At 67.6% G+C, this 113,058-nt stretch carries 108 protein-coding genes, 2 tRNA genes and 3 pseudogenes (1 of these 113 only partly in view); 75 read left to right on the plus strand and 38 right to left on the minus strand.

Translation table 11 applies throughout. From position 1 onward, the window contains the following. Window positions 1–316: pseudogene (locus tag ACFXIV_RS34445) on the plus strand (Fe-S oxidoreductase); the annotation flags it as partial. An 84-nt stretch (window positions 317–400) separates the two neighbouring features. On the opposite strand, the gene ACFXIV_RS34450 reads toward ACFXIV_RS34445, so the two are convergent. Next, the gene (locus ACFXIV_RS34450) at window positions 401–1,261 is read right to left on the minus strand and encodes a haloalkane dehalogenase (protein ID WP_379402101.1); all 861 of its coding nucleotides are present in this window, start codon (window positions 1,259–1,261) and stop codon (window positions 401–403) included. Between the two features lie 292 nt (window positions 1,262–1,553). Between ACFXIV_RS34450 and ACFXIV_RS34455 the strand changes: the two genes are divergently transcribed. The 10 genes from ACFXIV_RS34455 (at window position 1,554) to ACFXIV_RS34500 (ending at window position 14,074) form a co-directional block, all read left to right on the plus strand. Continuing rightward, window positions 1,554–2,621, plus strand: a complete 1,068-nt coding sequence (locus tag ACFXIV_RS34455; RefSeq protein WP_379402102.1) for a UbiA family prenyltransferase — start codon at window positions 1,554–1,556, stop codon at window positions 2,619–2,621. After that, window positions 2,621–3,718 carry a pyridoxal phosphate-dependent aminotransferase gene (locus ACFXIV_RS34460; RefSeq protein ID WP_379402103.1) on the plus strand — a complete coding sequence of 366 codons (1,098 nt, stop codon included), beginning with the start codon at window positions 2,621–2,623 and terminating at the stop codon, window positions 3,716–3,718. The genes ACFXIV_RS34455 and ACFXIV_RS34460 overlap by 1 nt, the downstream gene beginning before the upstream one ends. Next, entirely contained in the window at window positions 3,706–6,957 is a 3,252-nt protein-coding gene (locus ACFXIV_RS34465) for a thiamine pyrophosphate-binding protein (protein WP_379402104.1), read from the plus strand. Before ACFXIV_RS34460 ends, ACFXIV_RS34465 begins: the two co-directional genes overlap by 13 nt. A 31-nt stretch (window positions 6,958–6,988) precedes the next feature. Further along, window positions 6,989–7,693, plus strand: a complete 705-nt coding sequence (locus ACFXIV_RS34470; protein WP_379402105.1) for a class I SAM-dependent methyltransferase — start codon at window positions 6,989–6,991, stop codon at window positions 7,691–7,693. A gap of 18 nt (window positions 7,694–7,711) precedes the next feature. Continuing rightward, the gene (locus ACFXIV_RS34475) at window positions 7,712–9,136 is read left to right on the plus strand and encodes a cytochrome P450 (RefSeq protein ID WP_379402106.1); all 1,425 of its coding nucleotides are present in this window, start codon (window positions 7,712–7,714) and stop codon (window positions 9,134–9,136) included. 34 nt (window positions 9,137–9,170) lie between these two features. Next, window positions 9,171–9,800, plus strand: coding sequence for a methyltransferase domain-containing protein (locus ACFXIV_RS34480; protein ID WP_379402107.1), 630 nt, complete (start codon window positions 9,171–9,173; stop codon window positions 9,798–9,800). Between the two features lie 134 nt (window positions 9,801–9,934). Beyond that, window positions 9,935–10,597, plus strand: coding sequence for an ABC transporter ATP-binding protein (locus ACFXIV_RS34485; protein ID WP_379402195.1), 663 nt, complete (start codon window positions 9,935–9,937; stop codon window positions 10,595–10,597). After that, window positions 10,594–11,757, plus strand: a complete 1,164-nt coding sequence (locus ACFXIV_RS34490; protein ID WP_379402108.1) for an ABC transporter substrate-binding protein — start codon at window positions 10,594–10,596, stop codon at window positions 11,755–11,757. The genes ACFXIV_RS34485 and ACFXIV_RS34490 overlap by 4 nt, the downstream gene beginning before the upstream one ends. After that, window positions 11,754–12,566: an ABC transporter permease gene (locus tag ACFXIV_RS34495; RefSeq protein WP_379402109.1), complete on the plus strand. Its 813-nt coding sequence runs from the start codon at window positions 11,754–11,756 to the stop codon at window positions 12,564–12,566. Before ACFXIV_RS34490 ends, ACFXIV_RS34495 begins: the two co-directional genes overlap by 4 nt. A gap of 44 nt (window positions 12,567–12,610) precedes the next feature. Continuing rightward, on the plus strand, window positions 12,611–14,074 hold the full coding sequence (locus ACFXIV_RS34500; RefSeq protein WP_379402110.1) for an MFS transporter: 1,464 nt from the start codon (window positions 12,611–12,613) through the stop codon (window positions 14,072–14,074). A 19-nt stretch (window positions 14,075–14,093) separates the two neighbouring features. On the opposite strand, the gene ACFXIV_RS34505 is transcribed toward ACFXIV_RS34500, so the two are convergent. Continuing rightward, entirely contained in the window at window positions 14,094–14,852 is a 759-nt protein-coding gene (locus ACFXIV_RS34505) for an NUDIX domain-containing protein (RefSeq protein ID WP_379402111.1), read from the minus strand. Window positions 14,853–14,929: 77 nt separating this feature from the next. Between ACFXIV_RS34505 and nadA the strand changes: the two genes are divergently transcribed. The 3 genes from nadA to nadC all read left to right on the plus strand — a co-directional run bounded on the left by nadA (window position 14,930) and on the right by nadC (window position 18,650). Next, window positions 14,930–15,970, plus strand: coding sequence for a quinolinate synthase NadA (gene nadA, locus ACFXIV_RS34510; protein WP_379402112.1), 1,041 nt, complete (start codon window positions 14,930–14,932; stop codon window positions 15,968–15,970). A 33-nt stretch (window positions 15,971–16,003) separates the two neighbouring features. After that, a complete protein-coding gene (locus ACFXIV_RS34515; RefSeq protein ID WP_379402113.1) occupies window positions 16,004–17,722 on the plus strand; it encodes an L-aspartate oxidase in 1,719 nt (572 codons plus the stop codon). 67 nt (window positions 17,723–17,789) lie between these two features. Continuing rightward, the gene (gene nadC / locus ACFXIV_RS34520) at window positions 17,790–18,650 is read left to right on the plus strand and encodes a carboxylating nicotinate-nucleotide diphosphorylase (RefSeq protein WP_379402114.1); all 861 of its coding nucleotides are present in this window, start codon (window positions 17,790–17,792) and stop codon (window positions 18,648–18,650) included. A 60-nt stretch (window positions 18,651–18,710) separates the two neighbouring features. Here nadC and ACFXIV_RS34525 read toward each other — a convergent pair whose 3' ends face one another. The 3 genes from ACFXIV_RS34525 to ACFXIV_RS34535 form a co-directional block, all read right to left on the minus strand. Continuing rightward, window positions 18,711–18,893, minus strand: coding sequence for a hypothetical protein (locus ACFXIV_RS34525; RefSeq protein ID WP_379402115.1), 183 nt, complete (start codon window positions 18,891–18,893; stop codon window positions 18,711–18,713). Window positions 18,894–18,977: 84 nt separating this feature from the next. Beyond that, window positions 18,978–19,475: a tellurite resistance TerB family protein gene (locus ACFXIV_RS34530; protein WP_379402116.1), complete on the minus strand. Its 498-nt coding sequence runs from the start codon at window positions 19,473–19,475 to the stop codon at window positions 18,978–18,980. A 280-nt stretch (window positions 19,476–19,755) separates the two neighbouring features. Then, window positions 19,756–20,934, minus strand: coding sequence for a winged helix DNA-binding domain-containing protein (locus ACFXIV_RS34535; RefSeq protein WP_379402117.1), 1,179 nt, complete (start codon window positions 20,932–20,934; stop codon window positions 19,756–19,758). 135 nt (window positions 20,935–21,069) lie between these two features. Between ACFXIV_RS34535 and ACFXIV_RS34540 the strand changes: the two genes are divergently transcribed. The 4 genes from ACFXIV_RS34540 to ACFXIV_RS34555 all read left to right on the plus strand — a co-directional run bounded on the left by ACFXIV_RS34540 (window position 21,070) and on the right by ACFXIV_RS34555 (window position 25,886). Continuing rightward, window positions 21,070–22,017, plus strand: coding sequence for an alpha/beta hydrolase family protein (locus ACFXIV_RS34540; RefSeq protein WP_379421382.1), 948 nt, complete (start codon window positions 21,070–21,072; stop codon window positions 22,015–22,017). Between the two features lie 96 nt (window positions 22,018–22,113). Then, window positions 22,114–23,058, plus strand: coding sequence for an NAD-dependent epimerase/dehydratase family protein (locus ACFXIV_RS34545; protein WP_379402120.1), 945 nt, complete (start codon window positions 22,114–22,116; stop codon window positions 23,056–23,058). 80 nt (window positions 23,059–23,138) lie between these two features. Continuing rightward, window positions 23,139–24,035: an arylamine N-acetyltransferase gene (locus ACFXIV_RS34550; protein WP_379402121.1), complete on the plus strand. Its 897-nt coding sequence runs from the start codon at window positions 23,139–23,141 to the stop codon at window positions 24,033–24,035. 267 nt (window positions 24,036–24,302) lie between these two features. Continuing rightward, on the plus strand, window positions 24,303–25,886 hold the full coding sequence (locus tag ACFXIV_RS34555) for a protein kinase (protein WP_379402122.1): 1,584 nt from the start codon (window positions 24,303–24,305) through the stop codon (window positions 25,884–25,886). Window positions 25,887–25,953: 67 nt separating this feature from the next. On the opposite strand, the gene ACFXIV_RS34560 is transcribed toward ACFXIV_RS34555, so the two are convergent. Further along, a complete protein-coding gene (locus ACFXIV_RS34560) occupies window positions 25,954–26,838 on the minus strand; it encodes a helix-turn-helix transcriptional regulator (protein WP_379402123.1) in 885 nt (294 codons plus the stop codon). Window positions 26,839–26,962: 124 nt separating this feature from the next. On the opposite strand from ACFXIV_RS34560, the gene ACFXIV_RS34565 reads away from it, so the two are divergent. The 8 genes from ACFXIV_RS34565 to hisH all read left to right on the plus strand — a co-directional run bounded on the left by ACFXIV_RS34565 (window position 26,963) and on the right by hisH (window position 33,646). Beyond that, window positions 26,963–28,009, plus strand: coding sequence for an aldo/keto reductase (locus ACFXIV_RS34565; protein WP_379402124.1), 1,047 nt, complete (start codon window positions 26,963–26,965; stop codon window positions 28,007–28,009). 52 nt (window positions 28,010–28,061) lie between these two features. After that, window positions 28,062–28,349: a putative quinol monooxygenase gene (locus ACFXIV_RS34570; RefSeq protein WP_379402125.1), complete on the plus strand. Its 288-nt coding sequence runs from the start codon at window positions 28,062–28,064 to the stop codon at window positions 28,347–28,349. 173 nt (window positions 28,350–28,522) lie between these two features. Further along, window positions 28,523–28,819: a DUF6412 domain-containing protein gene (locus ACFXIV_RS34575; RefSeq protein WP_379389838.1), complete on the plus strand. Its 297-nt coding sequence runs from the start codon at window positions 28,523–28,525 to the stop codon at window positions 28,817–28,819. Window positions 28,820–28,925: 106 nt separating this feature from the next. Further along, window positions 28,926–29,702 (plus strand): membrane protein insertase YidC, encoded by a 777-nt coding sequence (yidC, locus tag ACFXIV_RS34580; RefSeq protein WP_379402126.1) that lies wholly within the window; start codon window positions 28,926–28,928, stop codon window positions 29,700–29,702. A 194-nt stretch (window positions 29,703–29,896) separates the two neighbouring features. Continuing rightward, the gene (hisD, locus tag ACFXIV_RS34585; protein ID WP_379402127.1) at window positions 29,897–31,234 is read left to right on the plus strand and encodes a histidinol dehydrogenase; all 1,338 of its coding nucleotides are present in this window, start codon (window positions 29,897–29,899) and stop codon (window positions 31,232–31,234) included. 29 nt (window positions 31,235–31,263) lie between these two features. Beyond that, window positions 31,264–32,385 (plus strand): histidinol-phosphate transaminase, encoded by a 1,122-nt coding sequence (locus ACFXIV_RS34590; RefSeq protein ID WP_379402196.1) that lies wholly within the window; start codon window positions 31,264–31,266, stop codon window positions 32,383–32,385. Continuing rightward, a complete protein-coding gene (gene hisB / locus ACFXIV_RS34595; protein WP_379402129.1) occupies window positions 32,382–33,011 on the plus strand; it encodes an imidazoleglycerol-phosphate dehydratase HisB in 630 nt (209 codons plus the stop codon). Before ACFXIV_RS34590 ends, hisB begins: the two co-directional genes overlap by 4 nt. After that, entirely contained in the window at window positions 33,008–33,646 is a 639-nt protein-coding gene (gene hisH / locus ACFXIV_RS34600) for an imidazole glycerol phosphate synthase subunit HisH (protein WP_379402130.1), read from the plus strand. The genes hisB and hisH overlap by 4 nt, the downstream gene beginning before the upstream one ends. 52 nt (window positions 33,647–33,698) lie before the next feature. Here the strand turns inward: hisH and ACFXIV_RS34605 are convergent, their stop codons facing one another. Then, window positions 33,699–34,172 (minus strand): nuclear transport factor 2 family protein, encoded by a 474-nt coding sequence (locus ACFXIV_RS34605; RefSeq protein WP_379402132.1) that lies wholly within the window; start codon window positions 34,170–34,172, stop codon window positions 33,699–33,701. Between the two features lie 99 nt (window positions 34,173–34,271). Here ACFXIV_RS34605 and ACFXIV_RS34610 point away from each other — a divergent pair, with 99 nt between their 5' ends. After that, on the plus strand, window positions 34,272–34,727 hold the full coding sequence (locus ACFXIV_RS34610; protein WP_379402133.1) for a MarR family winged helix-turn-helix transcriptional regulator: 456 nt from the start codon (window positions 34,272–34,274) through the stop codon (window positions 34,725–34,727). Window positions 34,728–34,735: 8 nt separating this feature from the next. On the opposite strand, the gene ACFXIV_RS34615 is transcribed toward ACFXIV_RS34610, so the two are convergent. Beyond that, window positions 34,736–35,092, minus strand: a complete 357-nt coding sequence (locus ACFXIV_RS34615; RefSeq protein ID WP_379402197.1) for an LppP/LprE family lipoprotein — start codon at window positions 35,090–35,092, stop codon at window positions 34,736–34,738. Between ACFXIV_RS34615 and ACFXIV_RS34620 the strand changes: the two genes are divergently transcribed. The 5 genes from ACFXIV_RS34620 to hisI are packed head-to-tail and all read left to right on the plus strand — an operon-like array spanning window position 34,995 to window position 38,258. Next, window positions 34,995–35,516: a hypothetical protein gene (locus ACFXIV_RS34620; protein ID WP_379402206.1), complete on the plus strand. Its 522-nt coding sequence runs from the start codon at window positions 34,995–34,997 to the stop codon at window positions 35,514–35,516. The two genes, ACFXIV_RS34615 and ACFXIV_RS34620, sit on opposite strands and share 98 nt — an antisense overlap. Before the next feature lie 26 nt (window positions 35,517–35,542). Then, window positions 35,543–36,274: a bifunctional 1-(5-phosphoribosyl)-5-((5-phosphoribosylamino)methylideneamino)imidazole-4-carboxamide isomerase/phosphoribosylanthranilate isomerase PriA gene (priA, locus tag ACFXIV_RS34625; RefSeq protein WP_354846023.1), complete on the plus strand. Its 732-nt coding sequence runs from the start codon at window positions 35,543–35,545 to the stop codon at window positions 36,272–36,274. A gap of 4 nt (window positions 36,275–36,278) precedes the next feature. Beyond that, entirely contained in the window at window positions 36,279–37,100 is an 822-nt protein-coding gene (locus ACFXIV_RS34630) for an inositol monophosphatase family protein (RefSeq protein ID WP_379402134.1), read from the plus strand. Window positions 37,101–37,116: 16 nt separating this feature from the next. After that, on the plus strand, window positions 37,117–37,890 hold the full coding sequence (gene hisF, locus ACFXIV_RS34635; RefSeq protein WP_379402136.1) for an imidazole glycerol phosphate synthase subunit HisF: 774 nt from the start codon (window positions 37,117–37,119) through the stop codon (window positions 37,888–37,890). Then, window positions 37,887–38,258: a phosphoribosyl-AMP cyclohydrolase gene (gene hisI, locus ACFXIV_RS34640; RefSeq protein ID WP_379389818.1), complete on the plus strand. Its 372-nt coding sequence runs from the start codon at window positions 37,887–37,889 to the stop codon at window positions 38,256–38,258. The genes hisF and hisI overlap by 4 nt, the downstream gene beginning before the upstream one ends. Window positions 38,259–38,318: 60 nt before the next feature. On the opposite strand, the gene ACFXIV_RS34645 is transcribed toward hisI, so the two are convergent. The 4 genes from ACFXIV_RS34645 to ACFXIV_RS34660 form a co-directional block, all read right to left on the minus strand. Beyond that, window positions 38,319–38,816 carry a MarR family winged helix-turn-helix transcriptional regulator gene (locus ACFXIV_RS34645; RefSeq protein WP_379402198.1) on the minus strand — a complete coding sequence of 166 codons (498 nt, stop codon included), beginning with the start codon at window positions 38,814–38,816 and terminating at the stop codon, window positions 38,319–38,321. A gap of 190 nt (window positions 38,817–39,006) precedes the next feature. Then, entirely contained in the window at window positions 39,007–39,600 is a 594-nt protein-coding gene (locus tag ACFXIV_RS34650) for a permease (protein WP_379402137.1), read from the minus strand. Window positions 39,601–39,677: 77 nt separating this feature from the next. Continuing rightward, a complete protein-coding gene (locus ACFXIV_RS34655; protein WP_379402138.1) occupies window positions 39,678–40,133 on the minus strand; it encodes a peroxiredoxin in 456 nt (151 codons plus the stop codon). Between the two features lie 177 nt (window positions 40,134–40,310). Beyond that, window positions 40,311–40,616: a hypothetical protein gene (locus ACFXIV_RS34660; protein WP_379402139.1), complete on the minus strand. Its 306-nt coding sequence runs from the start codon at window positions 40,614–40,616 to the stop codon at window positions 40,311–40,313. Window positions 40,617–40,826: 210 nt separating this feature from the next. On the opposite strand from ACFXIV_RS34660, the gene ACFXIV_RS34665 reads away from it, so the two are divergent. From ACFXIV_RS34665 to ACFXIV_RS34715, 11 genes are all read left to right on the plus strand, one after another. Next, window positions 40,827–42,392 carry an anthranilate synthase component I gene (locus tag ACFXIV_RS34665; RefSeq protein WP_379402140.1) on the plus strand — a complete coding sequence of 522 codons (1,566 nt, stop codon included), beginning with the start codon at window positions 40,827–40,829 and terminating at the stop codon, window positions 42,390–42,392. Then, window positions 42,389–43,363 carry a TIGR02234 family membrane protein gene (locus ACFXIV_RS34670; RefSeq protein ID WP_379402141.1) on the plus strand — a complete coding sequence of 325 codons (975 nt, stop codon included), beginning with the start codon at window positions 42,389–42,391 and terminating at the stop codon, window positions 43,361–43,363. The genes ACFXIV_RS34665 and ACFXIV_RS34670 overlap by 4 nt, the downstream gene beginning before the upstream one ends. Before the next feature lie 150 nt (window positions 43,364–43,513). Continuing rightward, complete coding sequence (gene trpC, locus ACFXIV_RS34675) at window positions 43,514–44,332, plus strand: indole-3-glycerol phosphate synthase TrpC (protein WP_379389806.1); 819 nt, start codon at window positions 43,514–43,516, stop codon at window positions 44,330–44,332. Window positions 44,333–44,340: 8 nt separating this feature from the next. Beyond that, window positions 44,341–45,651 (plus strand): tryptophan synthase subunit beta, encoded by a 1,311-nt coding sequence (trpB, locus tag ACFXIV_RS34680; protein ID WP_379402142.1) that lies wholly within the window; start codon window positions 44,341–44,343, stop codon window positions 45,649–45,651. Then, window positions 45,648–46,448, plus strand: a complete 801-nt coding sequence (gene trpA / locus ACFXIV_RS34685) for a tryptophan synthase subunit alpha (protein WP_379402144.1) — start codon at window positions 45,648–45,650, stop codon at window positions 46,446–46,448. The genes trpB and trpA overlap by 4 nt, the downstream gene beginning before the upstream one ends. 193 nt (window positions 46,449–46,641) lie before the next feature. Next, window positions 46,642–47,820, plus strand: coding sequence for a prolipoprotein diacylglyceryl transferase (gene lgt, locus ACFXIV_RS34690; protein WP_379402145.1), 1,179 nt, complete (start codon window positions 46,642–46,644; stop codon window positions 47,818–47,820). A 20-nt stretch (window positions 47,821–47,840) separates the two neighbouring features. After that, window positions 47,841–48,302, plus strand: coding sequence for an NINE protein (locus ACFXIV_RS34695; RefSeq protein WP_379402146.1), 462 nt, complete (start codon window positions 47,841–47,843; stop codon window positions 48,300–48,302). Window positions 48,303–48,492: 190 nt separating this feature from the next. Next, on the plus strand, window positions 48,493–49,248 hold the full coding sequence (locus tag ACFXIV_RS34700; protein ID WP_379402147.1) for a transporter substrate-binding domain-containing protein: 756 nt from the start codon (window positions 48,493–48,495) through the stop codon (window positions 49,246–49,248). 21 nt (window positions 49,249–49,269) lie between these two features. After that, window positions 49,270–49,938 (plus strand): amino acid ABC transporter permease, encoded by a 669-nt coding sequence (locus tag ACFXIV_RS34705; protein ID WP_379402148.1) that lies wholly within the window; start codon window positions 49,270–49,272, stop codon window positions 49,936–49,938. A 90-nt stretch (window positions 49,939–50,028) separates the two neighbouring features. Next, a complete protein-coding gene (pyk, locus tag ACFXIV_RS34710; protein WP_364619557.1) occupies window positions 50,029–51,453 on the plus strand; it encodes a pyruvate kinase in 1,425 nt (474 codons plus the stop codon). Between the two features lie 61 nt (window positions 51,454–51,514). Beyond that, window positions 51,515–52,378 carry an acyl-CoA thioesterase gene (locus tag ACFXIV_RS34715; protein ID WP_379402199.1) on the plus strand — a complete coding sequence of 288 codons (864 nt, stop codon included), beginning with the start codon at window positions 51,515–51,517 and terminating at the stop codon, window positions 52,376–52,378. Window positions 52,379–52,612: 234 nt separating this feature from the next. On the opposite strand, the gene ACFXIV_RS34720 is transcribed toward ACFXIV_RS34715, so the two are convergent. From ACFXIV_RS34720 to ACFXIV_RS34745, 6 genes are all read right to left on the minus strand, one after another. Next, window positions 52,613–52,975: a hypothetical protein gene (locus ACFXIV_RS34720; RefSeq protein ID WP_379402149.1), complete on the minus strand. Its 363-nt coding sequence runs from the start codon at window positions 52,973–52,975 to the stop codon at window positions 52,613–52,615. A 193-nt stretch (window positions 52,976–53,168) separates the two neighbouring features. Continuing rightward, window positions 53,169–53,858 (minus strand): low molecular weight phosphatase family protein, encoded by a 690-nt coding sequence (locus ACFXIV_RS34725; RefSeq protein WP_354846072.1) that lies wholly within the window; start codon window positions 53,856–53,858, stop codon window positions 53,169–53,171. A 60-nt stretch (window positions 53,859–53,918) separates the two neighbouring features. Continuing rightward, window positions 53,919–54,596, minus strand: coding sequence for a phenylacetaldoxime dehydratase family protein (locus ACFXIV_RS34730; protein ID WP_379402150.1), 678 nt, complete (start codon window positions 54,594–54,596; stop codon window positions 53,919–53,921). Between the two features lie 147 nt (window positions 54,597–54,743). Further along, window positions 54,744–55,073 carry a hypothetical protein gene (locus tag ACFXIV_RS34735; RefSeq protein ID WP_379402151.1) on the minus strand — a complete coding sequence of 110 codons (330 nt, stop codon included), beginning with the start codon at window positions 55,071–55,073 and terminating at the stop codon, window positions 54,744–54,746. Window positions 55,074–55,352: 279 nt separating this feature from the next. Then, on the minus strand, window positions 55,353–56,363 hold the full coding sequence (locus ACFXIV_RS34740; protein ID WP_379402152.1) for a glycosyltransferase: 1,011 nt from the start codon (window positions 56,361–56,363) through the stop codon (window positions 55,353–55,355). Between the two features lie 416 nt (window positions 56,364–56,779). Further along, window positions 56,780–57,268: an SRPBCC family protein gene (locus ACFXIV_RS34745; RefSeq protein WP_379402153.1), complete on the minus strand. Its 489-nt coding sequence runs from the start codon at window positions 57,266–57,268 to the stop codon at window positions 56,780–56,782. Window positions 57,269–57,374: 106 nt separating this feature from the next. Between ACFXIV_RS34745 and ACFXIV_RS34750 the strand changes: the two genes are divergently transcribed. From ACFXIV_RS34750 to ACFXIV_RS34760, 3 genes are all read left to right on the plus strand, one after another. After that, window positions 57,375–57,785 (plus strand): winged helix-turn-helix transcriptional regulator, encoded by a 411-nt coding sequence (locus ACFXIV_RS34750; RefSeq protein ID WP_379402154.1) that lies wholly within the window; start codon window positions 57,375–57,377, stop codon window positions 57,783–57,785. A gap of 451 nt (window positions 57,786–58,236) precedes the next feature. Then, complete coding sequence (locus ACFXIV_RS34755) at window positions 58,237–58,722, plus strand: hypothetical protein (protein ID WP_379402155.1); 486 nt, start codon at window positions 58,237–58,239, stop codon at window positions 58,720–58,722. Window positions 58,723–59,290: 568 nt separating this feature from the next. Next, window positions 59,291–59,716 carry a VOC family protein gene (locus ACFXIV_RS34760; protein ID WP_379402156.1) on the plus strand — a complete coding sequence of 142 codons (426 nt, stop codon included), beginning with the start codon at window positions 59,291–59,293 and terminating at the stop codon, window positions 59,714–59,716. A 125-nt stretch (window positions 59,717–59,841) separates the two neighbouring features. Here ACFXIV_RS34760 and ACFXIV_RS34765 read toward each other — a convergent pair whose 3' ends face one another. Further along, window positions 59,842–60,303: a hypothetical protein gene (locus ACFXIV_RS34765; RefSeq protein WP_379402207.1), complete on the minus strand. Its 462-nt coding sequence runs from the start codon at window positions 60,301–60,303 to the stop codon at window positions 59,842–59,844. Between ACFXIV_RS34765 and ACFXIV_RS34770 the strand changes: the two genes are divergently transcribed. Continuing rightward, entirely contained in the window at window positions 60,265–60,489 is a 225-nt protein-coding gene (locus ACFXIV_RS34770) for a tyrosine-type recombinase/integrase (RefSeq protein ID WP_379402200.1), read from the plus strand. The genes ACFXIV_RS34765 and ACFXIV_RS34770 overlap by 39 nt on opposite strands. Window positions 60,490–60,531: 42 nt before the next feature. Here the strand turns inward: ACFXIV_RS34770 and ACFXIV_RS34775 are convergent. Further along, a tRNA-Leu gene (locus tag ACFXIV_RS34775) sits at window positions 60,532–60,618 on the minus strand. Between the two features lie 223 nt (window positions 60,619–60,841). Between ACFXIV_RS34775 and ACFXIV_RS34780 the strand changes: the two genes are divergently transcribed. From ACFXIV_RS34780 to ACFXIV_RS34805, 6 genes and pseudogenes are all read left to right on the plus strand, one after another. Then, entirely contained in the window at window positions 60,842–61,465 is a 624-nt protein-coding gene (locus tag ACFXIV_RS34780) for an ANTAR domain-containing response regulator (RefSeq protein WP_213560578.1), read from the plus strand. Window positions 61,466–61,711: 246 nt separating this feature from the next. Continuing rightward, entirely contained in the window at window positions 61,712–62,923 is a 1,212-nt protein-coding gene (locus ACFXIV_RS34785) for a branched-chain amino acid ABC transporter substrate-binding protein (protein ID WP_379402201.1), read from the plus strand. 74 nt (window positions 62,924–62,997) lie between these two features. Continuing rightward, complete coding sequence (locus ACFXIV_RS34790; RefSeq protein WP_354846087.1) at window positions 62,998–64,038, plus strand: branched-chain amino acid ABC transporter permease; 1,041 nt, start codon at window positions 62,998–63,000, stop codon at window positions 64,036–64,038. Further along, window positions 64,035–65,264 (plus strand): branched-chain amino acid ABC transporter permease, encoded by a 1,230-nt coding sequence (locus tag ACFXIV_RS34795; RefSeq protein WP_379402157.1) that lies wholly within the window; start codon window positions 64,035–64,037, stop codon window positions 65,262–65,264. Before ACFXIV_RS34790 ends, ACFXIV_RS34795 begins: the two co-directional genes overlap by 4 nt. Further along, window positions 65,261–66,202, plus strand: a pseudogene (locus ACFXIV_RS34800) (ABC transporter ATP-binding protein); the annotation flags it as partial. The gene ACFXIV_RS34795 and the pseudogene ACFXIV_RS34800, both read left to right, overlap by 4 nt. Window positions 66,203–66,340: 138 nt before the next feature. After that, entirely contained in the window at window positions 66,341–67,036 is a 696-nt protein-coding gene (locus tag ACFXIV_RS34805) for an ABC transporter ATP-binding protein (protein ID WP_364619648.1), read from the plus strand. A gap of 62 nt (window positions 67,037–67,098) precedes the next feature. Here the strand turns inward: ACFXIV_RS34805 and ACFXIV_RS34810 are convergent. Further along, window positions 67,099–67,171, minus strand: a tRNA-Trp gene (locus ACFXIV_RS34810). Between the two features lie 122 nt (window positions 67,172–67,293). Here ACFXIV_RS34810 and polA point away from each other — a divergent pair. The 3 genes from polA (at window position 67,294) to ACFXIV_RS34825 (ending at window position 70,999) form a co-directional block, all read left to right on the plus strand. Beyond that, entirely contained in the window at window positions 67,294–70,029 is a 2,736-nt protein-coding gene (polA, locus tag ACFXIV_RS34815) for a DNA polymerase I (protein WP_379402158.1), read from the plus strand. 303 nt (window positions 70,030–70,332) lie between these two features. Continuing rightward, window positions 70,333–70,476, plus strand: a complete 144-nt coding sequence (locus tag ACFXIV_RS34820) for a hypothetical protein (protein WP_379402159.1) — start codon at window positions 70,333–70,335, stop codon at window positions 70,474–70,476. Between the two features lie 91 nt (window positions 70,477–70,567). After that, window positions 70,568–70,999 carry a 2-keto-3-deoxygluconate kinase gene (locus tag ACFXIV_RS34825; RefSeq protein ID WP_379402160.1) on the plus strand — a complete coding sequence of 144 codons (432 nt, stop codon included), beginning with the start codon at window positions 70,568–70,570 and terminating at the stop codon, window positions 70,997–70,999. Between the two features lie 167 nt (window positions 71,000–71,166). Here ACFXIV_RS34825 and trxA read toward each other — a convergent pair whose 3' ends face one another. Beyond that, window positions 71,167–71,532: a thioredoxin gene (gene trxA, locus ACFXIV_RS34830; protein ID WP_120739276.1), complete on the minus strand. Its 366-nt coding sequence runs from the start codon at window positions 71,530–71,532 to the stop codon at window positions 71,167–71,169. A gap of 81 nt (window positions 71,533–71,613) precedes the next feature. Beyond that, a complete protein-coding gene (locus tag ACFXIV_RS34835; protein ID WP_379402161.1) occupies window positions 71,614–72,129 on the minus strand; it encodes a 2'-5' RNA ligase family protein in 516 nt (171 codons plus the stop codon). 89 nt (window positions 72,130–72,218) lie between these two features. Here ACFXIV_RS34835 and ACFXIV_RS34840 point away from each other — a divergent pair, with 89 nt between their 5' ends. From ACFXIV_RS34840 to ACFXIV_RS34855, 4 genes are all read left to right on the plus strand, one after another. Further along, on the plus strand, window positions 72,219–73,304 hold the full coding sequence (locus ACFXIV_RS34840; RefSeq protein ID WP_379402162.1) for an isocitrate/isopropylmalate dehydrogenase family protein: 1,086 nt from the start codon (window positions 72,219–72,221) through the stop codon (window positions 73,302–73,304). A 153-nt stretch (window positions 73,305–73,457) separates the two neighbouring features. Then, window positions 73,458–74,366 (plus strand): ABC transporter substrate-binding protein, encoded by a 909-nt coding sequence (locus ACFXIV_RS34845; protein WP_379402163.1) that lies wholly within the window; start codon window positions 73,458–73,460, stop codon window positions 74,364–74,366. A gap of 6 nt (window positions 74,367–74,372) precedes the next feature. Next, window positions 74,373–75,323 (plus strand): amino acid ABC transporter permease, encoded by a 951-nt coding sequence (locus ACFXIV_RS34850; RefSeq protein WP_354846108.1) that lies wholly within the window; start codon window positions 74,373–74,375, stop codon window positions 75,321–75,323. 90 nt (window positions 75,324–75,413) lie between these two features. Further along, a complete protein-coding gene (locus ACFXIV_RS34855) occupies window positions 75,414–76,166 on the plus strand; it encodes an amino acid ABC transporter ATP-binding protein (protein WP_379402202.1) in 753 nt (250 codons plus the stop codon). A 74-nt stretch (window positions 76,167–76,240) separates the two neighbouring features. Here ACFXIV_RS34855 and ACFXIV_RS34860 read toward each other — a convergent pair whose 3' ends face one another. The 3 genes from ACFXIV_RS34860 to ACFXIV_RS34870 all read right to left on the minus strand — a co-directional run bounded on the left by ACFXIV_RS34860 (window position 76,241) and on the right by ACFXIV_RS34870 (window position 78,610). After that, window positions 76,241–77,080 carry an alpha/beta fold hydrolase gene (locus tag ACFXIV_RS34860; RefSeq protein ID WP_379402164.1) on the minus strand — a complete coding sequence of 280 codons (840 nt, stop codon included), beginning with the start codon at window positions 77,078–77,080 and terminating at the stop codon, window positions 76,241–76,243. Further along, complete coding sequence (locus ACFXIV_RS34865) at window positions 77,077–77,508, minus strand: helix-turn-helix domain-containing protein (protein ID WP_379402166.1); 432 nt, start codon at window positions 77,506–77,508, stop codon at window positions 77,077–77,079. Before ACFXIV_RS34865 ends, ACFXIV_RS34860 begins: the two co-directional genes overlap by 4 nt. 181 nt (window positions 77,509–77,689) lie before the next feature. After that, the gene (locus tag ACFXIV_RS34870) at window positions 77,690–78,610 is read right to left on the minus strand and encodes a LysR family transcriptional regulator (RefSeq protein WP_379402167.1); all 921 of its coding nucleotides are present in this window, start codon (window positions 78,608–78,610) and stop codon (window positions 77,690–77,692) included. Window positions 78,611–78,681: 71 nt separating this feature from the next. Between ACFXIV_RS34870 and ACFXIV_RS34875 the strand changes: the two genes are divergently transcribed. The 3 genes from ACFXIV_RS34875 (at window position 78,682) to ACFXIV_RS34885 (ending at window position 81,211) form a co-directional block, all read left to right on the plus strand. Next, complete coding sequence (locus ACFXIV_RS34875) at window positions 78,682–80,046, plus strand: FAD-binding oxidoreductase (RefSeq protein WP_379402168.1); 1,365 nt, start codon at window positions 78,682–78,684, stop codon at window positions 80,044–80,046. A gap of 128 nt (window positions 80,047–80,174) precedes the next feature. Continuing rightward, window positions 80,175–81,053 (plus strand): SPFH domain-containing protein, encoded by an 879-nt coding sequence (locus ACFXIV_RS34880; protein ID WP_379402169.1) that lies wholly within the window; start codon window positions 80,175–80,177, stop codon window positions 81,051–81,053. Continuing rightward, a complete protein-coding gene (locus ACFXIV_RS34885) occupies window positions 81,053–81,211 on the plus strand; it encodes a hypothetical protein (protein ID WP_196054659.1) in 159 nt (52 codons plus the stop codon). The genes ACFXIV_RS34880 and ACFXIV_RS34885 overlap by 1 nt, the downstream gene beginning before the upstream one ends. On the opposite strand, the gene ACFXIV_RS34890 is transcribed toward ACFXIV_RS34885, so the two are convergent. Further along, window positions 81,212–82,714: a protein kinase gene (locus tag ACFXIV_RS34890; RefSeq protein ID WP_379402170.1), complete on the minus strand. Its 1,503-nt coding sequence runs from the start codon at window positions 82,712–82,714 to the stop codon at window positions 81,212–81,214. Between the two features lie 83 nt (window positions 82,715–82,797). Beyond that, a complete protein-coding gene (locus ACFXIV_RS34895; RefSeq protein WP_379402171.1) occupies window positions 82,798–83,670 on the minus strand; it encodes a class I SAM-dependent methyltransferase in 873 nt (290 codons plus the stop codon). Window positions 83,671–83,951: 281 nt separating this feature from the next. On the opposite strand from ACFXIV_RS34895, the gene rpsA reads away from it, so the two are divergent. Further along, a complete protein-coding gene (gene rpsA / locus ACFXIV_RS34900; RefSeq protein ID WP_040856871.1) occupies window positions 83,952–85,415 on the plus strand; it encodes a 30S ribosomal protein S1 in 1,464 nt (487 codons plus the stop codon). A gap of 78 nt (window positions 85,416–85,493) precedes the next feature. Then, window positions 85,494–86,126 carry a TetR/AcrR family transcriptional regulator gene (locus tag ACFXIV_RS34905; RefSeq protein WP_379402172.1) on the plus strand — a complete coding sequence of 211 codons (633 nt, stop codon included), beginning with the start codon at window positions 85,494–85,496 and terminating at the stop codon, window positions 86,124–86,126. On the opposite strand, the gene ACFXIV_RS34910 is transcribed toward ACFXIV_RS34905, so the two are convergent. Continuing rightward, on the minus strand, window positions 86,072–88,327 hold the full coding sequence (locus ACFXIV_RS34910; RefSeq protein WP_379402173.1) for an MMPL family transporter: 2,256 nt from the start codon (window positions 88,325–88,327) through the stop codon (window positions 86,072–86,074). The genes ACFXIV_RS34905 and ACFXIV_RS34910 overlap by 55 nt on opposite strands. 233 nt (window positions 88,328–88,560) lie before the next feature. On the opposite strand from ACFXIV_RS34910, the gene ACFXIV_RS34915 reads away from it, so the two are divergent. After that, window positions 88,561–90,084, plus strand: coding sequence for a phospholipase C (locus ACFXIV_RS34915; RefSeq protein ID WP_379402174.1), 1,524 nt, complete (start codon window positions 88,561–88,563; stop codon window positions 90,082–90,084). A 168-nt stretch (window positions 90,085–90,252) separates the two neighbouring features. On the opposite strand, the gene ACFXIV_RS34920 is transcribed toward ACFXIV_RS34915, so the two are convergent. After that, window positions 90,253–90,471, minus strand: coding sequence for a hypothetical protein (locus ACFXIV_RS34920; protein WP_364619486.1), 219 nt, complete (start codon window positions 90,469–90,471; stop codon window positions 90,253–90,255). A 268-nt stretch (window positions 90,472–90,739) separates the two neighbouring features. Here ACFXIV_RS34920 and coaE point away from each other — a divergent pair. Beyond that, window positions 90,740–91,690 (plus strand): annotated as a pseudogene (coaE, locus tag ACFXIV_RS34925) (dephospho-CoA kinase); the annotation flags it as partial. Between the two features lie 97 nt (window positions 91,691–91,787). Here coaE and ACFXIV_RS34930 read toward each other — a convergent pair. Beyond that, a complete protein-coding gene (locus tag ACFXIV_RS34930) occupies window positions 91,788–92,312 on the minus strand; it encodes a DUF402 domain-containing protein (protein WP_379402175.1) in 525 nt (174 codons plus the stop codon). Window positions 92,313–92,522: 210 nt separating this feature from the next. On the opposite strand from ACFXIV_RS34930, the gene ACFXIV_RS34935 reads away from it, so the two are divergent. After that, window positions 92,523–92,945, plus strand: a complete 423-nt coding sequence (locus ACFXIV_RS34935) for a hypothetical protein (protein ID WP_354846146.1) — start codon at window positions 92,523–92,525, stop codon at window positions 92,943–92,945. 63 nt (window positions 92,946–93,008) lie between these two features. Here the strand turns inward: ACFXIV_RS34935 and ACFXIV_RS34940 are convergent, their stop codons facing one another. Further along, a complete protein-coding gene (locus tag ACFXIV_RS34940) occupies window positions 93,009–93,593 on the minus strand; it encodes a DUF402 domain-containing protein (RefSeq protein ID WP_379402176.1) in 585 nt (194 codons plus the stop codon). Between the two features lie 395 nt (window positions 93,594–93,988). Here ACFXIV_RS34940 and uvrB point away from each other — a divergent pair, with 395 nt between their 5' ends. Then, the gene (uvrB, locus tag ACFXIV_RS34945; protein ID WP_379402177.1) at window positions 93,989–96,154 is read left to right on the plus strand and encodes an excinuclease ABC subunit UvrB; all 2,166 of its coding nucleotides are present in this window, start codon (window positions 93,989–93,991) and stop codon (window positions 96,152–96,154) included. A 92-nt stretch (window positions 96,155–96,246) separates the two neighbouring features. Here the strand turns inward: uvrB and ACFXIV_RS34950 are convergent, their stop codons facing one another. Continuing rightward, a complete protein-coding gene (locus ACFXIV_RS34950; RefSeq protein WP_364619470.1) occupies window positions 96,247–96,717 on the minus strand; it encodes a VOC family protein in 471 nt (156 codons plus the stop codon). Between the two features lie 56 nt (window positions 96,718–96,773). On the opposite strand from ACFXIV_RS34950, the gene ACFXIV_RS34955 reads away from it, so the two are divergent. From ACFXIV_RS34955 to ACFXIV_RS34965, 3 genes are all read left to right on the plus strand, one after another. After that, a complete protein-coding gene (locus ACFXIV_RS34955) occupies window positions 96,774–97,670 on the plus strand; it encodes a DUF6597 domain-containing transcriptional factor (RefSeq protein WP_379402178.1) in 897 nt (298 codons plus the stop codon). Between the two features lie 87 nt (window positions 97,671–97,757). Next, complete coding sequence (locus tag ACFXIV_RS34960) at window positions 97,758–98,174, plus strand: DoxX family protein (protein ID WP_379402179.1); 417 nt, start codon at window positions 97,758–97,760, stop codon at window positions 98,172–98,174. A gap of 460 nt (window positions 98,175–98,634) precedes the next feature. Next, a complete protein-coding gene (locus ACFXIV_RS34965; protein ID WP_354846161.1) occupies window positions 98,635–99,087 on the plus strand; it encodes a universal stress protein in 453 nt (150 codons plus the stop codon). A gap of 109 nt (window positions 99,088–99,196) precedes the next feature. Here ACFXIV_RS34965 and ACFXIV_RS34970 read toward each other — a convergent pair whose 3' ends face one another. Both ACFXIV_RS34970 and ACFXIV_RS34975 read right to left on the minus strand, forming a co-directional pair. Beyond that, a complete protein-coding gene (locus ACFXIV_RS34970) occupies window positions 99,197–101,473 on the minus strand; it encodes a HelD family protein (RefSeq protein ID WP_379402180.1) in 2,277 nt (758 codons plus the stop codon). Window positions 101,474–101,634: 161 nt separating this feature from the next. Then, window positions 101,635–102,978, minus strand: coding sequence for a diguanylate cyclase domain-containing protein (locus tag ACFXIV_RS34975; RefSeq protein WP_379402181.1), 1,344 nt, complete (start codon window positions 102,976–102,978; stop codon window positions 101,635–101,637). Between the two features lie 164 nt (window positions 102,979–103,142). Here ACFXIV_RS34975 and ACFXIV_RS34980 point away from each other — a divergent pair, with 164 nt between their 5' ends. Beyond that, window positions 103,143–104,339, plus strand: a complete 1,197-nt coding sequence (locus tag ACFXIV_RS34980; RefSeq protein ID WP_379402182.1) for a beta-ketoacyl synthase N-terminal-like domain-containing protein — start codon at window positions 103,143–103,145, stop codon at window positions 104,337–104,339. 70 nt (window positions 104,340–104,409) lie between these two features. Here the strand turns inward: ACFXIV_RS34980 and ACFXIV_RS34985 are convergent, their stop codons facing one another. Then, on the minus strand, window positions 104,410–106,140 hold the full coding sequence (locus tag ACFXIV_RS34985) for a GAF domain-containing sensor histidine kinase (RefSeq protein WP_379402183.1): 1,731 nt from the start codon (window positions 106,138–106,140) through the stop codon (window positions 104,410–104,412). Between the two features lie 72 nt (window positions 106,141–106,212). Then, window positions 106,213–106,860 carry a response regulator transcription factor gene (locus tag ACFXIV_RS34990; RefSeq protein WP_354846173.1) on the minus strand — a complete coding sequence of 216 codons (648 nt, stop codon included), beginning with the start codon at window positions 106,858–106,860 and terminating at the stop codon, window positions 106,213–106,215. Between the two features lie 254 nt (window positions 106,861–107,114). Here ACFXIV_RS34990 and ACFXIV_RS34995 point away from each other — a divergent pair, with 254 nt between their 5' ends. Both ACFXIV_RS34995 and uvrA read left to right on the plus strand, forming a co-directional pair. Beyond that, window positions 107,115–107,942 carry a sigma 54 modulation/S30EA ribosomal C-terminal domain-containing protein gene (locus ACFXIV_RS34995; RefSeq protein WP_379402184.1) on the plus strand — a complete coding sequence of 276 codons (828 nt, stop codon included), beginning with the start codon at window positions 107,115–107,117 and terminating at the stop codon, window positions 107,940–107,942. A gap of 123 nt (window positions 107,943–108,065) precedes the next feature. Further along, a complete protein-coding gene (gene uvrA / locus ACFXIV_RS35000; protein WP_379402185.1) occupies window positions 108,066–111,065 on the plus strand; it encodes an excinuclease ABC subunit UvrA in 3,000 nt (999 codons plus the stop codon). A 133-nt stretch (window positions 111,066–111,198) separates the two neighbouring features. Here the strand turns inward: uvrA and ACFXIV_RS35005 are convergent, their stop codons facing one another. Continuing rightward, a protein-coding gene (locus ACFXIV_RS35005) for an ATP-binding cassette domain-containing protein (RefSeq protein ID WP_379402186.1) crosses the window boundary here: on the minus strand, window positions 111,199–113,058 show its 3' portion. 63 nt of this gene lie beyond the right edge of the window; the window shows 1,860 of its 1,923 coding nt (coding positions 64–1,923); its start codon lies beyond the right edge, outside the window; it ends in the stop codon at window positions 111,199–111,201.

Below are 113,058 nucleotides of genomic sequence, written 5' to 3' on the forward strand. Positions count from 1 at the left end.
GTCGGCTCCGGCCGCCGAGGCCAAGCCGTCCATCGCGCCCAAGGGTCTGGCCATGAAGTCCGGCCTCAAGCGCCCCGGCCCGAAGGCTCCCGGCGGCGCGGCCCCGGCCGCCGCTCCGGCTCCGGAAGCGCCTGCGGCTCCGGAGGATTCGGCTCCGACGGAGGCCGCTCCGGCTCCGGCCGCCGAGCCCGCCGCCCCGGCCGCTACGGAGGGCAATGGCACGCCGGAAGGGAATGGTTCCGTCGCGCCGCCGGCCGCCAAGCCGGGTGGTCTGGGGTTCAAATCGGGGATGAAGGCGCCGGGCCGGAAGAACTAGGCGCGCTCGAAATGGCAGGCAGCCGAACCTGATCGACGTGGGCGGCGCTACCGAGTGGTAGCGCCGCCCACGGTTTCGCCAGGCTCAGGGGAACCGCTTCGCGATCGCCGTCGCGATCTCATGGGGTGCGTGCTCCTGGATGAACTGCTGTGCGCTCGGCAGCTCGACTACCTCGAGGTCGGTGAATGTCGCCTGCATTCGGGGGATGTGGGCCTTAGGGCGGTAGACGAGGTCCCGCATACCCCAGACCAAGAGGGTCGGCTTGTCGGCGAGGACGGCGGGCACGTCTCGGGAGAGCTGCTCCAGTAGCGGCCGGGCGTCGCGAATCTGTTTGGCGATCACGCCGAGTCCCGGGCGGGCTTCCGGGGTGGGCTGCACCCCGCGATAGTGGTCGGCCTCGGCCGCGCTGAGCTTGCGCCCCAGCTCGCCGAGTAGGACGCGCTCGACGAGGAAGTTCCGCTCGAGCACTTGCCGCTGCATCAGGGGGGTGCGGATGAGCATGCTGAAAACCCGATTCGCCCGCGCTTCGGGTGGCCAGAACGTGGTGTTGCCCAGCACGATTCCGCGCAGCCGATCGGCGCGCGTGGTTACCGCGCCGAGGCCGATGGGTCCGCCCCAGTCGTGTCCCATCAGGATGAAGTCGTCGAGCCGCAGGTGATCGATCAGTTCGCCGAGGACCGAGATGTGCTCGGCGACCGTGTAACCGAATCCCTGCGGACGTTCGGACAATCCGAACCCCAGGTAGTCGACGACGATACAGCGGTACCGGTCGCGCAGCTCCTGCACGATGTGGCGGTAGAGGAAACTCCACGTCGGAACGCCATGGCAGAACAGGATTGTCGGCCCGGACCCCTCGTCGATGTAGTGCACCCGGCCGGCGGACGAGTCGAACCAGCGAGAGCCGAAGGGGTACAGATTCCGGTCGGGAACGAAGTCGATCAGCATTGAAACCCTCTCTGCGATACGAGACGACGTCTGATATACCTCGCCCACACGGAATCACGTGAATTGCCAACGGTTTTCGGCCGCACATGGGCGTGTGCAACTGATGAAGGCAGCGGTTGAACACCCTTGGGCGACAACGGATTTCGTGTATGCTCACACCAGCGGAACCGCAATACACCGTATAAGCATTGACGAGTCGTGTTCTGAGTGCCGATCGTGGGGCAAGGGTTTCGGTTTCAGGAGCTGGGGGCCCCGGGGCGGGCAATATCCAACTGCGCATGACGAGTGAGCTGTGATCGTGGCTGAAACTATGTCGATACCGACACTTGACGAATTTCTGGACAAGTCGGCAGAGGAGAGACTCGATTGGGTACATTCGTCCGAGGGATACACGACAGGAATTCTGGGGCGGATCGAGCTGTTCCTTTCGTTCGCCCGCCCGCGTACATGCCTACCCGGAATGCTGGCGTTCTGCCTTTCCTGCAAGCTCCTCGGTCTGACGGTTGACGTCGATGTTCTGATCGGCTTCGCGATCACCTTCCTGTACAGCGCGGTCGCGAATCTGTTCAACGGCTATTCCGATGTCGCGGAAGACAATGAGAACCTGCCGGCCCGCCTGTACCTGCTCGGTCTCTACGGCCGGCGGCGGCTGCTGGTGAGTTCCTATGTCGTGTGCGCGATCATGCTGGGGTTGGCGACTCTGGTGAGCCCCATCTTCGTCGTGATGACGGCGATCTGTGTTCTCATCGCACACCAGTACTCCTTGCCGCCATTTCGGGTGAAGGCGCGGCCGGTGCTGTCGATCTGCCTCTTCGCCCTGGATGTCGCCTTCCCGTTCCTGATGGCTCCCGCCGTCGCGAAGCACGGGCCGGCGGTTCTCGGGAATTGGCCCTTCATCAGCATGGCCGCATATTTGTTCGTGTGGTTCGCGGCCAAGGGACTGGTGAAGAATCTGCCCGACTATTACGGCGATAGGGCTGCCGGTCTGACGACCTCGGCGACCATCAGCCGAACACGTTTGCAAGCCGCGGTGGTGGCCTCGGCCGGAACGATCATCGTCTACCTGGGTCCGGTATTCCTGGTGGCCGCCGGTCAGTTCGGGGAGAAGTACCTGCTGGCCCTCGTCTGGTTCCCGATCGTATGCGTTCAGTGCGCGCGGATGATCCTTCGTGACGACAGCCAGTCGGCGAACAACATGCTTCGTTTCGACATGGTGGTATCGACGGGATATTTGTCGACCTGGATCCTGCTGATAGATCCTTCCGTTTCATCGATCAGCATCGTGATCGGGTCGCTGGTCATCATTTTCCTCATGGATGCGCTGAAGCTCGATACCCGCAGAAAGAAGGATGTCGTCTGATGGATGCGGTGGAAAGGTTGATGAAGGCGCGTCCGGGTGTCGTGTGGAATGAGTATCGCTCGGGTGAGGAGAACAACTATTCGGTAGTCGCGCTGGACCTTTCGAACAATGCGTTGCCTTTTGCTCCATTGCCGAGCGTCCGCAATGCGATCGAGGCCGAGGTGGACCGCGCCGCGGACTACCCTTCCGCGTCGTATGGCTCGCTGCGGGGAGCCATCGCCGAGTTCGTGGGCTGCGCCGCCGACCAGGTCATCGTCGGGCCGGGCAGCGTAGGCGTGCTCGGATACGTGCTGCGACGGGTTGCCGGGGATGGTGGCCGGGTCGTCTTCGCGGTTCCGGCCTTCGACGCGTACGAGCGAGTCGTGGCCGACTCCGGCGGCACGCCGGTGCCGGTGCCGGGCACGGAAAGTCGGTGGCAGCCACTGGATTCCATGGTGGCGGTGGCCGGATCGGACGCGGCCGCGATCCTGATCTGTTCGCCGCACAACCCGACGGGTGAGCGGGTGCGTCTCGACGAGATCGAGCTGGTGCTCCGGACGGCTCCGCGGCACACGGTCGTCGTGGTGGACGAGGCCTATATCGATTTCGATCGAACCGTCGATCCTGCCGCGATCTTCCGGCTGACTCGCCTGTATTCGAATCTTGTTGTCATGCGGACCTTCTCGAAGGCCTACGGACTGGCGGGGCTCCGTGTGGGATACGCCGTCGGCAATAGAGATCTGATCGGTGCCTGTCGAACGGCCGCATTGCCCTTCGGCGTGAACCGAATGGCGGTGGCCGCGGCGATCGCCTCGTTGGATGTGAGCAATGAGCTTGCCGCCCAGGTCGATTCGGTCGTGCACTGCCGGTCGTTGTTCACCGAATCGGTTCGCGAGCACGGACTCGCCGTCCCCGAATCGGGCGGCAACTTTCTCTGGATGCCCATGCGGCACACGGCATCTCTTGTCGATTGCTTCTCCCGCTCGGGGATCGCCGTCCGTGAATATCCGGACCTCGGCGTCCGGATCACCGTGCCCGCACTCGAGCACCTAGCTGACGTTGTCGATGTACTCGCGGAGGGATACCGCGGAATGGAGGCAAGCGCATGCCACAGATGAATCCGCACCTGGGGGCCGATCTGATGGGCCGTCCCCGGTTCGCCGATGCGTTGGTGGATCGATTGGTCCGGAACGATGTGCGCTACATCTTCGGGATGCCCGCGGAATCGGTGAATTGCCTCGTCGATGCGGTCGGGCGGCGGGAAGAGATCGGGCTCATCGCGGTTCGCCACGAAAGCGCGGCCTCCTGGATGGCCGTCGGCTACGCGCGGGGCTCGGGCACCGTGGGTGTGTGCTTCGGTACGGCCGGCCCCGGCGCCACGCACTTGCTGCCCGGCGTTTATAACGGGCTCTACGACCGGGTGCCGGTGCTGGCGATATCCGGACAGGTTCCGCTGGCCGGTATCGGGACGAAGTCGTTCCAGGAGATCGAATCCTCGCGGCTGTTCCGAGACGGTACGTGGCGCTCATCGGACATCATGTCGGCCGACCAGATCGGCGTCTTCGACCAGATCGTGCTCGCGATACGACTCGAGCAGACGTCGGCTCATGTCGCGGTCCCGTCGGATCTGCTGAACGCACCGGTCGATGAGAGGGAACAGGCGAGCCCGTATCGGCTGGATCGCCGCAGTGCCACGAAGGTCGACAAGAAACGCATCGACGACCTTGCCGACCACCTGTGCGTGAACCCGATGGCGATCGTATTGGGTTCCGGCAGCGGGGAATCGGTCGATCGCGCGCGCCTGCTCGCACACGCACTGGCGGCTCCACTGGTGGCCCTGCCCGAGTCGGGTATCCCGGAGGCGCTGGTGACCCCCGTCGACGACCATGAAGAATCCGCGGCCGACGGCGGCGTTCTGCTGATCGGCCGGCGTACCGTCGGAGTGGAGCGGTACTTTCCCGCGGCGAATATCCTGATCGAAATCACCGATCTCGCTACGTCCGGGTTCGACGAGGGATGCCGGCGGGTTGGGATCGCCGGTGATATTCCGGCGATTCTGGAGTCCCTGACCTCCGCCGTGTCGAGCCGCAAAGACATTCCGGCACAAGCATCATCGGAGCAGCCGTCCGGTACACCGCGCGACGCGGAGGTGCCCGGCGGGTGGGCGGTGCTCACGCGGCGGCTGACGGGTGCGTCGGTGGCCGTCGACCCAGGACCGATGCAGCGACTGTCGCGCAGGTTCCTGGGTGAGCACGCGAATGTTCACAGCGCGTGGAATCTGGAGGCCGAAGGGTCGGCGCTGCCGATGTCGATCGGTCTTGCGCTGGCGGCCGGTGATCGATGCTATGCGCTGACCGACCTCGCGTCTCTGGACCAGTACATCGCGGAGCTGTCCACCGCCGCGCGCTACGCGGTTCCCGTCACCGTTGTCTGCGCAGCGGAATCCGGTGCGACGATCCGAGATCTGGCTCAGGCCTTCGGAATCCCGGTGTTGTGGGCCGGAAGCCCGAGTGAGCTGAATTCGAGGCTGGAAGAGGCCGGCCGCGAGCACGGTCCGGTCGTGATCCTGACCTCCGCGCTGGAAGTGGAACCGGCGCTGTCCGGCGGGAGGGTCGACGCCGATGCCGTCCGGTTCGCGAGCGATCTGTTCGGTGCGATAGCGGGTCGCGGGGTCGACTCGGTGTATCTCTCGCGAAGTAGTTGTGCGCGGCTCGGTTCGGCGAGTGAATCGTCCGACCTCGACGTGCATGTCGTCTCCGATACGCAGGCGGCCGCCATGCGGGCAACCGCGGCCTTCAAGGCCGAGGGGACCACGGCGTGTGCCCTGGTGACCTCGCCCGCGGAACTGCTCGCGCAGCTGAACGGGCTCTACGACGCTTCGTTCGACAGCGCCTCGGTGCTGCTGGTCTCCTTCGAAATCGACCGCTGGTTCCTGGATCCGGTGGACGTGCTGGGGGAGATCTCGGCGATATCGGTGGTCCTGGACGGCACCGCCAAGGATTCGACGCGCCTTCGAGACGCGTTGCTGACCGTGGCCGCCGGGGGTAAAGGGGTGACGCACATTCACGTCGCCAACTCCGCGATAGCGGCGGGCAACAGCGCAGCGCTCGTGGAAAGTTCGAGCGCGCAAGGTATTCCGACGTCGTTGATCGGGCTTCCCGGTAGCACGATGGCCGCCTGCGAAGAGATCGCGCGGGCGGCGGAACTGCTCGAAGCGGCCGAGAATGTCTCGATCATTGTGGGCCGTGGCGCAGCCGGCGCACGACGTGAACTTCTCGAGTTGGCGTCACGCACGGGAGCTCCGCTCTACTGCACCATGGGTGCCCTGGCCGCGGATGTTCTGGGCGAACACTGCGACGGCCTGGTGGGGACATCCGGTCATGACGAAGCAATGCAGAACATCCGGCAGAGCCGGCTTGTCGTATTGGTGGGCGTGTCCTGGCGCGGCTCCGCATTCGAGCTCGTCGGAAACGGTCCGGTGGTGTCGATCAATGCCGACCCGCTGACTTTCCTTCGTCTCCCGCCCGAATCGATCGGCCTGCTCGGAGACGCACGGGAGCTGCTGGAGGCACTGATCGGATCGTCGAATGATCCTGTCGCCGTGCGCGATATCGCCCGGTCCGGCACATCGCGGCGAAAAGGGCCGCGGGAGAGTGCGCGGGAACTGCGCGCGGCCGCGGCCGCGCAGATCATCGATCATGAGCTCGCGCAAGCCGATAGAGCATCCACCCTGAGCGTGGATGTCGGTATCAACACGCTCTGGGCATACCGCTACGTACGGTCCGCGTCCAGATATCTGTGGACCGCATCCTTCGCCACCATGGGATTCGCGGTGCCGGCTGCGGTGGACGTCGCCGTCCGCAGGCCGAAGGAAATCTCGGTGGCGATCGTGGGAGATGGCGGGATCGGCATCACGCTGGCCGAGCTCCGCAATGCCGCGAAGGTCGAATCGACAACGGTGATCGTCGTTTTCAACAACAGCGCGCTGGCCGCCATCAAGTTCGAGAGCTGGATCATGGGATGGCCGGATACCTCATCGGAATTCGCGCCATTGGATTTCGCCAGCTTCGCGCGGCATTGCGGGCTGCCCGCGGTGACGGCGCGGACATCCGAGGAATTCGGGAATGCCTTCCGATCCGCGCTTCGCACCGAGGGCCCGATGCTCATCGACGCGCGCATCCCCGCGGTGGAGGCTCCCGCGCTGGCGGGACGCATTCATGTTCGCCAGGTCGTGGGACTGGTATCGGGCTGGCTGCGCGACGGTAAGGCCGCGAGATCCGGCGCGTGGTCGATGGTGAAGGCGGTGGGCGCCGACGCGGCTGTCCAACTGATTCGCCGGGTAGGGCGAAGCGAATGAACTGTCAGGCAATCAGAGAGGAGGGACGCGAATGGTCGGGACACGTCCGGCTACGCCGCAGGCGATGTTCACGGAAATAGCTCCGCGCTACGACCTGGTCAATTCGATTCTCACATTGGGTGGCGACAAGCGGCTCCGGCGCGAGGCGGTCCGCCTGCTCCGGCTCGAGGCCGGTTCGAGGGTGCTCGATGTCGCCGCGGGGACGGCCGAGATCGCGTCCGCGCTGGCCGCCGAATATCGCTTTCCGATGTCCTACTGCGCCGTCGATCTCAATGAGCAGATGCTGGAGGTGGCGGAGCGCAAACTGGCGCGGCTGGGGCAGGAGTGGCCGCGGAGCGAGTGGGGCCTGGTGCACGGAAGCGCGGAGGCGCTGACCTTCGAGTCGTCGACATTCGACGCCGTCGTCATGTGTTTCGCGCTGGATGACATGGACGACCCGTCGGCCGCGCTGGCGGAGACGGTACGGGTGCTCCGCGACGGCGGACGCTTTCTGCTGATCGAACTCGCCCTGCCGGACAGCGAGTTGCTGCGCACGGTGCTGAAGTACCGCCTGTTGCTGATTCGCAGGATCGCGGGACTTCTCGGTTTGGCGCCCGTCGCCCACATGACCAAGGAGGTGGAGATGGACCGCGGCGCGGAATACACCATAGCCCGCTGCGAAAAGGCCGGCCTCACATTGGATTCCCGAGCGCGGTACCACGGCGGCATGGTTCGCGCCTATGTGTTCCGCAAGTAGAGATGGAAAAGGTTCTTCATGTCCAACAAATGCCCGCACGTCGAGGCGCCGAAGGTACATTCTGAAACCAGCATAATCAGCCGCCGTTTCTCGAATGAGCACCTGCCCGGGCCGCCGGGACACCGTTTCATGGGTTCATACCCCGAGTTCGCGAAGGACCGCAACAAGTTCCTGCGGGACACTGTCCGGCAGTACGGAGATGTCAGCCGAGTCAGGTTCCCGCTCCGGGACTTGGTCGTACTGGGTAACCCGGAAGACGCACACGCGGCTATGGGTGACACCTCCGGCGACTACAGCAAGTTCGGAAACTATCATCCCGTTATTGCGAAGCGGCAGAACGGGTTGTCGTTCATCGAGGGAGAGCTCTTCAGGGAAAGGCGTCGGATCGTCAGTCCGCTGGTCACCCGGGACGGTCTGAAGAGCACGTTCAATGCCAATGTCGAAGCCTACCTCGACAGCCTCGACGCGAACATCGCCGTGGCGACCGACGCCGAGGGTGTCACCGATCTGCAGGAGGCGATTTTTCAGACCCTCTTGCGAGGAGTGCTGAAGCAGACGTTCACCGAGCCCTTCACTCCCCATGAGATCGATGAGTTGCACAACGGCCTCTCGACCTTCACCAAGTTCCTCGGATCGACTCTGAAGATTGCCGATCCGCCGAATCTGGTGCGCCCGTGGGGTCCGTACAAGATCCGGCCCTGGGCGGTGTACACCGCGGCGAAGATCGTCAAGAATCGCGTTGTCGAGCGGCAGAACTCGCCGGCTCTGGGCACCTACGGCGATGTCTTGGACGGCATGCTCGCGGGATACAAGAAGCTGAAGACCCCCATGACTTTCTGGGACCTTTGCTTCGATGTGGCGACCATGACCAGCGCGTCGTATGGCACTACCGCCGGCGCGATCACCCAAACGGTCGTTCGCACCGTCCTCGACGCCGGAGCGACGGATCGCCTCGTGGAAGAGAGTGGCACTGTCGATCTTTCACAGCCGTCCATCGAGTCGGTGCGCAGCCTGCATTGGGTGAAATCCTGCTTCGAGGAATCGATGCGAATGCAAGGGCTTCCGCTCCTGCTCCGATTCACATCGACCGGCGCGAACTTCCAAGGGTTCGACATCGCGCCCAATACGATGCTGGGCGTTCCGATCTCGACGATCCACCGCGACCCGCGCTGGTGGACCGATCCCGACAAGTTCGATCCGAATCGGTTCTACGACAAGAGCAAACGGGTCGATCAGCCTCGGGTGTTGCACTACCTGGCGTGGGGTGCGGGCCCGCACCGATGCACCGGCGCCCAACTGGGGTACCTGATCGCGCCGTACCTCGTGGCCTTGATCTTCAGCCGCTACAAGATCGAAGTGCCGCCACACTGGTCACTTCGCGAGGATCCCGGCCTGGCGCCGGTGATCAAGGGCGGCTTCCGAGTTCGACTGACTCGACGATGAATGCTTCGGCCGAAGAGAACCTGAGGGAGTGGGTATGAAATTCGCAGAGCGATACGATATCGCGGCACCGATTTACGACCGGACCGCGTGGGTCCTCTCACTCGGTGGAATCGACAAGCTGCACCCGGCCCTGGTCGCGGGACTGGACCTGTCCGGCAAGACGGTGGCCGATCTCGGATGCGGTACCGGACTTGCTTTCCCGGCTCTGATCGACGCGATCGGCCCGTCGGGCCGGGTGATCGGGTTGGACAACAACGCGGCCATTCTCGCCAAGGCGGAAAAGCGGGTGGCGGCGAACGGGTGGAACAATGTGAAGCTCGTGGTCGACGACATCGCGACGACACCGCTGCTTCGGGACGTCGACGTGGTCTTCAGTTGCATTGCGATGAGCTGCGTTCCGGACCCTTCGCAGAAACTGGACGAGCTCCTCGGGAACCTGCAGCCGGGTACCGGTGTCCGCATCATCGATGCCCTGCCGCGAACCTCCGGATTCGGGTACCCCGCCATCAACGGGTACAACTTCCTGAAGTCGTTCATCGTCGGATCGCACTACAAGAAGCTCGAGCCGTTCGAGCGGGTGTTCCGTGAACAGCTGAGCGACGTGGTCGTCGACAGCGTGCACGGCGGCATGTACACGCGGCTGACCGGCGTAAAGGGCGCATAGCGCGAACCCCTGGAAGCGAGTGAGCGCTGCCGTCGATGGTCGGCGCGCTCGCTCGATTCCGCTCACGAAGGTGTCCTTGTTTGCGAAATGAATTGACCCTCGATTGCGGCACGAAGAAGTTCGGCGACAATCTCGTGCTGGACAACGTGAGCATCTCGATCGATCGCGGTGAGTTCCTCGCCGTGCTGGGCCCGAGCGGCGGCGGAAAGTCCACGCTGCTGCGGATATTGGCGGGCTTGGAGAAGCTGACCGCGGGAACGGTGAGCTGGAGCGCGGACGGCGCTCGCCCGCGCACCGGGGTGGTGTTCCAGCAATCCCTGCTACTGCCATGGCTCACGGTCATCGAGAACATCTCGGTGGCAGGGCGATTCGCCGCTCACCGGAACGAATTCGACCGTCGGTATCCGGAAACCCTGTTGCGGCGTTTCGGTTTGGACGGCCTCGCGGACCGATATCCGAGCGAGCTGTCGGGCGGCCAGGCGCAGCGCGTGGCCGTACTGCGGGCGGTCGCGACCCGGCCACGGCTGCTCCTGCTCGACGAGCCGTTCAGTGCGTTGGACCCGGCGACTCGAATAGATCTGCGGCAGTGGCTGGCCGAGCTCGTCGCCGAACTCGCGGCCACGGTCGTGCTCATCACGCATGACGTCGACGAAGCGATCGCGCTGTCGGATCGGATCGTGCTGCTCGACCGGGGCCGGATGCGCCGTGAATGGCGGGACGTCCGAACCGGCGATACGCCGGCGCTGCGTGACGACATTCTCCAGCAGTACCACCCGGACGAGGTGGCGGTTCCTTGACGGATATTTCGAGACGGTACCTGCTGGCGGGCGCGACGGGACTCACCGTCGCCGCCGGGCTCTTCGGCTCGGCGGACCTCGTGCACAGCGCGGCCACCGCCGGGCGACGGCGGGAGAGCGCACTTCGCATCGGCTACCTGCCGATCACCGATGCGGCGCCCCTGCTGATCGCGCATTCGGCGGGCCTCTATTCCTCCGGGGTGAACAGCGGTAAGCCCGTGATGTTCCGAAGCTGGGCCGGGCTGGCGGAGGCGTTCGTCTCCCGTGAGATCGATGTCGCGCATCTGTTGATGCCGATGGCTCTGCAGCTCCAGCGCGTTCTGGGTGCCGGGGTGCGAGTGCTGGGCTGGAATCACACCAATGGCTCGGCACTCACTGTCGCCCCGGACATTACGGATCTGGAGCAGCTGGCGGGAACCCAGGTCGCCATCCCGTTCTGGTGGTCGATCCACAACATCGTCCTCCAGCAACTGCTGCGAGCGCACGACATCACTCCGGTGGTGCGGCGCAGTGCGTCGCGATCCCAGCGCACCGTCGAACTCGTCGTCATGAGCCCGTCGGATATGGTTCCCGCCCTGGCGAATCGCTCGATCGCCGGGTACGTCGTGGCGGACCCGTTCAATGCCATCGCGCAGATCAAGAAGATCGGGCGAATCCATACCTTCCTGGGCGACGTGTGGCGTGAACATGCCTGCTGCGTACTGGTGACCAGGGACGACGTGATCGCGGAGCGGCCGGCCGCGGTGCAGGTGGTCACGGATGCGGTGGTTGCCGCCCAAGTGCGAATCACCGCGGACCGCAATGGATCCGCCGGTGCGCTGACGTCCGGAAGTTACCTGCCCCAGCCACTGCCCGCGGTTCGGACGGCGCTGACCTATCCCGCGCCGCCCTATCAACTGCGACATCCCGATTGGTCACCGCAACTGGTCGGATTCCAGCCGTACCCCTATCCCAGCTTCACCCGGAAGCTGGTCGAGGCAATGCACGACACCGTGGTCGACGGGGACCGCGGCTTTCTGGACGGCCTGGATCCGGGCACGGCGCACGCGGGGCTGGTCGACGACACCTTCGTGCTGAATTCGATTGCCGCACACGGAGGGACACAGGCCTTGGGGCTGCCCGCCGACCTCGTCAGAGCTGAACAGGTGCAACTGCTGTGACTTCTACCTTCGTTCGATCCACCCCGACCGCCCGCACCGCAGCCCGGTCGGCCGTCGCCAAGGCGTGGCCCGCGGCCGCGGCCATCATCCTCACGGTTCTGCTCTGGTGGCTGGCGACTTCCGTACTGGCGCCGCAGCATTCGCTGCTGCGCCAGACCGCCCCACAGCGGGTGCTACCGGCGATCGTCGATCTGTATCAGCGCGGCGTGCTGGTATCGGATGCGGCGATCAGCCTGTGGCGCTTGGTCATCGGCCTGGCCATCGCCATGGTGATCGGTGTCCCGGCGGGTCTGCTGATCGGCCTGAGCACGCGGATCGAGCGGGCGGCCACGCCCGTCGTGCAGTTCTTGCGCATGATCTCGCCGCTGTCCTGGACGCCGATCGCCATCGCGCTGTTCGGAATCGGTAATCAGCCGGTCTATTTCCTGGTCGCCGCCGCGGCCGTGTGGCCCATCCTGCTGAACACCGTCTCCGGGGTGCACGCCATCGACCGCGGCTTTCTGGACGTGGCGCGGTCGTTTCACGCGACGCGGGTGGAACAGCTGCGGGTCGTGATCATTCCGGCCGTGCGTGATCATGTCCGGACCGGTCTGCGCCTGGGTCTCGGCACCGCCTGGATCGTGCTGGTACCCGCGGAGATGCTCGGGGTCCGCTCGGGGCTGGGCTATCAGATCCTCAATGCCCGAGATCAGTTGGCCTACAACCAGGTTGTGGCCATCATCCTCGTCATCGGCGTGCTCGGATCCGCGGTGGATTTCGTCGCGAGCCGCCTTCCCGGGCGGACCTTCAACAATCGCGCGGTCGCGTGACACCGGCGCGGTCGCAGGAAACCGATAAGTAAGGGGTGAGCTTCATGTCCGAAGAACGGGCGGCGTCCGATCGTCGCTGGTGGGCACTGCTGGTGCTGTCGATCGCGCAATTGCTCGTCGTCCTGGACGCGACGATCGTGACGATCTCGCTGCCCTACGCGCAGGCCGACCTCGGCATCCGCGATGCCGACAAGCAATGGGTGTTCACGGCCTACACGCTCATGTTCGGTGGCCTGTTGCTGCTGGGCGGCCGTCTGGCCGACTATGTCGGCCGGCGGCGGATCTTCCTCATCGGCCTGGTCGGGTTCGCGGTGGCCTCGGCGCTGGCCGGGGCGGCGGTGAGCCCGGGCATGCTGTTCGCCGGCCGGGCGCTGCAGGGCATGTTCGCGGCACTGCTGGCGCCCTCGGCGCTGTCGCTGGTGTCGGTGACGTTCACCGCGGCGCAGGAGCGGGCTCGTGCCTTCGCCGTGTTCGGGGGCGTGTCCGGAGCGGGGTTCGCGGTCGGGCTCATCGGCGGCGGAGCGTTGACGCAGTACGCCTCCTGGCGCTGGTGCCTGCTGGTGAACATTCCGATCGCGGCCGCCACCGCGGCGGCAGCCCTGCTGGTCGTCGTGCGGGACGTGCCGGTCCGCCGGGTGGGCGGCTACGACCTGCCCGGTGTGGTTCTCGTGACCGCGGGACTGGCGAGCGTCGTGTACGGGTTCAATCGCGCGGCGCAGGTGGGATGGGGCGCGGCCAGCACCGTCGCGCTGCTGGTGATCGGTGTCTGCCTGCTGCTGGCCTTCGTCGCCATCGAGGCGCGGGTCGCCAATCCGCTGCTGCCCCTGCGTATTCCGGGCGAGATCAATCGGGGCGGCTCGTTCCTGGTCGCGCTGCTGGTTCCGGTCGCGATGTACGCGGTGTTCCTGTTCCTCAGCTACTACTTCCAGCAGACGCTCGGGTATTCGCCGTTGAAGGCCGGAATCGCCTTCCTGCCCTTTCCATTCGGCATCGTCGTTTCCGCGGGCATAGCCAGCAAGTTGTTGCCCCAGGTCGGGCCGCGCGTGCTGATGCTGGCCGGTGCGCAACTCGGGGCGGGTGGCCTGATCTATCTGGCGCAGTTGCGGGTCGGGTACCCCTACTGGGCGGCCGTGCTGCCGGCCGAGATCGTGATAGCGCTCGGCATGGCGCAGATCTTCGTGGCCATGCAGGCCACCGCGCTGTACGCGATCGACGATCGCGATGCCGGTGTGGCCAGCGGTCTCCTGAACGCCGTGCAGCAGATCGGCGCCTCGATCGGAACCGCGCTGCTCACTACCATCGCGGTGCAGGTCTCGACGCGATACGCGCGCAATCACCCGCCCACCCCGGATCTGCCGGCGCGCGCCGCGATTCACAGTTACGACGTCGGGTTCTACTGGGGCGCAGGGTTTTTCGTGCTGGCGGCGATCGTGGTCGCGATCACGATTCGGGTCCGGAAGCTGGACCCGGTGACCGATCCGGACCGGGCGGCGACAATACCGGCCTAGGCGCGGGCGGTCCGCACGGCTAGCTGGGCGGGCGGAGGGCGGCGAATTCGTCGGTGACGCGGATCCCGGAGTCGGTGAAGCGGTAGACGGCGGCGGGCCGCCCGCCCGCGCGGCCGGGGGAGGAGGTCGCGCCGGTGGGGGTGATCACCTTGCGGCGGGTCAGTACTCGCTGGAGGTTGGTGGTATCCACGTCGTAGCCCAGTGCGGCGCAATAGATTTCACGCAGGGTGGACATGGTGAAGGTGGCGGGGGCCAGGCCGAAGGCGATATTGGTGTAGGACAGCTTGGCGGCCAAACGGTTTCGGGCATGGCGGACGACCGTGCCGTGGTCGAAGGACATGTCCGGCAGACCCGAGACCGGGTGCCACTTGGTGTCGTGGGGAAGCACCGGTTCGGCGGTCAACGGCACCAGACCCAGATAGGCCGAGGCGATTCGGCGGTCGCCGGGCACCCGGTCGGGATCGCTGAAGACCCACACCTGCTCGAGGTGGGTCAGCTCGCGGACATCGACCTTCTCGGCGAGCTGGCGGGCCGCGGACGTATCGAGATCCTCGTCGTCGCGCAGGCGGCCGCCGGGCAGCGACCAGGTGCCCTTGGCGGGGTCCAGGGCGCGTTCCCACAACAGCACCGCGAGTTCGGTGCGCTGGCCCGGCGGGCAGCGGTCGGAGATGGCAATCCCACCCACGCTAGGGCTCTCACCTGCACGGATGGTGTCAGGAAAGCGACGAACCTGGAACACCGCGGTGAGTGTTTCGTGGATGGTGCTACGATGGGCCACGTTTTCGATTGTAAGTCGAAAACCGGTTGGATGCGAATCGGCGAGGTTGCCGGGCGCATGAGAGAAGGAGCCATGCCATGGCTGCAGCAGTGGGCGCGACGATGACGCTGACCGAGCGCATCACGGACGGCCCGTCGGGATACTCCGGTGTGGAGGCCACCCCCGAATGGGCGGCGGAGATCAAGCGGCTGGCGCGTGAGCGCAATGCCACCATCCTGGCGCACAACTACCAGCTGCCCGAGATCCAGGACATCGCCGACCACGTGGGCGACTCCCTGGCCCTGTCCCGGATCGCCGCGGAGGCGCCGGAGGACACCATCGTCTTCTGCGGTGTGCACTTCATGGCCGAGACCGCCAAGATCCTCAGCCCCGCGAAGACCGTGCTCATCCCGGACCAGCGCGCGGGCTGCTCGCTGGCCGACTCCATATCCGCCGGGGAACTGCGCGACTGGAAGGCCGAGCACCCGGGCGCGCTGGTGGTCTCGTACGTGAACACCACCGCCGCGGTGAAGGCGCTGACCGACATCTGCTGCACCTCCTCCAATGCCGTCGACGTGGTCGCCTCCATCGACCCGGACCGCGAGGTGCTGTTCCTGCCGGACCAGTTCCTGGGCGCACACGTCAAGCGCGTCACCGGCCGCGAGAACATGCACATCTGGATGGGCGAGTGCCACGTGCACGCCGGCATCAACGGCGACGAGCTCAACGAGCAGGCCCGCACCCACCCCGACGCCGAGCTGTTCGTGCACCCCGAATGCGGTTGCGCCACTTCGGCTCTCTACCTGGCGGGTGCCGGTGAGTTCCCGGCCGACCGGGTGCACATTCTGTCCACCGGCGGCATGATCGACGCCGCCAGGGCCGCGAAGTCGAACCAGGTCCTGGTTGCCACCGAGGTCGGCATGCTGCACCAGCTGCGGAAAGCCGCCCCCGGCATCGACTTCCAGGCCGTCAACGACCGCGCCTCCTGCCAATACATGAAGATGATCACCCCCGCCGCCCTGCTCCGCTGCCTGGTGGAGAACCGCGACGAGGTCCACGTCGATGCCGAAACCGCTGCCCTGGCCCGCAATTCGGTGCAGCGCATGATCGAGATCGGCAACCCCGGCGGCGGCGAGTAGCCACGTCGTCCCCCGTCAGGGGAGGGATGAGCAATGGTGAATACATCGATTTCCATCACCTGGGAAGCCGAGGCGGATCTCGTCGTCGTGGGTGGCGGGGTGGCCGGCCTGACCGCCGCGCGGACCGCGTCCCTACGCGGGCTGCGGGTGCTGACGCTCAGCAAGGGCGGGCCCACCGACACCTCCACGCAGTACGCGCAGGGCGGGATCGCGGTGGTTGCGCCGCACGGGGATTCGGTGGAATCGCACGTGCACGACACCGTGGTCGCCGGGGCCGGGCTGTGTGACGCCGACGCGGTGCGGTCCATCGTCGAGGGCGGGCAGCACGCGGTGGCCGCGCTGACCGATCTGGGCGCGGTGTTCGATCTCGGGCGCGATGGTCAAGTGTCGCGGACACGCGAGGGCGGCCACAGCATCCGCCGCATCATTCACGCGGGCGGTGACGCCACCGGTGCCGAGGTGCAGCGGGCGCTGAACGCGGCCGGACTGCCGGTGCTGTTCGGGGCCGTCGTGCTCGACATCGTGACCGGACCCGAGGGCGTGCGCGGTGTCATCGTGGTGTCGGGCCAGGGCTTCGGCATCGTGCACGCGCCCGCCGTACTGCTCGCCACCGGCGGGCTGGGCCAGCTGTACGCGTGCAGCACCAATCCCGCCGGGGCCACCGCCGACGGCATCGCGCTGGCGCTGCGGGCCGGGGCGCTGGTGGCGGACCTGGAATTCCTGCAGTTCCACCCCACCGTGCTGTTCACGCCCGGCGGCCTGGGCCGCCGCCCGCTGATCAGCGAGGCGGTGCGCGGCGAGGGCGCGATTCTCGTGGATTCCGAAGGCAATTCGGTGACCGCGGGCGTTCACCCGCGCGGCGATCTGGCCCCGCGCGACGTGGTCTCCCGCGCCATCGCGGCCCGCATGCACGAGCTCGGCACCGACCACGTGTACCTCGACGGCCGCTCGATCGAGGGCTTCCCGCAACGCTTCCCGACCATCACCGCCTCGTGCCTGGCCGCGGGCATCGACCCCACCACGGATCTGATCCCGGTCGCGCCGGCCGCGCACTACCAGTGCGGCGGCATCCTCACCGACACCGCCGGCCGCACCACGGTGCCCGGCCTGTACGCCGCCGGTGAGGTGGCCCGCACCGGCCTGCACGGCGCGAATCGCCTGGCCTCCAACAGCCTGCTCGAGGGCCTGGTGGTCGGCGAGCGCGCGGGCGTGGCGGCCGCCGAACGCCGGGGCGCGGCCCGCCCGATCGCCGAGGTCGGCCCGCTGCGCTTCCCCCGTGCGGATCGAAAGTTGCTGCAGGAGCTGATGTCCGAGCACGCCTCGGTCGTCCGCGACGGCGACGGCCTGCGCGCCGCCGTCCTGCGCATGGTCGGCCTGGTCGCCGACAATGCCGCGCCCGACATCACCGTCGAGTGGGCGCTGAACGGAAACGGCGCGGCCGTCGGCCGGGCCGACGGTGCCGTCGATGCGTCGAGCGATGGCGCAGTCGTGCACTCCGATTCGGCGGCGGCGATCATTCGCGAGCTGGAGGACTCCGCGCTCACGCTGACCGCGCGAGCGCTGCTGGTCGCGGCGGCGGCACGCACCGAGAGCCGCGGCTGCCATACCCGGTCGGATTGCCCGGAGCCGCGGGAGGAATTGCGGCGCAGCATCGCGGTGCGGCTCGGGTCCGACGGGCGGCCCAAGCTCGTTGCCGACGACATCGAGCCAGGACAGGCGTGGGGCCGGGCCGCCGTGCCCGTCGCCTCGTGACGGGCACGGCCATCATGCGGGAGCTCGCCGTCTCCCACGGACAAGTCATCGAAGAAGGAGTGCAGCAATGACCCTCGACGCCGGACTGGACCGCGACGCGGTGGTCGCGCTCATCCGCGCCGCCCTCGACGAGGATCTGCGGTACGGGCCCGATATCACCACGCTGGCCACGGTCCCCGCGGACGCGGTCGCCAAGGCGGACATGGCTTCTCGCCAGCCGGGCACGGTGGCCGGGCTGGATGTCGGCCTGCTCGTGCTCGACGAGGTGCTGGGCGCGGGCAATTACGAGGTCACCGGCCGCGTCGCGGACGGCACCCGGGTGCAGCCCGGTGACGTCGTGCTCAGCCTGGCCGCACCTACGCGCGGGCTGCTCACCGCCGAGCGCACGCTGCTGAACCTGGTGTGCCACTTGTCCGGAATCGCCACCGCCACCTCCCAGTGGGTGGACGCGGTGGCGGGTACCGATTGCCGCATCCGCGACAGCCGCAAGACCCTGCCCGGCCTGCGGGCCCTGCAGAAGTACGCGGTGCGGGTCGGCGGCGGCGTCAATCACCGCATGGGTCTGGGCGATGCCGCGCTCATCAAGGACAACCACGTGGTGGCCGCTGGCTCGGTGGTTGCCGCGCTGCGCGCTGTGCGGGAACTGAACCCGGACATCGAGTGCGAGGTCGAGGTGGACAGCCTCGACCAGCTCGACGCCGTCCTCGCCGAGGACGTGGAACTGGTGCTGCTGGACAACTTCCCGCTGTGGGCCACCCAGGCGGCCGTGCAGCGCCGCAACACCCGGTCGCCGCGCACCAAACTCGAATCCTCGGGCGGACTCTCGCTGGACATGGCGGCCGACTACGCCCGCACCGGCGTCGACTACCTGGCCGTCGGCGCGCTCACCCACTCGGTCCGAGTACTGGACCTCGGACTCGATATGTGAGACAGCCCTTCCCGTCGATTCACCCCCGGTGTGCCACTCCGCCGGGGGTGAATCGTCTGGTCAGCGCCGGTAAATGGGCGGATCGACGAGCCAGCCGATGCCGCCGCAGCCGGTGCACAGGATCGCCGACCCGCGTTCGGAATAGCCTGCGGCCCCGGTGCCTTCGCACCAGCCGCAGTACCGCCAGCCCCGGTTGGGGTGGACGGTGTCGAGCAGAATATTGAGGAACCCTTGGATCGCCATGCAGAGTGAATCCCCTCGCTAGGCAGCAAACGCTCCAAGAATGCGGGACGGCTCCGGGCAATGTCCAGCAAAAGCCAGAGGGCTTTACAGACCGAATTCGTGCGGGTCCAGACGCAAAACCTGACAAGCCTCGCGAATCACTGTGAGCGCGTGTGCGCCGAGTTCGCCGTGGGCTTGCCCGACGACCAGCCCGATCCGCACCACCGCGGCCGCCTGCTCGGGATAATCGGTGGCCTTGGAAATCTGCGCCATCACATACGCGTGCCCGAAGGCGGGATCCATGATGAGCCGGGCGCAATTGTCCTCGAACAGATTTCGCAGGTCCTCGGGGGAACGCAGGCGCAGGACCTCGTGCGCGCCGACCATTTGCGCGACCCGCATGCGCGCCGCGGGATCGATGCGCCCGTCGGTCGCCGACAGCACCGCGCACATACCCAGCGCCGCATCCCGGAAGGCGTCGCCCCACAGGTCGTTTCGCGATGGCGCGGGTGCGGGCTGCCCCTCGGCGGAGCTACCGTGCGGCGCGCCGGCCGAATCGATGTGCGGTGCAGCCGGGGAGACCAGCCGATTCGTCAACGCCATGACACACTCCGAAAACTCGCCGAACCCCTGGACCTCCCCGTGTCCCGGCCCGGATCGTGCGAACAACAATGCCGACAGTAGCAGCCTGCCGCGCGGTAGGCCCGCAGAATTTCTACGAATACTCGTGGGCAGCAACCTCACAGTAGTATCCGGGCCGGGCCGCAACCGTCGAATACCCTGCCATGCAATGAGATCGACATTCGATCGCAAACTCGCAACCGATCTGCGGCACGGATTACGGACCGGCGCGGCGGTATTCGACGGAGTGTCGGCGCGCGGCTCAGGCGGTGAGCTCGCGTTCGAGCGGCGTTCGGAATCGGGGAATCGGGCGGACATCGCCGTACCATGCCCCGATGCGTTCGGCTTCCGCGGCGATGGCGCGCTCGGCGTCGGAGCCCGCGTCCTCCAGCAGCCGCCAGACGATCTCGCCGTCCGGGCGCTGCGCCCAGCCGCCGATGATGCGGCCGTCCCACCAGACCGTCGGGCCGACATTGCCATTGCGGTCGAAGAGCGCGGGCTGGTGCGGGCCGAGGTACCAGTCCCGGGACTGCCAGCCCATCGGCGTGGGGTCGAGGGCGGGCAGCAGCGCGGCCCAGGGTTCCGGGGCGGGAGTCGGTTCCAGATCGTCGGCGAGAACCAGGCCGGTCTCACCACCCAGGTCGACCTCGGCGGTATCCACCGGCGCGAGCGCCTTGCGGACCTCGCCCAGCGTCCACCCGGTCCACCACTTGAGATCGCTCACCGGTGCGGGACCGAAGGCGCGCAACCACTTCCGGACCAGCTCCGCCCGCGCCTCGTCCACCGGCAGCGCCGGAATCCCCTCCGGCTGCCAGGATTCGATGGGCGCCCACGTGTACTGACTGCTGGCCCAGCTCCCATTGGGACGCCCGCGCACGATCCGGCCCTCGCAGCCCAGCGTCACCAGCACCCAGGTGGTGATATTGGTCGGCTTGGAATACGGCTTGCCCGGCGCGGTGTCGACCTGGGTCCGCAGCCGCGGCACCTCCTTGCTCAACTGCGCCCCGGTCGCGCTGCCCCGCGCCAGCAGCGCCGCATGCGTCTCCGCCTCGACCTCGTTCAGCCACGCGCTGACATTCCCCGGCACCGCCCCGGACTGTTCGATGTACCGCCCGTAGGTCTTGCGCTGCTTGTGCGCCAAGGCATCCGCCACCGACGCCTGCAGCACCGGCACCAGGTCGACCGGCGCGACGAACATGGTGCGCCGCATGGCCAGCATGCGCAGCAGCGTCCGATCGTCGTAGAGCGCCTGCTCCACGTGCCCGGGTTCGATGCCCACCCCGCGCGCCGCGACGGACAGGTACACGGTGGCCGGATCGGTGGCGTGCAGCACCACCATCGACCGCACGATTTGCTCGACCGCGTCGCCGCGCACCCCGGCGGCCAACCGGTGCCGCACCCCCAGCCGAGCCCGCCGCTCCGCGGTATCCATCGAACGCATGGTCGAATCCTAGCCTCCGCCATCCGAATCCGCGGGCATCCCGCCGCCCGGGAAGTCGCCCGGCGTGGGTACCCGGCCGGGCCCCGCGGACATGCGACGATGCCGGGCGTGGGTGTCCGGTGGCGAGGGATGCGGGTGGTCGGTGCGGTTGCGGGCATGCTCGCGGCGACGGTGGTTGTGGCCCCGATGGTTTCGAGCGCGCCACCCGGTGACGTGTCGATGCGGCCGGTGGCCCTGATGGTGGACGGTGAGACCGCCACCGGCCGGGTCTACGAACCCGACGGCGGCGCCCGCGGACTCATCGTGGCGGTGCACGGCCACGCCGGCAGTGCGAGCGACTTCCCCGACTACCTGGCCTCGATCGTCCGGCAGACCGGCGCGGCCATGGTCACCATGGATCAGCGCTCCGACACCGGCACCTGGCGGACCGGGGAGTGGAACGTCTGGGCGGGCTGGCGCGACACCGTCGCGGCCACCCAGTGGTACCGCGCCGAGCACCCCGGCATCGGTCCCACGGTGCTGTGGGGCTGGAGTCAGGGCGGTGTGACCAGCGGGCTGGCCGCGGCCTATGCCCCGCCCGGCACCTACGACTACTGGGTCGACACCTTCGGCCACGCCGACGACGTCACCGCCTGGCTCGAATCCGGCCTGGCCGGACCACAATTGCGGGCCGAGATCGAACGCGACGCGGGCGGTTGCACCCCGGTCATCTGCCTGCAGTCCTACCTCGACCGGTCGCCGGCGCTCATGACCAACCGCATCGACGTCAAGCGTGCGGTCCTGCTGCACGGCACCGCCGACCCGCTGGTGCCCTACACCCAGTCGCTCGAAATGCGCGCGTCACTGACCCTCTCCGGCCACCCGGTCTCCATGTACACAGTGGTCAGCGGCCGCGATCTGGAGCGCCGCGTGGTGCCCGGCGACCACGGCATCAATCCGGTGTTCTTCGAATCCGGTTGTGTGGTCCAGCGATTGCTGCTCGGCAGTGAGCCGCTGGGCGGCGACCACGACTACCTCATCGATGTCGCGGCCGGCGTGAACACCGCCCCGCCCGCGCCTCCGAACGCCAAATGCGCGGCCTGAGCGCGGCCGTTCGGTGCTGACCACGATCCACCCGATTCCGTCCCCGGACAGTAGGCTCGCAGTCGATGTCGGCGCGGTGAGACGGGATGAGGCGCAATGAAAGTCGTGGTGGCTGGGGCGACGGGAGCGATCGGGCGGCCACTGGTCACGGCGCTGCGGCAGGCCGGGCATCAGGTGTACGCGCTCACCCGCGGCGGTCGCGGCGCCGAGGTCGCGCGCTCGCTCGGGGCCACCCCGCTGGTCGCCAATGTCATGGACCGCTCGGACCTGATGCGCGCCACCGAACGACTGACCGCCGACGCGGTCATCCACCAGCTCACCTCCTACCGGTACTCGCCGCCGACCCACTATCACGCGCCGGGTCTGTTGCGCACCAACGCGTTACGCGAGATCGGCAGCAAGCATCTGGTGGAGCTGGCCCAGCGCACCGGGGCGCGGCGCTATCTCACCCAGTCGCTGATCGTCGGATACGGCCTGCGCGACCACGGCTCGCGGCTGGTGACCGAGCAGGACCCGTTCGGCCGCATCCAGGGCGACGTCACCGACGGCATCATCGGCGCACTGCACGAGGCCGAATCGAGCGCCTGGCGCGCACCCGGCATCGACGGAATCGCCCTGCGCTACGGCCTGTTCTACGGTCCCGGCGCGTCGGAGAGCTTCGTGCGGGCGCTGCGGCTGCGCATGTTCCCGCTGCCGAGCACGGGGACCGGATACGTCGGCTTCGTCCACCTCGCCGACGCCGCCGCCGCGACCGTCGCGGCCCTCGAACGCGGCGTCGCCGGCCAGGCGTACAACATCGTCGACGACGAGCCGATCACCTGGGACACCATGTTCGACGCCATGGCCGAGACCGTCGGCGCGCGGCCGCCGCGCCGGCTTCCGGCCCGCCTGGTGCGCATGGCCTCACCGCTGGCAGCCGCCCAGATGCTGGACTTCTCCATCCGCGTCTCGAACGCCAAGGCGCGCGCCGACCTGGGCTGGAAGCCGATGTACCCCACCTACCGCGAGGGCCTGCCCACCCTGGCCGACTCCGTGCGCTGACCTGGCACCCGCTGCCGCCGGAACACTTTCCCGCCGAATACCGTTCATCTTTGCGAATCCGGCGCAACAGGAAGGCAGCGATGACCACACCGGCGGACCCCTCGTACACCTGGCAGGGCGCGGACCTCGACCTGGACGCCTACCTGGCCCGGATCGGATTCACCGGCGAGCGCACGCCCACCCTGGCCACCCTGCGCGAACTGGTGCGCGCCCACACCACCACCATTCCGTTCGAGAACCTGGAGGTCATTCTCGGCCGCGGCATTCCACTGGATCCGGAAGCGCTGCAGGACAAGCTGATCCGGGGGCGGCGCGGCGGGTACTGCTACGAGAACGTCGGCCTGTTCGCCGCCGCGCTGGAGCGGCTCGGCTTCGAGTTCACCGCCATGTCGGGCCGCGTCACGCGCGGCGCGACCAACCTGCGCCCAGCCACCCACGCGCTGCTGCGGGTCAAGGCCGTGGACGACGATCGCCGCTGGCTGTGTGATGTCGGCTTCGGGTGGGGGCCGCTCGAACCGGTCGAGCTGGCCCCCGATCGTGGTGAATTCAGCGCGGGCGCATGGCGTTTCCGGCTGGAGCGGACCGCCGATGCCGCCGGCGGCGAGCTGTGGACGCTGTTCCAGTTCGGCCGGGACGGCTGGGTGGACCGCCACACCTTCGTCACCACCCCGCAATACCGTGTCGATTTCGCGGTCGGGAACCACTACGTGTCCACCTCGGCGCGTTCGCCGTTCACCACGCGGCCGTTCGTACAGCGCTTCCACGCCGGGGTGCATCACCAGCTGGACGGCACCACCTGGACCACCAGCTACCCGGACGGCTCGGAGGAGGTGCGCGAGCTGGAGGTCGCCGAGTTGCCGAAGGTGCTCGCCGAGGTCTTCGACATCGAGCTCGACGAGGCGGACGCGGCGCAATTGACGCGCGCCGAGTGGCCCGCGGCGGTCTCCGCCCCGGCTTCGGGGGTGAAAGGTAGCTGAACGCCGTCGGTGTGTGGGAGCAAACACGCACCAAACCAATTGGTCTATGTCCCGTCATAGATGCGCTTCGACCAGCGGGTTCGCATAACCGGTTACGCGGCGGTCACTCGATTGCGGCGTAGATCTCACCGAGATCTCGCTCATATCTCACGCTGACGTCGGAGATCCGCGCGTCGCCCGCTACACTCGTGCGGGGAAACGCGCGGGCAACCGCATTGTCACAGTCATCTCGAAGAACTTCGGAGTAGTGCCATCGAAACCGGCCAAGTGATCGCAGGGCATTACCGCCTGGTCGAACGGATTGGTAGCGGCGGCACAGGTGTCGTCTGGCGAGCCGTGGATCAGCGGCTCGAACGTTCCGTGGCGGTCAAACAGATCCTCACCCAGCCGAGCCTGTCGGATGCGGACAAGGACATCGTTCGGCAGCGCGCCGCACGCGAGGCGCGCAACGCGGCCCGGTTCCAGCACCCGAACGCCATCGTCGTATTCGACATCACCGAGCACGAGGGTGACCCGTGCCTGGTCATGGAGTATCTGCCGTCGCAGAGTCTGGCGGTGGTGCTGTCCGCGCAGGGCACGCTGCCGCTGCCGCAGGTCGCCCGCATCGGCGAACAGGTGGCATCCGCGCTCATCGCCGCGCATCGCGCCGGGATCGTCCATCGCGACGTCAAGCCCGGCAACATCCTGCTCGGCGACAACGGCGCCGTGAAGATCACCGACTTCGGCATCGCCAAGTCCAAGGGTGATGTCACGCTGACCGCCACCGGACTCATCTCCGGCACCGCCGCCTACCTCGCCCCCGAGGTCGCGCGCGGAGCGGAACCGACGCCGGCCGCGGACGTATTCGCCTTGGGCGCCACGCTCTTCCACGCACTGGAAGGCGAACCGCCCTACGGCACCAACCCGAATCCGCTGGCGCTGCTGTACGCGGCCGCCAACGGCCAGATCAGCGAACCGCGCAATGCCGGACCGCTCAGCGATCTGCTGCTCAGCCTGCTCAGCTTCGAGCCGGAGGACCGGCCGAGCATGCTCGACGTGCGCGACATCATGGCCGAATTCGCCGAGGTCGGCCCGGATGCCGAGGCCACCCGGGTGCTGGCGGCCCGGCGCTCGGGCCCGTCCACCCCGTCGGCCGGCGCCGCTCAGCGCTCCGCGCCGCGGCAGACCACCCGGCAGATGGAGCGCCGCCAGTCGGCCGACATCCCGACCGGCGCCATGAGCCAGGCACAGCTGCTGGAGACCCCGCCGCCGCGCCCGCCCATGAACGCCGGCCCGCCGACCCGCAATCATCCGGCGCCCGAACCGGATTCGGATTCCGGCTCCAAGAAGAAGCTGGTGCTGATCCTGATGGCCGCGGTGGTCGTGGTGGCCGGCGGCATCGCGTACGGCCTGTTCGGCAACTCCGGTTCGAACAGCACCTCCGGCGCGGGCACGAACAGCAGCTCGGTGAAGGCGTCGGTCACGGCCAGCGCCACCAAGGGCGTGCCCTCGGGCCTCGGTCAGACCAAGAGCGCCGGGACGGTCAGCTTCGACGCCGCCGTCGACGCGGTGCAGTCGTTCTGGGACGACGTGACCTACACCCGGTACTCGGATGCCTGGAAGCTGCTGACCCCCGCCGCTCAGCAGGTCTACGGCAGTCAGCAGGCATTCCAGACGTATTGGACCGGGAACCCGGTCCAGAAGTACTCGAGCATCCGGGGCGCCAATGGCGGCGGCACGGTCGACCCCGATGGTTCGGTCGATATCGTGCTGGACTCGCTGCAGACCAAGAACGGCCCGACCAAATCGGTGAGTATGCGGGTGATCGACGCCGGCGGCGGCAGCCTGCAGATCGACAGCGACACCAAGTAATCCCGGCAGCACACTGCGCCGCACCGGTTTTCCGGTGCGGCGCAGTGCGTTACGGGGGTGGGTTTGCTCAGCAGAGCTTCGCCGGATCGGCGGCGAGGGAGGCCAGCAGCCGTAGTCCGTCGGCGCTGGGGGAGCCGGGTTCGACGTGGTGGGCGACCAGTGCCTGATCGGGATCGTCGGGGAGACGGAGGGTTTCGAAGCCGAGCTCCAGGCGGCCCACGATCGGGTGGCGGTAGATATGGCGCCCGTGGGTCTTGTCCTTGAGCTCGTGCCGCTTCCACAGCTCCGCGAATTCCGGGCTCCGGGCGTTCATTTCGTCGATGAGGGCGGTGATGCGCGGCTCACCGGGATTGCGGGCGGCATCCAGGCGCAGGTAGGCCACGGTGTCGGCGGCCTTGTCGTCCCAGTCCTCGTACAGATCCTTCGCGCCCTCGTCCAGGAAGACCAGGTGCAGGAAGTCGCGCTGCGCGGGCGGGAGCGCGCCGAAATCCGTGATCAGGGCCGCCGCCAGGCGATTCCACGCCAGGACGCTGACACCGCGGCCGACGATGTAGGCCGGGACGTCGTGGGCGGCGTCCAGCAGCCGGCGCAGACCCGGGCGCACCTCCTGCACGGCGGGCGGCTCCTCACCGGACCACGGGCGGGCCAGGCGGTAAAGATGATCGCGCTCAACCTGATTCAGCCGCAGTGCCCGTGCCACCGCATCCAGCACCGACTCCGAGAACTGCAGGCTGCGGCCCTGTTCCAGGCGCACATAGTGATCCACGCTGACCCCGGCCAGCAGCGCCAGCTCCTCGCGGCGCAGGCCCGGAACACGGCGGCGCGCACCGTGATCCATCAGGCCCACCTCCGCGGGGCTGAGCCGGGCGCGGCGAGAGCGCAGGAATTCACCGAGTTCGGCGCGACGGTCCAAGGTCATGCCTTCGGTAACCACGAGCGCCGCGAATTCCATCCGGCACCGCATCCTGGTCATGCGGTGCCCAGGCAGACGCAGCACTGTTTGCCTCGCTCGCATCCGGCGAAAGTAGTGCTCAGCGCCGCAACGGACGGCGAAAGCCACACGAGGAGCACACACCATGACCTCCCTTCCCACCCGTCAGCTCGGCACCACCGACATGCACATCAGCCGGATCGGATTCGGCGCGTGGGCCGTCGGCGGTTCGGGCTGGCGCTACACCTGGGGCGCACAGGACGACGCCGATTCCATCGCCACCATCCGCCGGGCCGTCGAGGCCGGCGTCAACTGGATCGACACCGCCGCCGTCTACGGACTCGGCCACTCCGAGGAGGTGGTCGGCAAGGCGATCAGCGGACTTCCCGAGGCCGATCGGCCGTTCGTCTTCACCAAGGCCGGACTGGTCTGGGACGAGAACGACCGCGCCGCCGCGCCCAAGCGGATCATGGCCGCCGCCAGCGTGCGCCGCGAGGTCGAGGACTCGCTGCGCCGGCTGAACGTCGAGCGCATCGACCTGTACCAGGTGCACTGGCCCGATACCGGTGCCTCCCTGGACTTCTCGGACCCCGACGGTGTCGACCCCGCGGCCGCGACCCCGCTCGCGGAGTACTGGCAGACCATGGCCGACCTCGTGCAGGCGGGCAAGGTGCGCGCCATCGGCCTGTCCAATCACGATGTGCCGCAACTGGAGATCGCCGAGTCCATCGCCCACGTGGACGCCATCCAGCCGCAGTTCTCGCTGATCAAGCGCGGCGCGGCGGACGAATTGGCCTGGGCCGCGGCGCATCACACCGGCGGCATCGTCTACCAGCCGCAGCACTCCGGCCTGCTCACCGGCGCCTTTTCGGCCGAACGCGTCGCGAGCCTGCCGGATGACGACTGGCGCAAGGGCTTCCCGGAGTTCACCACCGAACTCGACCGCAACCTCGCGCTGGTGGACGCGCTGCGTCCGATCGCGGCGGCCCACGACACCACCGTCTCCGCCGTAGCCATCGCCTGGACCCTGACCTGGCCCGGCGTCACCGGCGCCATCGCCGGCGCCCGCCGGCCCGAACAGGTCGACGGCTGGATCGGCGGCGCCGCACTGGAATTGACCCCCGCCGACCTGGACGCCATCGCGACCGCGCTGCGCACCACCGGCGCCGGTGGGGGCCCGATCCAGCGCTGAACGTCACCAAGATCCGAATACCGAGCACCGATTCCCGAAGGAGCACACCACCATGACCCTGCACGTCGTCGCCGAACTGCTCGCTGCCGCCGGCCAGGAGGACCGCCTCCGCACCGCCCTGGAAGCCATGATCGAACCCTCCCTGGCCGAACCCGGCTGCCTGTCCTATCAGCCCTTCACCAACCCGAACGACCCGGCCCACATGGTCGTGGTGGAGGAATGGCAGGACGCCGATGCCCTGGAGAAGCACTTCGCCACCGAGCACTTCCAGCACGTGGCCGGAGTCCTGGAGGGCATCGTGGCCGAGCCCATGATCATCCGCCGCCTCGTCGCCGAATAGCGGTCGAGCCCTCGATCCTCGCGCCCCCGCCGGTGTCCCCGGTGGGGGCGCGGTCGCGCGTGGGGCCCGGATCAGGATGCGCCCGAGCCGGATACGGTGCGGGCCGGGGGCGGGGCATGTCGTATCCGGCACATGGGGTGCCGGGGATGGGGAACGCAGGTAGGGTCGGGCGCATGGGTACGCGGATTCGATCGACGGCGCTGCTGCTGTGCGCGCTCGTGGTCTCCGCGTGGGCGGTGCTGTATCTGGCCGCCGCCACCCCCGATTCGCTGCTCGTCCTCGGTGCGGCCGCGCTGGTCGCGGTGACCGCGGCGGTGCTGTCGGCGCGCGGTCCGCTGCTCGCGGCCACCGCGCACATCGGTCCGGCGGAATCCGCCGGACGGCGGCGCCGCGGTGCGTTCCTGCGGCAGAGCAATCCCGACGCACCGGGCCGCCCGCGCCCGCGCGCACCCGGAGTCCTCGCGGCCTGACCGCGCCCGCACGACCTGTCCCGGTCGTGTGCGCTGTCGGGTTCTCCGCCGTCCCGAATTCCTTTCGCCCGCACCCGTGTGCGGGCGCTGCGCAGCGAGGTACTCCGTGCTCGATTTCATCTACTACCCCGTGTCCGCCGTGCTGTGGCTGTGGCACACCGCCTTCGCGTCGCTGCTCGGCGCGACCAGTGGCCTGGCCTGGGTGCTGGCCATCGTCTTCCTCGTCATGACCCTGCGGGCCCTGCTGATCCGGCCGTTCATCGCGCAGTTGAAGTTCTCCCGCGCGCTGGCCGAGATGCAGCCGAAGCTGCAGGAGATCAAGCGCAAGCACGCGGGCGACCGGGAGAAGCAGGCGCTGGCCATGCAGGAGCTACAGCGCGAGTCCGGCGTCAACGTGCTGACCGGTTTCCTGCCGATCATCGGCCAGACGGTGGTCTTCATCGGCCTCTACCACGTGCTGCGGTCCTTCCAGCCAGGTCACACCCAGAATTACGTGTTCAATGCCACGCAGGTGCAGTCCTTCCTGGACGCCAAACTGTTCGGCGCACCGCTGGAGGCCACCCTGTCCACCGCCGGCTCGTCCTTCGGAACCGTTGCTGCCGTGGCGATTCCGCTCATGATCATCGCGGCGATCGCGACCCATTTCACCGCCCGCGCCGCCGTCGCCCGTCAGCCGCAACCCGCCGAAGGCGCGGCGGGCTCGCAGGTCCGGATCATGAACACGCTCTCGCAGTGGGTCTTCCCCGCCGGAGCCCTGCTGGTCGGCCCGGTGATGCCCATCGCCATCCTGCTCTACTTCGTCACCCAGAACGCGTGGACCTTCGCCCAGCAGCATCTGGTGGCCGCTCGCTTCGGTCCCGAGGCCGCCCGCAGCACGGTCTGAGCGGTGCCGCGGCCGGCGCCTCATAACCGCCGGTCCGGCGGGTGTTCCCGGGTCGCGGGCCGGGAACACCCGCGCGAGCTCGGCCGCGACGTAAAGCGTTGGCGGTGACCCGATAGTCTGGTAGCTGGTCGCAAGCGGTTTCGGCCGCGTCGCGAACCCCTCGACATCACCACAGACAAGGACTGCACAGCGCTATGACTAGCCGCATCGAGCTCGCCCGCGTGGATCTGCGCGGACGTACTCCCACTGCTGCCGAACTGCGCGCGGCTCTGCCGCGTGGGGGCGTCGACGTGGACTCGGTGCTGCATCATGTGCGACCGGTCGTGGAGGCCATCCGGGATCGGGGCGTCGAGGCCGCGCTGGAATTCAGCGAGCGGTTCGACGGTGTGCGGCCCGCCGCGGTGCGCGTACCCGCCGCCGAACTGGACAAGGCCCTGGCCGAGCTGGACCCGGCCGTGCGCGCGGCCCTCGAGGTCGCCATCGAGCGCACCCGCAAGGTGCACGACGATCAGCGCCGCACCGACAAGACCACCCAGGTGGTGCCCGGCGGCACCGTGACCGAGCGGTGGGTGCCGGTGGAGCGGGTCGGCCTGTACGTGCCGGGCGGCAATGCCGTTTACCCGTCCTCGGTGGTCATGAACGTGGTTCCCGCGCAGGCCGCGGGCGTGGACTCGCTGGTGGTCGCCTCGCCGCCGCAGGCCCAGTTCGGCGGCCTGCCGCACCCGACCATCCTGGCCGCGGCCAAGCTGCTGGGTGTCGAGGAGGTGTGGGCGGTCGGCGGTGCGCAGGCCGTGGCGCTGCTGTCCTACGGCGGCACCGACACCGACGGCGCACAGCTGGAACCGGTCGACCTGATCACCGGCCCGGGCAATATCTATGTGACCGCCGCCAAGCGGCTGTGCCGCGGCCTGGTCGGCATCGACGCCGAGGCCGGGCCCACCGAGATCGCCATCCTCGCCGACGCCACCGCCGATCCGGTGCACGTGGCCGCCGACCTCATCTCGCAGGCCGAGCACGACGTACTGGCGGCCAGCGTGCTGGTGACCGACAGCGTCGAGCTCGCCGATGCCGTGGACGCGGCGCTGACCGCGCAGATGACCGTGGTCAAGCACCACGACCGCGTCGCGGAGGCACTGTCGGGCAAGCAGTCGGGCACCGTGCTGGTCGACGACATCGCCCAGGGCCTGCGCGTGGTCAACGCCTACGCCGCGGAGCACCTCGAGATCCAGACCGCCGACGCGTCCGCGGTCGCGGCCCGGGTCCGTTCCGCCGGAGCGGTTTTCGTCGGCGCGTGGTCGCCGGTCTCCCTCGGCGACTACTGCGCCGGCTCCAACCATGTGCTGCCCACCGCCGGATGCGCCCGGCACTCTTCGGGTTTGAGCGTGCAGACCTTCCTGCGCGGCATCCACGTCGTCGAGTACTCCGAGGCGGCGCTGAAGGATGTCTCCGGGCACGTGGTCGCACTGGCCAATGCCGAGGACCTGCCCGCACACGGCCAGGCCGTGCAGGCGCGATTCGGAGAGCTGCGGTGAGCGCACAGGCCGGCCTGGAAGAAGGCACCGTGACCGTCCCCGGATCGAATATCTCGCTCGACGATCTGCCGCTGCGGGAGAACCTGCGTGGCAAGAGTCCTTACGGCGCACCGCAATTGGCCGTTCCGGTGCAGCTGAACACCAACGAGAACCCGCACCCGCCGAGTAAGGCCCTCGTCGACGATGTCGCCGAATCCGTGCGCGCCGCGGCCGCCGACCTGCACCGGTACCCGGATCGCGACGCGGTCGGGCTGCGCGCCGATCTGGCCGCCTACCTGACCCGGCAGACCGGCGTCGCGGTGGACACGGCGAACGTGTGGGCCGCCAACGGCTCCAACGAGATCCTGCAGCAGCTGCTGCAGGCGTTCGGCGGACCCGGCCGCAGCGCACTGGGTTTCGTGCCCTCGTACTCGATGCACCCGATCATCTCCGAGGGCATCGACACCGAGTGGATCGAGGCCAAGCGCAATGGCGACTTCTCCCTCGACATCGACTACGCGGTGCTGACGGTGGGGGAGAAGAACCCCGACGTGGTCTTCGTGACCAGCCCCAACAACCCGACCGGCCACAGCATTCCGCTCGCGGACCTGGAACGCATCCTCGCGGCCGCGCCCGGCATCGTGGTGGTGGACGAGGCATACGGCGAGTTCTCCGCGGCGCCCAGCGCGATCAGCCTGATCGACAAGTACCCCACCAAGCTGGTGGTCAGCCGCACCATGTCCAAGGCGTTCGCCTTCGCGGGCGGGCGGCTGGGCTACCTGGTGGCCGCACCCGCGGTCATCGACGCCATGCTGCTGGTGCGCCTGCCCTACCACCTGTCCGTGGTCACCCAGGCCGCGGCGCGGGCGGCGCTGCGGCACGCGGACGAAACCCTGGGCAGCGTGGCCGAATTGGCGGCGCAGCGCGATCGGGTCATGGCGGCGCTGGCCGAGCTGGGCTACGAGGTCATCCCCTCGGATGCCAACTTCGTGCTGTTCGGCCGCTTCGCCGACGCGCCGCGCGCCTGGCAGCACTACCTCGACGAGGGCGTGCTCATCCGCGATGTCGGCATCCCCGGCTACCTGCGCACCACCATCGGCCTGGCCGCCGAGAACGACGAATTCCTGCGCGTCAGCGCGAAACTGGCGTCCGAGGAGCTGATCGCCCGATGACCACCGACCGTGCCGACCGCATCGCCCGGGTCGAGCGGACCACCCGCGAAGCCAGCATCGTGGTGGAACTCAATCTGGACGGCTCCGGCAAGACCGACATCTCCACCGGCGTCCCCTTCTACGACCACATGCTGACCGCCTTCGGCCAGCACGGCAGCTTCGACCTGACGGTCCAGGCCAAGGGCGACATCGAGATCGAGGCCCACCACACCGTCGAGGACACCGCCATCGTCATCGGCCAGGCCCTGGGCCAGGCGCTCGGCGACAAGAAGGGCATCCGCCGCTTCGGCGACTGCTTCATCCCGATGGACGAAACCCTCGCGCACGCCGTCGTCGACGTGTCCGGGCGGCCGTACTGCGTGCACACCGGCGAGCCGGATCACATGCTGCACACCATCATTCCGAGTGTGGCTCCGACCGCGTCGTACTCGACCGTGATCAACCGCCACGTGTTCGAGTCCATCGCGCTCAACGCCCGCATCGCCCTGCATGTGCGCGTGCTCTATGGCCGCGACCAGCACCACATCACCGAGGCCGAATACAAGGCCGTGGCACGGGCTTTGCGCGCCGCCGTCGAGTACGACCCGCGCGTGTCCGGCGTCCCCTCCACGAAGGGCTCGCTATGACCAAGACGATCGCCCTGCTCGACTACGGCTCCGGCAACCTGCACTCCGCCGGCCGCGCCCTGGCCCGTACCGGTGCGGACGTCACCATTACCGCCGACCCCGAAATCGCCCTGAACGCAGACGGTCTCGTGGTCCCCGGTGTCGGTGCGTACGCGGCCTGCATGGCGGGCCTGCTGTCCGTGCGCGGTGACCGCATCATCGGCAGGCGCCTCTCCGGCGGCCGCCCGGTGCTCGGCATCTGCGTCGGCATGCAGATCCTGTTCGAACGCGGCGTCGAATTCGGGGTGGAAACCGAGGGCTGCGGCGAATGGCCCGGCACCGTCGAGCGTCTGGACGCCCCCGTCCTCCCGCACATGGGCTGGAACACGGTGAAGGCTCCCGAGGACAGCGTCCTGTTCGCGGGCATGGACGCCGACACCCGCTTCTACTTCGTGCATTCGTACGCGGCCCAGCACTGGGCCTGGACCGACGACGGCGGCAGCCAGATCGCCCCGGCCAAGCTGACCTGGGCCGAACACGGCGTCCCGTTCCTCGCCGCGGTGGAGAACGGCCCGCTGTCGGCCACCCAGTTCCACCCGGAGAAGTCCGGCGACGCCGGAGCCCAACTCCTGCGCAACTGGGTCGACTCGATCTGATCGGCCCCTGAAACGACCGAAACCCCCGCTCCCGGCGGGGGTTTCGGCGTTTCTAGGCCGCTGACGGCTCGGGCCGGGTACCGACCGACCAGATGGGCTTGGAGGCCACGCTCGAGAACTGCCAGCCGTCGGGGGTGCGGACGGCGTCGAAGCGATAGACCTCGCCCAGGGTCAGGCGCGGCTGGGAGCCGAGGGTGGGGTCTTGGGCAGGACCCCAGGCGAAGACGACCAGGAGGTTGGCCCGGACCTTGGCGGTGTCGCCGTCCAGATCGATCAGGATGCCGCTGATGACGTGCTGGATCTGCCGGTCGGGGGAATGGTTTCGGCCGGCCTGGGTGACCAGGGCGGTGCGGCCGGTGGCCAGGCCGCCGGGGGTGCGGGCGGTGGCATCGGCGGTGTAGAGGGCGGCGAGCTCCTCCCAGTCGCCTTCATCGAGGGCACGGCCGAGGCGGTGGACCAACTCGGTGATCTCGAATTTGTCGGCCAGGTCCTGGAATTGCCGGGTGGTGGTGTCGATCGCGTTCATGGCTACGGTCTTTCGACGAGTTTGTTGGTGGCTCCAACGTTGGTGGAACCAATGTAACCGATTGTGGGTGTCCCCAACAAGTGTTGCTAGATTCCTCTCATGGACACCGCGCCCCAAGGGGCCTTCGGCCGGCTGCGCGCTCTTCCCACCCGCCTCATCGGCCAGGTCGCGATCATCGCCAACCGCTGCACCGAGAAAGCCCTGGAGCCCACCGGTTCCCGCCGCTACCACTACGCCCTGCTCGCCACCCTGGACGAACACGGCCCCCTCAGCCAGGCCGAGGCGGGCCGCCGCACCGGCATCGACCGCAGCGACGTGGTCGCCGCGGTCAACGACCTGGCCGACCGCGGCCTCCTCCACCGCACCCCCGACCCCACCGACCGCCGCCGCAACACCCTCACGCTCACGCCCGCCGGGCGGGCCCACCTGGCCGACCTCGACGAACGCCTGGAAGCGGCCCAGCGAGAACTACTCCCGGGCTTCACCGCCGCCGAACGCGCCAACTTCGTCCTGACGTTGAACCGCGTCCTCGAATCCCATACCCGAGACGGCTGACCCCCGCCTCAGCACCTGGTCGACCCGGGCGTCACGGTCGTCCCCGACACCTCCGGCGGCCGCCCGGCCATCTGCGCCTTGGTTCCGTCCCAATGGAATTGGACGCAGTAGAAGGTTCCGTCCGAGCAGGCATTGCAGCTGCCGGGGATCTTGTACCGCAGCCCCACGGTGTCGTCGGTGGTGTGGTTCGGATCCGGGGAGATGAACGAGTTCCACCTGGGGTCCGCGGTGCCGACGTAGCTCCCGCGATGGAACAGCAACACCTGCATGGGTGAGCTGGCCGTCGCCCCCTCGATCGTGATCAAGTACGCCGACAGGGTCGAGCAGATGTCATTGACCGTCGTCCGCGCCCCCGCCGCGGGCAACGCCCACTTCCACGGCGTCCCCGGCACCACCTCGACCGGAGCCAATGTGGCTGCGGCACTTCGAATCACCCCCGGCTCGGGCTTGCACGGCTGCGCTCCCGTCCCCGCCGTGGTATCCCCGGGTGTGCGCGTGGTGGTCACCGCCGTCGGCTCCCCGGCCTGCGCCGCGGTGCTCGCCGCCGGGCCGGGCCGCGCCCCCGACCCGCCGCTGTCGCCGCACCCGGCCGCACCGCAGGCCAGCGCCAGCGCCGCCAGCCCGATCCCCACCTTCCGCACGACCAGCCCCACCTTCCGCACAACGAGCTCCCTTCGATCGACGACCCCGACCTCCCCACAGCGTGACACCGCCCGCGTGCCCCCGCCCCGGAAATCGTTTCCGCCGCGCGGTGGGCGGCTGACGCGGTTCACCCTGCGGTCGGTGTGACGGCGGGCAACCACTAGGCTTACCCCGTGAGTCTTGTGCTGCTACCTGCCGTCGATGTCGCCAATGGTGAGGCTGTGCGCCTGGTTCAGGGGGAGGCGGGCAGCGAAACCAGTTACGGTTCGCCGCGCGACGCCGCGCTGGCCTGGCAGCACGCCGGGGCTGAGTGGGTGCATCTGGTCGACCTGGACGCCGCGTTCGGCAAGGGCTCCAACCGCGAACTGCTGGCCGAGGTGATCGGCGAACTCGATGTGAAGGTCGAGCTGTCGGGCGGGATTCGGGACGACGAGTCGTTGAAGGCCGCGCTGGCCACCGGCTGCGCGCGCGTCAACCTCGGCACCGCGGCGATCGAGAATCCGGAGTGGTGTGCCCGGGCCATCGGCGAGTACGGCGACAAGATCGCCGTCGGTATGGATGTGAAGCTCATCGACGGCGAGTGGCGGCTGCGCGGCCGCGGCTGGGTGACCGACGGCGGCGACCTGTGGGAGGTGCTCGAGCGCCTCGAGCGCGACGGCTGCTCGCGGTACGTGGTCACCGACGTCTCCAAGGACGGCACACTGACCGGGCCGAACCTGGACCTGCTGAGCCAGGTCGCCAATGCCTGCGAGGCCCCGGTCATCGCGTCGGGCGGCATCTCCCAGCTCGACGACCTGCGTGCCATCGCGACGCTGGTGGACGAGGGCGTCGAGGGCGCGATCATCGGCAAGGCCCTGTACGCGGGCCGGTTCACCCTGCCCGAAGCCTTGGCCGCGGTTCGCTAGCGCCGTGGCCGCCGAACTCGCCGAACTGCTCGGCATCGCCTGTGAGGTTCTCGACTCCGCCGCACCGCGTTTCGTCGAGGGCATCGGGGCGCCGAGCGCGGTCGAGAAGGGGCGCAACGACTTCGCCACCGAACTCGACCTGGAGCTCGAGCGCACCATCTCGCAGCGGCTGGGCGAGCGCACCGGAATCCCGGTGCACGGTGAGGAATTCGGCGGTCCGCAGCTGACCTCCGGCACCGCCTGGGTGCTGGACCCCATCGACGGCACCTTCAACTATTCGGCGGGCAGCCCCATGTGCGGCATGCTGCTGGCGCTGGTGCGCGACGGCGTCCCGGTCATCGGCCTGACCTGGCTGCCGGTCCTGGGCCAGCGCTACGCGGCGGTCGCGGACGGCCCGCTGCTGCTGAACGGCAACCCGCTGCCGAGCCTGGCCCCGGCCAAGCTCGCCACCGCGATGATCGGCTTCGGCAGCTTCAATATCGATGGGGCGGGCCGGATTCCGGGCATCTTCCGCTTCAACCTGCTGGGAGCGCTGAGCCGGCTGTCCGGCCGCCAGCGCATGTACGGCTCCACCGGCATCGACCTGGCCTACACCGCCTCGGGAATTCTGGGCGGGGCCGTGGTGTTCGGACATCATCCGTGGGACAACGCCGCGGGCGTGGCCCTGGTCCGGGCCGCCGGCGGCGTGGTCACCGACCTGCTGGGCCGGGACTGGACCATCGAATCCGGTTCGGTGCTGGCCGCCGCCCCCGGCGTGCACGAGGAACTACTGGACCTGATCGCGGACACCGCCGACCGGGTCCGAGGAGAGGCAGAGCAATGCTGAAGACAGAGGTCATGAAATGACGGTGGCCGTACGCGTGATTCCGTGCCTGGACGTGGATGCCGGGCGCGTGGTCAAGGGCGTCAACTTCGAAAACCTCAGGGACGCGGGCGATCCCGTGGAACTCGCGGCCACCTACGACGCCCAGGGCGCCGACGAGCTGACCTTCCTCGACGTCACCGCCTCCACCGGCGACCGCGGCACCATGATCGACGTGGTCACCCGCACCGCCGAGCAGATCTTCATCCCGCTCACGGTCGGCGGCGGCGTGCGCACCGTCGAGGACGTGGACCGGCTGCTGCGCGCGGGCGCGGACAAGGTGTCGGTCAACACCGCCGCCATCGCCCGCCCCGAGGTGCTGCGCGAAATGTCGGAGCGGTTCGGCTCCCAGTGCATCGTGCTGTCGGTCGACGCCCGCACCGTGCCCGAGGGGCAGCCCGCGACCCCGTCCGGCTGGGAGGTCACCACCCACGGCGGCAAGCGCGGCACCGGCATCGACGCCGTCGAATGGGCCGTGCGCGGAGCCGAACTGGGCGTCGGCGAGATCCTGCTCAACTCCATGGACGCCGACGGCACCAAGGCGGGCTTCGACCTGCCCATGATCCGCGCGGTGCGCGCCGCGGTCTCGGTGCCGGTCATCGCCTCCGGTGGCGCGGGCAAGGTCGCCGACTTCGCGCCCGCCGTGCAGTCCGGCGCGGACGCGGTGCTGGCCGCCAGTGTCTTCCACTTCGGCGACCTCTCCATCGGCCAGGTCAAGGACGCCATGCGCGCGGAAGGAATCACCGTCCGATGAGCACCCTGGATCCCGCGATCGCGCGACGCCTCAAGCGCAACTCCGACGGGCTGTTCGCCGCCATCGCGCAGGAGAAGAGCACCGGCGACGTGCTCATGATGGCGTGGATGGACGACGAGGCGCTGGCCCGCACCCTGGAAACCCGCAAGGGCACCTACTATTCGCGCTCGCGCCAGCAGTACTGGGTCAAGGGCGAGACCTCCGGCCACACCCAGTACGTGCACGAGGTACGGCTGGACTGCGACGGCGACACCGTGCTGCTCGTCGTCGACCAGGAGGGCGCGGCCTGCCACACGGGCACCCACACCTGCTTCGACACCGACGTGCTGCTGTCCCAGGGCGACCGGCTGCTCACCGACGAGGACTGAGCGGCAACGGTTTCCGGCCTCGGCGAGCCAGCTTGCTGCGTCGGTGAACAGCCTTCGGCGTCAACCCGATTCGTTCGGGTCCATGTCCAGATGCGAGATCGGCCGCCCCGCGCGGCCGAGCCCGCGGGCCATGCCCTTGTCCAGCTGTGCCACCAGGGTCTCGCCCAGTTCCAGCAGCTGCTTGGTCTGCTCGGCGTCCAGCCCGTCGAACACCAGGCCGCGCACGCACTCCAGATACCCGGGCGCGGCCTCGGTGATCTTCTGATATCCGGCATCGGTCAGCACCGCCTGCGCGCCGCGGCGACCGGTAATGGTGACGCGCTCGGCCCAGCCCAGCCGTTCGAGTTTGGAGACCACGTGCGAAAGCCGGGATAGCGATGCGTTTGCCTTTTGCGCAAGGTCACTCAGTTGCAACCGGTGACCTGGTTCTTCGGAGAGCAGAGTCATCACGAAGTATTCGAAATGGGTAATCCCGGACTCACGTTGTAGCTGGGTATCCAATGCGGCGGGGAGTCTGGTGGTGAGCGCGACAAGGGTACGCCACGCTCGCTGTTCCATGGGATTCAACCACTTGGTCACCGTGCGCGCCCTCTCGTAGCAGCCAAGTGACGTGTTGTGCCGGCCCGTGGGAGAGCCGGCGAAACAGCATCGAACGAGTCACTCGCACGTCAAAGTTTGCCACGATTTCGCTCGCCAGTCACGGTGTTGCCGAATGACGTGACATCGATCACGCGTGTCGCGAGTGGATTCAGTTCGCGCCGAGTTCGGGCGGAGGTGTCGGAGTTTCGGGTTCCACCCGAGGCTTTTCCGGTTCGGCTTGCCGACGTTCGGCACGGTACCGGCGGAATCGCCTGCGCCCCAAGAGAAATGCCACCAGCAGGAACAGCAACGCGGCCACGATCGCACCCGCCAGCGTGGCACCGCGGAATCCCGGCCCGTCGACATCGAGAATGCGCTCACCGGCATGTGCGGCATTCGAGTTGCCCCACACGATGGTCAGCGTCATCAAATTCGGGATGGCGATGACGATCGCGAGAACCGCCGCGCCGCCCGCGATAAACATGCCGCCCCGTTTACGCCAGCTGAGTCCTGCGGCCAGGAACAGGAAAAGTGGCACAGCCGTACATACCGCGCCCATTATCAGGCCGTACCAGATGCCCTTGGCGAAACTCCCGCTCACCCATTCGCCGATGCGCTGCGCCCACCACCGTGGAATGAATGCGGCCAGCATCAGATACACCAGCCACAAAACGACCGCGGCCACCACTCCGCCAATGATGCGATTGCGCCACGTGACGAAGGTTGAAGGCTTTCGCTCCTGGTCGGTGCTGGGCGTAGTCATGCGCTCAGCGTATGTCCGAATTGTTGGCGCGCACAGGAGCGACGCGGTGGGGGCTCAGCGCTCGCGCGGGAACCTGCTCAGCGCTCGTGCAGGAACTTCAACGCCTCGTCGGCGTGCACGTTCGCGCGTATCTCGCTGTTGATGACCTTGGCGACGGTCCGGTCCTGATCGATGACGAAGGTCGTCCGCTTGACCGGCACCAGCGCGCCCAGCAGGCCGCGCTTCACGCCGAACTCGGCGGCCACCTTGGCTCCGGGATCGGACAGCACCGGATAGCTCAGTCCCTGCTTCTCCGCGAACCCGGACTGCACCTCGACGGAATCCGCGCTGATCCCCACGCAGGTCGCCCCGGCGGCCTTGAATTCCGTTGCCAGATCCCGGAAGTGGCAGGCCTCGGCCGTGCACACCGGCGTGTTCGCCGCGGGATAGAAGAACAACACCACCGGTCCGTCCGCGAGCAGCGACTCGAGCGACCGCACGGTCCCCGACTGGTCCGGAAGTTCGAAATTGGGTGCGAGCTGACCAACCTTCATACCCGCACCCTACCCCCAATTCATCGTGCACGAGCTATCAGAGCCCCCGATGAAATCCTTTGCTGGGCTTCGGGCTTGACGCCTCGCGAACCGGGCCCCCACCGGGCCTCTGCTCGAGGGTCCGGGGAACGGCCCCCGGAGCCCCAACCACCCCCGGCACCGGGTGCCGGTCCTACCTCACACACCGATGAGGGCGGCGACCTCCGGGTTCTTGATATCCATGACGTCCAGGATCCCGTGGGCGCGCAGGAACGGCTCGAGTTCCCTGATGCGGTCGCTGTACTCGGCGTACTCGTCCGGGAAGCTGCGCGGATCGAGCGCTTCCAGGGCCTTCACATACGTGACGAACGAGGCGATGGCGGAGTACTTCCCGCCGTGGTTCATATGCATCATCCGGAGCGGCTGGCCGGGCAGCCCGCCCGGAGCCAGCTGCGGAGCGGTGTGGCGTGGACCCTCCGGTGCCATCGGTTGCGAGGGGTACATCTGTGTTGAACTCCTCTCGAGAATGGGGATAACCGCGTGCGACCTCTCCATCTTGCTTCCAACTTGCTGCCGGAGCAGTGACGATCCACCGTGTGTGGAGACCGCCGCGCGTGTAGTGATGACCGCTTCAGGTATTCGCCGCGGCCGCTTGCTCGGCTGGGCGGGGAGCGCGATTTAGATCGCGCCGGGCGGGCCTGGAATGATGGGTGAATGCACGGCGCGCATGGTTTGCCTCTGAACGCGGCTATCGATACCACCACCTCCCGGGAGCAGTTCCGGGCGCTCGCGGCCGACCACCGGGTGGTCCCGGTGGTCCGAAAGGTATTGGCGGACTCCGAGACTCCGCTCTCGACCTACCGCAAACTGGCCGCGGACCGGCCCGGCACCTTCCTGCTGGAATCGGCGGAGACCGGCCGCTCCTGGTCGCGATGGTCGTTCATCGGCGCGGGCAGTCCCAGCGCGCTGACCGTGATCGACGGCGCGGCGGCCTGGCTCGGCCAGACTCCCGCCGACGCGCCGGTGGGCGGCGATCCGCTCGCCGCGCTGCGCGAGTCGCTGCAGGTGCTGCGCACCGAGCGGCTGCCCGGTCTGCCGCCGCTGACCGGCGGCCTGGTCGGCTACCTCGGCTACGACACCGTGCGCCGCCTCGAACGCCTGCCCAGCATCGCCACCGATGACCTGCAGGTCCCCGAGATGGTCCTGATGCTGGCCACCGACCTGGCCGCCTTCGACCACCACGAGGGCGCGATCACCCTCATCGCCAATGCGGTCAACTGGAACGGCACTGACGAGCACGTGGACGCGGCCTACGACGACGCGATGGCCCGCCTGGACCGCATGACCGAGGCCCTGGCCGCCCCCGCCGACTCCACCGTCTCGGTGTTCGACCGCCCCGAGCCCAACTACCGCCGGCAGCGCACCTCCGAGGAATTCGGCGCGGGCGTGCGCCGGCTGGTCAAGGAGATCGAGGCCGGCGAGGCGTTCCAGGTGGTGCTCTCGCAGCGCTTCGAGATGGACTACAACGGCACCCCGCTGGACCTCTACCGCATGCTGCGGGCCTCGAACCCGAGCCCGTACATGTACCTCATGCACATCCCGGACGGCTCCGGCGGCACCGCGTTCTCCATCGTCGGCTCCAGCCCCGAATCGCTGGTGACGGTGAAGGACGGCGTGGCCACCACCCACCCGATCGCGGGCACCCGCTGGCGCGGCGTCACCGAGGAGGACGATCTCCTGCTCGAGAAGGGCCTGCTCGCCGACGAGAAGGAGAACGCCGAGCACCTCATGCTCGTCGATCTGGGCCGCAACGATCTGGGCCGGGTCTGCGAGCCCGGTACCGTGCGCGTCACCGAGTACCGCCACGTCGAGCGCTACTCGCACGTCATGCACCTGGTCTCCACGGTCTCCGGCCGCCTGCGCGCCGGCAAGATCGCCCTCGACGCGGTCCAGGCCTGCTTCCCCGCGGGCACCCTCTCCGGTGCGCCCAAGGTCCGCGCCATGGAGTTGATCGAGGAGCTCGAGCCCACCCGCCGCGGTGTCTACGCGGGTGTGGTCGGCTACCTGGACTTCGCCGGTGACGCCGACACCGCGATCGCCATCCGCACCGCCCTGCTCAAGGGCGGCACCGCCTATGTCCAGGCCGGCGCCGGCATCGTCGCCGACTCCGACGCGGACTACGAGGACGTCGAATCCCGCAACAAGGCCATGGCCGTCCTCAAGGCCATCGCTGCCGCCGAGACCGTGCGCGCCTACCGCCCGAACGGCGCGGATCAATGAGCGATCAGCACCCGGCCAGGGGCCCGGAACGGAAAGCGACACCCGAAGGCAGCGCAACACCCGGAAACAGCGCGGAGCGGGAAAGCGCAGCAGCGCAAGCCGATTCGAAGCCCGCCGGGGCGGACACCGGGAAAACCGGTGCCGCCGGCGCCGATCCACGCGCCGAGACCGCCGCCGCGCGCACTGCCGAACGCGCGCAGGCGGCGGACCTGGCCGAGGCGAATGCCGCTGCGGCGGAAGCCGACACGAACGCAGCGGGGGCGCGGAAGCGGTCGCGGCCGATCGCCGCGGTGGCGCTGCTGGCGGTCGCGGCGGCGCTGCTCTGGGGGTCGTCCCGCATGACGTGGGCCCGGCTCGAGATCACCAGCGACTACGGCCTGCCGCGCCATCGAGATCTCAACGGCGGTGTGTGGTTCGGGGCCCTGACGCCACTGGCGCTGGTCTTCCTGGCCACCATCGCGGCGGTGTTCGCCACCCACGGCTGGTGGCGGCGCGGTGTCGGCGTGGTGGTCGCCGTCCTGGCCGCGGTGTCCGCAGTGCCCGCGTACGCCCTGCTCATGCACAAGGGGACCGCCGATCGCGCTACGCGACTGGCCGAACTGCACGGGGGTGACCACGCGGGCGCGGTGACGACCTCGGCGCTGCCGGCCGTGGTGTGCCTGGCCGGTGCGGTGGCCGCGTTCGTGGCCGGTCTGCTGCTGGTCCGGCAGTCGTCCGGGACCTCCCGGATGTCCGGCAAGTACGACAGTCCGGCGGCGCGGAAGCTGTCGGCGGCCGAGCAGGTTGCCGCACATCAGGCCCGGGTCCAGGACCACGAATCCGGGACCCCGGCCGCCGCCGACAAGCAGTTGTCGGGTCGCGTGCTGTGGGATGCCCTCGACGAGGGCGTCGACCCGACCGACGATGAAACCAATCACCCTGCCGCGCACGATGATCCGGGTAACGGGGCAGCGCGTGACAACCGCCCCTGAGCTGGGTGGGGTACCGGCAGCGCCGCCGGTACCCGCCCCGCTGTCAAGCACGGGAGCATAGCCATTTACTCTTTATCAGCATCGGTGAGACAAGCGCCTGGGGGGATTCTCAGGCAGCAAGTCCGTCTCCCCAGAAAGGATTCGAGCCAGATGACGGTACTCGACTCGATTCTCGACGGGGTCCGCGCGGATGTGGCCGCTCGGGAAGCCCTTCTGGATTTCCAGGCGGTGAAGGCAGCCGCCGCGCAGGCCAAATCCCCGCGTGACGCCAAGGCCGCCCTGCACGCGGAGGGGATCGGAGTGATCGCCGAGGTGAAGCGGGCCAGCCCCTCCAAGGGTGCGATCGCGGACATCCCGAACCCCGCCGACCTGGCCCGGGCCTACGAGGACGGCGGCGCGCGCATCATCAGCGTGCTGACCGAGCAGCGCCGCTTCGGCGGTTCCCTCGCGGATCTCGACGCGGTTCGCGCGGCGGTGGACATTCCGATCCTGCGCAAGGACTTCATCGTCGGCCCGTACCAGATCCACGAGGCCCGTGCCCACGGCGCGGACGTGATCCTGCTGATCGTGGCCGCCCTGGAACAGGACGTGCTGTCCGCGCTCATCGACCGCACCGAATCGCTCGGCATGACCGCGCTGGTCGAGGTGCACACCGAGGAGGAGGCCGACCGCGCCCTCGAGGCCGGCGCCAGCGTGATCGGCGTGAACGCCCGCAACCTCAAGACCCTCGAGGTGGACCGGGATGTGTTCGCGCGCATCGCCCCCGGCCTGCCCAGTGAAGTGATCCGGGTGGCCGAGTCCGGCATTCGCGGCACCGCCGACCTGCTGGCCTACGCCGGGGCGGGCGCGGACGCCGTGCTCGTCGGCGAGGGCCTGGTGACCAGCGGCGACCCGCGCGCCGCGGTGGCCGAGCTGGTGACCGCCGGAACCCACCCCTCGTGCCCGAAGCCGGTTCGCCGGGGACGGTGAAAGAGCCGATGACACAAACTCACGGAGTTTCTTCCGAAATGGCCTCCGGCAAGAACGGTCTCGGCCTCCCGCAGGCCAGTGACGGCATCACGCACAAGAGCCACGAACCCGATCTGGGCGGGCACTTCGGCGTGTACGGCGGGCGGCACGTGCCCGAGGCGCTGATGGCCGTGATCGAAGAGGTCACCGCCGAATACGACAAGGCCCGGGTCGATCCCAACTTCCTCGACGAGCTGGATCGCCTGCAGCGTGACTACACCGGGCGCCCGTCGCCGGTGTTCGAGTGTCAGAACCTGGCGCAGCACGCCGGCGGCGCGCGCATCCTGCTGAAGCGGGAAGACCTGAACCACACCGGTTCTCACAAAATCAACAATGTGCTGGGCCAGGTGCTGCTGGCCAAGCGCATGAACAAGACCCGCGTCATCGCCGAGACCGGCGCGGGCCAGCACGGCGTCGCGACCGCCACCGCCTGCGCGCTGCTCGGCATCGAGTGCGTCGTCTACATGGGCGCGGTCGACACCGTGCGCCAGCAGCTGAACGTGGCCCGCATGCGGCTGCTCGGCGCCGAAGTCATCAGTGTGACAACGGGTTCGCAGACCCTCAAGGACGCCATCAACGAGGCGCTGCGCGACTGGGTCACCAATGCCGAGCAGACCTACTACTGCTTCGGCACCGCCGCGGGCCCGCACCCGTTCCCGCTCATGGTGCGCGACTTCCAGCGCATCATCGGCCTGGAGGCGCGCCAGCAGGTGCAGGCCCTGACCGGCCGCCTGCCCGACGCCGTAACCGCCTGTGTCGGTGGCGGTTCCAATGCCATCGGCATCTTCCACGCCTTCATCGACGATCCGGGCGTGCGCCTGATCGGCTACGAGGCCGCGGGTGACGGTGTCGAAACCGGCCGTCACGCAGCGACTTTCACCGGTGGCACCCCGGGTGCGTTCCAGGGCGCGTACTCCTACCTGCTCCAGGACGAAGACGGCCAGACCATCGAATCCCATTCGATTTCGGCCGGTCTGGACTACCCGGGCGTCGGCCCGGAGCACGCCTACCTCAAGGACATCGGCCGGGCGGAGTACTACCCGATCACCGATACCGAGGCCATGGACGCGCTGCTGCTGCTGAGCCGTGCCGAGGGCATCATTCCGGCCATCGAGTCCGCGCACGCGGTCGCGGGCGCGGTGAAACTCGGCAGGGAGCTCGGCGAGGGCGCGATCATCGTGGTGAACCTGTCCGGTCGCGGTGACAAGGACATGGACACCGCCGCCGACTGGTTCGGGCTGTTCGACAAGGCCGAAGAGAACGCAGGGGAGAAGCAGTGAGCCAGCAGTCCCGCCTCGCGAACACCTTCGCAGCCGCCCGCGAGGAGAACCGGGCCGCGCTCATCGGCTACCTGCCCGCCGGTTACCCGGACCTCCAGGGTTCCATCGACGTGTGCAAGGCCATGGTCGAATCCGGTTGCGACATCATCGAAGTCGGCGTCGCCTACTCCGATCCGGTGATGGACGGCCCGACCATCCAGCATGCCGCCGAGCAGGCGCTGGCCGGCGGCGTCCGGGTGCGCGACGTGTTCAAGGTCGTGGAGGCCATCTCCCAGGCGGGCGGCAAGGCCGTCGTCATGACCTACTGGAACCCGGTGCTCAAGTACGGCGTCGACAGCTTCTCCCGAGATCTGGCGGCGGCGGGCGGCCTCGGCCTGATCACGCCCAACCTGATTCCGGAGGAGGCCGACGACTGGTTCGTGGCGTCCTCGACCCACAATCTGGATCGCATCTTCCTGGTCGCGCCGTCGTCCACCGAGGAGCGCCTGGTCAAGACCCTCGAAGCCAGCAAGGGTTTCGTGTACGCGGCCTCGACCATGGGTGTGACCGGTGCGCGCGACGCGGTGTCCTCCATGGCCCCGGCCCTGTGCGCGCGGGTGCGCAGCCACTCCGACATTCCGATCGGCGTCGGGCTGGGTGTGCGCAATGGCGCGCAGGCGGCCGAAATCGCCTCCTATGCGGACGGTGTCATCGTGGGCTCGGCCCTGGTGACCGCGGCGGCGCAGGGTCTGGACGCGGTCCGGACGCTGACGGCGGAGCTGGCGCAGGGCGTCCGCTCGGCGGCGGTCTCCTCGTAACCAAGGCAATACCCAAGGGTGCGTACCGAATTCGGTACGCACCCTTGGGCGTTGTCCGGCGGTGCGGGGATGCGCGCCGCTTCGTATATCCGTTGCGTTACCGGGTGCCGGCGCGACCCGCGGCGGCGAATCCCACGGCGCGCGCCGACCTGAGACAGCATGCCGCAGGCCTGTTGGGCTACGGTGGGGACTCGTGACCATACGAGCCCTTGCCGAGAGCGCCGGTGCCGATGTCCTGGCCTACATTCCCAGCCCGCCGCGCGGGGTCTGGAACATTGGGCCGTTCCCGCTGCGGGCGTACGCCATCTGCATCATCCTCGGCATCATCGCGGCCATCTGGCTGGGTGAGAAGCGGTGGGTGGCGCGCGGCGGCCAGACCGGCATGGTGCTCGACGTGGCCATGTTCGCGGTGCCGTTCGGCCTGATCGGCGGACGGCTCTACCACGTGGCCACCGACTGGCAGAAGTACTTCGGCGCCGGCGGTCACCCCATCAACGCGCTCAAGATCTGGGAGGGCGGCCTCGGCATCTGGGGCGCGGTGCTGCTCGGCGGCATCGGCGCCTGGATCGGCTGCCGGGTGTACCGGATTCCGTTGCCCGCCTTCGGTGACGCCATCGCCCCGGGCATCCTGCTGGCCCAGGCCGTCGGCCGGCTCGGCAACTACTTCAACCAGGAGCTCTACGGCCGCGAGACCAAGGTGCCGTGGGGCCTGGAGATCTTCCTGCGCTACGACCACAGCGGCCAGCTGGACATGATGAACGGCACCGCCGCGGGCCCGGCGGAGAAGATCGTGCAGCCGACCTTCCTCTACGAGCTGATCTGGAACCTGCTCGGCGTGGCCGTGCTGCTCTACGTGGATCGCAAGTTCCGCATCGGCCACGGCCGGCTGTTCGCGCTCTACGTGGCGGTCTACTGCTTCGGCCGCTTCTTCGTGGAGCTGCTGCGCGACGACGAGGCCACCCACATCCTGGGCCTCCGCATCAACACCTTCACCTCGGCGATCGTATTCGTCTGCGCCGTGGCCTATTTCCTGTTCGCCACCAAGGGCCGTGAGACCGCCGACCAGCTGCGCGCCGGCGTGGAACGGCCCTGGCCGTGGCAGTTCGGTGCGCTGCGGGCGTTCGGGGCGGCGGGTGCGGCGGCCGGAACCGGCTCCGCGGCAGGGGATTCGAAGGCTGCGGTCACCGAGGTCGACGAGCCGACCGCCGAAAAATCCACCGGTGACACCGGAACGGAACCCCCGGCCGGCGGCAACGAATCCGAGACCGAGCGCGATATCTCTTCCGAAACCGGCGATTCCGAGCCGGACGAGACGGAGTCCACCGCGGTCGACCAGGCGAAGACGGTCGAGTCCGGCAAGAATGGCTCCTGACCGCGATCAGGAGGACGTGAGTGACCGACCCATTCGACAAGCCGCCGATGCAGGACGGGCCGCAGTACGGCGTTCCCGGCACCGGCCCGCAGTACGGGCAGCCCTACGGCCAGCAGCCGTACCCGGGCCAGCAGCCCTACGGCCAGCCGGGTCAGCCGTACGGCCAGCCGGGTCAGCCGTACGACCAACCGATGCCGTATCCGATACCGGGCCCGGCCGGGCCCTACGGCGGTGACCCGGAAGCCCCGTTCGGCCGCGACCAATTCGGAGTTCCGTTCTCGGACAAGAGCAAGCTCACCGCGGGCCTGCTGCAGATCTTCATCGGGCACTTCGGTGTCGGCCGGTTCTACCTGGGCTACACCACGATCGGTGTGCTGCAGCTGATCACCTGCGGCGGCTGCGGGGTCTGGTCGCTGATCGACGGCATTCTCATGCTCACCGGCAAGGTTCCCGACCTGCAGGGACGTCCGCTGCGCGACTGACGGCGATACTTCCGCGTCCAACGGCCGCCACCCGACCGGGTGGCGGCCGTTCGCGCTTATCATCGGGCGCGATTTCGCGCCACGGTTTCGCGCATCCTGATGGTTGCCGTGCCGCCCGGTCGGTTCGCGGCGTACCCTTTGTCGGTTGTTTTGTCGCGTGGTCAGCCACGCCCGAGGAGAGGTCCCCGTCGTGCGCCGTAAGCTCACCGCCGTCATGCTCGCCGTTGTCGCCGCCGCAGGGCTCGTCGCATGCAGTTCGAGCAAGGACGACGCGAACACGCTCAAAGTCGGCACCGAGGGCAACTACTCCCCGTTCACCTACCAGGACAACGGCACCCTCACCGGCTACGACGTCGACGTCATCAAGGCCGTCGGCGACAAGATCGGCAAGAAGGTGGAATTCACCACCGCCCCCTGGGACTCGCTGTTCGCCGCACTGGAATCCAAGCGCGTGGACCTCATCGCCAACCAGGTCACCATCAAACCCGAACGCGAGCAGAAGTATTCGCTCTCCCAGCCCTACACCGTCTCCGAGGGCGTCATCGTCACCAAGACCGGCAATGACGGCGTCCACGCCCTGGCCGATCTGAACGGCAAGACCTGCGCCCAGTCCGAGACCTCCAACTGGGCCGACACCGCCAAGGGCGCCGGCTGCAAGGTCGAGGCGATCCCCGGCTTCGTGGAGGCGGTGCAGCTGCTCAAGACCGGCCGCGCCGACGCCACCGTCAACGACACCCTCGCGGTGAACGCCTACACCAAGCAGCAGGGCACCGGCACCATCCAGGTCGTCGGCAAGACCGGTGAGGTCTCCAAGCAGGCCTTCGCCGCCCGCAAGGACTCGCAGGCGCTGACCGATCAGGTCGACAAGGCGCTCGACGAACTGCGCGCCGACGGAACCCTCGCCAAGATCTCCGACAAGTACTTCGGCACCGACGTCAGCAAGTAAGCGACACAGGGCAATTCGACGATGGACGACGCCACCTGGGCGCTGGTACGGCACAATCTCTGGCCCATGCTGGAGGCCACGGTCACCAAGACGCTGCCGCTGACCGCCATCAGCTTCGTGATCGGCCTGGCGATAGCGCTGTTCGTGGCGCTGGCCCGGATGTCGAGCGTGTGGCCGCTGCACGCGGCCGCGCGCTTCTACATCTCGATCATTCGCGGCACGCCGCTGCTGGTGCAGCTGTTCATCATCTTCTTCGGCCTGCCCGCCTTCAATATCGTGCTGGAGCCGTTTCCGGCGGCCATCATCGCGTTCAGCCTGAATGTCGGCGGCTATGCGGCGGAAATCATTCGGGCCGCGATTCTTTCGGTGGTCCATGGCCAGTGGGAGGCGTCCTACTCGGTCGGCATGAACTATGCGCAGGCGCTGCGGCTGATCATCCTGCCGCAGGCCTCCCGCATCGCGGTGCCCCCGCTGTCCAACACCCTCATCTCCCTGGTGAAGGACACGTCGCTCGCTTCCACCATTCTGGTGACCGAGTTGCTGCGCACCGCGCAAATGGCCGCCGCGCCGACCTTCGACTTCTTCGCGCTCTATGGCGTCGCGGCAATCTACTACTGGGTAATATGCCTGGTCCTCGGCTTCGGTCAGACTCGACTGGAAACCCGTCTGGCCCGGCACGTTGCGCGTTGATCGTGAGATAGCTGAACGGCTGCTTACGAGATCTGTATATGTGTGTGCCGGGGTCGGCATGAGGGTTGTCACAGGTCTAGGGTTGAACGCGTGATGCGACGAACGAAGATTGTGTGCACCCTCGGACCAGCAGTGTCATCCGAGGACCGGATTCGTGAGCTCGTCGAAAGTGGCATGGACGTTGCGCGCCTGAACTTCAGCCACGGCGAGCACTCCGATCATGCCGAGAATTACAAGAAGGTGCGCGCTGCCAGCGATACGGCCGGCCGCGCTGTCGGTATCCTCGCCGACCTGCAGGGCCCGAAGATCCGACTGGGCCGGTTCGAGGGCGACGGCAAGACCGTCTGGAACACCGGCGAGGAAGTCCGTATCACCGTCGACGACATCGTAGGAACTCACGACCGGGTTTCCACCACCTACAAACACCTCGCCAAGGACGCCAAGCCCGGCGACCGGCTGCTCGTGGACGACGGCAAGGTCGGGCTGACCGTGCTGCGTGTCGAGGACAACGACGTCATCTGCCGGGTCACCGAGGGCGGCCCCGTCTCCAACAACAAGGGCGTCTCGCTGCCCGGCATGGACGTGTCCGTGCCCGCGCTGTCCGAAAAGGACATCGACGACCTGGAATTCGCCCTGAACCTGGGCGTGGACTTCATCGCGCTGTCCTTCGTGCGCTCGCCCTCCGATGTGGAGCTGGTGCACGACATCATGGATCGCGTGGGCCGCCGGGTGCCGGTCATCGGCAAGCTCGAAAAGCCCGAAGCCATCGACAATCTGGAAGCCATCGTGCTGGCCTTCGACGCCATCATGGTCGCCCGTGGCGACCTCGGCGTGGAGCTGCCGCTCGAGCAGGTGCCGCTGGTGCAGAAGCGCGCGGTGCAGATGGCGCGCGAGAACGCCAAGCCGGTCATCGTGGCCACCCAGATGCTGGAGTCCATGATCACCAACTCCCGCCCGACCCGCGCCGAGGCCTCCGACGTGGCCAACGCCGTGCTCGACGGTGCGGACGCGGTCATGCTCTCCGGTGAGACCTCGGTCGGCGACTACCCGATCGAGGCCGTGCGCACCATGGCCCGCATCGTGCACGCCGTGGAATCCGAGTCCTCGACCCGGGTGCCGCCGCTGACCCACGTGCCCCGGACCAAGCGCGGTGTCATCTCCTACGCCGCCCGCGACATCGGCGAGCGGTTGAATGCCAAAGCGCTGGTTGCCTTCACGCAGTCCGGTGACACGGTGCGCCGCCTGGCCCGCCTGCACACCCCGCTGCCGCTGCTGGCCTTCACCCCGCAGGCCGCGATTCGCAGTCAGCTCGCCTTGACGTGGGGCGTGGAAACGTTCATCGTTCCTCCGGTGGGCACGACCGACGAGATGATCCACCAGGTGGACAACGCGTTGCTCTCGATCGGCCGGTACAAGAAGGGTGACCTCGTGGTCATCGTGGCCGGCTCGCCGCCGGGTACTGTCGGGTCCACCAACCTGATCCACGTGCATCGCATCGGCGAGGAGGACCACTAATTTGAGTGCGTCGCTGGACGAGACGTCTTCGGACGTCGTCGCGGACCCCGAGGGGACCGGTCTGTCCGACGATCTGCGGGAGCTGCTGCGCCTGCTGGATCTGGAGGAGAACGGTCCCGATATCTTCCTCGGACACCATCCCGAGAAGGTGTGGAGCCGCACGTTCGGCGGCCAGCTCGTCTCCCAGGCGATCATCGCCGCGGGCCGGACGGTGGGTCCGGAGCGTCCGATCCACGCGGTCAACGCGCACTTCGTCCGTGGCGGTGACCCGAAGCAGCCGATCGAATACCACGTCGATCGGCATCGGGACGGCCGCTCCATCGCCAACCGCACGGTGACGGCGTACCAGGACGGGCAGGAGCTGTTCGTCATGCTCGCCGCCTTCCAGGACTGGGGCAAGGGGCTCGAGCACGGTGCGCCCCTACCCGATGTCCCGGGGCCGGACGACCTTCCGCGCGTGGAGGAGTCGTTCGCGGGTCTGGAGGACAAGCTCCAGATGTTCGTCGACGCACCGCATCCCATCGAGATGCGCTACACCAACGACCCGGCCTGGATCCTCAAGGGCAAGGGCGAGAGCCTCGGCCACAACCGGGTCTGGATGCGCACCGACGGGCAGCTGCCCGACGACCCGCTGATTCACGTTGCGGCGCTGGCATATTCGTCCGACACCACGGTGCTGGACTCCATCATCACCACGCACGGGCTGTCCTGGGGCTGGGACCGCATCATCGCGGCCACGGTGAACCATTCCATCTGGTTCCACCGGCCCTTCCGGTTCGACGACTGGTCGCTCTACGCGACCGAGTCCCCGGTGGCGGCGGGTTCCCGCGGCCTGGCCCGCGGCCACTTCTACGCCCGGAACGGCGACCTGCTCGCGACAACCGTCCAGGAAGGCGTGATCCGCCACTTCCCGGCGCGCCGCTGACACGCGATCGCTCGGAGACGACGCATACATGACCGGGCCGTGCCCTGCGGGGTGCGGCCCGGCGCGCGTTCCAGGAGATGGGCGCGGCGCCTTCCGGGTGTCAGGCGTAGCGCGTTCCAGGTGATGGGCCTGGCGCGTTCCGGGTGTCGGGCACGGCGAATCTCGGGGGTCCGGGGGCGGAGCCCCCGAAATCTCGAGGGGGTTCGGGGGCGAAGCCCCTGAGAGCTCTGAGAGTTAGATCAACTCGCGGTTCTCTTCGAGTTCGAAGTTCTCGCGCTGCAGGGCGTGCACGATGTAGGGGATCGGTTCGTCGGCGGACAGTTCCAGCACGAGGCGCTGCTCGAGCTTGGCGATGCCCGCCTTGGTTAGTTGACGGGCCTCGCCCACCAGGCTGAGCGCGATCTCGTAGGTGCGGCGGGTGCCCGGCTCCACGCCGGGATTGTCCAGCCGCCACTGGGTTTCGAGCACAGTGTGGGTGGGTTCGTCGCACTCCACCGGGAGGGTGAAGCGCCACGCGAAGATATCTCGATCGGCGACGTATTCATCGACCACCCGGCACACCGTCTCGGTGACGCGGTGCAGGGTCTGAGGTGTCACGTAAACATGGAGCGAAACATCCGAAATTCGCTTCGGCATGTCCTTGGTCCTGTTCTTGTGTCGAACCACCGGCAGTGGCGTTCGGCGGAACGGATAAGTGTTCCGCGCGAGAGTGTAATCCCTTACCGGACCAACCAGGCAGCAAGGTGCATTGACACGCGACGGTCCAGGGCTCGGATGCCGGATTTGCCTGCTATCCGGCGGATTCCGCCGCGTGCCGGGTCGGTTCGACTGCCGGCCCGGAGTATTCGGCCGGCCGCGGGTGCGCGGCTCGCCTGCCCTGCTCGCCCCGGCCGCCGTCTATCACCAGCAGCGGCGGCTGCCCGTCCGCGGCGCTGCGCGGGCGCAGTGTGGCCTGCGGATGCTGATGGGCGTGCAGGGCGAGCAGCAGCGGCACCAGCGCCTCGGCGATGCGGTCGCCGACATCGCAAAACTGTTGCGGCGACAGGCCGACCGGATCGGAGATGTTCTCCCGGCCGACGTACGCGAGATCGTTGCGCGCGGCGTGCAGTCCGACCACGGTGCGCGCGCCGCTGACCTTGGCGATCCGGTACGCCTCGAGCAGCGTGAAGGTGCGGGGGAGCGCCTCGGGCACGAGTTCGCGCACCTGGTCGCGAATCTTCTCGGTCATGGCCAGCACCAGGTCGGCGCGGTGCACCATCTCTGCCTTGAGGCGGCGGGCCTTGAAATTGTCGGCGTTGCCGCCGAGGCCCACAATCGTCTGTGCGGCAAGGGGTTCCACGGGGAATCCGACCAGTGCGCGTACGCCGGCACTCTCGGCGGACAGCTCCTGTAGTCCGTGGTCAGCGGCCACCGCCAGGGTGAGGCGCTCGGCAATGACGGATCGGCAAACATTTCCGCTGCACACGAACAACACATGCATGCGGATAACTTATGCCCGCCGTTGTCGCTTCGAAACTGTTCCGTGACCGAATCACACGTTTCAACCGCGATGTTCATCGCGCGGTCGAATGTCGCTCACCTGATGTTGGTTCTCGTTTACCGGAGTGTCCGTTTGGCAACAGGTCAACGCCCCTGGAATGTGAGCATGCCCGTTCGTGCCCGGCAAATCAATAGCCGAACAGTTTTTGGTGTCCGCCGTGTCGTACAACGCGGATTCCGTTATCACGGGCGCGATTTCGGGCACGGCCCGATCTGCGGCCCGGACCGTGTCGCCGACCCGGCCGCGTGTCGAGAACAACCGCCCCCGAGCAGGGACGGTTCGTGCGAACCGGGCCAGCCCGGTGGCCGTGGACATATCGTCGTACACGGAATCGATTCCGCCCCTGGCGAAATAGGCTTCGTGCCAGAATCCGGTGCCGCCGGAATCCCGCAGGAATTGCTGCCACCACTGCCGGTGCGGGTCCGATCGCGTCCACCGTTCCAGGCTCTCCAGATCCCGCCAGTACTGCCGCGCACCCCAGTGCGGCGGCCACAGCGACCACACCACATCCTCGTGTGACAGGAGCCCGTCCGGCATGTCGTGATGTGACCGGTACAGCTTGGGGCCGACGCCCAGCAGCCGCAGGATTCCACGCGGCTTGCGCACGCGCATTCCGAGCAGGATCACGACCAGATCCGGATATTCGGACAGGTCCGCGGTCATTCTCTTCACCCGCATTCGTGACCTCCGCACGTTTCGCTGATCTGTGCGGGACTACGGCGCCGCTGTGCTCGCGGTTCGAAAACGCGGTTTCCTCGTCCTGCCGGAAGTCTAGTCTGCGGTGCGGTGCGCGGCCGGAACGTGGATGCGGCCCGGCGCGCCCCGCTAGGTGCTCAGCCGCAGCACGGCCGAATTGCCCTGGACGGCAACGATCTTCACGGTCAGGCCGTTCAGGAAGATGGTGCCGCCGACCCCGGTCGACCCGGAGACCGGCAATCCGAACACCGTCGTCGACGCGGTGACCGAGCCCGGGCTGATCTGCCCGATCCGGACACTGTTGATCCGGGAGAATCCGGGAACCGGAATCGTGGTCGGCCCGTCGACCCGGACCTCGCAATTGCCGTTGGAGCAGGCGCCGAGATCGGTCCCGTTCGAGGCCGCCGGCAGCCCGTCCGACGGCTGGCTCGATGCCTTCGAAGACGTAGCTTTGGCCACGGTCGTCTCTCCCGCCGTCGATCCTGTCCCGGCTGGTACCGCCGACCCGCCCGTTTCCGTCCCGCACCCAGCGCACAACGCCACAATCGCCACCGCCAGGCCGACCCCGGCCGGCCCCACTTTCGCCACTGTGGATATCGGGATTCGCATGCAACCTCCACCATGCTCTCGGACCTACGGACACCGATGATGCGCGACGCGGCGGCCCGCCGTAGTGAAATCCGACTGTTCGCCCCGATTTATCCCCCGCATTGCCCATCCGAGCCGGGCCCGGTCCCCCTATCGGCCCGCGACGTAGTCGCGCAGCCGCTCGACGACCTCATCCGGCCCGGGCATCCGAGCGATCTCCGTCGCGACCGCCTCGGCCGCCTCTCGATAAGGATTGCCCCGTCGCGGCAGCAACCGCGCCGCCCGATCGGCGATCGTGTCCGCGTCGACCTCGCCCGCCCCGAGCTGAATCGCCGCACCCGCCGCCTCCAGCGCATCCGCGTTGGCGAACTGGTCGGCCCCCTGCGGCAGGACCAGTTGCGGCACTCCGAAATTCAACGCCCCGAGCGTGGTACCACTGCCCCCGTGATGCACGACGAGATCGACGTGGGGGAGTAGCCGGGACTGCGGCACCCAGCCGTGAACACTGACGTTGCCCGGTAGCGCACCGACCTCGTCCGGATCCAGCCGCCCCGCAGCGACGATGACCTGGGCGTCGAGCCGAGAGAGCCCGGACAGGGCCTGCCTGAGCAGTCCCGGCGTGCCGAACACGGTGCCCAGCGTCAGGTAGATCAGTGGCCGAGACGACGGTATGCCCGGCAACGCGCCGAGTTCCCCCGTTTCCGGGTAAGGAACCGGCCGCAACTCGATCCGATCCTCTTTCAGAAATTCCTTGTCCTGCAGCGAGACCGGGCAAATATCGATATGCGGCACTCCCTCCACCCCGGCGACCCGCATCGGCATCTCCAGCCCGATCCCCTCCGGAAACATCCGCCCGAACCCATGCCACACCGCCGGAATCCCCGCCCGCTGCGCCGCAATCGCCGCGCCCGGCACCCCCCACTCATGAATCACCAGATCCGGCCGCAACCGTTCCAAATCCCCCGCAATATCCTCCGCATACATCTCGGAAAAACAATCCCCCGGCCGAAACGCCCCCAATCCATGCCGCCCGATCACCCCGTGCATCCCCGCCCCCACCGCGAAATGCACCTCGCACCCCGCCTCCCGAGCCGCCACCGCCAGCGGCACCAGCGGATACGCATGCCCCACAGTCGCAAGGCTGGCAAACACAAGACGCATCCCGCTACCCTAACCCGTCAACCCAAGGTTGACCATCCCCGAACCCCCTGCCGGACACCACTTCTCACAACCTCACCCGGGAGGATGCGGTCGTGTGTCACCACGGGAAAGCATGTTCCGTATCGACGCCGGACGGCCCGTACCGCAGTCGATTTCGGTGGCCGTCACTTCGCCCTGGACCACCGCGAGGTTCGCTGAACGACGCGGCGAATTCGTTGTCCATCAGCCGGATTCGGCGGCACATTCGCTGCTGGGGGTGTAGTCCGTCGTCTGCGTGGCCGAACGGACGCCCGAGTGGTCCGAAGAATCGACCGCAACCGGCGACGGTCGAATGCGCAACCTCACCAGTTGGGGACCTCTTCCGAGGGCCGTGCGCTGGCGCGGGACCTTCGGCACCAGCCGCCCGCGGCGGTCGGTTATGCGGAGGCCGCGGGGATGCTGCTGTGTTCTTTGTCCAGGAGAGCGGTGATGTGACGGTGCAGACCCTGGACGCTTTCGGCGCTGGCTTCGGCGACGAGGGCGCGCTGGGCGGGGGAGAACGGGGAGTCGGGGTGGTAGAGCGTGCGGCGGGTGAACGTGGTGGTGCCCTCGCCGTCCTCGGTGAGCGAGTACTGCAGGCCCGCACCGACGTTGTCGTCGACGATCAGGGAGGACTTGGCGTACTCCTGGTCGACTACGCGCCAGTAGAGATGTTGTTCGCTGCCGTCCTCGAGGCGGCCGTGCTCGTAGATCACATCGCCGACGCGGTAGGGGCGTTCGGTGACGCCGCCGACGTCGTGGCTGGCGACGTGCCATTCGGGCCAGAAGCGGGCCTGTGTGACCAGATCGAAGACTGCGTGGGCGGGGGCATGGAAGGTGACGGTGTTGCTGTCGCCCACGGTCCAGTCGTTGTACTCGGTACCCATGTCGTAGACCTCCTCGGAAGAAATAGCACTCTCAAAATGAGAGTACATGCGATATGCATGTACACGCAAAGTGTAGTCTTCATGCGCAGAAAGGAGCGTGGGAGCGATGGGTGACGAACGGCGGCCGGGGCGTCGAGTGTCGGTCAGTGAGGTGCTCGCGCGTGCGGGCACCGTGCGGGAGGCCTTCGACACCATTGCCAACACCTGGTCGCTACTCATTCTGGTCGCGCTGCGCGATGGCACGCTCCGCTACAACGAACTCAAGCGCACTGTGGGCGGCGTCAGCGAACGCAGGTTGTCGCAGACCTTGAAGGTGCTCGAGCGTGACGGCGTGGTGGATCGGAAGCTGGTGCGTTCCATTCCATCTCACGTTGAATATAGTCTTACCCCGACGGGCGAGGCGGTCGTCGACTCACTCGGTGAACTGCTGTCCACGATTATCGAATTCTCGCCACAGGTCGCATCCGCACGGCAGCGTTACGACGAGAAGCATGCCGACGCCGCCCCGGAGGGCTGAATCCGGTTGATTCTCAACGTTCCCCATCGGTACCCGCTATCGGCGACGGCAGGCGACCCGGTGTCGGGCACTTTTCCACAGGACGACCGGGCGAAGGTGAATCAGGCGGAAGGTATTGCGCCGCACAATCTTCGGATCATCGAAGTCTCGCCGCAGCCGGACACTCCGCCCCATGTCAGATCGGGGGGAGTGTCGGAAGATGACCCCTGGAGTCGCGATCGACCGTGGTGCCGAGTGTGGGACTCGAACCCACACGTCCTTTCGGACAACGGTTTTTGAGCTGGTGCTTCTCGGCATTTGTGCGGATTGGTTGGCGTTGGTGAGGGGCGGTGCCGTCGGCTGACCGGCGAGTTTGGCTGTTGGTGACATTGGTGTGAGAGGAGGCCATCTGGTGGTCCTGCGGACCGCTTGCGGACCTGGGATTGTGGTCTCCACCGGTACCGTTCTCGGCATGGCAGGTGACAAGCATGCGACAACTCGTACCGAACTGATGGGAAGGTTCTGGCTCTCGAATCAGCTCGCGCAGAACAGGATAGAGATTGCCAATCCTGCTCGGGATATCGGCGTGGACTTGATCGCCTATGACATGGATCTTGAGTGGTGCCTGCCGATTCAGCTCAAGGTCATCAATGTTGGCCCGCTCAGGGTCGAAGCGAAATACCTCGGCAAGAACGTTGGCATGGTCTATGTGCGGCTCGGCGAGCCTGAAGGGGGTCCGGCCGACCGTGCTGAAACGACCGCGTACCTTCTCACGCCGGAGCAGGCCTGGGAGCTGCCCGTGCGTATCGGGCGGAAGGTCTATCCGGAGGATACTGTGTACGGGTTCGGAGGGTTCCCAAAGACGGCGCTCGCGATTCTGGAGACCGAGTTCAGGGTGGAATCCGGTACGTGGGTGGAGCGGCTGAGCAGCCTGGCTCCACTCGTCATGGCTATCTGAGGCGAACGGATAGGTCGTCTATCCGGCACCATGCCCACTCCTCTCCACCTCGGGAAGGCGCCGGCACTCGATTCGGTGGGACGGATCGACTGGGCATCATCACTAGATCGGTTGGGACTCGTACGGCCAGAACGAGCCTGGCGGGGCTCCCTCTTTGATCCTGTCTCTATCATCCCTCGCGGAAGTTCTTGGCCTGGAAAGCGATACAGGCACCCCTACGGCGTGCGAGCGTGTGCCGCAACGGGCCGACGCGCCGGGCGCGAGGAGCGCTAGCGACGAGTGCCCGTGGCGTGTCGTAGCGCGGGGCGGCGCGCGCACGCGCGCCGCTCTTGAGTCTGTATAGCTAAATTAGGCAAAGCGACGGTATCGCGGGCCGGGAATGACCGTGGAGACTGGAGCGGCTGGGACCTCTGCCCGGGCTCATTCTGGCCGTGCAAGTCTCAGCCGTGATCGGGGTGAAGATGCTCGGTCACCGAGTCACCTGAATGTCGTTGCATACCAGGTCAGGTACTATGCATCGGTCGAGATTGTGAGTGCACCCCGAGCTGCAAGCCAGAGGAGGCCACCCATGACTACTGCACAACAGTTCGAGTTTCCCCCGCGCGACGGTTTCGTGGTCACCCATTTCCTCGTCGTCTCTGACCAGGACAGATCGCGCGACTACTACCGGACTGTGTTCGGCGCCCAGGTCGTGCATGACCGTGACCCCGTCATCCTGCAGTTGGCCAACACCTGGCTGATCCTCAACGACGGCGGCGGTCCGACAGCGGACAAACCAACCGTAACCCTCACCACGCCGCAAGACCCCGACACGGTCAGCGCGTTCCTCAACATCCGCGTCGCCGACATCTACCGGTCGCAGCGCGAGTGGGCCGCCCGAGGTGCGGATTTTCTGACCGAACCGGTCGACCACCCTTACGAAATCCGAGCCTATATCCGTGATCCCGACGGCCACCTCATTGAAGTCGGCCAATCGACGGCGGCCCTAACCTGATCACCCGGCTGATAGTCCGGCAGGATGCTCGTCTTGATCATGTCCGCGATCTGCTCCGCCAGCGTCAAGCCCGGCTGTCCCACTACCGACGCCGCGGCCACCCACTCACCTGCATGTCGTTGCGGCTAGGCGGCGAGACCGAGTAGCTGCAAGGCTTCCGTGTTGAACTCCTGGACGGCGGGTAACGTGCCGAATGGCTTGAGGGTCTTCTGAAGGTCGGTCACCGCTTCGAGGCACCGGGACGAGTTGACCGAGGATGTCAGGTGCACAACGATTTTCGCGCGCTCGGCAGCGGCTTCGATCTCGTTGCGTTGTACGAGGCTCATTGCGACGGCAGCTTGGCTGAGGCCACCTCGCCGGGCGCGGCGTTGCTCGAGACACGCTTGGATCGATAGATCCGCAAACCGCTCGATCTCGGTGGGTTGCTTGAGGTCACGGAAGCAAACCGCGGCCTCGCCGAAGAAGTAGGCGGGATCAATGAACCGTGCCCACTCGGGTATCTCACCTCGACGGAGTTCCGCTGGATCTTCGATCGGGCACTGACCGAGGTGGGGCTGAAAGGTGTCGTGCCGCATGGCCTTCGGCACACGGCTGCCTCGTTAGCGATCAGTGCGGGGGCGAATGTCAAAGTTGTGCAACGGATGCTCGGGCACAAGACGCCGATGCTGACCTTGGACTTGTACGGTCACCTGTTCCCGGATGATCTGGATACTGTAGCGGCGGGAATGGATGCGGGCGCGCAAGCTGCTGCGGACCAATTGCGGACCGCATGAAAGAAGGGCCGTCCCGGATATCTCCGGAACGGCCCTCGACCTTGGTGCCGAGTGTGGGACTCGAACCCACACGTCCTTTCGGACAACGGTTTTTGAGACCGTCGCGTCTGCCAGTTCCGCCAACCCGGCGCACCGGGAAGAAATGATAGCGGGTGGAGGGGAGAAGAGACTAATCGAGGGGGTCGGGGGACTGCCGGGTTGTGATACTGGTCGGTTTGCGCTGGGTACGTGGGTTGTGGGGGCGGGTGAACGGTACTCTTTGGGGTGACTCGATGCGTGCTGGTCCTGCGAGGGTGGCGCAAGGCGAGGTGGCATCGGGTTATCGGTATTCGGAAGCGACAGGGGTTCATCTATGGGAACGACAGCAGGGGGCGGTTCGAAGAAGGACGCTGCAGCGTCCGCCCCCAAGCGGGTGGTGGTTGCCGAGGACGAGGCGCTCATCCGGATGGACCTGGTGGAGATGCTCTCGGAGGAGGGCTATCACGTGGTGGGTGAGGCGGGAGACGGTCAGCAGGCCGTGGATCTCGCCGAGGAGCTGCGGCCGGATCTGGTGATCATGGACGTGAAGATGCCGCGTCGGGACGGCATCGACGCGGCGGCCGAGATCGCGTCGAAACGCGTTGCGCCGGTGGTCATCCTGACCGCCTTCAGCCAGCGCGATCTGGTGGAGAGGGCGCGCGACGCGGGCGCGATGGCGTACCTGGTGAAGCCGTTCACCAAGTCGGATCTGGTGCCGGCCATCGAATTGGCCGCGTCGCGATTCCATGAGATCGCGGCGCTCGAGAGCGAGGTCGCGAATCTGACCGACCGGCTCGAGACCCGCAAGCTGGTCGAGCGTGCCAAGGGTGTGCTGATGCAGACCCAGGGCCTGTCCGAGCCGCAGGCGTTCAAGTGGATTCAGCGCACGGCCATGGATCGTCGCACCACCATGAAGGCGGTCGCGGAAGTGGTGCTGGAGAACCTCGCGCCGAAGTAAGCCGCATTTGCCACGTCGTCGCCCTGCTGTTGCCGCTAATGCACTGGAGGAATTAACAGTGCGGTAACAGCAGGGCCTTCTGCTTTTGTTGCGATGTCACATGGATGATTCGAATGTGATGCGGAGCTAACGTGGCGGGGCTATGTTCTGGACGGGCCGATCGATGGGGCGGCCCTCCTCGGTCACCCCGGGGGAGCACAGAACATGAGGTGAATCGTGCTTGGTTCATTGACGCGCACGTCGTCCCTGCGACGCAGTCGCACGGCGCGAGCGGTGGTCATCGGAGCGGCGGCCGTACTCGCTCTGGCGTCGGCGGGATGCAGTAGCAAATCAACGGATAATTCGGGTGGTGGCTCGAATCTGACCATTCAGCCGCTCGTACAGGTGGATGGCCAGGGCAAGGAAGTTCCGGCGAAGGACACCAGCGCGGCCGCGGATCCGGCCGGCGACGGCAAGGGGAAATGCGCACCCCAGACGATCGCGATGGCGGGCCCGCTCACCGGTGACAACGCCAACCTCGGCCTGAACATCATCCGCGGCGTGAAACTGGCGCTGGACCAGCACAACAAGGCCAACCCGGGCTGCCAGGTGACGGTCAAGGAATTCGACACCGAGGGCGACCCGCAGAAGGCCACCCAGGTCATCCCGACCATCGTCAGCGATCCGTCGATCGTGGCCCTGATCGGCCCGACCTTCTCCGGCGAGACCAAGGCGACCGGCGCGATCCTCAACCAGGCCAATCTGCTGTCGCTGACGCCGTCGGCCACCAACGTCACCCTCACCACCAACGGCTGGAACAACTTCTTCCGTGGCCTGGGCAACGATGGCATCCAGGGTCCGGCCGTGGCCGGATACCTCAAGGGCACCGGCAAGTTCAAGAAGATCTGCGTCATCGCCGACGACTCGGACTACGGCACCGGCCTGGCCAAGACCGTCACCGAGGGCCTGGGCTCGATCGCCGACCCGAGCTGCGCGGCCAACGTGAAGCAGAAGGACAAGGACTTCTCCGCGACGGTGTCCAAGATGGCCTCGGCCAAGCCGGACGGCATCTTCTACGCCGGCTACTACGCCGAGGCGTCCCCGTTGGTCAGCCAGCTGCGCAATGGCGGCGTGACCGCGACCTTCATCTCCGACGACGGCACCAAGGACGTCGAATTCGTCAAGCAGGCGGGCAATGCCTCGAAGGACGCGCTGCTGTCGTGCCCGTGTGGCCCGGCGACGGACAAGTTCACCACCGCCTACAAGGCATTCAACAACTATGACCCGGGCACCTATTCGACCGAGGGCTACGACCTGACCACCATCGTGCTCAAGGGCATCGAGGCCGGTAAGGTCACCCGCCCCGATCTGGTCGATTTCGTGCGCAACTACGACGGCCAGGGCCTGGCCCGCGAATACAAGTGGGGCTCCACCGGTGAATTGGCGAACGCTTTGATCTGGATGTACCAGGTCAAGTAGCACTCACTATTCGGAACAGCGTGTGCCGAATCGTTTCGGCGCACGCTGTTTTCCTCGGACGGCGAAAGTAACGAATGTCTGCACCCGCTCTGGCCGATGTGACCCTCCTTGCGAGCAGTTCCATCGAATTCAATGTCTCCGGCGTAGTCGACCAATTCTGGCGGCTGACCGTCGAAGGTTTGACGTACGGTTCGATCTATGCCCTGGTCGCGGTCGGATACACACTGGTCTACGGTGTGTTGCGCCTGATCAATTTCGCCCATTCGGAAGTTTTCATGCTGGGCATGTTCGGCCAGCTGGTCGGGCTGATGGTCTTCGGATTCGCCGCCAGTGGCGATGTGTATTCCCAGGGCGTCGTCTCGACCGTCATCTATCTCGGCGCCGCCATGGTCTTCGGCATGCTGGTCTCCGGCGCGGCCGCGGTGGGCCTGGAGCGGGTCGCGTACCGCCCGCTGCGCAAACGCGGCGCGAAACCGCTGATCTTCCTGATCACCGCGATCGGAATGTCGTTCGTACTGCAGGAATTCGTGCACTACGTGCTGCCGAAGCTGACCGGCAACAAGCTCGGCGGCACCAATGCGCAGCAACCGATCGTGCTGGTGAAGCCCACCGAGCAGTTCCAGATCTTCGGCGCCTCGGTCACCAATATCTCGCTGGTGATCGTGCTGGCGGCGATCGCGCTGGCGCTCACCACCGAATTGCTCATCAATAAAACGAAATTCGGCCGCAGCATTCGCGCGGTGGCGCAGGATCCCGATACCGCCACGCTGATGGGCGTCTCCAGGGAGCGGGTCATCATGCTGACGTTCCTCATCGGCGGCGTGCTCGCGGGTGCGGCCGCGCTGCTGTACACGCTCAAGATCCCCAACGGCATCATCTACAACGGCGGATTCATTCTGGGCATCAAGGCGTTCAGCGCCGCGGTACTGGGCGGCATCGGCAACCTGCGCGGCGCGCTGCTGGGCGGCCTGCTGCTGGGTCTGGCCGAGGATTACGGGCAGATCCTGTTCGGCACGCAGTGGCGTGATGTGGTGGCCTTCGTGGTGCTGGTCGGCGTGCTGATGATTCGCCCGACCGGCATTCTGGGCGAGAGCCTGGGGAGGGCGCGGGCATGACGACGACGAAACCGGCCCCCGTGCCGCAGCATTCGCCCGCCGGGCGGGGCGTCGGCGACGCCATCCGCAACTGGTGGGGCGGGCTGTCCCGTCCCGCGCAGTGGGCGTTCGGCGTACCGGCGGTCATCGTGCTGGCCGTGCTGCCGCTGTTCAAGCTGCCGCTGCTGGACACCCCCGGCACCAGCTTCGGAGGGGTGATGGCGCAGTTCGCCATGTACGCCCTCATCGCCATCGGCCTGAATGTGGTTGTGGGACAGGCGGGTCTGCTCGACCTGGGATATGTCGGCTTCTACGCGGTCGGCGCGTATTCGGTGGGTCTGCTCACCAGCCCGAACAGCCCGTGGAATCAGACCAACGGCGGCTTCCTCGACCCCAAGTGGGCATGGCTGGCGTGTGTGCCCATCGCGATCCTGCTGACGGCCATCTCCGGCCTGATCCTGGGCACGCCCACCCTGCGCCTGCGTGGCGACTACCTCGCCATCGTGACCCTCGGCTTCGGTGAGATCGTGCGGCTGCTGGCCGACAATCTGCCCGAGATCACCAATGGCAGCCTCGGGCTGTCGCGGATCCAGTATCCGAAGCTCGGTGAGTCGGACACTCACCCCGGCGGCTATTTCTCCTCCGGCAACCTGGGCGACACCAGCAGCTGGAATCCCTTGGACCGGGCCAACTCCGGCACCTGGTGGTACTGGCTCGGCATCGTGCTGGTGGTCGGCGTGCTGATGCTGGTCGGCAATCTCGAGCGCAGCCGTGTCGGCCGCGCCTGGGTGGCCATCCGCGAGGACGAGGACGCCGCCGAGATCATGGGCGTGCCCACCTTCAAGTTCAAACTGTGGGCCTTCACCATCGGCGCGGCCATCGGCGGCCTGTCCGGCGCGCTGTACGCAGGCCAGGTGCAGTTCATCAACCCGGCCGGATTCAATGTCATCAACTCGATGCTGTTCCTGTGCGCGGTGGTGCTGGGCGGCCAGGGCAACAAGCTCGGCGTGATCGTCGGCGCGTTCCTGATCGTGTACCTGCCCAACCGGTTCATGTCGGTGAATGTGGGCGGGCAGTCGCTGGGCGACTACAAGTATCTGTTCTTCGGACTCACGCTGGTGGTGGTGATGATCTTCCGGCCGCAGGGTCTGTTCCCGGCTCGGCAGAAACTGCTCGCCTACGGGCGGCAGGTGTATCGGGCGGTGCGACGGCCGGTGGCCGCGCAGGCGACGGGAGCGGGGCAATGACGGGGCCGGGCGACGCGCTCTTCGACAACGAGGACATGGCGGCCGGGTACGCGACGCCGGAGGTCGAACCCAGCGCGGGCACGCTGGACGTGACCGAGGTGCTGCCGGTCTACAAGGACCACGATGTGGTCGCGGAAGTCGTTGCGCCGCACCGGGAGATCGAGACCGCGATCGGCGCGCCGCTGCTGCGCACCGACGGGCTGACGGTGAAGTTCGGCGGTCTCACCGCGCTGGACGCCGTGAGCTTCGAGATCCGCCGCGGCGAGATCCTCGGGCTCATCGGACCCAATGGCGCGGGCAAGACGACCTGCTTCAACGCCATCTCCGGCGTGTACCGGCCGTCCGGCGGCACCGTCTACTTCGACGGCAAGCCGCTCACCAAGACCAAGCGCAACGAGATCACCCGCCTGGGTATCGCGCGCACCTTCCAGAACATCCGGCTCTTCGGCGAGATGACCGCGCTGGAGAACGTGGTGGTGGGCGCGGACGCCCGGCACCGGACCTCGGTCCCGGGCGCCATCTTCCGCACCGCCCGGCACCGGAGCGAGGAGCGCGACTCGCTCGAAAGAGGCATGGCGCTCCTGGAATTCGTCGGCATCGCCGCACACGCGGTGGAGAAGGCACGCAATCTCTCCTACGGCGATCAGCGCCGCCTGGAGATCGCCCGCGCGCTGGCGACGGAACCGAAACTGCTGTGCCTGGACGAGCCTGCCGCCGGCTTCAACCCGAGCGAGAAGTCGGCGCTCATGGATCTGATCCGCAAGATCCGCGACGACGGCTACACCGTGCTGCTCATCGAGCACGACATGCGGCTGGTCATGGGCGTGACCGACCGTATCGTGGTGCTCGAGTTCGGCCGCAAGATCGCCGACGGGCTGCCGGACCAGATCCGCCAGGACCCGGCGGTGATCAATGCGTATCTGGGCGTGCCCGACGAGGCGGAGGCCGCGGACGCCGGCGCGGAGCTGGACCCGGGCAAGCCTGGCGCACAACCGATTCCGGACCCGAGCAAGCCAGTCCCGGTGCCGGACGTACCGGAAGCCCCGTCCGATCAGCCCCTGCTGACCGTCGAGGACATGGTGGTCAACTACGGCAGAATCCAAGCCCTGCACGGCATCTCGCTGTCGGTCGGCCAGGGCGAGCTGGTGACCCTGCTGGGCGCCAATGGCGCAGGCAAGACCACCACCATGCGTGCCCTGTCCGGCCTGCTGCCGCTCTCCCGCGGCCGCATCATGTTCCAGGGCCGCGACATCACCCGCATGAAGGCCCACGAACGCGTCGTGGCCGGCCTGATCCAGGCCCCCGAGGGCCGCGGCGTCTTCCCCGGCATGACGGTCCAGGAAAACCTCGACATGGGTTGCCACGCACGACCGTTCAAGGCCAAGGCCGACTACACCCACACCCTGGACTGGGTCTACGAGCTGTTCCCGCGACTGCTCGAACGCCGGCGCCAGGTGGGCGGCACCCTCTCCGGCGGCGAGCAGCAGATGCTGGCCATCGGCCGCGCCCTCATGGCCCGCCCCCAGCTGCTGCTGCTGGACGAGCCGTCGATGGGCTTGGCCCCCATGGTGATCCAGCAGATCTTCCGCATCATCGCCGACATCAACGCCCAGGGCACCACGGTCCTGCTGGTCGAGCAGAACGCCCAGCAGGCGCTGACCCGCAGCGACCGCGCCTACATCCTGGAAACCGGCGAGGTTACCAAAACCGGCGGCGGCCGGGCCCTCCTGCACGACCCCGCCGTCAAGTCCGCCTACCTCGGCGTCGGCTGACGCCCCGGCCCCGAAAAGCATTCGGGCCGGTCACCTTCCGGTGACCGGCCCGAAGCCTTCTGCAGGGGCGACAGGAATCGAACCTGCAACCTGCCGCTTTGGAGACGGCTGCTCTGCCAATTGAGCTACACCCCTTGGCGAGGGCATACGCTACCAGGTAGCCCGGCCGCGATGAAATCGGTTTTGCTGACCTGCGGCGACGGGCCGAGTATGCCCGCTGCCCACGGATGTCGGAGGGGATACCTAGACTCTGTCGGGTGACCCCTGCCTCTACTGATCAGCGTCCTGGTGTTGTGCCCGCATCTGCGTCCGGGGAGCAGCCGACCTTGCTGCTGCTGGATGGGCATTCGCTGGCCTACCGCGCGTTCTACGCGCTGCCGGCGGAGAACTTCAAGACGCAGAGTGGGCAGACCACCAATGCCGTGTACGGGTTCACGGCGATGCTGATCAATCTGCTGCGGGACGAGAAGCCCACGCATGTGGCGGCGGCGTTCGACGTGAGCCGGAAGACCTTCCGGACCGAGGCGTTCCCCGAGTACAAGGCGAACCGGATCAGCACGCCCGACGAGTTCCGGGGCCAGGTGGAGACCACCCAGGAAGTGCTGGGGGCATTGGGGATTCCGGTGATGGCCATCGAGGGATACGAGGCGGACGATCTGATCGCCACCCTCACCACGCAGGCCGTGCCCGAGGGTTTCCGGGTGCTCATCGTGACCGGTGACCGCGATTCGCTGCAGCTGGTCAATGACAACGTCACCGTCCTCTACCCGAAGAAGGGCGTCTCCGAGCTGACCCGGTTCACCCCGGCGGCGGTGGAGGAGAAATACGGGCTCACCCCGCAGCAGTATCCGGACTTCGCGGCGCTGCGCGGCGACCCGAGCGACAACCTGCCCGGCATCCCGGGTGTGGGGGAGAAGACCGCCGCCAAGTGGGTGCGCGAATACGGTGATCTGGCCACGCTGGTCGACCAGGTGGACAAGGTCAAGGGCAAGGTCGGAGACGCGTTGCGCGCCAACCTGTCCAGCGTTGTGCTCAACCGTCAGCTCACCGAGATGGTGAAGGACGTGCCGCTGCCCTACACCCCGGAGCAGCTGGCCGTGCAGCCGTGGGACCGGGAGAAGATCCACCGCCTGTTCGACGAGCTGGAATTCCGCGTCCTGCGCGATCGCCTCTTCGACACCCTGGCCCCGGTGGAACCCGAGGCCGAGGCCGGTTTCGAGATCAGCGGCAGCACCCTCGCGGCCGGTACGGTCGCGGACTGGCTGGCCGAGCACGCCGGAACCGGTGTGCGGCACGGTGTTTCCGTGGTCGGCACCGGCTCGCCGAACAACGGCGACACCCAGGCCATCGCGCTGGCCGCCGCCGACGGCGAGGGCGCCTACATCGACGTGCACACCCTCACCCCGGAGGACGAGAAGGCGCTGGGCGCCTGGCTCGCCGACGCCGAGATCCCGAAGGCGTTGCACGAGGCCAAGACCGCCATGCACGCGCTGCGCGGCCGCGGCTGGCAGCTGGGCGGGCTCACCAGCGACACCGCGCTGGCCGCCTACCTGATCCTGCCCGGCCAGCGCACCTTCAACCTCGAGGACCTGTCGCTGCGCTACCTGAGCCGGGAGTTGCGCGTCGACAATGTCGGCGAGAGCCAGCTGTCGCTGCTCGACGACGAGGAGCAGGTCGACGCAGAGGTCGCCAATGCCCAGATGCTGCGCGCCCGTGCGGTTTCCGACCTCGCCGACGCCTTCGACACCGAACTCGAGCGCATCGAGTCCACCGCCCTGCTGGGCGATATGGAACTCCCGCTGCTGAGCGTGCTGGCCGATCTGGAGGCCGCGGGCATCGCCGTCGACACGGCCCAGCTGGAAGAGCTGCAGCGAGACTTCGCCGACCGCGTCGCCGACGCCGCGAACGCCGCCTACGGTGAAATCGGCAGGCAGATCAACCTGGGCTCGCCCAAGCAGCTGCAGGTGGTGCTGTTCGACGAGCTCGACATGCCGAAGACCAAGCGCACCAAGACCGGCTACACCACCGACGCCGACGCGCTCGAGGGTCTCTACGAGAAGACCCAGCACCCGTTCCTGCAGCACCTGCTCGAGCACCGCGACGCCACCCGGCTGAAGGTGACCGTGGACGGCCTGCTCAAATCGGTCGCCGACGACGGGCGCATCCACACCACCTTCAATCAGACGGTCGCGGCCACGGGCCGGCTCTCCTCGACCGAGCCCAACCTGCAGAACATCCCGATCCGCACCGATATGGGCCGCCGCATCCGCGACACCTTCGTGGTGGGCGCGGGCTACGAGTCGCTGATGACCGCCGACTACAGCCAGATCGAAATGCGGATCATGGCCCACCTCTCCAAGGACGAGGGCCTGATCGAGGCCTTCAACTCCGGCGAGGACCTGCACAACTTCGTCGCCTCCAAGGCCTTCGACATCCCCATCTCCGAGGTGGATCCGGAACTGCGCCGCCGCATCAAGGCCATGTCGTACGGCCTGGCCTACGGCCTGTCCGCCTACGGCCTGTCCCAGCAGTTGAAGATCAGCGCCGACGAGGCCAAGGTCCAGATGGACATCTACTTCAACCGTTTCGGCGCCATCCGCGACTATCTGCGCGACGCCGTCGAGCAGGCCCGCAAGATCGGCTACACCGAGACCCTCTTCGGCCGCCGCCGCTATCTGCCGGATCTGGACTCCAGCAACCGGCAGCGTCGCGAGGCCGCCGAGCGGATGGCCCTCAACGCCCCCATCCAGGGCACGGCCGCCGACATCATCAAGGTCGCCATGATCGACACCCAGCAGGCGATCCGGGCGGCCGGGCTGAAGTCCCGGATGCTGTTGCAGATTCACGACGAACTCGTCTTCGAGGTCGCTCCCGGCGAGCGTGAGCAACTGGAATCGCTTGCGCGCGAGCACATGTCCAATGCCATCGAACTCTCGGTGCCGCTCGAGGTCTCGGTGGGCGTGGGCCGCAGCTGGGATTCGGCCGCGCACTAGAAACTCGACACGCGCCTGCGAGTCGCGCGACACGCGGACTGCCCGCACCGGACTTCGGTGCGGGCAGTTCTCATCCGTGAGCCCGATCCGGCACTGCGATTTCCGTGCGCGCCACCGCGTGTACGCCTTGTCGGAATTGCCGTGAGCTGGGCATGTTCACGTATCGGATGTCTACGGGCCCCACGGTGTTTGCTCGCACGCTTTCACGGGCCGGTGTGGCGCCCGTCGCACATCCGGTGACCTGCGGCGAAGTTACTCATGGGTCGATTGCGAATATGGTTGCCATTGCGAGGGTGTCCCCCTATGCTCGACCCCGTGCCGAATCCCGCCTACAGCCGCAGCGCAGTGCTCGATGTCGCCGACCGCGACCGCGCCGCGCTCATTTCGCTCACCGCGAGTGTGGCTGGCGCGCGCGTACTCGTAGTTCTCCGCCGTAGCGGGGTCTGATTCGGACCGGCCCCTCGCTGCGGCCGAATGAACTTTTCTTGCTGGTCCCCTCTGTCACTTTCTTCGGAAGAAGTCGGGAAGACCTAGTTCAATGACCATCACCATTGATACCGCCGCGTTCATCGCCGCTGCCCCCGCGAGTCTGCGGACCGAGTGCATCGGCCTGACCCCCGCCGAGTTCCACGACCGGTACTGCGCCCCGACGGGCCCGGTCAAGCTCAGCGACTGGACCCCGATCGGCCACCGCGCCGGCACCGCCACCCTGGAGATCGCCGATCACCTGCGCACCGTCGTGGCGACGGGCAGCCCGGTGGCGGCGCTGACCTCGGCCCTCTACGACGAGGGCTACCCGGTGGAGATCCTCGCGTTCCACCAGCGCCGCACCGCGGACGGCATGGCCACCTTCATCCAGTGCGAGTTCAACGGCCGCCGCGGCTGGGGCGCCGCCCTCGCCGACGATCCGGCCGAATCCACCATCCGCGCCATGATCGCCGGCATCAACCGGCTCGGTTCGCACTTCTGAGCGAAGCAGGAACCCGGCCCCGCTGCTGAGGCAGCGGGGCCGGGCTGCGTGAGGTGCCGGCTGAAAAGCCGTGAGGTGCCGGCTGAAAAGCCGTGAGATGTCGGCTGAAAAGCCAAGCGCCGCAACTCCTTCCGGGGTTGCGGCGCTGAGTTCGCCGGGTGCGCGGCCTACTTCGACTCTTGCTCGGCGATCTGCTTACGGACCTCGTCCATGTCGAGGGCCTTCACCTGGGTGACCAGGTCCTCGAGGGCGGCCGGGGGCAGCGCGCCGGGCTGGGCGAAGACGAGCACGCCCTCGCGGAAGGCCATGATGGTCGGGATCGAGCGGATATTGGCGGCGGCGGCCAGGCCCTGCTGGTCTTCGGTGTCCACCTTGCCGTGCACCACGTCGGGGTGCGTCTCCGACGACTTCTCGAAGGTCGGGGCGAAGCTGCGGCACGGGCCGCACCACGATGCCCAGAAGTCGACGAGAACGACGTCGTTGCCGGTGACTACCTCGTCGAAGTTCTGCTCGGTCAGGGTCTGGGTGGCCATGGTTTCCTCTCGTATCGATGTCCCCCGGTCCAACACGGGGCCCGCTGGTTATCTTCCCTGGGTGATCGGCCGGTCGGTCGTTCAGAGTCGGTCGGTCCCGGAAACGGGCCACTCGTCACGCCGGTCACCGTCCCATCGCCGGACGCCCTCTACGGTAGCCCGGAAGTCCTTGTCCCAGGCCACCGTGTCGAGCGCCGCCTCGAGTTGTCCCGGCCGCAGCCGCCGCGCGAGCGTGACGTGCGGCGTCCAGATGTCCGGGCGCACGTTGGCGGGAATGCCCGGGCACTCCTCGATGACGCGGAACAGCCTGTGCTGCAGGGCGATCAGTGGTGCGGAGGGCACCACGGCCCGGACCAGAATGGGCGTGCGTGCGCCGAACACCAGCAGTCCGCCCAGCCGGATCGGAAAGGGCCGAAACTCCTGGCGCGCCAAGGCTTTATCGAGTCGCGGCCAGATCTCGGAGGCGACCGCGAGGGTGATGTGCGGCCGGTGCTCGGGCCCGGGCGCGTGCAATCCGATTTCGCGCAGCAGCGCCCACTGCCGCCGCACCTCGGCCTCGGCCGTCACGTCGAGCACCAGTTCCACCGATTGCACCATGGTGTCCCGAACCTACGCCGAGATCTCGAAACATGCGCGGCCGTGTGCCGGAGCGCCGCCGCCGTGGGGGTTGCGCGAGGATGGCTCCCATGAGCGACAGCGACACTCGAGTACGCCTGGGCCTGTTGGAGGGTGACGGCATCGGCCCGGAAATCGTGCGCGCCACCCGGGATGTGGTCGACGACGCCTTCCGGGCCACGGGTCTGCCGCCGGTGGAATGGGTGACGCTGCCGCTGGGACACGCGGCGATCGAGCAGTACGGCAACCCGGTACCCGAGCAGACCCTCGACGGGCTGGCCGAACTGGACGCCTGGATCATGGGCCCGCACGACAGCGCCTCCTACGCGCCCGAGCACCGCACCGGCCTGCCGCCGGCGGGCGCGGTGCGGAAACGCTTCGGGCTCTACGCCAATATCCGCCCGGCCCGCACCCTCGAGGGCGTGCGCTCGGTCGCCCCGGCCATGGATCTGCTGATCCTGCGCGAGAACACCGAGGGCCTCTACGCCGACCGCAATATGGCCGCGGGCTCCGGCGAATTCCAGCCGTCGCCGGATGTGGCGCTGGCCGTCGGCGTGTTCACCCGCCCGGCGATCGAGCGCATCGCGCACCTGAGTTTCGAGATCGCGAGTGAGCGCTCCAAGAAGGTGACCATCGTGCACAAGGCGAACGTGCTGCCCATGACCATGGGCATGTTCCGCGACGTCTGCTACGAGGTGGCTGCGCAGTATCCCGACATCGAGGTCGGCGACGAGCACGTCGACGCCGCGGCCGCGCATCTGGTCCGCGCGCCCCAGGACTACGACGTGATCGTCACCGAAAATCTCTTCGGCGACATCCTTTCCGATCTGGCGGGGGAGTTGAGCGGTTCGCTCGGCATGGCGGCGTCGGTGAACTGTTCGGACACGCAGATCATGGCGCAGGCCGTGCACGGCGCGGCCCCCACGCTGGCCGGGCGCAATCGCGCGAATCCGGTGGCGCTGTTCAACTCCGCCGCGGGCATGTTGCGCTGGATGAGCCGGACCCCGCGCTACGGCGCCCTGTGGCGGGTGGGCGACCGGGTGGAACATGCGGTTGCGGATACGTTGCGGGCCGGTGTTGCGACGTCTGATTTGGGTGGGCTAGCCTCTACCTCCGAATTCACCGAGCAGGTGCGCGCCCGGCTGCACCGCTGGTGAGCGCGCACTTCCGGGACCGGGCGTGTTCGGCCACGCGATGGCGTGTCGCCGATTAATGTTCGGTTACCGACCGACACGGACGGTGTCACTCGCTTACATTTCAAACGGCGGGCGACGCCCGGATGTCGCGCACCCGAACTGTGGAGGACTGCTGTGTCTGTTCGTAACTCTCTTCGCGGGCGTGTCCTGCGGGCCGCTGTCGTCGTCGCCGGTGGCGCTCTCGCACTGACCGCGTGTACCAGCAATTCCGAGACCAGCGGCCCCGATGTGGCCAAGGTCGACGTGGCCAAGGTCGACACCATCGCCGCCAAGGTGCCCGCCGACATCAAGTCCTCAGGCAAGCTGATCGTCGGTGTGAACGTGCCCTATCAGCCCAACGAGTACCGGGATCCGAGCAGCGGCAAGATCGTCGGCTTCGACGTCGATCTGATGGACGCGGTCGCCAAGGTGCTGGGCCTGTCGGCCGACTACAAGGAAGCCGACTTCGAGAAGATCATCCCCTCCATCGAGGCGGGCACCTTCAATCTCGGCATGTCCTCCTTCACCGACAACAAGGAGCGCGAGGCCACCGCCGACTTCGTCGACTACTTCTCCGCGGGCAGCCAGTGGGCCCAGCAGAAGGGCAAGCCGGTCGACCCGAACAATGCCTGCGGCAAACGAGTCGCGGTGCAGCGCACCACCGTTCAGGACACCGACGAGATCCCGGCCAAGTCCAAGGCCTGCACCGACGCGGGCAAGCCGGAGATCCAGAAGGTCGCCTACGACGAGCAGTCCGCCGCCGCCAACGCGCTGGTACAGGGTCAGGTCGACGCCATGTCCGCCGACTCCCCGGTGACCGCGTACGCCATCAAGCAGGCCGGCGACAAGATCGAGGCGGCCGGCAAGATCTTCGACTCCGCGCCCTACGGCTGGCCGGTCAAGAAGAGCTCGCCGCTCGCGCCGGTGCTGCAGGAAGCCGTGCAGTACCTGATGGACAACGGGCAGTACAAGAAGATCGCCGAGAATTGGGGTGTCCAGGAGGGCGCGATCACCAAGTCGGGCATCAACGGGGCGACGAGCTAAAGAATTATGTCGCAGGACGAGACCAATTCCGCAGCCTCGGCTGCGTCGGCGGTCGCGAGCACCGAGCCCGAGCCGATCAAAGCGATTCCGCTGCGACGGCCGGGCCGGTGGATCGCCGCCGCGATCATTCTGATTGCCCTGGCCCTGTTCGTGTGGGGCGCCAAGACCAACGAGGCGTACCACTGGGACACCTACTTCAAGTACCTGGGTGACAAGCGAATCGCCAAGGGCGCGTTGGTCACTCTGGAACTGACCGTGCTGGCCATGGTGATCGGTGTGGTGCTGGGCGTGTTGCTGGCGGTCATGCGGCTGTCGCCCAATCCGGTGCTGCGCTCGGTGGCGTGGGCGTACCTGTGGATCTTCCGCGGGACGCCGGTCTATGTGCAGCTGGTGTTCTGGGGTCTGTTCCCGTCGCTGTACAAGACGGTGACCGTGGGCGTGCCGTTCGGGCCGTCGCTGACGCACTTCGATGTGCAGCACTGGTCCGCGCCGTTCTTCTTCGCCATGATCGGCCTGGGGCTCAACGAGGCGGCCTACATGGCCGAAATCGTCCGCGCCGGGATCAATTCCGTGGGCGAGGGGCAGCGCGAGGCGTCGGTGGCGCTGGGCATGTCGTGGTCGCAGACCATGACCCGCACGGTGCTGCCGCAGGCCATGCGGGTGATCATCCCGCCCACCGGCAACGAGCTGATCTCCATGCTGAAGACCACGTCGCTGGTGACGGCCATCCCGCTCACCACCGACCTCTACGGCCGGGCCCGCGACATCTACAGCATCAACTTCCAGCCGATTCCGCTGCTGCTGGTGGCCGCCACCTGGTACCTGCTCATCACGAGCGTGCTCATGATCGGCCAGTACTACCTGGAGCGGTACTACTCGCGGGGTTCGTCGCGGCAGTTGACGGCAAAGCAGTTGCGCGCCTTGGCTCAGGCGCAAGTCGCCGGCGGAACGGGATAGGTGAACGCTGATATGTCCGAGGACTCGATGTCGTTCTCCAAGGATCCGATTCCGCTCGTCGAGGACGCGCTGCCGCCTTCGAGCGTGCCGATGGTGCGCGCCGACCGGGTCGCCAAGAACTTCGGCGCACTGAAGGTGCTCAAGGGCATCACGCTGGAGGTGAAGCGCGGCGAGGTGCTCTGCCTGATCGGTCCCTCCGGCTCCGGCAAGTCCACCTTCCTGCGCTGCATCAACCATCTCGAGCAGATCAATGCCGGACGGCTCTATGTGGACGGCGATCTGGTCGGCTACCGCGAGAAGAACGGCAAGCTCTACGAGCTGCACCCGCGCGATGCCGCCAAGCAGCGCCGCGACATCGGCATGGTCTTCCAGCACTTCAATCTGTTCCCGCACCGCACGGCGCTGGAGAACATCATCGAAGCGCCGACCCAGGTCAAGAAGCTCAAGCGCCCCGCCGCGGTCGCCCGGGCCCGGGAGCTGCTGGACCGAGTCGGGTTGTCGGACAAGGCCGATGCCTACCCCGCCCAGCTCTCCGGCGGTCAGCAGCAGCGCGTGGCCATCGCGCGGGCCCTGGCCATGGACCCCAAGCTCATGCTCTTCGACGAGCCCACCTCGGCGCTGGACCCTGAGCTCGTGGGCGAGGTGCTCGGCGTCATGCGAGAACTCGCGGCATCCGGCATGACCATGATCGTGGTGACCCACGAAATGGGCTTCGCCCGTGAGGTGGCCGATCAGCTGGTCTTCATGGACGCCGGTGTCGTCGTCGAGGCGGGCAACCCACGCGAGGTGCTCGCCAACCCCCAGCACGACCGGACCAAGGCGTTCCTGTCGCGCATTCTGTAGGCGCACAACACGATCAGGGAGCTGTCCCGGCGGAATTCACCCGAATTCCCCGCGGTGACAGCTCCCTGATCGTGTTATTTCCGGAGGAACTCCTCGATGGGGGCGGTCTGGCCGAGGATGGCGTGGCCGACGCCGGGGAGGACCAGGGTGGTCGCGTCCGGGATGGATTGCGTTGCACGGCGCGCGGTGTCGGCGGACTTGAACATGACATCGTCTGCGCCGACGATCACCAGGACCGGCATCGTGAGGCTGCGCAGCTGGTCGTCGGTGAAGATCGGCAGCTTGCCCGTGCGCGGAGTGAAGTGCGTGAACGTGAGGGTCACATCGTCCAGGATCTCCGCGTGGTCGGTCAGGTTCAGGCCGGTGACAATGGCCGCGGAGCGGCGCAGGTCGTGACTGCTGAACAGGTGGTCGACCAGGTTCTTGAAGATCCAGCCGAAGCGCTGCTTGCCGATGCCGCCGGGGCACAGCAGGGCCAGCTTCGTGACTCGGTCGGGCCGGCGGACGGCGTAGTCCAGCGCGATCCAGCCGCCCAGTGACATGCCGACGAAGCTCGCGGACGAAAGCTGAAGGCCCGCAAGGACATCGTCGAGCCACTGGGCGAGCGCCTCGGAGCCGAGAGCCGGGCGCGATTCGGTGCTGCCGCCGGGTTCGCCGGGCAGGTCGACCGCGTAGACCCGGAAATCCCGTGCCCAGGAGGCGATATCGCCGCGCCAGGCGGAATTGTTGGAGCCGGAGCCGTGCAGCAGGATCACCGGCGGGGCGTCCTGCGGGCCGGACGCGAGCACGAAGGTGTCGCCCTCGCTGGTCGCCAGGTGCAGCTGCTCCGCGGGAACCGGCCACTGTCGCAGGACATCCCGGTAGCGGGCCTGGATGGCGGCGCGGCCGGCCTCGGATTTGTAGATCGCGTTCACGACGCGAGGACTCCTTCCATGTATTCGAGCAGCCGGGCGGTATCGCCCAGGCCGCCGACGAGAATGACCTTCAGGCGGGCGCGTTCGCGGTCGTGGAAGGTCTGGATCCGCAGGGGCTGTCCGTCCGGTCCCCGGGTCGCCGCCGCGCCGGTCAGCAGGGTGCTGACCCGGTCGGCGGTGCCGGGATCCACGGCGTCGACCTCGATGATGGTCGATGCTTCCGAATGCCGGTGCCGGGCAACCGATTCGCGCGGGCTGCCGGGCTCGGGCAGGCCGGTGAAGGCCGCCAGATCGGTGGCGGCGACGCGGTACTGCTTGCCGATGCGGGTGGCGGGTAGCTTCCCGTCCCGCACGTAGCCGCGGACGGTGCGGACATGCAGGCCGAGGCGCTCGGCTACCTCGTCGACGGAGTACAGACGATCTGTCACGAAAACTACCTTAAACATCCCTATCCATGTCCGCAATGGGGAAGTTTAGGTAACTATGTGATGGGCCTTACGGTGGCCGCCAACTAAACTACATTGTGTAGTAGACATTCGGTCTTCGGTGTCCAGGCGATCCGGGACGGTGGATTGCGGGCGGTGTTTGCGGCCAGGGCCTGGCCAACTGCTAGGGCTTGACGAACATCGGCGCCGGATCCTTCCAGCGCGCCAGCGCGATACGAAGTTGGCCGAGCAGGACTTTCGCGGCCGGGCTCATGGGCCGCTCGGCATTCCAGGCCAGCACCAGCCGGCCGCGCATCGGGGGATCGATCTCGAGCGTGCGGACCCCCAGCCGGGCCGCGTCGGCCGGGGGAATCCGGGGCACGATCGCGACTCCCAGCTCGTGTGCGGCCAGCCGGATCAGTAGCGGGGGAGCTGCCGCCTCGAAGGCCACGTTCGGTACGAGACCCGCTGCGGCGCACGCTGTTTCGAGCAGGCCGCGCAGGCCGGTCCCGGCCGGCAGGCAGATCAGCGGGTGTTCGCACAACTCGGACAGCGTGATCCGCTCGCCGAAGCCGGCGGCGGCCGACGGCACCGCCGCGACAATGGTGCTGTCGTAGATGTTCTCGACGCTGATGCCCGGGTCCAGGTCGGCGGAAATGCTGAGCAGGCCGATATCCAGGTCGCCGCGGCGGACCGCGCCGTACATCGCGTCGGAGGTGTCCTCGGTCAGGGAGATGCCGATCTGCGGATGATCGCGGTGGAAGTCGGCGAGCACCGCGGCGATATCGATCTCCTCGCCCGCCGCGCCGGAGATCAGTCCGACCCGCACGTGCCCGCGCAGCAGACCGGTGAATTCGTCCACCGTGTGGGTGATGCGCTCGACCTGATCCAGGGCCGCCCGGGCCAGTGGCAGCACCGCCTCGCCGACCGGGGTGAGCGTGACCGAGCGGCTGGAACGGTCCAGAAGCGGTTGTCCCAGTTCGCGTTCCAGCTGCCGGATCTGCGCGCTGAGCCCCGGCTGCGCCAGGTGCAGACGGGCCGCCGCCCGGGTGAAGTTGGCCTCCTCGGCGACCGTCACGAAGTACCGCAGCTGACGCAGTTCCATAACTGCTGATTCTAGCTACGAGAAAAACTATCTGTTGGAGTTCTTGATCGGAACCGAGCAGAGTTGGTGACATGACGAAGACAGCGATCACCGAACTGCCCGCCACCACCGGCCCCGTCTTCCAGCCCGGCGACTCCGGCTACGACGCCGAGATCGCCGGATTCCAAACCGCTTACACCCACCGCCCCGCCGTGGTCGTGGGCGCGGCCCACGCCGAGGACGTCCGTGCCGCCGTGGAATACGCGGCGCGCCACGGCCTTCCGGTCGCCGTGCAGAACACCGGCCACGGCCTGTCGGTCGCCACCGACGGCGGCGTGCTCATCACCACCCGCCGCATGACCGACATCCGCATCGACGCCGGCGCCCGGACCGCCCGGGTGGCGGCGGGCGTCCAGGCCGGAGCCCTGATCGAGGCGGCCGCCGCGCACGGTCTCGCGCCGCTGAACGGCTCGTCGCTCTCGGTCGGCGTGGTCGGCTACACCCTGGGTGGCGGCATCGGCATCCTGGCCCGCGAATTCGGTTATGCCGCAGAGCATGTGCGCGGTATCGAGATCGTCACCGCCGACGGCCGGCTGCGCCGGCTGGAGCCCGGCGACGAGCTGTTCGGCGCGGTGCTCGGCACCGGCGGCAACTTCGGGGTGGTCACCGCACTGGAGCTGGCGCTGCTGCCGATCACCACGGTGTACGGCGGCCAGTTGCAATTCGACACCCCGCTGGTCGCACCCGCACTGGAAGCGTGGCGACTGTGGACCCGGGACATGCCCGAGCAGATGACCTCGGCCATCACCATGATGACCTTCCCCGACATTCCGGCATTCCCGCCGCACCTGCGCGGCCGGTACGTCGCGACCATCAATATCGCGTTCACCGGTTCCGCCGAAGAGGGCGAGCGCCTGGTCGCCCCGCTGCGCGCGGTCGGCGCGCGGATGGCCGACGACCTGCGGGTCATGCCGTACACGGAAAGCCATGCCATCTACCGGGATCCGGAACACCCGCACCCCTACCTGGCCACCAACGCGCTGCTGTCCGACCTGCCCGCCGACGCCACCGACGCCTTCCTGGAGGTCACCGGTCCCGAGTCGCCGGTGCCGGTGATCGCCGGGCTGCGCCACCTGGGCGGCGCGCTGGGCCGCCCGGGGCCGAACGGCATCGCCATGGACCACCGCGACGCCGAGTACATCGCCCGCATCCTGACCATGCCGAACCCGGACAACGCGGACCAGATCGATGACCGGCTGTCGCTGGTGCTGAAGACCCTGCAGCCCTGGACGCTCGGCCAGAACCTGAACTTCCTCTACGGCGGCGGCGATCAGGCCGATGAGGAGCAGACCCGGGCGGGATACAGCGCCGCCACCTACGACCGGCTGTCGGGTCTGAAGGCGAAGTACGACGCGGCAAACCTGTTCCGCAACAACCGCAATATTCGTCCCCACTGACCGCATCGGATCCGCGCGCGCTCGCCCCGCCACACCTGTCCGTGGCGGGGCGAGCCGCGTTTCCGGGCTTGGCTCGGGCCTGGTTGCGCGCTATCGTTGTGATATCACTTCGATACTAGGAGAGTGTCATGGAGTTGCGTCGAGCCTTCCGGCTGAACGGATTCCTCATGCTGGGGGTCCTGATACTGCTGATCATCGCGATCGCCGTCGAGGCGCACACGCTGAACACCAGGGGCGGCGATGGCGGTTCGCCGACCGTCCTGGGTGTGGCGCTGGCCGTCACGCTCCTGGCCGCGGTGCTGGCGGCGAGCGGGTTCATCGTGGTGAATCCCAACCAGGCCAAGGTGATCCAGTTCTTCGGCCAGTACATCGGCTCGGTCAGCGAATCCGGTTTCCACTGGGTCACCCCGCTGTCCAGCCGCCGCGGCATCTCGCTGCGGGTCCGGAACTTCGAAACGCAGAAGCTGAAGGTCAATGATCTGGACGGCAACCCGGTCGAGATCGCGGCCGTGGTCGTGTACCAGGTGGTCGACAGCTACAAGGCCGCCTTCGCCGTCGACGACTACGAGGACTTCGTCCGCACCCAGTCCGAGACCGCGGTCCGGCACCTGGCCACCACCCACCCGTACCAGTCCGACGACGCGAACACCGCCAGCCTGCGGGACGGGTCCGAGGTGGCCGGCGAGCTCACCACCGAACTGCGCGCCCGCACCGAACTGGCCGGCATCGAGATCATCGAGGCCCGCATCACCCACCTCGCCTACGCGCCGGAGATCGCCCAGGCCATGCTGGTCCGCCAGCAGGCCGCCCAGGTGGTCGCCGCCCGCAGCCGCATCGTCGAGGGCGCGGTCGGTATGGTCGGCATGGCCCTGGACCGACTGGCCGACCAGGGGGTGGTCGAACTCGATGAGGAGCGCAAGGCGGCAATGGTGTCCAACCTGCTGGTGGTCCTGTGCGGCGACCGCTCCGCCGCACCTGTCGTCAACGCCGGAACCCTCTACTCCTGATGGTCAAGCGCGAGCCGAAAAAGGTGCTGCTCCGGCTCGATCCGGCGGTCCACGAAGCCATCGCCAAGTGGGCCGCCGACGACCTCCGCAGCATCAACGCCCAAATCGAATTCGCGCTGCGCCTCGCCCTGAAACAGGTTGGGCGCGAACCGAAATAGTCACGACACCACGTTCGAACCGTCGATCAGATAGCCCCCGCCGAGCGGGACCAGCTGCGCCCGCCGCAGCTCGGTCCCGCTCCGGCCGTCGGTATAGCGCAAGGTGAGGCGGTAGGTCACCGTCAGCTGCGCCGGATCCGCGGTGACATCCCAGACCGTGACGGAATCGACTGTGCCCCAGAAGCTCCGGTACGCGTCGTAGCCGCCGATCTCACCCTGGTACCGCGTGGTCAGCCAGGTCCAGGCCGCCATCGTATTGCCCGGCAGCAGCGAGTAGTGCTGCCTGATGTAGTCCGACATCGTGTTCGCCGATATCGGGGCCGGGATCGAGGACGGGTTGAGCAGCGAGTTCGTCGGCGTCGCGGAATTGTGGGCGGTGCCCGACGTGACGCTGCTCGCGCCCGCCGACGGGGGAGTCGCCGCATTGTTCCCGCCGTGGCGCAGCTGAGTGGTCACCAGCGTCACCGCGACCAGCGCCGCCACCGCGATCGAGGCCGCCCAGACGAGCGCGCTCAGCGACCGGCGGGCCGGATCGGGTGCGGGTGGGCGGAACTTCACCGGTTGCGCCGCGGGGCCCGCGGGCTCGGTCACCTCCCGGGTGGACTGCGAATCGAACTGCGCGGCAGCGCTTCCCGCCGCCATCGGAATCGCCGGGACGGTCGGGAGGTCGGTGCCGCGCAAGGCCGCCCGCGCGGCGGTGGCCAGCACACCGGCCGACGGATACCGCTCCCGCGGATCCTTGGCCATCCCGCTCGCGATCACCTCGTCGAAGGCCACCGAAATCCGGCCGTGCGCGACCGACGGCCGCGGCGGCGGCGTCGCGAGATGCGCGGCGATCTGGCGTTCGACGCTGCCACCGGGAAACGGTTTCGAACCGGTCAGGCATTCGTAGAGCACACAGGCCAGCGAGTAGACATCGGCCCGGGCGTCGCAGCCGCCGTGCTCGAGCCGCTCGGGCGCCATATAGGCGAAGGTCCCGACTGCCGCGCCGGCGCTGGTGAGCCCGGTGTCATCGCCGCCGCGCGCGATACCGAAGTCGATGAGGTAGGCGAAATCGTCCGCGGTGGTGAGGATGTTGGACGGCTTCACATCCCGATGCACCAGCCCGGCCCGATGCGCCGCATCCAGCGCGGCCGCGATCTGTGTCGTGCAGGACACCGCCAGTTCCGGGGACAGCGCCCCTTCGGCCGCGAGCCGGGAACCCAGATCCACACCCTCGACCAGCCGCATGTCCAGGAACAGCCGCCCGTCGATCTCCCCGTAGTCGTGAATGGGAACGACATGCGGTTCGTTCAGCCGCGCCGCCGCCTGCGCCTCCCTGCGGAACCGCGCCCGGTACACCGGATCGTGCGCCAGTCCCGGCGGCAGCACCTTGAGCGCCACGACCCGGTTCGTCCCGGTGTCGTAGGCCCGGAACACCTGCCCCATCCCGCCTGCGCCGAGCATTTCGAGCAGCCGGTAGCGACCGAACGGGCTCTCCTCCACGCCATACCCCCTACTCACGACGAGGGTACGGCGCAGCGCCCTCGGGCGCGCTTCCGGCCGGTGGAAACGGCGGGGCGGGACGCGCGTTCGCGCCGCGACCGTCAGCGCGGCTTCTCGGTGACGAAAATGGCTGTGCCGGGGAAGATCTCGCCGCGGAGGGGGCTCCACTGGCCCCATTCGCGGTCGAGCCACTCGGGCCAGTCCGGTTCGATGATGTCCTGCAGGACCAGGCCGGCGGCGACGATTTCGCGGACGCGGTCGCCGATGGTGCGGTGGTGTTCGACGTAGGTGGGTTCGCCGTCGGAGTCGAGTTCGACGTAGGGGGTGCGGTCGAAGTAGGGGATGGTGGCGCGCAGGCCCTCGGGGCCCGGGTCGTCGGGGAAGATCCAGCGCATGGGGTGGTTCACCGAGAAGACCCAGCGGCCACCGGGTTTGAGGACACGGTGGACCTCTCGCATCACCTGAGCGGAGTCGGCGACGAAGGGCACCGCGCCGAAAGCGGAGCAGGCCAGATCGAAAGACTCGTCGGCGAAGGGCAATTCCTCGGCGCCCGCCTGGATGAGCGGCACGCGGGGGCCGCCCGCGGCCATGGCGGCGAGACCGCGGTCGAGCATGACGCGGGAGATGTCCAGCCCGACCGGGTGCGCGCCGTGCGAGGCGAGCCAGCGCGAGCAGGGGGCCGAGCCGCAGCCGATCTCCAGGATCCGCTTGCCGGCGATGTCCCCCAGCAGATGCCAGTCACCCTCGTGCAATCCTTCCGGGCACCACACGAATTCGCCGGCGAGGGAGTCCACGCCCAGGAAGTCGGCGTGGGTCTCGTGGTAGGCCGCGGCGTCGGCGTCCCACCACTTGCGGCTGGCGCGCTGACTGGACTGCGAGTCGACCTTGGTCCGGGTCACTCCCACCGTCCCGAGCAGGGTGTTGGCTTCGGCGTGCCGGGTATCGTCGGTGGTGACGGAGTGATCTTCGGACATGAGCTCACCCTATCGACCCGCGGGCCGGGACCCATGTTTGCTTGGTACAACACCTGTCGCGTACGCTGTTTTCCGCGAGTGTCTTCTGTACCCGGTTTCTCGAGACCGCGTAGAGCAGATAATCGTGCTGTGAGTCCGCATGCTTTTCAGGGCAGCGTTGTGCAGCGTCGCAGCGGTGTGCTGTGCATGACCAACGTTAGTTCCAACGCCTGCTGTTCGCAGCAATACCGAAAGTCCACATGTCCACTACCGACCACAATCCGTCCGGAGCCTCCCAACACATGCCCACCACTGTCACCTCGCCGCAGGTTGCCGTCAACGACATCGGCACTGCCGAGGACTTCCTCGCCGCCATCGACAAGACCATCAAGTACTTCAACGACGGCGACATCGTCGAAGGAACCATCGTCAAGGTCGATCGCGATGAGGTCCTTCTCGACATCGGTTACAAGACCGAAGGCGTGATCCCGTCTCGCGAACTGTCCATCAAGCACGATGTCGACCCGGCTGAGGTCGTTTCCGTGGGCGATGAGGTCGAGGCCCTCGTTCTCACCAAGGAGGACAAGGAAGGCCGCCTGATCCTGTCGAAGAAGCGCGCTCAGTACGAGCGGGCCTGGGGCACGATCGAGGAGCTCAAGGAGAAGGACGAGGCCGTCAAGGGCACCGTCATCGAGGTCGTCAAGGGCGGCCTGATCCTGGACATCGGTCTGCGCGGCTTCCTCCCGGCATCGTTGGTCGAGATGCGTCGCGTGCGCGACCTCCAGCCGTACGTCGGCAAGGAGATCGAGGCCAAGATCATCGAGCTCGACAAGAACCGCAACAACGTGGTCCTGTCGCGTCGTGCCTGGCTCGAGCAGACCCAGTCCGAGGTCCGCAGCGAGTTCCTGCACCAGCTGCAGAAGGGCCAGGTCCGCAAGGGTGTGGTCTCCTCCATCGTCAACTTCGGTGCCTTCGTGGACCTGGGTGGCGTGGACGGTCTGGTGCACGTCTCCGAGCTGTCCTGGAAGCACATCGACCACCCGTCCGAGGTTGTCGAGGTCGGCAACGAGGTCACCGTCGAGGTTCTCGACGTCGACCTGGACCGCGAGCGTGTCTCCCTGTCGCTCAAGGCGACCCAGGAAGACCCGTGGCGTCAGTTCGCCCGCACCCACGCGATCGGCCAGATCGTGCCGGGCAAGGTCACCAAGCTGGTTCCGTTCGGTGCGTTCGTGCGCGTCGAAGAGGGCATCGAGGGCCTGGTGCACATCTCCGAGCTGGCCGAGCGCCACGTCGAGGTCCCGGACCAGGTTGTGGCCGTCGGCGACGACGCCATGGTCAAGGTCATCGACATCGACCTCGAGCGTCGCCGGATCTCGCTGTCGCTGAAGCAGGCCAACGAGGACTACACCGCCGAGTTCGACCCGTCGAAGTACGGCATGGCCGACAGCTACGACGACCAGGGCAACTACATCTTCCCCGAGGGCTTCGACTCCGAGACCAACGAATGGCTCGAGGGCTTCGAGAAGCAGCGTGAGGAGTGGGAGACCCGGTACGCCGAGGCCGAGCGTCGCCACAAGATGCACACCGCTCAGATGGAGAAGATGGCCGCCGACGCCGCCGCCGAGGCTGCCAACGGTGGTCCGTCGAACTACTCCTCGGAGTCGGGTTCGCAGGCTGCGGCTTCGTCCTCCGAGCCGGCCGGTGGCTCGCTCGCGAGCGACGCCCAGCTGGCTGCGCTGCGCGAGAAGCTGTCGGGCAACGCCTGATTCGCTGACACGCGATAAGCGATAGTCGAAGGTCCCCGAGCCGATGGCTCGGGGACCTTCGCTATTCTCGGAAGTGACATGTCCGAATCCACCGTCGAGTCGAGCCCATCGCTGTGGGAGCGCCGCAAGATCGAGGCCATGGGCCGTATCCAGCGGGTAGCGCTGGAGTTGTTCGACGAGCACGGGTATCGGGAGGTCACCGTCGAACGGGTGGCGGGTGCCGCGGGTGTGTCACCGAGTTCGATCTACCGATATTTCGGGACCAAGGAGAATCTGGTCCTCTACGACGAGACCGATCCGAAGCTCCTGGAAATCGTGCGGACGGTCGGTGGCGGCGAAACCCGGGCTCCCCTGGACCTTTTGGCGGCCGCGCGGCCGCTCATCCCCGTACTCATCGACGAGATCGTGACCGATGAGGTCGAGTACCGGACGCGGCTGCGCATGGGCTATGTCCGGACCATTCCCGAGGTGAAACTCGGACAGGCGCAGCAGATGCGGGAGCTCGAGGACCAGTTCCGAATACTGCTCGCCGACCGTACCGGCCGCGACCGCAACGACGTGCAGATGCGGCTGGCCGCCGCGATCGCCATCTGGGGTTCCATGGCGGCGCTGGACCATTGGGCCGGAACGGGTTTCGCCGCGCGGCTGCGCGACGTCTACCGCGAAGTCGTCGAATCCATCGTGGTCGCGCTGGAGGCCATGTTCCGCTGACGGCGCGGAGTCGGCAGCCACCAGTTCCAGCGGCCCAGCAGCCGCATGCAGGCCGGGACCAGGATCAGGCGGACGATCACCGCGTCGATGGCGACCGCGACCGCCAGGGCGAAGCCGATCTCCTTCAGCTCCATGACATCCGCGCTCAGGAAACTGGCGAACACCGCGACCATGATGGCCGCCGCCGCGGTGATGGGCCGGGCGGTGCGCTGCAGGCCCTCGGCGACGGCGGTGGCATTGTCGTGGGTGCGCTCCCAGGCCTCCTTCATACGCCGGATGAGGAAAACCTCGTAGTCCATGGACAATCCGAACAGGACGGCGAAGACCAGCATGGGCAGGAAGACCTGGAGGAAGCCGGCGCTGTGGAAACCCAGCACGGCCTGGCCGGCACCGTGCTGGAAGACGGTGACCGTAATGCCCAGGGCCGCACCGGTGGCCAGCAGATTCAGCAGGATCGCCTTCAGCGCCAGCACGATCGAGCGGAAGGTCACCGTCAGGAAGACCAGCGAGGCGGTCAGGACCAGGGCGATGACCCACGGGAAGCCACGTGAGATCAACTGCGACACATCGGTGAACATCGCCGGCGTTCCACCCACCAGGACCTCGGCGGACTCGACAGTCGCTGCACGGGAACGGATATCGGTGGTGAGCGTGCCGACGGTCGTCGAGTCGAAGGCGTCCCTGGGGACGATGGTCGCCAGGTAGCGGCCATCGGCCTGCTGGGGGAGCACGGTGGCCACCCGGGGATCCCGGGCCAGATCGGTCACCAGGCGCAGCACCTCGGTGCGGCCGTCGGCAGATAGCGCGGTGTCATCGGGTCCGGCGGCCACGACCTGGATGGGGGAGAGCAGGCCGGGGCCGAAGTCGTTCTGCACCAGGCGAGTCGCCTGTCCGGTGGGCCGATCGCCCAGCGAGTTCAGGCCCATGTCGATCCCGTAGCGGATACCCGCGATCGGCAGTGCCGCCGCGACCAGCAGCGCCATTCCGAGCACGCCGAACACCACCGGTCTGCCCATCACCAGGTGCGCCCAGCGCGCCCAGGCGCTCGACGCCGCCGTCGATCGGGTCTCGGCCGGGCGCAACCGCGCGGGCAGCGCACCCCGATTGACGGCCGGGCCGAGTACGGACAGCAGGGCGGGCAGCAGCGTGAAGGCGGCGGCCAGGGTGCCCGTCACCGCGGTCACCACACCCAGCGCCACGCCATCGAGCATGGGCAGGCCGACCACGGTCAGCGAGCACAGCGAGATCATGACGATGAGCCCGGAGGCCAGGATGGTACGGCCCGTGGTGTCGAAGGTCGCGCCGATGGCGGCCCGAATCTCCCGGCGAGCCTTGCGATCCCGCACCCCGCGCCGGGTGAGTTCCTCGTTGAATCGGCTCACCAGGAACATGGCGTAGTCGATGGCGGTGCCGGTGCCGATCATGGTCGCCACCGACAGCACGAAGGAGTCGAAGGTCAGCAGACCGGCCAGCCCGAACAGCACGCCCACGGCGAGCGCGATCCCGGCGGCGGTGACCGAGATGGGGAGGGTGGCGGCGACGGCCGCGCCGAGCGCCAGCACCAGCACGACCGCCGCGATCGGCAGGCCGATGGCCTCGCCGCGCGTGATGTCGGCGGTCTCCCTCCGGATCAGTTCGCCCTCGACCGGTGAGTATCCGGTCAGGCCGGCCCGCACCTCCGCATCGGAGGCGGCGGTCAGCGCGGTCTGCAGGCGGGCGGCCACGTCGATCCGATCGGACATGCCGCCGTCGATGCCCGCGACGCCGAGCGCGGTGTGCCGGTCGGCGGAGATCTGCTGTCTCGCATCGCCTTCGAACGGCCCGATCGCGCCCGCGACGCCGGGCACCCCGCGGGCCGCGCCCAGCACGCGTTCGATGGCCGCCCGGAAACGCGGGTCGTCCACGGTGTATCGGTCCGAATGCAGCACGATCAGGTCCTGCTCCGCGCCGAGCTGCGAGAAGTGTTGTGCGACGCGGTCTTCGGTGGTGGCCGAGGCGGATCCCGGCACGCTGTAGTCGGGTGCGCCCAGTCGCGCGTGCAGGGCCGGATACGCCGCGCCGCACGCCACGATCAGCACCAGCCACACGCCGATCACGATTCGGGGATGCCGGGCCATGAATTCGCCCCAGCGCCCGACGACGCCGAATCGCGGTGCGGAGTCCGGGAATCGGGGCGGATCGGCGAGCGCCGGACGTGTCATGGAGGCTCCCATGGTCGATACCTGAAAGTCACTCTCAGGTATGGCCGACAGCTTAGGCCGACCCGGCAATGAGGTGCAAGTCACTGCCAGGAATCCACGACTGGACTCACTACGGTTACGAATGGTTCGCTGAGCCGTCACCATTCGAAGGTTGGATGCGGACTGGACGGGCGACCGGGTGTGTTCGCCGCGTTCAATTCCTTTCACTCCTAGCGGGAAGGCACTACCGGAGTATGGGCGTGTTCGCCGGAATCAACAGGCGCGACTTTCTGGCGAAAGCCATGGCCACGGGCGGTGCGGCCTCGCTCGCCGCACTGGCCGGACCGATCATCGAGCGGGCCTACGCCGCGGATCCGGCCGGTATGGGCGGGCTCGGCGACATCGAGCACATCGTGCTGCTCATGCAGGAGAACCGGTCCTTCGACCACTACTTCGGCACCATGTCCGGCGTGCGCGGCTTCGACGACCCGTCCCCGGCCTGGAACCAGTACGGGTACGCGCCCGGCGTCGGCCCGACCGCGGACGGCTTCATCAACCCCTTCCGCCTCGACACCACCCGCGGCGCGACCCTCGACGGCGAATGCATCAACGACCCCGACCACAGCTGGGTCGGCATGCACAAGGCCTGGAACAATGGCCGCAACGACGGCTGGATGCCCATGTCGATCGCCTCGGTCGGCGCCGGAAACGGCCCCGCCGCAATGGGTTACTACACCCAGGGCGACATTCCGGTGCACTGGGACCTGGCCGATGCCTTCACCGTGTGCGACAGCTACTACTGCTCGGTGCTCGGCCCGACCGACCCCAACCGCCTGTACTGGGTCTCCGCGACCATCGACCCGGACGGACTCAATGGCGGACCGCTGCTCGAGACCCCGACGCTGATCCCGCAGAACACCTACAGCTGGCGGACCATGCCGGAGAACCTCTCCGAGGCCGGGGTCAGCTGGAAGATCTACAACAACCGCGATATCGGCCCGCTGTCCTCGGTCCTGCTGGACGGCATGATGGGCTGCTTCAAGCAGGCGGCCGACCCGAATTCCGAACTGGCACGCCGCGGTAAGGCCCCGGCCTACCCGCAGGACTTCGCCGCCGACGTCGCCGCCAACCAGCTGCCGTCCGTGTCGTGGGTGATTCCGCCGCTGCTCAACTGCGAGCACCCGGCACTGCCCCCGGCCTTCGGCGCGGTCGGCATCATGCAGGTGCTCGACATCCTCACCTCGAATCCGGCGGTGTGGGAGAAGACCGCACTGATCATCAGCTACGACGAGAACGGCGGTTTCTTCGACCACGTCACCCCGCCGACCCCGCCCGCCGGCACGCCCGGTGAGTTCATCACGGTGCCGACCGACAAGAAGTTCGAGGGCGTCACCGGTCCGATCGGCCTCGGCTATCGCGTTCCCTGCCTGGTGGTTTCGCCCTACAGCCGCGGCGGCCTGGTGGCCTCGGAGACCTTCGACCACACCTCGCAGCTGCGCCTGATCGAGCGCCGCTTCGGGGTCGACGTGCCCAACCTGACCGCGTGGCGACGCGGCGTGACCGGCGATATGACCTCGGCCTTCGACTTCGCCTCGGCCCCGGACGCCACGAAACCCGCGTTCGCTCCGGCGAATCGGAAGGTCGACGCCGCCGTGGCGCAGTGCGGGCCGAATATCGCCCTGGGCACCGCGACCGTCGGCACGCCCTATCCGGTGCCGCCGAACTCCATGCCCAAGCAGGATCCCGGCACACGGCGTCGGCCCAGCGGAATCGTGTAGGAGTTCCGGTGCCGCTGGGCGAACGCCCCGGCGGCACCGTGTGGCACGCGCACAAAGGCACCGTGCGACACGCACGCAAAAGGGTGGCTCGGTCCGAATCGGACCGGGCCACTGTGTGTTTCGGGGGAGCGGATCAACTCGGGCGGCGGATCAGCCGGCCGCGCCGGATCAGCCGGCGGTGGCGGGTACCCAGCGCCGCACGACGCGAGTCTCGGGCGACCGTTTTCGCTGGGCCGCGACGCTGTGCCGGGCCGGGTTGAGCAGTGTGCTCAGCCAGGAACGACGGTGCTCGACGAGAGCGGCTGCGACGGCGGGGATCTCGATGCAATGCACGGTGCCCGCCAGGCCCAGACGGTGGCGACCCGTCTGGAGTTTTTTGGTGCCCACTGATGTTCCTTCTCTTGCGTGTTACCGGCCTAAGATCGCCTGCGGCGAACCATAGCCGAACAAAAGTGTGCGTCACCGAATATTGCGCGACGTTCGCCCCGGCGTGTCGGAATCTTGCCGACAAACGGTCCGTATTCTTCGAAAAAGTTGCGAAACGGTCTCATGGGTGTCACGGAATGGCCAAGTACTGCGCTTGCAGGTGAAACCGCAGCCCGGAGGGGGTAACCCTGATGGGCGCGATGACCGGCGCTGATGCGAGACTGAATGAATGTTGCGAATCGGTCTCACCGGAGGCATGGGCGCGGGCAAATCCACCGTGGCCCGCATTCTCACCGAGCGCGGAGCCGTCCTGGTGGACAGTGACGTCATCGCCCGCGAGGTGGTCGCGCCCGGCACCGAGGGGCTGGCCGCCCTGGTCGCGGCCTTCGGTGCGGACATCCTCGCCACCGACGGCAGCCTTGACCGGCCGGCCCTGGCGGCCAAGGCCTTCGCCTCGGACGAGGCCCGCGCCACCCTCAACGGCATTACCCACCCGCTGGTCGGCCGGCGCACCGCCGAGCTCATCGCCGCCGCCCCCGCGGACGGCATTGTGGTGCAGGACATTCCGCTGCTGGTCGAGAACGGCCTCGCGCCCTTCATGAACCTGGTGGTCATCGTGGATGCCGCCGAGGAGACCCGGCTCCGCCGCCTGGTGGAGTTCCGCGGCATCGACGAGGCCGACGCTCGCGCCCGCATCGCCGCCCAGGCCACCGACGCCCAGCGCCGAGCCGTGGCCGACGTGCTGCTCGACAACAATGGCGCGACCGGCGTCATCGATGCCGAGGTGCACCGGCTGTGGGACGAGCGCCTGGTTCCCTTCGAACGCAACCTGCGCACCCGTACGCCCGCCGCCCGGCCGGAACTGTCCGTGGTGGAGGCGAATCCGGAGTGGCCCGTGCAGGCTCAGCGGGTGATCACACGGCTCGCCGTGGCGTGCGGCGCGGACGCGCGAAGCATCGAACACGTCGGGCCGACCTCGGTGGCGGGCAAACCGGCCGCCGATGTCCTCGACATCCGGATCACGGTCACCGACGGCGCCGCCGTGGACGGCCTGCGGGATCGGCTGACGGACATCGGTTTCCCGCCGGCCGCCGCGGGGGACGCGCTGCCCGCCGCGTCGGGTGTGGATCTTGCGGCGGGGGAGCGGCTGCATGCGAACGCCGACCCGGGCCGTCCGGTCAATCTGATCCTCGGCGTCTGACCCGGCCGCCGGAGCCGCCTCGACGGTAGAGGGGCCGTCTGCACCCCTCGGTGCGGACGGCCCCGCTGTCTCGGGCCTACATCCAGGTCAGCGTGATGCCCTCGGATGCCAGCCAGGCCTCGAAACTGTGGCCGTGCGCGGCGATTCCGTCGATGGTCGAGGTGGCCGACTCGATGGCCTGCTGAGCCTCGGACAGGGTGACGTAGCCGGCGGCGTGCGCGGCGAGCAGCTCGTCCACGTCCAGCAGTTCGACCTCGCGGCCCTGGCGGACCACCAGGTCCAGGTAGTGGTCGACGGACTTCCACTGCTTCGGGCCGACCTGCGCGAATTCGCCGATGTCGATGTAGTAGTCCTGGTCGCGCCGGTGCGCGGGGGTGAAGTGGAACACGGTGGCGCGGATGGACACTGTTGGCAGCAGCCAGGATTCGATGTAGTGGAACTCGGGATGGTCAGAGGTGCGGGCCATGTACATCCCCCATGGCTCGACCTGGTACCGCTCCACCTGCCGCACGAAACCCTTGGGATCGATATTGGTGAGCTCGTCGATATTGAAGTACTCCACCTTGGGTCGGTGCAGATCTACCGCGGGTGCCCGAGTCATGCCATTCAGCATCGCGTGTCGGGCGGCGGTCGTCCAGGGGAGCGGAGGTCGCGTCGCCGCCAGATTGCTGGAATCCGGCGCCGACCGGGGCGAATTTTCCGAAAACCTGATCTGAAGCGGTCGTGTTTCGCTAATGTGCGGCTGCGCCGTTTCGTCGCGCACGACACTCGCCGCGCCTGGGCGGGTGCCTCAACCCAAGGGAAGTACTGCATGAACGCACACACAACCCGTGCTCGCCGGGTCGGCATGGGATTGACGACCTTCGGCGCGGTGGCCGGGACCGTCGTCCTGGTCGCTCCGCAGGCCGGTGCCTGGCCGTCCAATCTGGAGGTGTCGGGCTCCACCCACAATGTCGGCTGCTCCTACACGCTCACCGCGAGCGTCGAGGTCGACCGCCTGACCTCGGTGTCGTTCACCGACAATGGCGTCGAGCTGACCGGCAGCCCGGTGTCGCCCTCGTTGCTGAGCAACAAGGTCACCATCAACTGGACCCCGAGCACCGCCGGTTCGCACGAGCTGAAGGCCACCCAGACCCTCATCTCGAAGTCGATCACCGTGCAGGTGGATCCGGCCAGCAGCTTCGGTAGCTTCGGCTGCGGCCTGAACGGACTGCTGCCGAGCCTGTCCGGCTAGTCGGAGGACGGACAGACCCGTTCGAGCCCGCCCGGTCCGTGTCGCGACCGGGCGGGTTTGTCTCTACAGCCAGCTGAGCGTGATGCCCTGGCCGGCCAGCCAGCGGTCGACATCGTGACCGCAGCCGGCGATGCCGTCCACCACGGCGGCGGCCCGCTCGATGGTGAGATGGGTGCGCGCGGTGTCGAAATGTCCTGCGGCATGGGCGCTCAGCAGCTGGTCGATGCCGACCAGCTCGGGCGCCTGGCCGCGGCGCGCCACCACGTGCAGGTAGTGGCTCTCGGCCCGCCACTTCTTGGCCTCGCACGGGCCGTACTCGCCGATGTCGAGGTAGTAGGTCTGGCTGCGATCGTGGCCGGGCCGCAGGTGGTAGACCGTGGCGCGCAGCGTGAGCTCGGGCAGCAGCCAGGACTCGATGTAGTGGAAACGTGGATTGTCCACTGTCCGTTCGACATACAGACCGAACGGTTCTGCATGTAAACGCTCCACGGGATGGAGAAACCCGCGATAATCGGTCCACGACAGATCCGCGAGATTGAAGTATTCGAGTCTTGGGCGATGCGGAGACACCGGAGGAGTGTTGCCGATCGTGCCGTAGGGGTGTGCGCCATTGGTGGAATTCCGCTGTGGCGTATGCAGACCGGTCATCGCCCTGCCTCTTCTCGAATCGTGCGACCAGCGAGCTCAGAGTACACCCGGGAACCGTGATTCAAACCGTCGTGAACCGACTGAGATCTATGCGACACCGGCGGCACGAAAACCCTTGGGGTAACGGTCAATTCGGACATTTACCGATGGTTTACGAAACCGTGTGCGTGCCATGGGGAACCGAGCAGGGGCGACCTTGCCGACACGGAGTTAGACCCCGGCAACCGTGCCCGAAGCGACGACTGATTTCGTGAGGCGAGGGTAACTCGCCGGGGACGACCAGATTCGGTTCGGCACCCAACCGCCGGCGCGGGTTGTCACTGTCAACGGCTCTCAGCCGTCCGCTGAAAGCGCGGGGAGGCGGGATTGTCGGTGAGGGGTCCTAGGCTGGGGTCATGGCGTTTGCAACCGAGATCCCGGACGACCTGCCGCTGGCTCATTCCGAGCACCGGCCCATCGGCGACGTCGAGCGCGTCGACGGGCAGTTCCAGGTCGTCAGCGAGCATCGGCCGGCCGGTGACCAGCCCGCCGCTATCGAGGACCTCGAGCGGCGCATCCGGGGCGGCGAGAAGGATGTGGTGCTGCTGGGCGCCACTGGTACCGGTAAGTCGGCCACCACGGCCTGGCTGATCGAGCGGTTGCAGCGGCCCACGCTGGTCATGGCGCCGAACAAGACCCTGGCCGCGCAGCTGGCCAATGAGCTGCGGGAGATGCTGCCGAACAATGCGGTCGAGTACTTCGTCTCGTACTACGACTACTACCAGCCCGAGGCCTACATCGCGCAGACCGACACTTATATCGAGAAGGACAGCTCGATCAACGACGATGTCGAGCGGCTGCGGCACTCGGCCACGTCGAGCCTGCTCTCGCGGCGGGATGTGGTGGTGGTCGCGTCCGTGTCGTGCATCTACGGCCTCGGCACGCCGCAGTCGTACCTGGATCGGTCGGTGCAGCTGGAGGTCGGCACCGAGATCGATCGCGATCGGCTGCTGCGCCTGCTGGTGGATGTGCAATACACCCGCAATGACATGTCGTTCACCCGCGGCAGTTTCCGGGTGCGCGGCGACACCGTCGAAATCATTCCCTCTTATGAGGAATTGGCGGTGCGCATCGAATTCTTCGGTGACGAGATCGAGGCGCTCTACTATCTGCACCCACTCACCGGTGATGTGGTGCGTCAGGTGGATATGGTCCGGATCTTCCCGGCCACCCACTATGTGGCGGGCCCGGAACGCATGGAGCGGGCCGTGCGGGATATCGAAGCGGAGCTCGACGAGCGGCTCGCGGATTTGGAGAAGCAGGGCAAATTGCTGGAGGCGCAACGACTTCGGATGCGCACCCAATACGACCTGGAGATGATCAAGCAGGTCGGTTTCTGCTCCGGTATCGAGAATTATTCGCGGCATATCGACGGCCGTGCCGCCGGAACCGCGCCGGCCACGCTGCTGGATTACTTCCCTGAGGATTTCCTGCTCGTCATCGACGAATCGCATGTGACCGTGCCGCAGATCGGCGGCATGTACGAGGGCGATATGTCGCGCAAGCGGAACCTGGTGGAGTACGGCTTCCGGCTGCCGTCGGCGGTGGACAACCGGCCGCTCACCTGGGAGGAGTTCGCCGATCGGATCGGGCAGGCGGTGTACCTGTCGGCCACGCCCGGCCCGTACGAATTGGGCCAGACCGGCGGCGAATTCGTCGAGCAGGTCATTCGGCCCACCGGCCTGGTGGATCCGCAGGTGGTGGTCAAGCCGACCAAGGGGCAGATCGACGATCTGGTGCACGAGATCCGGCTGCGCACCGAGCGCAACGAGCGCGTGCTGGTCACCACGCTGACCAAGAAGATGGCCGAGGATCTCACGGACTATCTGCTGGGACTCGGCGTGCGCGTGCGCTATCTGCACTCGGAGATCGACACCCTGCGCCGCGTCGAATTGCTGCGGCAACTGCGGCTGGGTGAATACGACGTACTGGTCGGCATCAACCTGCTGCGTGAGGGACTGGACCTGCCCGAGGTTTCACTGGTGGCGATTCTCGATGCGGACAAGGAAGGCTTCCTGCGTTCGTCCACCAGCCTCATCCAGACCATCGGCCGTGCGGCGCGCAATGTCTCGGGCGAGGTCCACATGTACGCGGACAAGATCACCGACTCCATGCGCCACGCCATCGACGAGACCGAACGCCGGCGGGCCAAGCAGATCGCCTACAACGAAGAGCGCGGCATCGACCCGAAACCGTTGCGCAAGAAGATCGCCGACATTCTCGACCAGGTGTATCGCGAGGCCGAGGAGACCGAGGTCGAGGTGGGCGGCTCGGGTCGCAATGTCAGCCGCGGCCGCCGCGCCCAGGGCGAGCCCGGCCGGGCGGTGAGCGCCGGTGTCTACGAGGGCCGCGATGTGAAGAACATGCCGCGCGCCGAACTGGCCGACCTCATCAAGGACATGACCGCGCAGATGATGAACGCGGCCCGTGAGCTGCAGTTCGAGCTGGCCGGACGACTCCGCGATGAGATCGCCGATCTGAAGAAGGAACTACGCGGCATGGACGCCGCCGGCCTCTCGTGAGAGAAAGCCTGCGGCGCAAGGACCGTCGACCGGCAGGTGGCGGGCCGGCTCCGCGCCCGGTAGATGGTCTACCGGGCGGGGGAGTCGCTTTGTCAGGCCTGCTGGGCCATCCACTCGTTTACGCGGCGTTCGGCCTCCTCCCGGGACACGTCCTCGACGCGGGTCATCACGATCCAGCGGTGGCCGAACGGATCCATGACCCGGCCGAAGCGGTCGCCGGTGACGAAGGTGGCGGGTTCGGCGACGAAGCGGGCGCCGTTCTCGGAGGCCAGCTTCGAGACGGCGTCCACATCCGGGCAGTAGTGGACGACGCTGGTGTGGACCCAGTCGTCGGCGGGGGCGCGCAGGCCCTCGTCGGGAATGGGCATGCCGACCTGGATGGTGGAGTCGCCGATGAGGAGTTCGGCGTGCGCGGCCTGGCCGTCGGGAAGATCGTTGCGGCTCAGCACCTTCGCGCCGAAAACGGCGGAGTAGAACTCGATGGCCGCATTGGCGTCCGGGACGGCCAGGAAGCAGGTGATGGAGTGGTAGCCCTCGGGGATCGGATTCACTGCGTTGCTCATGCGCACTACTCTCGCCGCCGCGGCGGCGATGGTCTTGTAAGAAAGCGACAGGCGCGATGACCAGTGGAAACCCTGCCGAAGGGGCCGGTGGAAGCACTGCCGGAGGCCGGTTTTCGCCGCAGCCGGTGCCGCCGCCCGAGACCGCGAAGGGCATTCTGCGGCCTCGTCAGCAGAACCAGGCCAACAACCACTCCCGGCTGCCCGCGAGCCCGCGGGTGTCCCGCTATGTCGAGTGGTACTGGGCGGTGCGCTGGGATCGCCGGGGCCAGCCGCCCTTCCAGGCCGAGGTGCTGTCGTACCCCTGTGTGAACCTCACCTTCGAGCGCACCCACGAACGTACCGGCGCCTTCGTCACCGGCGTGTGGACCACCAAGTACGTGCGTGAGTTGGCCGGGGAGGGCGAGACTTTCGGCGTCAAGTTCCGGGCCGGCGGCTTCGGCGCGTTCACGGGCCTGGACGTCGGGGCACTCAGTGATACCTCGGTCCCGGCAACCGATGTCTTCCCGGCGGCCGACGCCCTCTCCGAGGCCGTGCTCGCGACCGCCGATGCCGAACGCCGCCGGGACCTGATCGAGGATTTCCTGGTCGGGGTCCGGCGCGAGGCGGCCGGTGGGGGCGACGACACCGCCTACCGCCAGGTGCTGGCCATCATCGAGGCCATGGAGCATGATCGCGATCTGACCCGGGTCGACCAGGTCACCGAGCGTTTCGGCATTCCCGTCCGAACCCTGCAGCGACTGTTCCGCCGTTATGTCGGTGCGGGGCCGAAGTGGGTGCTGCGCCGCTATCGCCTCCAGGACGGCGCACATCTGCTGGCCGAGGGCCGCACCTCGGATCTGGCCGCGCTGGCGGTCGAGCTCGGCTACTTCGATCAGGCGCACTTCTCCAACGAGTTCGCCAAGGAGATCGGACTGCCTCCGCTCGAATACGCCCGCGTCTCGCTACCATCCTGATAACTGCTGGTCCGGGAATAATGTCAGTACCCCAGAAGTTGGTTGCCGTGTCACCCAATGGCATATCGATCATCGAAGGAGCGGGCTATGGACGTGCTGGTACTGATCGGACGGATCCTGTTCGCACTGCTGTTCCTCGGCTCGGGCTTCGGGCATTTCGCGCAGCGGAAGACGATGGTGCAGTACACGCAGTTCAAGGGGGTGCCCATGGCCGAGTTGGCGGTGCCCGCGTCGGGTGTGCTGCTGCTGGCCGGCGGACTGAGCGTGCTGCTGGGTGTCTGGGCCGACCTGGGGACGCTGCTGCTGCTCGTCTTCCTGCTGCCGAGCGCCCTCCTCATGCACACCTTCTGGAAGGAGACCGACGCGGAGGCCAAGCAGACCGAGATGGTGCACTTCAACAAGGACATCGCGCTCGCGGGCGCGGCGCTCATGCTGTTCGCCTTCTTCGCCCACACCGGCGGGGATCTCGGATTGACGCTCACCGGACCGCTTTTCAGCCTCTGATCCGATCCGGGCGCGTTAGTATTGCGCGTCATTGATCGGCCGGAGGGAAGAGGATCGCATGTCCATCCTCAGCGCGATTCTCGGCTGGTTGTGGGCCGAATATCGCGAGCTGTGAGGTAAGGCCAAGTCACTGTTTCGCGGGCCGTTCGTTGTGCGATGTCACAACGAACGGCCCGCGGCCGGTCCGGGGGATATCGGGCTTGTGACGAATCTCCCAGGGAGGCAACACCGTTGGCATATTGTGGGCCACGTCGCGGCGCTTGGGAAATTCGCTGGTAGCCGCGGCCGTCTTCGGGGCGGGAACCGGAATGTGTCCGGACCCGATCACGCCACGGAAGTGTGATGTGTTGCGATATCGAATATTTCCGCCGGTTATGCCGCTATTGTCAGGCGAAGTTGCCGCGGTGAAAACCCCACTGTCGAGGATTCCGCGGCCCCGACCCTTGTACTTGGAGGAGAAATGACCGCCTACCGGACGATCGTCGTCGGTACCGATGGCTCGGACTCGTCGTACGTCGCCGTCGAGCGGGCCGCGGCTCTGGCCGGCGACGAGGGCGCCACGCTGTACATCGCCTGCGCGTATTTCCCGACCGACGACCGCGATGTGGCCGCGGCCGCGGACGTGCTGAAAGACGAGGCCTACCAGGTGCGCGGCTCCGCGCCGACCAGCGAGATCCTGCGCGTCGCGCGGGACAAGGCCGTCGCCGTCGGCGCGGTGAACGTGGTGGAGAAGGCCGTCGTCGGCGAGCCCGTCGAGTCGCTGCTGGACCTGGTGAAGGAGGTGGAGGCCGACCTGCTCGTCGTCGGTAACCGCGGCCTCAACACCCTGGCCGGCCGCCTGCTCGGCTCGGTGCCGTCGGACGTGGCCCGCAAGTCCCGCTGCGACGTGCTGATCGTGCACACCGTGCGCTGAGCAAACCCGTTCCGAGAGAGCGAACCTCCGTTCCGAGAGAGCGGACCCCTGTTTCAACGAAGCGGCCGAGCCCAGGTGGGCTCGGCCGCTTCGCTGTTCGCCGTCCTGGTCAGCGCAGCCGGTGCAGGACCTCCGGCAGGCCGGCGGAATGCACGACCGCCAGGCGCTGGGTGGCGCGGGTGAGCGCCACGTACAGGTCGTTGAGGCCACGCGGCGATTCGTCCAGGATCCGGTGCGGTTCGGCCAGGATGACCGCGTCGAACTCCAGGCCCTTCACGTCGTGGACGGTGAGCACGCGCACCGAATCATCGGTCAGGTGAGCGAGTTCCGGGGCGAGGTCGTGCGGCGCGATGACCACGGTGGTGCCGGGATGCTCGGCCTCCGCGGCGATCAGCCGCTTGATCTCGTCGGCCAGCTCGGAGGCCGCCACCCGGGTCGCGGTGGGCTCGAAGCCGGAGTCGCGGACCGAGCGCGGCGCGGGCGCGGCCGGGTCGATGGCGGTCAGTACATCCGCCGCCACCGCCATGATCTCCGACGGGGTGCGGTAGTTGACCGTCAGCTCGGTGAGCTTCCAGCGTTTGGCCACATAGGGTTCCAGCACCTGCTGCCACGACGAGGCGCCCGCCGGGTCGCCGGTCTGGGCCACGTCGCCGACGGCGGTGATCCAGCGATTCGGGATGCGGCGCATGACCATTCGCCACGCCATGGCCGAAAGCTCCTGCGCCTCATCCACGATGACGTGGCCGTAGGTCCAGGTGCGGTCGCCGGCGGCGCGTTCGGCGGTGGTCTGCCGGGTGCGCACCTGCTGGCGCTCGGCCAGCTGGGAGGCGTCGATGAGGTCGTAGGCCATGAGCAGCTCGGGATCCAGGTCGTCCTCGAGATCCTGGGGCGCGGAACCGGTGAGGATGTCGAGCGCGTCCTGGGCCTCGGCCAATTGGGCGCGCCAGCGGCGGCGGGAGCGCTCGCGCTCCTCGCTGTCGTCGATGCCGAGCAGTTCGGCCAGCTCGTCCAGCAGGGGCGCGTCCGCGTCGCTGAACTCGCCGCTGTCGGACCGGTACAGCTCGGCCCGGTCGGCGTGGCTCAGCTGCCCGGCGGCATCGGCCAGGCGCTTGGGGTCGGCCCACAGCCCGCCCAGCACCTCCTGCGGGGTGAGGATGGGCCAGAGTCCGGCGATGGCGCGCTGGATTTCGGGATCGGCCCGCATCTCGTCGCGGATCTCGGTGAGATCGGTCTGGCTCAACAGGTTTCGCCCGCCCAGCGGGTTCGAGCCGATGGCGGCGGCCAGCTGATCGGTGAGCGCGTCGACGACGGCGGCGGCGAAGACGGGCCGGGCCAGGTTGTGCGGGCGGCGCGAGGAGCGGGCGCGGCCGCGGGCCTTGGTGGCGATCTTGCGGTCCAGCTCCAGCTGGTGGCCGTCGAAGTAGAGCTGGATCGGCTCCCGGGGCACCCCCTGCCAGTCCCGCACCCCCTTCTTGAGCACCTCGAGCATGTCGAGCGAGCCCTTCAGCTCCCCGGCGCGCAGCGAATCCTCCAGTGTCGCTTGCACTCCCGGGTACAGGTTGCCGACGGTGGACAGCAGCACGCCGGTCTCACCCAGCGAGGGCAGCACCTGGCCGATGTAGTCCAGGAACGTCGAGTTCGGGCCGATGATGAGCACGCCGGCCTTGTCCAGCTGCTGCCGGTAGGTGTACAGCAGGTAGGCCGCACGGTGCAGTGCCACCGCGGTCTTGCCGGTGCCCGGCCCGCCCTGCACCACCAGCACGCTCTTGTGCTCGGAGCGGATGATGGCGTCCTGCTCGCTCTGAATGGTCTCGACGATGTCGTTCATGTGCCCGGTGCGGGCGGCATTGAGCGCGGCCAGCAGCGCGCTCTCGCTGCCCACGCCGCCGTCGCCGCCGGCCACCCCGGCGCGCTGCGCGGCATCCAGGTCCAGGTACTCGTCGTTGACCCCGGTGACCGTGCGGTTGCGCGAGCGGATGTGCCGCCGCCGGGTCACGCCGTCGGGCGCGGCGGTGGTGGCGAGGTAGAAGGGCCGGGCCATGGGAGCGCGCCAATCCAGCAGCAGCGTCTCGTAGTCGGCGCTCTCGTCGAGGATGCCGATCCGCCCGATGTAGCGGTGCTCACTGTCACCGTTCTCGGCGATGTCGATGCGGCCGAAGCACAGGCCGTGTTCGGCGGCGTCGTACTTGGCCAGGTCCTCGGAGTAGAGCTGGGTGAACGACTCGCGCTCACTCCGGGCCTGCGGCGTGCCGCCGGTCTCCAGCAGCACGGTGCGCAGCCGCCGCTGGGCGTAGGCGCGCATGCCGTCGAGCTGTTCGTAGAGCTTCGTGAGGTACTGCTGCTCGCGCTCCAGGTCCGGGGAAGCCGCGTTAGCGGAATCGGACACGGAACGCTCCTCGGTGAGGTCGGGCAAAACGGAACTCCTTGTTCACCACGTCCGCCGTGTTGGGTACGGGGCGCGAAGCATCGAGAACAGAGTTGTCGAGTCTAGTTCGCGATTCCCTCGCGCGCCGTACCGCCAGGTAACAGGCCCCGAAACTGCCGGGTTCAGGAGGCGTGGGTGCTGTCGCTGCGGCGTCCGAGGGTTCCGTTCTGATGGTTGGGCGGCTTGGCCCGGTACATGGCCACGTCGGCATCGTGCAGGACGGCCTCCGGGGTGCGATTGTCGCCCGCGCACAGGTCCGTCACCCCGATCGAGGCGTCGACCTGGATGCGGTGCCCGCGCGCGATGATCGGCTCGGCCATGGTCTGGCGCAGCCGCGCGATGAGCGTGTCGAGATCGTCGCCCAGGGTGCGGCCGGACAGCAGCACCAGGAATTCGTCACCGCCGATCCGGCCCACGATGTCGTCGGAGCGCAGCCCGCGCTGCAGCCGCTGCGCCACGATCTGCAGCACGGTGTCGCCGATGGCGTGCCCGAGGGTGTCGTTGATGGCCTTGAACCCGTCCAGGTCGATGAACAGCACGCTGGACACCGGCAGCGTCTCCGTGGTGCCCAGCGCCGCCGCCAGCCGCGACAGCACCAGCGCCCGATTGGCCAGCCCGGTGAGTGGGTCGTGGGTGGCCTGGTACTCCAATTGCCTTCGGCTGGCGCGGAATTCGGTGATGTCGTTGAACGACGACACCGCCGCCGACTCCGGATCGCCGGGATCGAGCAGCCGGCTGTTGGCCGAGAGCCACCGCCGCTGCCCGTCGGTCCGGTCGAGCCCGAACACGAAGCGGGTCACCGTCTCCCCGGTGGCGAGGGTGCGGATCACCGGATACCAGGACGTGGGCATGGGCTGGGCATTCGCGTCCAGCAGGCTCAGCGGGATGTCGTAGATGTGGGTGCCGACCAGATCGTCGGAGTCGTAGCCGAAGATGCGGCGCGCGGCCGGATTGGCGGATTCGATGCGTCCGTGCCGGTCGATCACCACCACCCCCTCGTCCAATTGCGACACCACCGTGGTGAAGAACTGTTCGGCGCGCTGCTGGGCGGCCTCGGCGCGGCGCTGCGCGGTGAGGTCGTGCACCACCACCTGGTAGGCGAGGTGTTCGTGCCAGGCGGTGAGCACCGACACGGTCTCCACGTCGACGCTGCCGCCGTCGCATCGCATCAGCGTCATCTCGGCGGGGTCGGACGCGGTGCCCGCGATGGTGAGGCGGCGAATGCGGTCGAGCATGGGAGAGACGGAACTTCGTTCGACGAAATTGGTGACCGGTTGCCCGATCACGTCGTCCGGATCCGCGGCCGCCAGCAGCCGCAGCATTGCCGGGTTGGCGTAGACGACGGTGCCACGCTCGTGGACCACGACCCCGTCGGGGCTGTAATCCACCAGGGACCGGTATCGCTGGGCCAGCTGTTCGGCATCGGCCGAGTCATTTGCCCGATCGTTACCCATCACGTCATGCACCCCCTGATCGTCGTTCCGACACGTCACTGGCGCACGGCACCATTCTGTTATCTATAAATTCGCTGGTGCCCCTTGCCGACCGTATTGAATGACTTACAGTTCCGCACAGCATCGGCCCGCGAGTGGTGATCATTACGGGCAACGGTCCGAGAGGAGCGATGCAAATGCCTGGCACCATCCCCGTCCCGATGACCGCAGGTCGGCATCAAGATCATATGACCCTGGCCGGCATCGGCGCTGTCACCGGGTACGGCTGGGGCCGCGAAACCCTCTGGAAAGGTTTGCTGACCGGCAAACCCGCAGCCCGGCTCTTTCCAGGGTACGGGCCCGAACGCGATCGGCAGGGGTGGATCGCCCGCGTGCCGGACGGCGGCGATCCGGAGCTACCGCCCAGCCGCTACCTACGCGCGGTCATCGGCTCGGCGCGCGAGGCGGTGGCCGATGCGCGCGAACGCGGCTGGCGGCCCGGCCGGACGGTCGGCCTGCTGCACGCCATCGTGCTCGGAGACGCCTACGAGTGGCGGGACTTCTACACCGTCTACGGCGGGCAGCGGCGTTCGCGCGACTATCTGCGATTACTTCCGTCGACCCCGGTGTCGATGCTGATGAGCGAGTTCGGGTTTCACGGCCCGGCCATGAACGTGACCGCCGCCTGCTCCTCGGCGAACGTGGCCCTGGTTACCGCGCAGCTGTGGCTGGCCCAGGGCATCGCCGACGACGTGCTGGTGGTCGCGACCGACCTGTCCGGGATTCCGGAGATGGTGCAGCCGTTCGTGGTACTGGGCGCGGCGGTGGACGACACCGACCCCCTCGACGCCTGCCGCCCCTTCCAGCAGGGCAGTCGCGGCTTCGGTTTCGGCGAGGCCTCGGTCGCGTTCCTGGCGACACGTGACGCCGAGCGGCCCTATGCGGCGATGCTCGGCGGGGCCATGTCCAACGACGGTCACCACGTGATCTCCGTCGAGCCGTCCTACTCCCAGATCTTCGAGTGCGTGCGCCGCGCCCTGGTCGGCGCCGATGTCCGTCCCGACGAGGTCGCGTACCTCAATTCGCACGGTTCCGGCACCGCCCAGTGCGACGCCGCCGAAACCGCGCTGCTGGCGGAGCTTTTCGACGATCGCCCGGCGGTGGTGGCGCTCAAGCCGCTGGCCGGGCACTGCCAGGCCGCCTCGGCCGGGGTCGAAGTGGCCGTCGCGGCACTGGGTTACGAGCGCGGGCTGCTGGTGTCCGCCCCGATCGTGGCGCCGGCGCATCCCAATCTGGTCGACGGCGTCCGGCGCGGTGTCGACGGCATCACGGTGAAGACCGCGCTGGGCATGGGCGGCAACAACTCCGCAGTGGTGCTCGGCCCGGTCGGCTGACGGCACCCGAGATCTCAGCGAGTCGATAACACTCGATCTCGGCGAGTCAATGCAACTCGATCTCAGCGAGTCAATGCAGTGGCACCGACCAGTGCAGTTTCGTGCCGGTGCCGTCGCCGCTGGGATCGCGCCGCGGATACACCGCCAGGCTGCCGCCGGACTGTTCGGCGCGCCGGGCCAGGTTGGTCAGGCCGCTGGGGGTGATGTCGTCCGGAATGCCGCGGCCGTTGTCGGAGATCACGATGGTGAGATCGTCGGCCACGCCGATGTCGATGGTGATGGTGTCGGCCCCGGAATGCCGGACCGCGTTCGAGACCGCCTCGCGCACCACGGCTTCCGCGTGATCGGCGAGCGCCGGCTCGACCACCGACAGCGGTCCGGTGATGTGCATGAGCGCCCGGATGTCGGTGGCGGTGGTCTGCTGTTTGACCGCGCGTTCGATGCGCTGGCGCAGCCGGGTGCTGTGCCCGTCGCCGCCGTGCAGATCGAAGATGGAGGTGCGGATCTCCTCCACCACGTCCTGCAGATCGTTGATGGCGTCGGCCAGCCGCTTCTGCACCTCGGGCACCCGGGCGCGCGGCACGGTGCCCTGCAGGTAGAGCCCGATGGCGAACAGCCGCTGGATGACGTGGTCGTGCAGGTCGCGGGCGATCCGGTCGCGGTCGGTGAGGATGTCGAGTTCGCGCATGCGGCGCTGCGCCACCGCCAGTTGCATGGCCAGCGCGGCCTGATCGGTGAAGGCGGCGATCAGCTCCACCAATTCGTCTGTGTAGGGCGCGGATTCGGCGGCGCGCAGCGTGATCAGCACGCCCAGGGTGGAGTCCGGGGTGTGCAGCGGCAGCACCAGGGCCGGGCCGATATCGGCGATGGGCGTGCCCAGGTCGATGTGGCGGGCGTCGTCGAAGCGCAGCGGGGTGCGGGTGGTGAGGGCCTGCCCGACGGCGGTGGCCACCGTGCGCACCGCGTGTCCGGCCGGCGGCTCGTCGGGGCCGGACCATTGCGCCACAACGAGTTCGGCGACATCCTCGGGCGCGTCGTCGGGATCGGCGACCACGGCCAGCAGCGCCTGCTGGGAGGCGGTCAGCTCGCGGGCGTGCTCGACCACGTGGGCCAGCACCTTGCTGGGTTCGGTGTCGGCCAGGAATTCGGTGGCGATATCGCGGGTGGCCTCGATCCAGGCCTGCCGGGTGCGGGCCTGCTCGTAGAGGCGGGCATTGTCGACGGCGATACCGGCCGCGGCGGCCAGCGCCTGCAGCAGCACCTCGTCGTCCTCGGTGAAGGGGTGCCCGCCGGATTTCTCGGTGAGGTACAGGTTTCCGAAGATCTCGCCGCGGATCCGCACCGGCATGCCGAGGAAGGTGCGCATGACCGGATGGTGCTCGGGGACTCCGGTCGCGGCGGGGTGGCGCGCGAGATCGTCCAGGCGCAGCGGTTCGGGCTTGTCGAGCATGAGGCCGAGCACGCCGTGGCCCTCGGGCAGCGCGCCGATCCGCACCCGGGTCTGCTCGTCGATGCCGTGGAAGATGAACTGGCTGAGCTGTTGTTCGTGCCCGTGCACCGCCAGCGCCCCGAAGCGGGCATCGACCAGGATGGTGGCGGCGCGCACGATCGTGCTCAGGGTCTGGTCCAGATCGAGGCCGGAGGTGACCGCGAGCATGGCCTCGACCAGCCCGTCGATGCGGTCCCGGGCGTCGATGATCTGTTCGACCCGGTCCTTGACCTCGGTGAGCAATTCGCGTAATCGCAGCTGTGACAGCGTTTCACGCACCGAGTAGGGACCGGTGCGGGGTGCGTCGTGCATGGTTGTCCTGCGGTCCGGCGGATACGACACGGCAAGCGGAATTCTATGCGGGCCGAGGTTGCCGAGAGGCTGTCATGCCGAACGTGACTGTCCCGTACGCAATTTCGAGGCCAGCACGGCGGCCTGGGTGCGGCGTTCCATGCCGAGTTTGGCCAGTAGCCGGGACACGTAGTTCTTGACGGTCTTCTCCGCCAGGAACATCCGTTCCGCGATCTGCCGGTTGGTGAGGCCGTCGCCGAGCAGGTCCAGCAGCTTGCGCTCCTGATCGGTCAAACCGGCCAGCGGGCCGTCGAATTCGGTGCTGCGCCGCAGCCGCGCCATGAGCGCCGCGGCCGCGCGATTGTCCAGCAGCGAACGGCCCGCGCCCACCTCCTTGATGGCCTTGGCCAGCTCCATGCCCTTGATGTCCTTGACCACGTAGCCGCTGGCGCCGGCCAGGATGGCGTCCATCATGGCCTGTTCGTCGGTGTAGGAGGTGAGGATCAGGCAGCGCAGGTCGTCGATGTCGGCGAGCAGGTCGCGGCACAGTTCGATGCCGTTGCCGTCGGGCAGGCGGACGTCCAGCACCGCCACGTCGGGGCGCAGCGCCGGGATCCGGGCCAGCGCCTGGGCGACGTCACCCGCCTCGCCGACGACGGTCAATTCGGGATCCTCCTCCAGCAGGTCGGTCAGACCGCGGCGGACGATCTCGTGATCGTCGACCAGGAAGACTTTGATCACGACGGCCTCCAAGCTCGGGTCGCGGGCGCGCGAAACGGTAGTGGCAAACGTATCTCGCGGGAAGACGCCCGGATACCGCCGAAGGTCCCTAATTTCCAGTGCCCGAACCGTCCGGAAATTTGTCCGGTTATTTTTGTCGGACAATTTTCCCCGAAAGTGGTCTGGTTCGGGACTTTCGGCACTGTCGAGGGTGACCTCGGTGTGTTGCCATGGAGACGGGTTGCCGGGTCGGAACAGGGAGAGCGGGGTCGGCTATGGGCGCATTCGATGTGTGGTCGAGTGGAATCGATCCGGATTTCGTGGTGACCACGCACGGGCCCGTCCCGTCTGGGGAGGTGACCCGGGTGGTGCGCGGATTGGGCAGGATCCTGCGCCGGCACGGGGTCGCGGGGCCGGTGCGGGCACGCCTGCGCTGGCCCGACGTCGAGGACGAGACGACGCTGGTGCAGGCGGGTGTCCGGACGCTGGGGAAGGCATTCCGGGTGCAGGTCGCCGGGCCGGGGCGGTTCGCGTCCACCTTCGCGCTGGAGCGGCTGGATCTGCGGCTGGGCTGCCCGCCGGACGAATTGTCCCGGCCCTGGCCGGATCCCGCGCGGCCGTCGCTGTCCGCGGTGACCGAGCCACGACCGATCGTGCGGCGCAAGGATTGTCGACTACAGGTGGCCACACCCGCCGCGGCGGCGCGGGTGCTGGATGCCATGGATTACGACGCGCACCTGTTCATCGATGCCGAGACCGGATCCGAGGCGGTGGTCTGCTGGACCGGTCCGCTCGGGGTGCGGACCCTGGGCCGGATGCGCGACGGCGTGCCGGTCCTGCTCGAAGACGACGCGGTGGCCCGGCTGTGCCTGGGCGGGCTGCCCTATCTGTTCTTCACCGATGCCGATACGCGCCGCGGCCGGCTGCTGTATCGGCGCTTCGACGGCGATCTCGCGCTGGTCACCGCGGTCGGCACCGAGGACCGCTCGCGCGATCGGGACCGGGATCGGGTCCTGCAGCCGCGGGCCATCACGAGCTGTGTCCGTCGGGCGCTGCCCGGTGTGGCGGGCGTCACGGCCGTGCCCGCCGATCGGCGGGCTTAGTCACATCTCGCAATAAACACACTGTGACCAGCGTTTCAGCACGCGTAACCAAACTTGTCGGTGGGTGCCCCTAGCATGGCGTCGGGGGTATGTCTGGATGCTGAAACGTTGGAAGGATGGCCAGTGGCGGATCGCCTGACGGTGCGCGGAGCGCGGGAGCACAACCTCAAAGGGGTCGACCTCGACCTACCTCGCGACAGTCTCATCGTTTTCACTGGTCTGTCCGGGTCCGGAAAGTCCTCGCTCGCCTTCGACACGATTTTCGCCGAGGGCCAGCGGCGGTACGTGGAATCACTGTCGGCGTACGCGCGGCAGTTCCTCGGCCAGATGGACAAGCCGGATGTGGATTTCATCGAGGGCCTGTCCCCGGCGGTGTCCATCGACCAGAAGTCGACCAACCGCAATCCGCGGTCCACGGTCGGCACCATCACCGAGGTCTACGACTATCTGCGTCTGCTGTTCGCGCGCGCGGGCACCCCGCACTGCCCGGTCTGTGGTCATCTGATCGCCAAGCAGACCCCGCAGCAGATCGTGGATCAGGTGCTGGCCATGGAGGAGGGCACCAAGTTCCAGGTGCTCGCGCCCGTGGTGCGTACCCGCAAGGGCGAATTCGTGGACCTGTTCGAGTCGCTGAACTCGCAGGGCTACTCGCGAGTCCGGGTCGACGGCGTGGTGCATCCGCTGACCGATCCGCCGAAGCTGAAGAAGCAGGAGAAGCACGATGTCGAGGTGGTCGTGGACCGCCTCGCCGTGAAGCCGAGTTCCAAACAGCGCCTGACCGATTCGATCGAGACGGCGCTGCGGCTGGCCGACGGCATCGTGGTGCTGGACTTCGTGGATCGCGACGAGCACGCCCACGATCGGGAGCGGCGCTTCTCCGAACGGCTGGCCTGCCCGAACGGGCACCCGCTCGATATCGAGGATCTGGAACCGCGGTCGTTCTCCTTCAACTCGCCCTACGGCGCCTGCCCGGATTGCACGGGTCTGGGTATCCGCAAGGAGGTCGATCCGGATCTGGTTGTGCCGGACCCGGATCTGAGCCTCAACGACGGCGCGATCGCGCCCTGGTCGCGCGGCCAGACCGCCGAATACTTCACCCGCCTGCTGTCGGGCCTGGCCGAGGCGATCGGCTTCTCCATGGACACGCCGTGGAATCAGTTGCCGCTCAAGGCCCGCAAGGCGGTGCTGGAGGGCAGCTCCGAGCAGGTGCACGTCTCCTACACCAACCGCTACGGTCGCAAGCGTTCGTACTACGCCGATTTCGAGGGCGTGATGCCGTTCCTGCAGCGGCGCATGGACGCCACCGAATCCGAGGCGATGAAGGAGCACTACGACGGGTACATGCGGGACATCCCGTGCCCCGTCTGCAACGGCGCGCGACTGCGGCCGGAGATTCTGGCGGTCACGCTGTCGGCGGGCCCGGAGCGCAAATCCATTGCGGACCTGTCGGATCTGTCCATCGGTGATGCCGCGAAGTTTCTGAACACCCTGACCCTCGATGATCGCCAGGCGGCGATCGCGGCGCAGGTGATCAAGGAGATCCAGGCGCGCCTGGGGTTCCTGCTCGATGTCGGTCTGCAGTACCTGACACTCTCGCGCGCCGCGGCCACGCTGTCCGGCGGTGAGGCGCAGCGCATTCGCCTGGCCACCCAGATCGGGTCCGGTCTGGTGGGTGTGCTCTACGTGCTGGACGAACCGTCCATCGGCCTGCACCAGCGCGACAATCGCCGGCTCATCGAAACCCTCACGCGGCTGAAGAATCTCGGCAATACGCTCATCGTGGTCGAGCACGACGAGGACACCATTCACGCCTCGGACTGGGTGGTCGACATCGGCCCGCTGGCCGGTGAGCACGGCGGTCAGGTGGTGTACTCGGGTCCGTACGAGGGGCTGCTGAAAGACAAGGGATCGCTCACGGGCGCTTACCTTTCCGGCCGCGAGCAGATCGAGGTGCCGCTGGTGCGGCGACCGGTCGACAAGCGCAAGCAGCTCACGGTGGTCGGCGCGGTCGAGCACAACCTGCAGAACATCGACGTGAGTTTCCCGCTGGGCGTGCTGACTTCGATCACCGGTGTGTCGGGTTCGGGTAAGTCGACGCTGGTCAACGACATTCTGGCGACCGTGCTCCAGAACAAGCTGAACGGCGCTCGGCAGGTTCCGGGTCGCCACACCCGGGTCAACGGTCTCGATCACCTGGACAAGCTGGTGCAGGTCGACCAGTCGCCGATCGGTCGTACGCCGCGCTCGAATCCGGCTACGTACACGGGCGTTTTCGACAAGATCCGCACCCTGTTCGCGGCCACCACCGAGGCCAAGGTGCGTGGCTACCAGCCGGGCCGGTTCTCCTTCAATGTGAAGGGCGGCCGCTGCGAGGCATGCTCGGGTGACGGCACCCTGAAGATCGAAATGAACTTCCTCCCGGACGTTTACGTCCCCTGCGAGGTCTGCCACGGTGCGCGCTACAACCGCGAGACCCTCGAGGTGCACTACAAGGGCAAGACCATCGCCGAGGTCCTCGATATGCCGATCGAGGAGGCTGCGGACTTCTTCGAGCCGGTGACCTCCATCCACCGCTACCTGAAGACCCTGGTGGACGTCGGCCTCGGCTACGTCCGCCTCGGCCAGTCCGCCCCCACGCTCTCTGGCGGTGAGGCCCAGCGCGTGAAGCTGGCCGCCGAACTCCAGAAGCGTTCCACCGGCCGCACCATCTACATCCTCGACGAGCCCACCACCGGCCTGCACTTCGAGGACATCCGCAAGCTCCTGGCAGTCATCAACGGTTTGGTCGACAAAGGCAATACGGTCATCGTCATCGAGCACAATCTCGACGTCATCAAGACCTCCGACTGGGTCCTCGACATGGGCCCGGAGGGTGGCTCCGGCGGCGGCTTGGTCATCGCCCAGGGCACCCCGGAGGACATTTCCGAAGTCCCGGACAGCTACACCGGCCAGTTCCTGAAGCACGTCCTCGCCGCCCAGCCCGCCGCCCTCGCCGAACCCAGGCCGGCAAAGAAGGCAGCGAAGAAGGCCCCGGCCAAGAAGGCAGCCCCCAAGACCGACGCCCAGGCCACCGCCGCCAAGAAGGCAGCCGCCGCCCGCCGCAAGGCCGCCGCCCTCCGCTGACGCCGAGATCCCGACGGCCCCACCGCCTGACCCCGGCTATTGCGTCACCGTCTTCGCCGAAGTGGAGATCGACGGCTGACCGCAGACGAAAGGCCCCGCACCGGAATCGGTGCGGGGCCTTCGTATTTCGTGCCTAGTCGGCAACCGCCAGGGGCGGGCTGAGTTCCTTGACCTCGGCGATGTGGCCGAAGTCGAGTTTCACGATCTGGTCGGCGCAGTCGAAGTAGCGGTCGTCGTGGGTGATCACGATGACGGTCTTGCCGCGTTCCTTGAGCTTCACCAGGATTTCCCGGTAGAAGACGTCGCGGAACTTCGGTTCCTGGTCCGCGGCCCACTCGTCGAACATGTAGATCGGGCGATCCTCGAGCAGAGCGGTCAAGAGGGCCAGGCGCTTTCGCTGACCCTGGGACAGCGCGATCGTCGACAGCCGGCCGTTCTCCACGGTGACCTTGTGGTCGATCTGGAGTTCCTTCAGGTACTTGCGGACCTCGTCGTCGACGCCTTCGTCGAAGCCCAGGTAGTCCTCGAACAGGTGGAAGTCGGTGAAGACCGCCGACGAGTTCTGCCGGAACCACTCGATGTTCTCGTGGTCGATCGCCTCGCCATTGAGCGACAGGTGACCGTGCTGCGGGACGTACAGGCCCGTGATCAGTTTGGCCAGTGTCGATTTGCCGCTGCCGTTACCGCCCACGATGAAGCTGATCTGACCGGGTGAGAAGGTCAGGTCCAGCGGTCCGAGGTGGAAGCCGGACCCGTCGGCCTGCGGCGGGGCCATGGGCGCGCCCATCGGGACGGGGTGGCCGCCGTGGTCGACGAACCGGTGGCCGTTGACATCCGGCCGATCGGTGCCGCGCGGGCCGTGCCCGGGCGGCGGGCCGCCGGGCCGTCCGCCCGGATGCGGGCCGGGGCGTCCGCCCATGGGCGCACCGGGTGCGCCGGGCCGCCCACCGCCGCCCGGGTGCGGCCGCGCACCGCCACCCGGGTGGGCTCCGGTACCGGGCGGCGGGCCACCCGGCACGGGCGGGAAGGCCGGCGGCGCTTCGCTCAGGTAGTTGTAGCTGACGTCGTTGAGTTCCAGCCGCGCTGCGGTGGCGGCGGGACGCTCGGTGTAGGGCAGCGTGGATTCGTCGTGCGCCGTCTGGATGGACAGATTCAGCGAGCGAATCTTGGCCAGTGCCACGTCACCGCGCAGCAGGTCGGGAATGCGGTGCATGAAATTCTGCATGGGCATCGAGAGGAACGTGGTGACCAGGACGTAACCGACCATGACGTTCTGCGGCAGGTCCAGGGCGCGCGCCAGGCCGAACAGGATCAGGGCCATGGTGCCCAGCTGCAGCAGCTGGCCGAAACCCTGGGCGAAGGTGAACTTGGAGCCGGCGTCGACGTTCTGCACCCGCAGCTGCTCGGCGGAGCCGAGCAGCTGCCGATCCATGAAGTCGCGCCGCCGCCCGCGGTGCAGCTTGAGCTCCTTGATGCCCAGCGACACCTCCTGGAAGGACCGCAGCAGGCCGTCCTCGTTCTCGCGGGCGGCCTGGTACAGGTGCCGCACCTTCTTGAGAACCGTTTCGACACAGGCGATTCCGAGCAGGGTGCCCGCGACGGTGGTGGCGAAGATCGGGCCGGACACGACCGCGAGGAACACGAAGCAGCCGATGATGGTCGCCAGATCGATGCAAATGCTCGGAATGGCCGTGACCGCCTGCGACAGTGACCGCACGTCCTCGGTCAGGGTCGCGATGAGGCGGTGCTGCCCGAGTCGCTCGAGGTGTTCGAGCGGCGCGGACACGATGCGGGCGCTCAGGTCCGCGCGCAGGCGGTAGATGGCCTCCTGCGCGAGCCGGATCAGCAGCACCTGCGAGATCACGCCGCTGATCAGGATGATCAGCGCGGTCGCGACGAACGCCTGGACCGTGACGCCCGGATGCGGTTCCGGTGACACCACTCCCCGAATCAATGTCACCAGGTAGGTATTGGCCGCACCGCAGACCAGACC

The sequence above is a fragment of the Nocardia sp. NPDC059236 genome (assembly GCF_042754085.1).
Lineage (GTDB): Bacteria > Actinomycetota > Actinomycetes > Mycobacteriales > Mycobacteriaceae > Nocardia.

Coding starts and splice junctions, on each gene's coding strand:
- ACFXIV_RS34450 (WP_379402101.1), bottom strand. CDS start 1,261: ATGCTGATCGACTTCGTTCCCGACCGGAATCTGTACCCCTTCGGCTCT.
- ACFXIV_RS34460 (WP_379402103.1), top strand. CDS start 2,621: ATGGATGCGGTGGAAAGGTTGATGAAGGCGCGTCCGGGTGTCGTGTGG.
- ACFXIV_RS34465 (WP_379402104.1), top strand. CDS start 3,706: ATGCCACAGATGAATCCGCACCTGGGGGCCGATCTGATGGGCCGTCCC.
- ACFXIV_RS34470 (WP_379402105.1), top strand. CDS start 6,989: ATGGTCGGGACACGTCCGGCTACGCCGCAGGCGATGTTCACGGAAATA.
- ACFXIV_RS34475 (WP_379402106.1), top strand. CDS start 7,712: ATGTCCAACAAATGCCCGCACGTCGAGGCGCCGAAGGTACATTCTGAA.
- ACFXIV_RS34480 (WP_379402107.1), top strand. CDS start 9,171: ATGAAATTCGCAGAGCGATACGATATCGCGGCACCGATTTACGACCGG.
- ACFXIV_RS34500 (WP_379402110.1), top strand. CDS start 12,611: ATGTCCGAAGAACGGGCGGCGTCCGATCGTCGCTGGTGGGCACTGCTG.
- nadA (WP_379402112.1), top strand. CDS start 14,930: ATGGCTGCAGCAGTGGGCGCGACGATGACGCTGACCGAGCGCATCACG.
- ACFXIV_RS34515 (WP_379402113.1), top strand. CDS start 16,004: ATGGTGAATACATCGATTTCCATCACCTGGGAAGCCGAGGCGGATCTC.
- nadC (WP_379402114.1), top strand. CDS start 17,790: ATGACCCTCGACGCCGGACTGGACCGCGACGCGGTGGTCGCGCTCATC.
- ACFXIV_RS34525 (WP_379402115.1), bottom strand. CDS start 18,893: ATGGCGATCCAAGGGTTCCTCAATATTCTGCTCGACACCGTCCACCCC.
- ACFXIV_RS34530 (WP_379402116.1), bottom strand. CDS start 19,475: ATGGCGTTGACGAATCGGCTGGTCTCCCCGGCTGCACCGCACATCGAT.
- ACFXIV_RS34535 (WP_379402117.1), bottom strand. CDS start 20,934: ATGCGTTCGATGGATACCGCGGAGCGGCGGGCTCGGCTGGGGGTGCGG.
- ACFXIV_RS34545 (WP_379402120.1), top strand. CDS start 22,114: ATGAAAGTCGTGGTGGCTGGGGCGACGGGAGCGATCGGGCGGCCACTG.
- ACFXIV_RS34550 (WP_379402121.1), top strand. CDS start 23,139: ATGACCACACCGGCGGACCCCTCGTACACCTGGCAGGGCGCGGACCTC.
- ACFXIV_RS34560 (WP_379402123.1), bottom strand. CDS start 26,838: ATGGAATTCGCGGCGCTCGTGGTTACCGAAGGCATGACCTTGGACCGT.
- ACFXIV_RS34565 (WP_379402124.1), top strand. CDS start 26,963: ATGACCTCCCTTCCCACCCGTCAGCTCGGCACCACCGACATGCACATC.
- ACFXIV_RS34570 (WP_379402125.1), top strand. CDS start 28,062: ATGACCCTGCACGTCGTCGCCGAACTGCTCGCTGCCGCCGGCCAGGAG.
- ACFXIV_RS34575 (WP_379389838.1), top strand. CDS start 28,523: ATGGGTACGCGGATTCGATCGACGGCGCTGCTGCTGTGCGCGCTCGTG.
- hisD (WP_379402127.1), top strand. CDS start 29,897: ATGACTAGCCGCATCGAGCTCGCCCGCGTGGATCTGCGCGGACGTACT.
- hisB (WP_379402129.1), top strand. CDS start 32,382: ATGACCACCGACCGTGCCGACCGCATCGCCCGGGTCGAGCGGACCACC.
- hisH (WP_379402130.1), top strand. CDS start 33,008: ATGACCAAGACGATCGCCCTGCTCGACTACGGCTCCGGCAACCTGCAC.
- ACFXIV_RS34605 (WP_379402132.1), bottom strand. CDS start 34,172: ATGAACGCGATCGACACCACCACCCGGCAATTCCAGGACCTGGCCGAC.
- ACFXIV_RS34610 (WP_379402133.1), top strand. CDS start 34,272: ATGGACACCGCGCCCCAAGGGGCCTTCGGCCGGCTGCGCGCTCTTCCC.
- ACFXIV_RS34620 (WP_379402206.1), top strand. CDS start 34,995: ATGGGTGAGCTGGCCGTCGCCCCCTCGATCGTGATCAAGTACGCCGAC.
- hisF (WP_379402136.1), top strand. CDS start 37,117: ATGACGGTGGCCGTACGCGTGATTCCGTGCCTGGACGTGGATGCCGGG.
- hisI (WP_379389818.1), top strand. CDS start 37,887: ATGAGCACCCTGGATCCCGCGATCGCGCGACGCCTCAAGCGCAACTCC.
- ACFXIV_RS34645 (WP_379402198.1), bottom strand. CDS start 38,816: ATGGAACAGCGAGCGTGGCGTACCCTTGTCGCGCTCACCACCAGACTC.
- ACFXIV_RS34650 (WP_379402137.1), bottom strand. CDS start 39,600: ATGACTACGCCCAGCACCGACCAGGAGCGAAAGCCTTCAACCTTCGTC.
- ACFXIV_RS34655 (WP_379402138.1), bottom strand. CDS start 40,133: ATGAAGGTTGGTCAGCTCGCACCCAATTTCGAACTTCCGGACCAGTCG.
- ACFXIV_RS34660 (WP_379402139.1), bottom strand. CDS start 40,616: ATGTACCCCTCGCAACCGATGGCACCGGAGGGTCCACGCCACACCGCT.
- ACFXIV_RS34665 (WP_379402140.1), top strand. CDS start 40,827: ATGCACGGCGCGCATGGTTTGCCTCTGAACGCGGCTATCGATACCACC.
- ACFXIV_RS34670 (WP_379402141.1), top strand. CDS start 42,389: ATGAGCGATCAGCACCCGGCCAGGGGCCCGGAACGGAAAGCGACACCC.
- trpC (WP_379389806.1), top strand. CDS start 43,514: ATGACGGTACTCGACTCGATTCTCGACGGGGTCCGCGCGGATGTGGCC.
- trpB (WP_379402142.1), top strand. CDS start 44,341: ATGACACAAACTCACGGAGTTTCTTCCGAAATGGCCTCCGGCAAGAAC.
- ACFXIV_RS34705 (WP_379402148.1), top strand. CDS start 49,270: ATGGACGACGCCACCTGGGCGCTGGTACGGCACAATCTCTGGCCCATG.
- ACFXIV_RS34725 (WP_354846072.1), bottom strand. CDS start 53,858: ATGCATGTGTTGTTCGTGTGCAGCGGAAATGTTTGCCGATCCGTCATT.
- ACFXIV_RS34730 (WP_379402150.1), bottom strand. CDS start 54,596: ATGCGGGTGAAGAGAATGACCGCGGACCTGTCCGAATATCCGGATCTG.
- ACFXIV_RS34740 (WP_379402152.1), bottom strand. CDS start 56,363: ATGCGTCTTGTGTTTGCCAGCCTTGCGACTGTGGGGCATGCGTATCCG.
- ACFXIV_RS34745 (WP_379402153.1), bottom strand. CDS start 57,268: ATGGGTACCGAGTACAACGACTGGACCGTGGGCGACAGCAACACCGTC.
- ACFXIV_RS34750 (WP_379402154.1), top strand. CDS start 57,375: ATGGGTGACGAACGGCGGCCGGGGCGTCGAGTGTCGGTCAGTGAGGTG.
- ACFXIV_RS34755 (WP_379402155.1), top strand. CDS start 58,237: ATGGCAGGTGACAAGCATGCGACAACTCGTACCGAACTGATGGGAAGG.
- ACFXIV_RS34760 (WP_379402156.1), top strand. CDS start 59,291: ATGACTACTGCACAACAGTTCGAGTTTCCCCCGCGCGACGGTTTCGTG.
- ACFXIV_RS34780 (WP_213560578.1), top strand. CDS start 60,842: ATGGGAACGACAGCAGGGGGCGGTTCGAAGAAGGACGCTGCAGCGTCC.
- ACFXIV_RS34790 (WP_354846087.1), top strand. CDS start 62,998: ATGTCTGCACCCGCTCTGGCCGATGTGACCCTCCTTGCGAGCAGTTCC.
- ACFXIV_RS34795 (WP_379402157.1), top strand. CDS start 64,035: ATGACGACGACGAAACCGGCCCCCGTGCCGCAGCATTCGCCCGCCGGG.
- ACFXIV_RS34805 (WP_364619648.1), top strand. CDS start 66,341: ATGGTGGTCAACTACGGCAGAATCCAAGCCCTGCACGGCATCTCGCTG.
- ACFXIV_RS34820 (WP_379402159.1), top strand. CDS start 70,333: ATGCTCGACCCCGTGCCGAATCCCGCCTACAGCCGCAGCGCAGTGCTC.
- ACFXIV_RS34825 (WP_379402160.1), top strand. CDS start 70,568: ATGACCATCACCATTGATACCGCCGCGTTCATCGCCGCTGCCCCCGCG.
- trxA (WP_120739276.1), bottom strand. CDS start 71,532: ATGGCCACCCAGACCCTGACCGAGCAGAACTTCGACGAGGTAGTCACC.
- ACFXIV_RS34835 (WP_379402161.1), bottom strand. CDS start 72,129: ATGGTGCAATCGGTGGAACTGGTGCTCGACGTGACGGCCGAGGCCGAG.
- ACFXIV_RS34840 (WP_379402162.1), top strand. CDS start 72,219: ATGAGCGACAGCGACACTCGAGTACGCCTGGGCCTGTTGGAGGGTGAC.
- ACFXIV_RS34850 (WP_354846108.1), top strand. CDS start 74,373: ATGTCGCAGGACGAGACCAATTCCGCAGCCTCGGCTGCGTCGGCGGTC.
- ACFXIV_RS34855 (WP_379402202.1), top strand. CDS start 75,414: ATGGTGCGCGCCGACCGGGTCGCCAAGAACTTCGGCGCACTGAAGGTG.
- ACFXIV_RS34870 (WP_379402167.1), bottom strand. CDS start 78,610: ATGGAACTGCGTCAGCTGCGGTACTTCGTGACGGTCGCCGAGGAGGCC.
- ACFXIV_RS34875 (WP_379402168.1), top strand. CDS start 78,682: ATGACGAAGACAGCGATCACCGAACTGCCCGCCACCACCGGCCCCGTC.
- ACFXIV_RS34880 (WP_379402169.1), top strand. CDS start 80,175: ATGGAGTTGCGTCGAGCCTTCCGGCTGAACGGATTCCTCATGCTGGGG.
- ACFXIV_RS34885 (WP_196054659.1), top strand. CDS start 81,053: ATGGTCAAGCGCGAGCCGAAAAAGGTGCTGCTCCGGCTCGATCCGGCG.
- ACFXIV_RS34895 (WP_379402171.1), bottom strand. CDS start 83,670: ATGTCCGAAGATCACTCCGTCACCACCGACGATACCCGGCACGCCGAA.
- rpsA (WP_040856871.1), top strand. CDS start 83,952: ATGCCCACCACTGTCACCTCGCCGCAGGTTGCCGTCAACGACATCGGC.
- ACFXIV_RS34905 (WP_379402172.1), top strand. CDS start 85,494: ATGTCCGAATCCACCGTCGAGTCGAGCCCATCGCTGTGGGAGCGCCGC.
- ACFXIV_RS34910 (WP_379402173.1), bottom strand. CDS start 88,327: ATGACACGTCCGGCGCTCGCCGATCCGCCCCGATTCCCGGACTCCGCA.
- ACFXIV_RS34915 (WP_379402174.1), top strand. CDS start 88,561: ATGGGCGTGTTCGCCGGAATCAACAGGCGCGACTTTCTGGCGAAAGCC.
- ACFXIV_RS34930 (WP_379402175.1), bottom strand. CDS start 92,312: ATGACTCGGGCACCCGCGGTAGATCTGCACCGACCCAAGGTGGAGTAC.
- ACFXIV_RS34935 (WP_354846146.1), top strand. CDS start 92,523: ATGAACGCACACACAACCCGTGCTCGCCGGGTCGGCATGGGATTGACG.
- ACFXIV_RS34940 (WP_379402176.1), bottom strand. CDS start 93,593: ATGACCGGTCTGCATACGCCACAGCGGAATTCCACCAATGGCGCACAC.
- uvrB (WP_379402177.1), top strand. CDS start 93,989: ATGGCGTTTGCAACCGAGATCCCGGACGACCTGCCGCTGGCTCATTCC.
- ACFXIV_RS34950 (WP_364619470.1), bottom strand. CDS start 96,717: ATGAGCAACGCAGTGAATCCGATCCCCGAGGGCTACCACTCCATCACC.
- ACFXIV_RS34955 (WP_379402178.1), top strand. CDS start 96,774: ATGACCAGTGGAAACCCTGCCGAAGGGGCCGGTGGAAGCACTGCCGGA.
- ACFXIV_RS34960 (WP_379402179.1), top strand. CDS start 97,758: ATGGACGTGCTGGTACTGATCGGACGGATCCTGTTCGCACTGCTGTTC.
- ACFXIV_RS34965 (WP_354846161.1), top strand. CDS start 98,635: ATGACCGCCTACCGGACGATCGTCGTCGGTACCGATGGCTCGGACTCG.
- ACFXIV_RS34980 (WP_379402182.1), top strand. CDS start 103,143: ATGCCTGGCACCATCCCCGTCCCGATGACCGCAGGTCGGCATCAAGAT.
- ACFXIV_RS34985 (WP_379402183.1), bottom strand. CDS start 106,140: ATGCACGACGCACCCCGCACCGGTCCCTACTCGGTGCGTGAAACGCTG.
- ACFXIV_RS34995 (WP_379402184.1), top strand. CDS start 107,115: ATGGGCGCATTCGATGTGTGGTCGAGTGGAATCGATCCGGATTTCGTG.